The organism is Nocardiopsis endophytica (assembly GCF_027706725.1).
GTDB classification, from domain to species: domain Bacteria; phylum Actinomycetota; class Actinomycetes; order Streptosporangiales; family Streptosporangiaceae; genus Nocardiopsis_A; species Nocardiopsis_A endophytica.
The window spans coordinates 1-83,775 of sequence record NZ_JAQFWQ010000019.1 but is presented as its reverse complement, the minus strand read 5'-3'; the positions used below and the strand labels follow the sequence as shown (position 1 = coordinate 83,775).

The 83,775-nt window shown below is 74.6% G+C and carries 81 protein-coding genes and 1 tRNA gene; 23 read left to right on the top strand and 59 right to left on the bottom strand.

What is annotated here, in order from left to right; translation table 11 throughout:
• Positions 1-290 precede the first annotated feature (290 nt).
• Complete coding sequence (locus O4J56_RS09275; protein ID WP_270685159.1) at positions 291-1,088, bottom strand: hypothetical protein; 798 nt, start codon at positions 1,086-1,088, stop codon at positions 291-293.
• 68 nt (positions 1,089-1,156) lie between these two features.
• Between O4J56_RS09275 and O4J56_RS09270 the strand changes: the two genes are divergently transcribed.
• On the top strand, positions 1,157-2,032 hold the full coding sequence (locus O4J56_RS09270) for an HhH-GPD family protein (protein ID WP_270685157.1): 876 nt from the start codon (positions 1,157-1,159) through the stop codon (positions 2,030-2,032).
• 93 nt (positions 2,033-2,125) lie between these two features.
• Here the strand turns inward: O4J56_RS09270 and O4J56_RS09265 are convergent, their stop codons facing one another.
• The 7 genes from O4J56_RS09265 to O4J56_RS09235 all read right to left on the bottom strand — a co-directional run bounded on the left by O4J56_RS09265 (position 2,126) and on the right by O4J56_RS09235 (position 8,333).
• The gene (locus O4J56_RS09265) at positions 2,126-2,560 is read right to left on the bottom strand and encodes a hypothetical protein (protein WP_270685156.1); all 435 of its coding nucleotides are present in this window, start codon (positions 2,558-2,560) and stop codon (positions 2,126-2,128) included.
• Between the two features lie 153 nt (positions 2,561-2,713).
• On the bottom strand, positions 2,714-3,565 hold the full coding sequence (locus tag O4J56_RS09260; protein ID WP_270685155.1) for a helix-turn-helix domain-containing protein: 852 nt from the start codon (positions 3,563-3,565) through the stop codon (positions 2,714-2,716).
• Entirely contained in the window at positions 3,562-4,092 is a 531-nt protein-coding gene (locus tag O4J56_RS09255) for a DUF6879 family protein (protein ID WP_270685154.1), read from the bottom strand. Before O4J56_RS09255 ends, O4J56_RS09260 begins: the two co-directional genes overlap by 4 nt.
• A 1-nt stretch (position 4,093) precedes the next feature.
• The gene (locus O4J56_RS09250; RefSeq protein WP_270685153.1) at positions 4,094-4,294 is read right to left on the bottom strand and encodes a hypothetical protein; all 201 of its coding nucleotides are present in this window, start codon (positions 4,292-4,294) and stop codon (positions 4,094-4,096) included.
• Positions 4,295-4,507: 213 nt separating this feature from the next.
• Complete coding sequence (locus tag O4J56_RS09245; RefSeq protein ID WP_270685151.1) at positions 4,508-7,018, bottom strand: ATP-dependent Clp protease ATP-binding subunit; 2,511 nt, start codon at positions 7,016-7,018, stop codon at positions 4,508-4,510.
• Between the two features lie 508 nt (positions 7,019-7,526).
• Positions 7,527-7,865 (bottom strand): histone-like nucleoid-structuring protein Lsr2, encoded by a 339-nt coding sequence (locus tag O4J56_RS09240; protein WP_026123297.1) that lies wholly within the window; start codon positions 7,863-7,865, stop codon positions 7,527-7,529.
• Between the two features lie 219 nt (positions 7,866-8,084).
• A complete protein-coding gene (locus O4J56_RS09235) occupies positions 8,085-8,333 on the bottom strand; it encodes a hypothetical protein (RefSeq protein WP_270685149.1) in 249 nt (82 codons plus the stop codon).
• A 536-nt stretch (positions 8,334-8,869) separates the two neighbouring features.
• Between O4J56_RS09235 and O4J56_RS09230 the strand changes: the two genes are divergently transcribed.
• Positions 8,870-12,142: a UvrD-helicase domain-containing protein gene (locus O4J56_RS09230; protein WP_270685147.1), complete on the top strand. Its 3,273-nt coding sequence runs from the start codon at positions 8,870-8,872 to the stop codon at positions 12,140-12,142.
• A gap of 76 nt (positions 12,143-12,218) precedes the next feature.
• Here the strand turns inward: O4J56_RS09230 and O4J56_RS09225 are convergent, their stop codons facing one another.
• The 12 genes from O4J56_RS09225 to O4J56_RS09170 form a co-directional block, all read right to left on the bottom strand.
• Entirely contained in the window at positions 12,219-12,812 is a 594-nt protein-coding gene (locus O4J56_RS09225; RefSeq protein WP_270685145.1) for an amino-acid N-acetyltransferase, read from the bottom strand.
• Between the two features lie 110 nt (positions 12,813-12,922).
• Positions 12,923-13,153, bottom strand: coding sequence for a LuxR C-terminal-related transcriptional regulator (locus O4J56_RS09220; RefSeq protein WP_394296923.1), 231 nt, complete (start codon positions 13,151-13,153; stop codon positions 12,923-12,925).
• A gap of 649 nt (positions 13,154-13,802) precedes the next feature.
• Positions 13,803-15,299, bottom strand: coding sequence for a bifunctional lysylphosphatidylglycerol synthetase/lysine--tRNA ligase LysX (gene lysX / locus O4J56_RS09215; RefSeq protein WP_270685144.1), 1,497 nt, complete (start codon positions 15,297-15,299; stop codon positions 13,803-13,805).
• Between the two features lie 76 nt (positions 15,300-15,375).
• Positions 15,376-16,167 (bottom strand): type III pantothenate kinase, encoded by a 792-nt coding sequence (locus O4J56_RS09210; protein ID WP_270685143.1) that lies wholly within the window; start codon positions 16,165-16,167, stop codon positions 15,376-15,378.
• Positions 16,168-16,214: 47 nt separating this feature from the next.
• Positions 16,215-18,845 carry an L-aspartate oxidase gene (locus O4J56_RS09205; RefSeq protein WP_270685142.1) on the bottom strand — a complete coding sequence of 877 codons (2,631 nt, stop codon included), beginning with the start codon at positions 18,843-18,845 and terminating at the stop codon, positions 16,215-16,217.
• A gap of 28 nt (positions 18,846-18,873) precedes the next feature.
• Complete coding sequence (gene panC / locus O4J56_RS09200) at positions 18,874-19,737, bottom strand: pantoate--beta-alanine ligase (protein WP_270685141.1); 864 nt, start codon at positions 19,735-19,737, stop codon at positions 18,874-18,876.
• Positions 19,738-19,786: 49 nt separating this feature from the next.
• A complete protein-coding gene (locus O4J56_RS09195) occupies positions 19,787-20,680 on the bottom strand; it encodes a Rossmann-like and DUF2520 domain-containing protein (protein WP_270685140.1) in 894 nt (297 codons plus the stop codon).
• Between the two features lie 203 nt (positions 20,681-20,883).
• Entirely contained in the window at positions 20,884-21,126 is a 243-nt protein-coding gene (locus O4J56_RS09190; protein WP_270685139.1) for a hypothetical protein, read from the bottom strand.
• Positions 21,127-21,591: 465 nt separating this feature from the next.
• Positions 21,592-23,283 carry a PH domain-containing protein gene (locus tag O4J56_RS09185; RefSeq protein ID WP_270685138.1) on the bottom strand — a complete coding sequence of 564 codons (1,692 nt, stop codon included), beginning with the start codon at positions 23,281-23,283 and terminating at the stop codon, positions 21,592-21,594.
• A gap of 3 nt (positions 23,284-23,286) precedes the next feature.
• Complete coding sequence (locus O4J56_RS09180; protein ID WP_270685137.1) at positions 23,287-23,850, bottom strand: PH domain-containing protein; 564 nt, start codon at positions 23,848-23,850, stop codon at positions 23,287-23,289.
• Positions 23,851-23,950: 100 nt separating this feature from the next.
• Entirely contained in the window at positions 23,951-24,760 is an 810-nt protein-coding gene (nshR, locus tag O4J56_RS09175) for an NshR/TsnR family 23S rRNA methyltransferase (protein WP_270685136.1), read from the bottom strand.
• A gap of 233 nt (positions 24,761-24,993) precedes the next feature.
• Entirely contained in the window at positions 24,994-26,427 is a 1,434-nt protein-coding gene (locus O4J56_RS09170; protein ID WP_270685135.1) for a YcaO-like family protein, read from the bottom strand.
• Between the two features lie 271 nt (positions 26,428-26,698).
• On the opposite strand from O4J56_RS09170, the gene O4J56_RS09165 reads away from it, so the two are divergent.
• Positions 26,699-27,616, top strand: a complete 918-nt coding sequence (locus O4J56_RS09165; RefSeq protein ID WP_270685134.1) for an SAM-dependent methyltransferase — start codon at positions 26,699-26,701, stop codon at positions 27,614-27,616.
• Between the two features lie 740 nt (positions 27,617-28,356).
• Here the strand turns inward: O4J56_RS09165 and cyaB are convergent.
• The 3 genes from cyaB to O4J56_RS09150 are packed head-to-tail and all read right to left on the bottom strand — an operon-like array spanning position 28,357 to position 29,942.
• Positions 28,357-28,914, bottom strand: a complete 558-nt coding sequence (cyaB, locus tag O4J56_RS09160; RefSeq protein WP_270685133.1) for a class IV adenylate cyclase — start codon at positions 28,912-28,914, stop codon at positions 28,357-28,359.
• Between the two features lie 25 nt (positions 28,915-28,939).
• Positions 28,940-29,062, bottom strand: a complete 123-nt coding sequence (locus O4J56_RS09155; RefSeq protein ID WP_333563789.1) for a DUF397 domain-containing protein — start codon at positions 29,060-29,062, stop codon at positions 28,940-28,942.
• The gene (locus O4J56_RS09150; RefSeq protein ID WP_333563788.1) at positions 29,028-29,942 is read right to left on the bottom strand and encodes a helix-turn-helix domain-containing protein; all 915 of its coding nucleotides are present in this window, start codon (positions 29,940-29,942) and stop codon (positions 29,028-29,030) included. The genes O4J56_RS09155 and O4J56_RS09150 overlap by 35 nt, the downstream gene beginning before the upstream one ends.
• Before the next feature lie 275 nt (positions 29,943-30,217).
• Here O4J56_RS09150 and O4J56_RS09145 point away from each other — a divergent pair, with 275 nt between their 5' ends.
• Both O4J56_RS09145 and O4J56_RS09140 read left to right on the top strand, forming a co-directional pair.
• On the top strand, positions 30,218-30,502 hold the full coding sequence (locus O4J56_RS09145) for a hypothetical protein (protein WP_270685131.1): 285 nt from the start codon (positions 30,218-30,220) through the stop codon (positions 30,500-30,502).
• A gap of 416 nt (positions 30,503-30,918) precedes the next feature.
• The gene (locus tag O4J56_RS09140) at positions 30,919-31,212 is read left to right on the top strand and encodes a hypothetical protein (RefSeq protein ID WP_270685130.1); all 294 of its coding nucleotides are present in this window, start codon (positions 30,919-30,921) and stop codon (positions 31,210-31,212) included.
• Positions 31,213-31,256: 44 nt separating this feature from the next.
• Here the strand turns inward: O4J56_RS09140 and O4J56_RS09135 are convergent, their stop codons facing one another.
• The 4 genes from O4J56_RS09135 to cysS form a co-directional block, all read right to left on the bottom strand.
• Complete coding sequence (locus O4J56_RS09135) at positions 31,257-32,243, bottom strand: tyrosine-type recombinase/integrase (protein WP_270685128.1); 987 nt, start codon at positions 32,241-32,243, stop codon at positions 31,257-31,259.
• A 78-nt stretch (positions 32,244-32,321) separates the two neighbouring features.
• Positions 32,322-32,394: transfer RNA gene (locus O4J56_RS09130), tRNA-Thr, on the bottom strand.
• Between the two features lie 53 nt (positions 32,395-32,447).
• Positions 32,448-33,419: a 23S rRNA (guanosine(2251)-2'-O)-methyltransferase RlmB gene (rlmB, locus tag O4J56_RS09125; RefSeq protein WP_270685126.1), complete on the bottom strand. Its 972-nt coding sequence runs from the start codon at positions 33,417-33,419 to the stop codon at positions 32,448-32,450.
• 126 nt (positions 33,420-33,545) lie between these two features.
• Positions 33,546-34,949: a cysteine--tRNA ligase gene (gene cysS / locus O4J56_RS09120; protein WP_270685123.1), complete on the bottom strand. Its 1,404-nt coding sequence runs from the start codon at positions 34,947-34,949 to the stop codon at positions 33,546-33,548.
• 159 nt (positions 34,950-35,108) lie between these two features.
• Here cysS and O4J56_RS09115 point away from each other — a divergent pair, with 159 nt between their 5' ends.
• A complete protein-coding gene (locus tag O4J56_RS09115) occupies positions 35,109-36,617 on the top strand; it encodes a DUF2637 domain-containing protein (protein WP_270685121.1) in 1,509 nt (502 codons plus the stop codon).
• A 201-nt stretch (positions 36,618-36,818) separates the two neighbouring features.
• On the opposite strand, the gene ispF is transcribed toward O4J56_RS09115, so the two are convergent.
• The 3 genes from ispF to phoU all read right to left on the bottom strand — a co-directional run bounded on the left by ispF (position 36,819) and on the right by phoU (position 38,906).
• On the bottom strand, positions 36,819-37,301 hold the full coding sequence (gene ispF / locus O4J56_RS09110; RefSeq protein ID WP_270685119.1) for a 2-C-methyl-D-erythritol 2,4-cyclodiphosphate synthase: 483 nt from the start codon (positions 37,299-37,301) through the stop codon (positions 36,819-36,821).
• A 28-nt stretch (positions 37,302-37,329) separates the two neighbouring features.
• Complete coding sequence (locus O4J56_RS09105; protein ID WP_026123292.1) at positions 37,330-37,812, bottom strand: CarD family transcriptional regulator; 483 nt, start codon at positions 37,810-37,812, stop codon at positions 37,330-37,332.
• A gap of 431 nt (positions 37,813-38,243) precedes the next feature.
• Positions 38,244-38,906 (bottom strand): phosphate signaling complex protein PhoU, encoded by a 663-nt coding sequence (phoU, locus tag O4J56_RS09100; protein WP_270685117.1) that lies wholly within the window; start codon positions 38,904-38,906, stop codon positions 38,244-38,246.
• A 123-nt stretch (positions 38,907-39,029) separates the two neighbouring features.
• Between phoU and O4J56_RS09095 the strand changes: the two genes are divergently transcribed.
• Positions 39,030-40,187, top strand: coding sequence for a sensor histidine kinase (locus tag O4J56_RS09095; RefSeq protein WP_270685116.1), 1,158 nt, complete (start codon positions 39,030-39,032; stop codon positions 40,185-40,187).
• Positions 40,188-40,230: 43 nt separating this feature from the next.
• On the top strand, positions 40,231-40,920 hold the full coding sequence (locus O4J56_RS09090) for a response regulator transcription factor (protein ID WP_270685114.1): 690 nt from the start codon (positions 40,231-40,233) through the stop codon (positions 40,918-40,920).
• Between the two features lie 111 nt (positions 40,921-41,031).
• Here O4J56_RS09090 and dtd read toward each other — a convergent pair whose 3' ends face one another.
• Both dtd and O4J56_RS09080 read right to left on the bottom strand, forming a co-directional pair.
• Positions 41,032-41,457: a D-aminoacyl-tRNA deacylase gene (gene dtd / locus O4J56_RS09085; RefSeq protein ID WP_270685112.1), complete on the bottom strand. Its 426-nt coding sequence runs from the start codon at positions 41,455-41,457 to the stop codon at positions 41,032-41,034.
• Positions 41,458-41,480: 23 nt separating this feature from the next.
• On the bottom strand, positions 41,481-43,268 hold the full coding sequence (locus O4J56_RS09080; protein WP_270685110.1) for a DUF2207 domain-containing protein: 1,788 nt from the start codon (positions 43,266-43,268) through the stop codon (positions 41,481-41,483).
• A 146-nt stretch (positions 43,269-43,414) separates the two neighbouring features.
• On the opposite strand from O4J56_RS09080, the gene O4J56_RS09075 reads away from it, so the two are divergent.
• The 3 genes from O4J56_RS09075 to O4J56_RS09065 all read left to right on the top strand — a co-directional run bounded on the left by O4J56_RS09075 (position 43,415) and on the right by O4J56_RS09065 (position 47,808).
• Positions 43,415-44,374 (top strand): neutral zinc metallopeptidase, encoded by a 960-nt coding sequence (locus O4J56_RS09075; protein ID WP_270685109.1) that lies wholly within the window; start codon positions 43,415-43,417, stop codon positions 44,372-44,374.
• A gap of 11 nt (positions 44,375-44,385) precedes the next feature.
• Positions 44,386-45,294 carry a neutral zinc metallopeptidase gene (locus tag O4J56_RS09070; protein ID WP_270685107.1) on the top strand — a complete coding sequence of 303 codons (909 nt, stop codon included), beginning with the start codon at positions 44,386-44,388 and terminating at the stop codon, positions 45,292-45,294.
• A 63-nt stretch (positions 45,295-45,357) separates the two neighbouring features.
• On the top strand, positions 45,358-47,808 hold the full coding sequence (locus O4J56_RS09065; RefSeq protein ID WP_270685105.1) for a hypothetical protein: 2,451 nt from the start codon (positions 45,358-45,360) through the stop codon (positions 47,806-47,808).
• Here the strand turns inward: O4J56_RS09065 and O4J56_RS09060 are convergent.
• From O4J56_RS09060 to O4J56_RS09050, 3 genes are all read right to left on the bottom strand, one after another.
• Positions 47,710-48,015 (bottom strand): DUF2516 family protein, encoded by a 306-nt coding sequence (locus O4J56_RS09060; protein WP_270685103.1) that lies wholly within the window; start codon positions 48,013-48,015, stop codon positions 47,710-47,712. The two genes, O4J56_RS09065 and O4J56_RS09060, sit on opposite strands and share 99 nt — an antisense overlap.
• Positions 48,016-48,118: 103 nt before the next feature.
• Entirely contained in the window at positions 48,119-49,057 is a 939-nt protein-coding gene (locus tag O4J56_RS09055) for a M56 family metallopeptidase (RefSeq protein WP_270685102.1), read from the bottom strand.
• Between the two features lie 4 nt (positions 49,058-49,061).
• Positions 49,062-49,424: a BlaI/MecI/CopY family transcriptional regulator gene (locus tag O4J56_RS09050; protein WP_270685100.1), complete on the bottom strand. Its 363-nt coding sequence runs from the start codon at positions 49,422-49,424 to the stop codon at positions 49,062-49,064.
• A gap of 198 nt (positions 49,425-49,622) precedes the next feature.
• Between O4J56_RS09050 and O4J56_RS09045 the strand changes: the two genes are divergently transcribed.
• The 4 genes from O4J56_RS09045 (at position 49,623) to O4J56_RS09030 (ending at position 53,512) form a co-directional block, all read left to right on the top strand.
• The gene (locus tag O4J56_RS09045; RefSeq protein WP_270685099.1) at positions 49,623-50,612 is read left to right on the top strand and encodes an alpha/beta hydrolase; all 990 of its coding nucleotides are present in this window, start codon (positions 49,623-49,625) and stop codon (positions 50,610-50,612) included.
• 245 nt (positions 50,613-50,857) lie between these two features.
• On the top strand, positions 50,858-52,162 hold the full coding sequence (gene mshA / locus O4J56_RS09040) for a D-inositol-3-phosphate glycosyltransferase (RefSeq protein WP_270685163.1): 1,305 nt from the start codon (positions 50,858-50,860) through the stop codon (positions 52,160-52,162).
• On the top strand, positions 52,159-52,755 hold the full coding sequence (locus tag O4J56_RS09035) for a YbjN domain-containing protein (RefSeq protein WP_270685098.1): 597 nt from the start codon (positions 52,159-52,161) through the stop codon (positions 52,753-52,755). The genes mshA and O4J56_RS09035 overlap by 4 nt, the downstream gene beginning before the upstream one ends.
• A gap of 10 nt (positions 52,756-52,765) precedes the next feature.
• On the top strand, positions 52,766-53,512 hold the full coding sequence (locus O4J56_RS09030; protein ID WP_270685096.1) for a phosphoglyceromutase: 747 nt from the start codon (positions 52,766-52,768) through the stop codon (positions 53,510-53,512).
• A gap of 102 nt (positions 53,513-53,614) precedes the next feature.
• Here O4J56_RS09030 and O4J56_RS09025 read toward each other — a convergent pair whose 3' ends face one another.
• Positions 53,615-53,977: a DsrE family protein gene (locus O4J56_RS09025; RefSeq protein WP_270685094.1), complete on the bottom strand. Its 363-nt coding sequence runs from the start codon at positions 53,975-53,977 to the stop codon at positions 53,615-53,617.
• Between the two features lie 104 nt (positions 53,978-54,081).
• Entirely contained in the window at positions 54,082-54,852 is a 771-nt protein-coding gene (locus O4J56_RS09020; protein WP_270685092.1) for a GIDE domain-containing protein, read from the bottom strand.
• Between the two features lie 162 nt (positions 54,853-55,014).
• On the opposite strand from O4J56_RS09020, the gene O4J56_RS09015 reads away from it, so the two are divergent.
• From O4J56_RS09015 to O4J56_RS09000, 4 genes are all read left to right on the top strand, one after another.
• On the top strand, positions 55,015-55,575 hold the full coding sequence (locus O4J56_RS09015) for a nitrobindin family protein (protein ID WP_270685090.1): 561 nt from the start codon (positions 55,015-55,017) through the stop codon (positions 55,573-55,575).
• A 411-nt stretch (positions 55,576-55,986) separates the two neighbouring features.
• A complete protein-coding gene (locus O4J56_RS09010) occupies positions 55,987-56,454 on the top strand; it encodes a Fur family transcriptional regulator (RefSeq protein ID WP_270685089.1) in 468 nt (155 codons plus the stop codon).
• Positions 56,455-56,464: 10 nt separating this feature from the next.
• Positions 56,465-57,493, top strand: coding sequence for a CAF17-like 4Fe-4S cluster assembly/insertion protein YgfZ (gene ygfZ / locus O4J56_RS09005; protein WP_270685088.1), 1,029 nt, complete (start codon positions 56,465-56,467; stop codon positions 57,491-57,493).
• 144 nt (positions 57,494-57,637) lie between these two features.
• Positions 57,638-58,411, top strand: coding sequence for a GIDE domain-containing protein (locus O4J56_RS09000; protein WP_270685087.1), 774 nt, complete (start codon positions 57,638-57,640; stop codon positions 58,409-58,411).
• An 89-nt stretch (positions 58,412-58,500) separates the two neighbouring features.
• Here O4J56_RS09000 and O4J56_RS08995 read toward each other — a convergent pair whose 3' ends face one another.
• From O4J56_RS08995 to O4J56_RS08955, 9 genes are all read right to left on the bottom strand, one after another.
• A complete protein-coding gene (locus O4J56_RS08995; protein WP_270685085.1) occupies positions 58,501-59,214 on the bottom strand; it encodes a type 1 glutamine amidotransferase in 714 nt (237 codons plus the stop codon).
• An 18-nt stretch (positions 59,215-59,232) separates the two neighbouring features.
• Positions 59,233-60,489 (bottom strand): MurT ligase domain-containing protein, encoded by a 1,257-nt coding sequence (locus O4J56_RS08990; protein WP_270685084.1) that lies wholly within the window; start codon positions 60,487-60,489, stop codon positions 59,233-59,235.
• A 120-nt stretch (positions 60,490-60,609) separates the two neighbouring features.
• On the bottom strand, positions 60,610-62,511 hold the full coding sequence (locus tag O4J56_RS08985; RefSeq protein WP_270685082.1) for a hypothetical protein: 1,902 nt from the start codon (positions 62,509-62,511) through the stop codon (positions 60,610-60,612).
• A gap of 97 nt (positions 62,512-62,608) precedes the next feature.
• Positions 62,609-63,448, bottom strand: coding sequence for a DMT family transporter (locus O4J56_RS08980; RefSeq protein WP_270685080.1), 840 nt, complete (start codon positions 63,446-63,448; stop codon positions 62,609-62,611).
• A gap of 218 nt (positions 63,449-63,666) precedes the next feature.
• Entirely contained in the window at positions 63,667-63,975 is a 309-nt protein-coding gene (locus O4J56_RS08975) for a DUF1416 domain-containing protein (protein ID WP_270685079.1), read from the bottom strand.
• Entirely contained in the window at positions 63,972-64,811 is an 840-nt protein-coding gene (locus tag O4J56_RS08970; RefSeq protein ID WP_270685077.1) for a sulfurtransferase, read from the bottom strand. The genes O4J56_RS08975 and O4J56_RS08970 overlap by 4 nt, the downstream gene beginning before the upstream one ends.
• A gap of 429 nt (positions 64,812-65,240) precedes the next feature.
• On the bottom strand, positions 65,241-65,600 hold the full coding sequence (locus O4J56_RS08965) for a TlpA family protein disulfide reductase (RefSeq protein ID WP_270685075.1): 360 nt from the start codon (positions 65,598-65,600) through the stop codon (positions 65,241-65,243).
• A gap of 2 nt (positions 65,601-65,602) precedes the next feature.
• Positions 65,603-66,292, bottom strand: coding sequence for an LmeA family phospholipid-binding protein (locus O4J56_RS08960; protein WP_270685074.1), 690 nt, complete (start codon positions 66,290-66,292; stop codon positions 65,603-65,605).
• Between the two features lie 140 nt (positions 66,293-66,432).
• Positions 66,433-67,641 carry a putative quinol monooxygenase gene (locus tag O4J56_RS08955; protein ID WP_270685072.1) on the bottom strand — a complete coding sequence of 403 codons (1,209 nt, stop codon included), beginning with the start codon at positions 67,639-67,641 and terminating at the stop codon, positions 66,433-66,435.
• A gap of 196 nt (positions 67,642-67,837) precedes the next feature.
• Between O4J56_RS08955 and O4J56_RS08950 the strand changes: the two genes are divergently transcribed.
• On the top strand, positions 67,838-68,623 hold the full coding sequence (locus O4J56_RS08950; RefSeq protein ID WP_270685070.1) for an HAD family hydrolase: 786 nt from the start codon (positions 67,838-67,840) through the stop codon (positions 68,621-68,623).
• 325 nt (positions 68,624-68,948) lie between these two features.
• Here O4J56_RS08950 and O4J56_RS08945 read toward each other — a convergent pair whose 3' ends face one another.
• The 4 genes from O4J56_RS08945 to hemL all read right to left on the bottom strand — a co-directional run bounded on the left by O4J56_RS08945 (position 68,949) and on the right by hemL (position 72,220).
• Positions 68,949-69,854 (bottom strand): NAD-dependent epimerase/dehydratase family protein, encoded by a 906-nt coding sequence (locus O4J56_RS08945; protein ID WP_270685069.1) that lies wholly within the window; start codon positions 69,852-69,854, stop codon positions 68,949-68,951.
• A gap of 74 nt (positions 69,855-69,928) precedes the next feature.
• On the bottom strand, positions 69,929-70,027 hold the full coding sequence (locus tag O4J56_RS08940) for a 30S ribosomal protein bS22 (protein ID WP_013155353.1): 99 nt from the start codon (positions 70,025-70,027) through the stop codon (positions 69,929-69,931).
• Between the two features lie 169 nt (positions 70,028-70,196).
• Complete coding sequence (locus O4J56_RS08935) at positions 70,197-70,835, bottom strand: histidine phosphatase family protein (RefSeq protein ID WP_270685067.1); 639 nt, start codon at positions 70,833-70,835, stop codon at positions 70,197-70,199.
• Between the two features lie 95 nt (positions 70,836-70,930).
• Positions 70,931-72,220: a glutamate-1-semialdehyde 2,1-aminomutase gene (hemL, locus tag O4J56_RS08930; RefSeq protein WP_270685066.1), complete on the bottom strand. Its 1,290-nt coding sequence runs from the start codon at positions 72,218-72,220 to the stop codon at positions 70,931-70,933.
• 118 nt (positions 72,221-72,338) lie between these two features.
• Here hemL and rraA point away from each other — a divergent pair, with 118 nt between their 5' ends.
• Positions 72,339-72,827, top strand: a complete 489-nt coding sequence (gene rraA / locus O4J56_RS08925) for a ribonuclease E activity regulator RraA (protein WP_270685065.1) — start codon at positions 72,339-72,341, stop codon at positions 72,825-72,827.
• A gap of 83 nt (positions 72,828-72,910) precedes the next feature.
• Here the strand turns inward: rraA and O4J56_RS08920 are convergent, their stop codons facing one another.
• From O4J56_RS08920 to O4J56_RS08885, 8 genes are all read right to left on the bottom strand, one after another.
• Complete coding sequence (locus tag O4J56_RS08920) at positions 72,911-73,573, bottom strand: bifunctional DNA primase/polymerase (RefSeq protein WP_270685064.1); 663 nt, start codon at positions 73,571-73,573, stop codon at positions 72,911-72,913.
• Positions 73,574-73,656: 83 nt separating this feature from the next.
• On the bottom strand, positions 73,657-74,640 hold the full coding sequence (hemB, locus tag O4J56_RS08915) for a porphobilinogen synthase (RefSeq protein ID WP_270685063.1): 984 nt from the start codon (positions 74,638-74,640) through the stop codon (positions 73,657-73,659).
• Between the two features lie 17 nt (positions 74,641-74,657).
• On the bottom strand, positions 74,658-76,340 hold the full coding sequence (locus tag O4J56_RS08910) for a bifunctional uroporphyrinogen-III C-methyltransferase/uroporphyrinogen-III synthase (RefSeq protein WP_270685061.1): 1,683 nt from the start codon (positions 76,338-76,340) through the stop codon (positions 74,658-74,660).
• Positions 76,341-76,362: 22 nt separating this feature from the next.
• A complete protein-coding gene (gene hemC, locus O4J56_RS08905; protein ID WP_270685059.1) occupies positions 76,363-77,361 on the bottom strand; it encodes a hydroxymethylbilane synthase in 999 nt (332 codons plus the stop codon).
• A complete protein-coding gene (locus tag O4J56_RS08900; protein ID WP_270685057.1) occupies positions 77,358-78,818 on the bottom strand; it encodes a glutamyl-tRNA reductase in 1,461 nt (486 codons plus the stop codon). The genes hemC and O4J56_RS08900 overlap by 4 nt, the downstream gene beginning before the upstream one ends.
• 37 nt (positions 78,819-78,855) lie before the next feature.
• Entirely contained in the window at positions 78,856-79,557 is a 702-nt protein-coding gene (locus tag O4J56_RS08895; RefSeq protein ID WP_270685162.1) for a redox-sensing transcriptional repressor Rex, read from the bottom strand.
• 181 nt (positions 79,558-79,738) lie between these two features.
• The gene (locus tag O4J56_RS08890; RefSeq protein WP_270685161.1) at positions 79,739-79,966 is read right to left on the bottom strand and encodes a glutaredoxin family protein; all 228 of its coding nucleotides are present in this window, start codon (positions 79,964-79,966) and stop codon (positions 79,739-79,741) included.
• A gap of 170 nt (positions 79,967-80,136) precedes the next feature.
• A complete protein-coding gene (locus O4J56_RS08885) occupies positions 80,137-80,397 on the bottom strand; it encodes a MoaD/ThiS family protein (RefSeq protein ID WP_270685055.1) in 261 nt (86 codons plus the stop codon).
• A gap of 109 nt (positions 80,398-80,506) precedes the next feature.
• Between O4J56_RS08885 and O4J56_RS08880 the strand changes: the two genes are divergently transcribed.
• Together O4J56_RS08880 and O4J56_RS08875 are read left to right on the top strand one after the other, a co-directional pair.
• Positions 80,507-81,331 (top strand): winged helix-turn-helix transcriptional regulator, encoded by an 825-nt coding sequence (locus O4J56_RS08880; RefSeq protein ID WP_270685053.1) that lies wholly within the window; start codon positions 80,507-80,509, stop codon positions 81,329-81,331.
• Between the two features lie 230 nt (positions 81,332-81,561).
• The gene (locus tag O4J56_RS08875) at positions 81,562-82,632 is read left to right on the top strand and encodes a hypothetical protein (protein ID WP_270685051.1); all 1,071 of its coding nucleotides are present in this window, start codon (positions 81,562-81,564) and stop codon (positions 82,630-82,632) included.
• A 157-nt stretch (positions 82,633-82,789) separates the two neighbouring features.
• Here the strand turns inward: O4J56_RS08875 and O4J56_RS08870 are convergent, their stop codons facing one another.
• Positions 82,790-83,161, bottom strand: coding sequence for a hypothetical protein (locus O4J56_RS08870; protein ID WP_270685049.1), 372 nt, complete (start codon positions 83,159-83,161; stop codon positions 82,790-82,792).
• Positions 83,162-83,775: the final 614 nt, after the last annotated feature.

Genomic DNA, 83,775 nt, shown 5'->3' with positions numbered 1-83,775 from the left:
ACCGCGAGCGGCCGGACGGACGGCAGGCAGGGCCCGGGAACCGCCGAGCTCCGGCTGTCGCCGCCCCTCTCCGGTGACCACGCACACGCGCCGCACCCGACAGCGCTGCCGGAAGGGGCGCCGACCTCCGTCGTCGCCGCCGAACACCCCACACTCCGCCGGCCCTCCGCCCGGCCGGGGCCTCAGGCGGAGTACCAGGTCGGCCGCCCGCCCGGCCGCACCGCGACGGCCCGGGGCTCGGGGGCCGGTTCGGCGTCGTTCCTTCCCGGGAAGCGTCAGCGCGGAGTCGGCTAGTTCAGGCGGAACACCTGGCGTTCCCGGTCCTTGTCGGAGGCGTAGTCGCCCTTGAGGGTGGCCACGTAGGTCCCGGGCCGCTTGGCGGTGGCCTCGGTGTCGCGGCAGTCCTTCCAGGACCGCTTGCGGTCCCAGGTGAAGGAGGTCTTCTCCGGGACGCCTCGCTCCAGTTCGACCTTGTTCTCGTCCTCGCGCACCGCGCAGTCGGCGGTGGAGAACACCCGGTCGTCGCCGGAGGTGACGCGCACCTCCATGTTCTCCGGGCCCAGGTCCACCGTGCAGGTCTGCTCGGCGGTGTTGACGGCGGTGACCTCGATCTTCGGCTTGGCGTCCCAGGCGTAGTCGCTCTTGTCGGTCTCCACCGTCACGACGACGTCGGAGGGGCGGCACGGGTCGCTCGCCTTCTTCGGCGCGGGGTACTCCTCGTCGGAGTCCTTCCCCCCGTCGCCCTTCCCGTCGTCCTTGGAGTCCGACCCGCCGGAGCCGGACCCGGATTCCCCGTCGCCGGAGCCGCCGGAGGAGTCGCCCTCGTCCCCGTCGTCCCCGCCCTCGTCGTCCCCGCTCGGCGATGTGCTGGGAGTGGGCGACGGTGCGACACTGGACGACGGCTCCGCCGAGGGCGAGGAGGACGCCTCCGGGGACGCCCCGGCCGCGTTCTCGGTGTCCGAGGCGGACGGGCGGCAGGCGTAGGCGATCAGCGTCACCACCGCCAGCAGGCCCACCAGTACGAAGACACGCCGCTTCCAATACGTCCCGGGGCTGACCGGTCCCGGGTGTCCAGCACTTGACGCCATGGGCGTAGTATTCCGGTTCCCCCGGCGTGTCACCTACTCAACCCGCCGTATTCCGGCCACGAATGGGCATGATCGACAACCCTTATTCCACCGCGGTCCTCGCCTGGTACGAACGGAACGCGCGCGACCTGCCCTGGCGCGCCGACGGGGCCTCCCCCTGGTCGGTGCTGGTCAGCGAGGTCATGCTGCAGCAGACCCCGGTCGTGCGGGTGCTGCCCGCCTGGGAGGCGTGGATGCGCCGCTGGCCCACCCCGGCCGACCTGGCCGCCGAGCCCTCCGGGGAGGCGGTGCGCATGTGGAACCGCCTGGGCTACCCCCGCCGCGCCCTCAACCTGCACGCGTGCGCTCGGACGATCACCGAGCGCCACGGCGGCGAGGTCCCCGACGACCACGCGGAGCTGCTCGCGCTGCCCGGGATCGGGGCCTACACGGCGGCGGCGGTGGCGAGCTTCGCCTACGGGCAGCGGCACGCGGTTCTGGACACCAATGTGCGCCGGGTTCTGGCCAGAGCGGTCACCGGTGTGCAGTACCCGCCCAAGGCCGCGACCCGGGGCGAGACGGCGCTCGCCGAGGAGCTGCTGCCCGAAAATGCGCCCACCGCCGTCCGCTGGAGTGTGGCCGTGATGGAGCTGGGGGCGCTGGTGTGCACCGCCCGCTCCCCCGCGTGCGCCGACTGCCCGATCGCCGACCGGTGCGCCTGGCGCGCCGCCGGGTACCCCGCCTATGACGGGCCGCCCCGCCGCGGCCAGCGCTACGCCGGGACCGACCGCCAGGTCCGCGGCCGCCTGCTGGCGGTCCTGCGCGCCTCCCCGGGGCCGGTGGACAAGCCCGCCCTCGACGCCGTCTGGGACGATCCGGTCCAGCGCGAGCGCGCCCTGGACGCGCTGATCGCCGACGGCCTCGTCGACCCCTTGGACGACGGCCGCTACGCCCTGCCCGGCTGAGCCCCGCCGCCCCCTCCGTCGTTGATCTCGGGAGAAAAGACGCTACCGGCGCGCTTGTAGGGGCGTTTCTCCCGAGATCAACGGGGATTCGGCCTACGGGTGCGGACGGGGGCTCGGCGGGGGCCCTGGATGGGGAAGTCGGCCGTCGCCGTCCAGGGCCCCCGTCGATCCGCCGCCCGCGCCGCTCCGGGGGGCGCCGTGCGCGTCCAGCCAGGCCGCCAGCTCGGCCGGCTGCATCGGCCGGGGCGCCGTGCGGCCCGGCTCGCGCGGGGCCGCCCACACCCACCGCGGGCGCCCGGAGGTGGCCGACTCCGCGCCGATGGCCCAGTCCCGGCCGTACCGTGCGCGCAGCGCGTCCAGCAGGGCGTGCACCTCCAGCGCCGCCGCGAGCTCGTCCCGGTCGGCCGCCTCCACCTCCTCGGTGCGCCCCGGCACCTCGGGATGCGGCCGGGTCGCGGTGTAGACCACCGCCCCGCTGTAGAACCCCCGCCGCGTGCCGAACCGCCACCCGGACCACCCCGCGTCCACCGCGCCCCCTCCCCGAGCCCGCCGACCGGACCGACCCCTCACGCGGCGGCGGGCCGCCGCGGTCCGGTCCATCCGGGGCACGACGCTAGGGCGCGGCCATTCCCGGCGTCCCCGAGGTTTCTTGAAATTTCTCGTGCTGGGCCCCGGAGGAGGTCAGGGGCCCGCCGGGCGCAGCAGGTCGCCCCGGATACGGGCGAGCAGCCGGTGCGCGGCGGCCTCGCGCACCGCCGCCGCGGACAGCGCCTCGAACACCGTCCGGTAGGGCACCACCGCCTCCGGGTCGTCCAGCCGCAGCTCGGCGCCGATCGTCTCGACCACCACCATCCGGTCGTCGAAGATCCAGAACCCGTGCGAGGGCACCACCCGCAGCCGCGCCCCGGCGGGCACCACCGCGATGTCCACCGACCGCATCCCCACCAGCCCGGCGATCCGGTCCAGCTGTCCGGCCATCACCTCCTCCGGGCAGATCAGCATCCGCAGCGCGGGCTCCCACATCAGCACCTCCACCCGGCGGTGCGGCTCGTAGAGCACCTCCTGGCGGCGGATCCGGGCGCGCACGCCCTCCTCCACGTCGGTGTCGGGCGCGCGGTGCAGCTCCACCGTGCGGCGGAGCATGTGCCGGGCGTACTCGGGGGTCTGCAGCAGCCCCGGCACGCACGCCGACTCGAACACCCGGATCCGCGCCGAGGCGCTCTCGTCCTGGCCGAACGCCCGCTGCCGGGCGCGCGTGCCCGCGGCGAGCTGGCGCCGCCAGCTCGCGTAGTGCGTCTCCATCGCGCGCCGCTGGGCGATGAGCTCCCCGGCCGCGCCGGGGGCGCCGCACGCCTCGGCCCATGAGCGCAGGTCGTCCCCGGTGGCGGTCTGCCGCCCGTGCTCCAGCTTGCTCACCTTGGAGGGCGGCCAGCCCAGCTTCCCGGCCAGGGAGCGGCCGGACAGCCCGGCGTCCGAGCGCAGCTCGCGCAGGCGCGTCCCGAGGGCGTGCCGCGCCGTCTGGTAGTCGTTCATCGGATCAGCGTGGACAGGTACCGGGTGTAGGGGAGCGCGTGGTGCCAGGCGGCGTCGCGCGCCCGGGCGGCCCGGACCACCTCCTCGGCCCCGCGGAGGAGCTCGGCGCCGGCGAACCGGTCCCCGTCGAAGCGCAGCCGGGCCACGGCCGCGCTGTCGAACAGCCAGAAGTCCTCGGCCGGCAGCTCGCGCACGACCGGATGGCCGCGGGGCAGGTACCGGATGTCCTCCCCCGCGGCCAGGTTGTAGGGGGTCCCCCACAGCTCCCACCTCAGGTAGTCGGAAGGGGGATCGTCGACCAGCCTGACCCGCTCCATGCGCTTGCCCTTCGCCGTCTCGGCCCGCACCAGCTCCAGCCACGGCAGAAACCACCCGATCCCCGGATCGCGCCCGGCGAGCCATTCCCGGTAGGGACGGTCCTCCTCGGCCACTCCGTAGGCCCGGCGCGTCTCCAGGCGCCAGGCCGTGAAGCGGCAGTCCCGGAAGAGCCTGTCGAGGTCCGGGCCCGGGGGGATCAGGTCCGCCACGTCACTCCTTCGGGGTGTAGCGGGTCAGGAGCTCACGGGGTACGACGACGAATTCTTCCCCTTCCAGGACATTCTTCACCTGCGCCAGGGCCTCGGGGTCGGTGAGCCGGCGGCCCTGCACGACGAAGTCGCCGCCGTCGGTCTCGTAGAGGCTGGGGCAACCGCTTCCCTGCGACGTGGTGCCGATGAACCTGAGCTTCATGTGCCCTCCCTGGCCCTGGTGCGTCGTGATCATCGTCGGCCAGCGGCACCGGGTGCGCCACCCCTTCGCCGAATCGGACACCGCACCGGCTTCGGGGCACGCGGCCGGATTTCGCCCCGCACACGGAAGCGGGCCCCGCCTCGGGTGAGGCGGGGCCCGCTCAGGCCGGTCGGGCGGGTGCGGCGGTGCGTGCCCGGCCGCTCTGCGGTCCGGCTACTCGGCCGATCCCGCGGCGGTCTCCTCCACCCGGGGGGCGTCGGGGACCGAGTCCGGCTTGGGCACGCCGGAGAAGGTGAACCGGGCGTCGGCGCCCTCGCCCTCGGCGTCGATCACCACGATCTGGCCGGGGCGCAGCTCGTTGTAGAGGATCTTCTCCGAGAGCTGGTCCTCGATCTCGCGCTGGATGGTCCGGCGCAGCGGCCGGGCGCCCAGCACCGGGTCGTAGCCGCGGGAGGCGAGCACCTGCTTGGCGTTCGGCCGCAGCTCCAGGCCCATGTCGCGGTCCTTCAGGCGGCTGTCCAGGCTGGCCACCATCAGGTCGACGATGTCGATGATCTCCTTCTCGGAGAGCTGGTGGAAGACGATGACGTCGTCGACGCGGTTGAGGAACTCGGGCCGGAAGTTCTGCTTGAGCTCCTCCTGGACCTTGGCCTTCATCCGGTCGTAGTTGGTCTTCTCGTCGTCCTCCTTGGCGAAGCCCATCGCCGCGCCCTTGGAGATGTCCCGCGTGCCCAGGTTGGTGGTCATGATGATGACCGTGTTCTTGAAGTCGACGTTGCGGCCCTGCGCGTCGGTGAGCCGCCCCTCCTCCAGGACCTGCAGCAGCGAGTTGAAGATGTCGCCGTGCGCCTTCTCGATCTCGTCGAACAGGACCACGGAGAACGGCTTGCGGCGCACCTTCTCGGTGAGCTGGCCGCCCTCCTCGTAGCCGACGTACCCGGGCGGCGAGCCGAACAGGCGGGAGACCGTGTGCTTCTCCATGAACTCGCTCATGTCGAGCTGGATCAGCGCGTCCTCGTCGCCGAACAGGAACTCCGCCAGCGTCTTGGACAGCTCGGTCTTGCCGACGCCCGAGGGGCCCGCGAAGATGAACGAGCCGCCGGGGCGCTTGGGGTCCTTCAGGCCCGCACGCGTGCGCCGGATCGCCTGGGAGAGCGCCTTGATGGCGTCCTCCTGGCCGATGACGCGCTTGTGCAGCTCGTCCTCCATGCGCAGCAGCCGGGAGCTCTCCTCCTCGGTCAGCTTGAAGACCGGGATGCCGGTGGAGGCGGCCAGGACCTCGGCGATGAGCTCCTCGCCCACCTCGGCGACGACGTCCATGTCGCCGGCCTTCCACTCCTTCTCCCGCTGGGCCTTGGAGTTGAGCAGCTTCTTCTCGTCGTCGCGCAGCGAGGCGGCCTTCTCGAAGTCCTGCGCGTCGATGGCCGACTCCTTGTCCTTGCGGACGTCGGCGATCTTGTCGTCGAACTCGCGCAGGTCCGGCGGGGCCGTCATGCGGCGGATGCGCATCCGCGACCCGGCCTCGTCGATCAGGTCGATCGCCTTGTCCGGCAGGAACCGGTCGCTGATGTAGCGGTCGGCCAGCTGGGCCGAGGCCACCAGCGCGCTGTCGGTGATGGAGACCCGGTGGTGCGCCTCGTAGCGGTCGCGCAGCCCCTTCAGGATCTCGATCGTGTGCGCGATGGTCGGCTCGTCGACCTGGATGGGCTGGAACCGCCGCTCCAGGGCGGCGTCCTTCTCCAGGTGCTTGCGGTACTCGTCCAGCGTGGTCGCGCCGATGGTCTGCAGCTCGCCGCGGGCCAGCATCGGCTTGAGGATGGAGGCGGCGTCTATCGCGCCCTCCGCCGCGCCCGCGCCGACCAGCGTGTGCAGCTCGTCGATGAACAGGATGATGTCGCCGCGCGTGCGGATCTCCTTGAGCACCTTCTTGAGGCGCTCCTCGAAGTCGCCGCGGTAGCGGCTGCCGGCGACCAGCGCGCCCAGGTCGAGCGTGTAGAGCTGCTTGTCCTTCAGCGTCTCGGGGATCTCGCCCTTGACGATCTTCTGGGCCAGGCCCTCGACGACCGCGGTCTTGCCGACACCGGGCTCGCCGATGAGCACCGGGTTGTTCTTGGTCCTGCGGGACAGGACCTGCATGACCCGCTCGATCTCGGAGTCCCGGCCGATCACCGGGTCGAGCTTGCTCTCCCGGGCGGCCTGGGTCAGGTTCCGGCCGAACTGGTCGAGCACCAGGGAGGTGGAGGGGGCCGACTCCGAGGAGGCCCCGGTGGCCTGCGGCTCCTTGCCCTGGTAGCCGTGGAGCAGCTGGATCACCTGCTGGCGCACCCGGTTCAGGTCGGCGCCGAGCTTGACCAGCACCTGGGCCGCCACGCCCTCGCCCTCGCGGATCAGCCCGAGCAGGATGTGCTCGGTGCCGATGTAGTTGTGGCCCAGCTGGAGCGCCTCGCGCAGGGACAGCTCCAGGACCTTCTTGGCGCGCGGGGTGAACGGGATGTGGCCGGAGGGGGCCTGCTGGCCCTGGCCGATGATCTCCTCGACCTGCTGCCGGACCGCTTCGAGGCTGATCCCCAGGCTCTCCAGAGCCTTCGCAGCCACGCCCTCACCCTCGTGGATGAGGCCGAGCAGGATGTGCTCCGTACCGATGTAGTTGTGGTTGAGCATCCTGGCCTCTTCCTGGGCCAGGACCACCACGCGCCGTGCGCGGTCGGTAAACCTCTCGAACATGTCTCGTCGCTCCTCACAGAGCGGTCAGGCAGGGGCGGAAGCTCCGACCCTCACGCTTTTCCGCTTTTCGGCCCTTCGGGGGGTGAAAGCCCTCGGAGGGCGCTGCCGCACCCGTCCCCGGCCGCCGGTGACCCGCCGGCCGGAGGACGCACCCGCATCGTCCGGTTGCCTCCGACCATCGTTGCCAGAGACTTTCCCCGACGATAGGGCGTTCACCCTCATCCAACTACCAATCGGGCCTTCGGTGTTCCGACTACGCCGCAAGCGAACGGTCCGCGTGCCCTCCGCTTTCGCGGGGCACGCGGACCGCCTGTGCATTCCTCGCAGATTTGCTCTGAGCGAACAGGGCCGCCCCGGGCGGCGCCGGACCGGGACTCCGGGTGCCTCGGGGGCACCGGAGCACCGGCCGCCGCGGGCCGGGCGCGGACGCGCCCGTCCGGCGCACGGCCGCACGCCGGCGCTCCCCGGGCCGGGTCGGACCCGACCGGGGAGGGTCCGCGTCCGGGGACTAGCGGCCCTGCGCCGCCTCGTACTCGGCGACGATCGCGGCCGGGATGCGGCCCCGCTCGTTCACCTGCTTGCCCTGGGCCTTGGCCCACGCCCGGATCTCGGCGCTGCGCTCACGGCTGGGCGCGCTGCGCTGCTGCCGCCGGCCGCCGCGCCCGGCCTTGGCCGGGGCCTTGCGCGCCGCCGACACGTAGGGGGCCAGGAGCTCGCGGAGCTTGGAGGCGTTGTCGGTACTCAGGTCGATTTCATAACTGGTTCCGTCGACCCCGAACGCGACCGTCTCGTCGGCCTCTCCGCCGTCCAGATCGTCGACGAGAAGCACCTGAACCTTTTGTGCCATGGATGTAGACCTTTCAGCAGTGCGGTGCGTCGGCACCTGAATATAAAGCTATCCGCCCCCGGGACGGAAGACAATTCTCCACGCGGCGGAAATCGCCGCCCCGCGCGGCACGGGCGGAAAAGATCGCCGCCGGGGCCGATTCGGGCGGGCAGCACGCCTCCCGCGGACCGCCATATCCCGGCCCGCGCGTGCCCGTTATCGCCCCCGCCGGGCCCGGCGCTAGTGCTCCGGCCCCTGCTCCGCCGGGGATTCCCCCTCCCCCGCGCGCGCACCGTCGTGCCCACCGGTTCCGGACGTGGACCCCGCGTCCTGCGGAGAGGTCGCGGACGCCTCGGCCCGGGCCCCGCCGACCGGCCTGCCGTCCGACGTCCGGGGAGCCATCTCCTTGCGGAGCAGCTTGACGACGAACGCACAGAAGACCGTCGCGACAACAGCAGGGGGGATCAGCGCCGACAAAACGTCGCCCATCGGACGCACACCCTTCCTTGTTGTTACTTTATGCAGCAATTACCCCACGGAGAGGGTCGGCGGCCCTCGGCCTCGGCCGTGCGCGGCGCGCACGCCCCGCGATACCCGGGATTGACGGGTGGGGACCCCGACATCATAGACACCCCGGCCGACCTACGGCGCCGCCGGCGGCGGCCGGGGGATAACGCGCCGCGCGGACGATGCGTTCCCGATCTCCCTTAACCGCGGGCGTCGCGGCCGATTCGAGGCCGAATTGACGACTCTTCGTAGCCTTTGGCCCCGCTGCCGTCACCGCCGGTATATCAGAGCCCTCCTCTCCCCCTCGACCCGGAGCGGGAACCGGGGGTGCGGGTTCTCCATGGCACCGGCAAGATTACCCGCCCCTTTACGCCCCCCGAACGCGGGTTCGCATATGGTGCTCCGGCGGCCCGGGGGTTGTGGGATGGTGGCACCCGGCGGCCGCGCGCGCCCCTCGCCGGCCGCTTCGGGATCCGCCCGCGCCCTGCCACTGCGGGCATTGGTGGGAAGGACCTGTCGTGGAGTTCCACGCCGATCTGCATATTCACTCCAAGTACTCGCGGGCGTGCAGCAGGGATTGCGACCTGGAACACCTCGCCTGGTGGGCCGCGCGCAAGGGCGTCGACGTGGTCGGCACCGGTGATTTCACTCACCCGGCCTGGCGCGAGGAGTTGCGCTCGCACCTGGTCCCGGCCGAGCCCGGCCTGTTCCGGCTGGCACCCGAAATCGAGCGGCGGGTGCTGCGCACCCTGCCCCCGGCGTGCCGCAAAGCACCGCGCTTCATGCTGTCGGTGGAGATCTCCACGATCTATAAAAGGGGCGAACGCACCCGAAAGGTGCACCATTTGCTCTACGCCCCGTCCATGGAGGCGGCCGAGGCGATCACCGCGGATTTGGCCCGCATCGGCAATCTCGCCTCGGACGGACGGCCCATCCTCGGCCTGGACTCGCGCGACCTGCTGGAGATCACCCTGTCCAGCGACCCGGGCTCCTACCTGGTCCCGGCCCACGTGTGGACGCCCTGGTTCGCCGTGCTGGGCTCCAAGTCCGGCTTCGACCGGGTCGAGGACTGCTACGCCGACCTGGCCGACCACGTCTTCGCAATCGAGACCGGGCTGTCCAGCGACCCGGCGATGAACTGGACCGTGCCCTCGCTGGACCGCTACACGCTGGTGAGCCACTCCGACGCGCACTCCCCGCCGATGCTCGCGCGCGAGGCCACCCGCTTCGACACCGACCTGGACTACTACGCGGTGCGGCGCGCGCTGGAGACCCGCGAGGGGTACCGGGGCACCGTCGAGTTCTTCCCCGAGCACGGCAAGTACCACCTGGACGGGCACCGCAAGTGCGGGGTGCGGCTGGACCCGGAGGACACGCGCGGCCACGGGGGCCGGTGCCCGGAGTGCGGGCGCCCGCTGACCGTCGGCACCGCCCACCGGGTGAGCGACCTGGCCGAGCGGCCCACCGGGTACCGCCCGGAGGGCGCGCCCCCCTTCACCAACCTGGTGCCGCTGCCGGAGATGGTGAGCGAGATCGTCGGGGTGGGCCCCAAGAGCAAGCGGGTCCGCGGCGAGGTGGACCGGCTGGTCGCCGCGCTCGGCTCGGAGCTGGAGATCCTCACCCGCAGCCCGCTCGACGAGGTGCGGCGGCACGGCGGCGAGCTGCTGTCCGAGGCGGTGGCCCGGCTCCGCCGCGACGAGGTGATCCGCGACGCCGGGTACGACGGCGAGTACGGCGTGATCCGCATGTTCCGCCCCGAGGAGCTGGCCTCCCCTGGCGAGGCCGCCCTGTTCGACCTGCCCGACGCCCCAGCCGCGCCGGCGGGCGCGAAGCGCGGCGCGAAGTCCGGCGCGAAGGACGCGGCACCGCCCAAGTCCCCGAGCCGGAAGGACTCCCGGGCCGGGACCGGACCCGGGACCGACGCCGCGGCGCCCACCGGCGAGGGGCCCACGGACGAACCCGCCCCGGAGGACGGCGGCGGGACTCCCCCCGAGGCCCCGCAGGCCGCCGCCCCCGCGCTCTTCCCCGACGGCCCCGCCGCCGAGGGCCCCTCGTCCCGGGGCCTGCTCGACGGGCTCGACCCCGAGCAGCGCGCCGCGGCCGAGCACCCCGACGGCCCGCTGCTGATCGTCGCGGGCCCCGGAACCGGCAAGACCCGCACCCTCACCCGCCGCATCGCGCACAAGGTCGCCGAGCGCGGCCTGGCCCCGGAGCGCTGCCTGGCCATCACCTTTACCCGCCGCGCCGCCGCCGAGCTGCGCGAGCGCCTGGAGGACCTGCTCGGCGCGCACGCCGACCCGCTCACCGTGACCACCTTCCACGGGCTCGGCCTGACGGTGCTGCGCGAGCAGCACGCGCGCGCCGGGCTCACCGAGCGCTTCGGCGTGGCCGACGCCGAGCGGGCGCTGGAGGTGGCGTCCGAGGTCGCCGGGTCGGCCGGGGCCGGACAGGCGCTGCTGGCCCGCCGGGACGCCGTCTCCGTGGACGGGGACGGGGCCCAGGAGCCCGACGAGGAGGTGGAGGCCTACCGCAAGCGGCTGCGCGAGCGGGACCTGGTGGACTTCGCCGACCTGGTCGCGCTGCCGGTGCGGCTGCTGTCGGAGGACCCCGCCCTGGCCGAGGCCTACCGGCGCCGCTGGACGTCGGTGAGCGTCGACGAGTACCAGGACGTGGACGGCGCCCAGTACGCGCTGCTGCGGCTGCTCAGCGGCCCGCAGGGGGACGTCACCGCGATCGGCGACCCCGACCAGGCCATCTACCGGTTCCGCGGCGCGGACGTGGGCTACTTCCTCCGGTTCGAGCAGGACCACCCGGGGGCCGCGGCGGTGCGGCTGTCGCGCAACTACCGCTCCAACGCCACCATCGTGGACGCCGCGGTCGCGGCCATCGCCCCGGGCTCGCTGGTGCCCGGGCGCGAGCTGCGCGCGGTCGGCGACTTCTCCGACCCGCCGCGCATCGGGGTGCACGCCGCCGCCGACGAGCGCGCCGAGGCCTCCTTCGTCGCGCGGGCGATCGACCGGCTGCTCGGAGGCACGTCGCTGCACTCGCTGGACAGCGGGCGCGCCGACGGTCAGGGCGAGGAGCTGTCCTTCGCCGACATGTGCGTGCTCTACCGCACCTCGGCGCAGGCCGAGGCGGTGATGAGCGCCTTCGACGCCGCCGGGGTGCCGTTCCAGAAGCGCACGCACGACCGGCTGTCGGCGCGGCCCGGGGTGCGGGCCCTGGCCGCCGAGCTGCCGCTCACCCCGGGCGAGGAGGTGGCCGACCGAGTGCGCACCGCCGCCGGAGCGCTGGCCGAGCGGCTCTCCGCCGACGAGGAGGCGGCCACCGCCGCGCGCACGGCGGGCGAGCTGCTGCTGCCCCTGGCCCGGCGGTGCGGGGGCGACCTCGACCGGTTCCTGGCCGAGCTGGCGCTGGGCGCCGAGGTGGACGCCCTTGACCCGCGGGCCGACCGGGTGTCGCTGCTCACCCTGCACGCGGCCAAGGGGCTGGAGTTCCCGGTGGTGTTCCTGGTCGGGTGCGAGGACGGCGTGCTGCCGTTCCGCTTCCCCGGCTCCGAGCGCGACCCGGAGGCCGAGGCGGAGGAGCGGCGGCTGTTCTTCGTGGGCCTGACGCGCGCTCAGCGGCGGCTGTACCTGTCCCGGGCCCGCCGCCGCACCCGGCGCGGGTCGGCGGCCGACAGCGCGCCCTCGCCGTTCCTGGCGTCGGTGCCCGAGGGCCTGACGATGCCGGTGGACGAGGAGTCGGCCGCCCGCCGCCGCCCGAAGGACCGCCAGCTGCGCCTGATGTGACCCCCCGGGCGGTGATCTCGGCGAAGGTGCCGTCGAACCCGGCGCAATGACAGCGCCTTCGTCGGGATCGACGGGATCAGCGGCGGGGCGTGCCCGGGGCGTCCAGGTGGAGCAGCATCCGGGTGTTGCCCAGGGTGTTCGGCTTGACCCGCTCCAGGTCCAGGAACTCGGCGACGCCCTCGTCGTAGGAGCGCAGCAGCTCGTCGTAGACGCGCGGGGAGACCGGCGTGCCCTGGATCGGGTCGAAGCCGTGCCGGGCGAAGAAGGCGGTCTCGAAGGTGAGGCAGAACACCCGGCGCACGCCCAGCTCGCGGGCGCGGGCCAGGAGCTCGCCGACGATGCGGTGGCCGATGCCGCGCCCCCGCGCCCGCGGGTCCACGGCCACGGTGCGCACCTCGGCCAGGTCCTCCCAGAGCACGTGCAGGGCGCCGCAGCCGACCACCGTCCGGGGGCCCGGCGGGGCCTCGCCCACGGCGGGGGCCTCGGCCAGTTCGGCGACGCAGAACTCCTGGACGTCCTCGTAGAGGGTGACGGTGCTCTTGGAGAGCACCCGCCGCTCGGGGCTGTAGGTGTCGATCAGCCCGCGGATGTGGGCGACGTCGCGGGTCCGGGCGCGGCGGACGGTGACGAGGTCCTCCCGTGCCCGCACCGGGTCCTGGGCGGGGTCCATGGTCGGCAACCCTAGCGCCTGCCGCAGGGCGGTGCCCGGCGCCCCGCCCGCGCCGCGGGGGCGGGGAGGGGGCGTCGGGCACGGCGCATCGCGGGTCCGGTCGGGTCGGCTCAGATCAGCTGCTTGCGGGCGGCCCACACGACCGCCTCGATCGGGGTGTTGACGCCGAGCTGGTCGCAGATGGCGCGCAGCCGGCGGCGCAGCGTCCGGGCGCTGAGCTCGAGCCGGCGGGCGGCGACGTCGGTGGTGACCCCGGTGGCGATCTCGGCGAGGAGCTGGATCTCGTCCTCGGTGAGGCTCTGTGCCGCGGGCAGGTGCTGTGCGGTGTCGCGGGGCGGCATCGCCGGGGCGGGCACCATCCCCCCGTCGCGCAAGTGGGCCGCGGGGGCCTTCACGGCACGCCGTTCGAGTGTTGCCTGTTCCACTCCGTCCTCCCTCATCCGTGGTGAGCGCGGAACATCAAGCCGCCGCAGCCCGAACCCGGGCGAGGGACCGCACCTGCGCTCTCCTGGCACATGGAGCGCAGGCTCAGCGGCACGCGGCCCGCGGTGCTCGGTCTGGGACGGACAGACCGGGCCGGGCACGCACGCCTGGGAAGGGACGGAGGACCGTTGGGCCGTCTCCGGCCATCCCCTCTCGCGTCGAACTCTTCTGCTGCGTCGGGCGCGCGGACAACTCCGCTCGCCTGGAAAACGCTAAGCGGCGGGAGAGAGGGCGTCAAGGTCTATCAAATCACCCTAAGCGACACCCCGGAGGCACATCGTGAGCACGCGCGTGCGCAGATCATTTCCCCGCCGGGGGTGACCTGCGCAAATAACCTTCGTGACCTGGGAGTCCTCTAGAGAGGGCGAACAGAGCGCCACCCGGCGCCCGCTCGGCGGCGCCGTCGCAGGTCAGCAAGGTGCCACCCGCTCGTTACATCACGATGGGGTAACAGTGCGCGACCGGGCGGGCGGCCCCCGCAGGGGGCGCCCGCCCGGACCGCCTCGCCTATGCCTCCGGCTTGACCAGGGGGAACAGGATGGTGTCGCGGATGTTGCGCCCCGTGAAGGCCATCAGCAGCCGGTCGATCCCGACCCCGACGCCGCCCGTGGGCGGCATGCCGTACTCCAGCGCCCGCAGGAAGTCCTCGTCCAGCTGCATCGCCTCGGGGTCGCCCCCGGCGGCCATGAGGGACTGCTCGGTGAGCCGGCGCCGCTCCTCCACCGGGTCCACGAGCTCGGAGTAGCCGGTCCCCAGCTCCATCCCGAACCCGATCAGGTCCCACTTCTCGGTGAGCAGCGGGTCCTCGCGGTGCTGCCGGGTGAGCGGGCTGGTCTCCACCGGGAAGTCGCGCACGAACGTGGGCCGCTCGATGGTGTGCTCGACCAGCTCCTCGAAGAGGTGCTCGACCAGCTTGCCCTGGCCCCAGGCCGGGTCGTACTCCACGCCCCTGCCGTCGGCCAGCTTGCGGACGCCCTCCAGCGGGGTGCGCGGGGTGACCTCCTCCCCGAGCGCCTCGGAGACCACGCCGTACAGGGTGACGTGCGGCCACTCCCCGGCCAGGTCGAACCCCTCCCCGCCGCGCGGCACCACGGTGGAGCCGAACGCGGCGCGCGCCGCCCCCTGGATGAGCTCCCGGGTGACCTCGGCCATCGTGTCGTAGTCGGCGTAGGCCTGGTAGAACTCCAGCATCGTGAACTCGGGGTTGTGCGTGGAGTCCGCGCCCTCGTTGCGGAAGTTCCGGTTGATCTCGAAGACCTTCTCGATGCCCCCCACGACCAGCCGCTTGAGGTACAGCTCCGGCGCGATGCGCAGGTACAGGTCCATGCTGTAGGCGTTGATGCGGGTGGTGAACGGCCGGGCGGTGGCCCCGCCGTGCACCTGCTGCAGCATCGGCGTCTCGACCTCGATGAAGCCCCGGTCGCCGAGCGTGTCGCGCACCGAGCGGATGGCCGCCGAGCGCTGCCGCACCATCTCGCGCGCCTCGGGGTTGACGATCAGGTCGACGTAGCGCTGCCGCACCCGCGCCTCGGGGTCGGTCAGGCCCTTGTGCTTCTCCGGCAGCGGGCGCAGGCACTTGGAGGTCAGCGCCCAGGAGTCGGCCATCACCGACAGCTCGCCGCGCCGCGAGGTGATCACCTCGCCCTCGATGCCGACGTGGTCGCCCAGGTCGACGTCGCGCTTCCAGGCGTCCAGGGACTCGGCGCCCAGCCGGTCCAGCGACATCATCACCTGGATGTCCCCGGAGTCGTCGCGCAGCGTGGCGAAGCACAGCTTGCCGCCGGTGCGGTAGAGCATGACGCGGCCGGTGATCGCGACCCGGTCCCCGGTCGCCGTGTCCGGCTCCAGGCCGCCGTGTTTGCGGCGGACGGCGCCGATCGCGTCGGTGCGGGGGTAGCCGACCGGGTAGGGGTCGACGCCCTCGGAGCGCAGGCGGTCCAGCTTCTCGCGGCGGACCCGCATCTGCTCGGGCAGGTCGTCGTAGGCTTCGTCCACGTCACTCACGCCCCCGATCCTATCGGCGCCCCCGCACTGCCCCTGCGCCCCGGAGCGGCCCGGGGCCGCCGCGCGCGCCTTCCGGTCAGCCCGTGTTGCGCTCGAAGACCAGGCGCAGGCCGACCAGGGTGAGCCAGGGCTCGTGCGCGTCGACGGTCTCGCACTCGGCGACCACGAGCGGGGCCAGCCCGCCGGTGGCGACGACGGTCACATCGTCGGCGCCGACCCCGGCGGCCGGGTCGGCCAGCTCGGCGGCCATCCGGTCCACCACCCCGTCCACCTGCCCGGCGAACCCGTACACGATGCCCGAGCGCAGCGCCTCGGCGGTGTTCTTGGCGATGACCGAGCGGGGCGTGGCGATCTCCACCATGTGCAGCTGGGCACCGCGCCGGGAGAGCGCCTCCACCGAGATGTCGATGCCCGGGGCGATGGCGCCGCCGATGTACTCGCCGCGGGCGCTGACCGCGTCGAAGGTGGTGGCGGTGCCGAAGTCCACCACCACCGCCGGGCCGCCGTAGAGCTTGACCGCCGCCAGCGCGTTGATGATCCGGTCGCCCCCGACCTCCTTGGGGTTGTCCATGCGCACCGGGATGCCCGTGCGCACGCCCGGCTCGACCACCACGGCGGGCACGCCGGGGTGGCGGCGCCGGAACATCTCGCGCATCTCGTGCATGACGCTGGGCACCGAGCAGCACATCGCGATGCCCTCGATCCCACCGGCCGCCTCCGAGGCGCCGATCAGCCCGGACAGCAGCACCGTCCACTCGTCGGCGGTGCGGTGGGCGTCGGTGGCCACCCGCCAGTGGTCGGCCAGCTCCTCGCCGCGGAACAGGCCGAAGACGGTGTGGGAGTTGCCGACGTCGATCGCCAGGAGCATTCGGGGGGTTCCTCCACTCGGTCGCGGGGTGCGGGTGCGGGGCCCGGTCACACCGGGCGCAGGTCCAGGGCGATGTCCAGGGCCGGGGAGGAGTGCGTCAGCGCCCCCACCGCCAGGAGGTCGACCCCGGTGGCGGCCACCTCGGCGGCCGAGTCCAGGGTCAGGCCGCCGCTGGCCTCCAGCCGGGCGCGCCCGGCCACCAGGGCCACCGCCGCGCGCAGCCGGTCGGGCGCGAAGTTGTCCAGCAGGATCTCCTCGGCCCCGGCCTTGAGCGCGGGCTCGATCTGGTCCATCCGGTCCACCTCGACCTCCAGCGGCACCCCGGGGAAGGCCGTGCGCACGGCGTGCACCGCCGCCTCCACCCCTCCCGCGGCCACCACGTGGTTGTCCTTGATCAGGGCGGCGTCCGACAGCGCCATCCGGTGGTTCTCGCCGCCGCCGCAGCGCACCGCGTACTTCTCCAGCGCGCGCAGGCCCGGGAGGGTCTTGCGGCTGTCCCGCACCCGGGCCCCGGTCCCGGCCACGGCGTCGGACCAGGCGCGGGTGGTGGTGGCGATCCCGGACAGGTGGGTGAGCAGGTTCAGCGCGGTGCGCTCGGCGGTGAGCAGGTCCCGGGTGCGGCCGGTGACGGTCATCAGCACGTCGCCGCGGGCGGCCCGCTGCCCGTCGGACGCGCGGCGCTCCACCCGCACCGCGCCCTCGGCGGCGAGCCAGAAGGCCAGCTCGGCCAGCGGCAGCCCGGCCACCGTGCCCTCCGCGCGCGCCACCACGTCGGCGGTGCTGACCTGGGCGGCGGGGACGGTCGCGGCGGTGGTCACGTCGATCCGCGCGCCGTGGGTCAGGTCCTCGGCCAGGGCGGTGAGCACGGTGCGCACGTGCGCCTCGGCGCTCGTGCGCCACGGCAGCACCAGTTCCGGGCGCTGTCCGGGCCCGGCCGACCCGGTGTCCCGGGCGATGGGCGCGCCGATCCCCTCGAGCTCGGCGCGCAGCCCCGGCGGCAGGGCGGCGTCGGCGGGGCGCTCCTCCAGGCGGGCCGACACGCCGTCGGCGGCCAGGGCCAGGCGGACCGGGCGCCCGCGCAGCCGCGGATCGGGGGCGGGGTGGTCGGAGCGCCGGTGGGCGCCACGGCTCTCCCGGCGCTCCAGGGCGGCCCGCGCCACCAGGACGGCGACGGTGGCCAGGTTGGTGGCCTCCCAGGCCTCCACGCCGGGCCGGGGCGGCGCGGCGGCGCCGCGGGCGAACATGGAGGCGGCGTGCTCGGCGATGCGCTCCAGGCCCTCGGCGTCGCGGAGCACGCCCGCGTGCCGGGACATCAGGGTGCGCAGCTCCTCCAGGCCGCCGGGGTCGGCGAGCGCGGCGGGGGCGCCGACCGGCGGCGCGGCCGGCGCGGCGGGCGCGGGCGGGTCCCCGGCCAGCCCGGCCGCGATGCGCTCGGCGAAGACGGCGCCCTCCAGCAGCGAGTTGGAGGCCAGGCGGTTGGCGCCGTGCACGCCGGTGCGGGCGTTCTCGCCGACCGCGTAGAGCCCGTGCACGGCGGTGCGGCCGTCGGCGCCGGTCTCCACCCCGCCGGAGGCGTAGTGGGCGGCCGGGGCGACCGGGATCGGCTCGGTGACCGGGTCGATGCCGTGCTCCCGGCAGGCGGCCAGGATGGTGGGGAAGCGGCGCTCCCACATGGCGGCGCCGAAGGCGCGCGCGTCCAGCAGCACGTGGTCGGCGCCGGTGGCGGCCATGGCGCGGGCGGCGGTGTCGGCGACCACGTCGCGCGGGGCCAGGTCGCCCAGCTCGTGCACGCCCTCCATGATGCGGCGGCCGTGCACGTCGGTCAGGAAGGCGCCCTCGCCGCGCACGGCCTCCGACACCAGCGGGCGGCGCCCGCGGGCGCCCGCCCCGGTCCACAGCACGGTCGGGTGGAACTGGACGAACTCCAGGTCGGCCAGGGGCGCCCCGGCGCGGGCGGCCAGCGCCGCGCCGTCGCCGGTGGACACCTCCGGGTTGGTGGTGGAGGCGAAGACCTGGCCCAGGCCCCCGGCGGCGAGCACCACGGCGGGCGCCAGCACCGCGCCGACGCCGTCGCGCTCGCCCTCCCCCATGACGTGCAGGGTGACGCCGCGCACGGCCGGGCCGCCGCCGGGGGCGGTGCCGGGCAGCGCGTCCAGGGCCAGGGCGTGCTCGACCACCTCGATGCGGGGCTCTGCGCGGACCGCGGCGACCAGGGCGCGGACGATCTCGGCGCCGGTGGCGTCGCCCCCGGCGTGCGCGATGCGGTCGGCGCGGTGCCCGCCCTCGCGGGTGAGCTGCAGGCCGCCGTCGGCGTCCCGGTCGAAGGCGGTGCCGGCGGCCACCAGCCGCTCCAGCGCGGCCGGGCCCTCGGCGGCGAGCACGTGCACCGCGAGCGGGTCGCACATGCCCGCCCCGGCCTCCAGGGTGTCGGCCATGTGCGCGACCGGGTCGTCGCCGGGGCCCACGGCGGCGGCGATGCCGCCCTGCGCCCAGCGGGTGGAGCCGGAGTCGAGCACGTCCTTGGTGACGAGCACGGCGCGGGCGCCGGGGGCGCGGCGGACGTACTCCAGGGCGGTGCTGAGGCCGGCGACGCCGGAGCCGATGATGACGGCGTCGGCCTCGACGGTCCACCCCGGGTCCGGGGCGGCGAGTCTGCCGGGGGGCGGTGCGGTGGTCACGGGCGGGCCTCCTCCTGGGCGGCGGTGCTCACAGGGTGAGCGGCACGTTGTCGATCAGCCGGGTGCTCCCGACGCGGGCGGCGACCAGCAGTACGGCCTCGCCGCGGTGGTCCGGCGGCACCTCGGCGAAGGTGTGCGCGTCGACCAGCGCCAGGTAGTCCAGCTCCACCGGCACGGGGTCGGCGGCCGCGGCGTCCAGGACCTCGCGGGCGGCGCCGAGGATGCCGACCGGGCCGGTGACCGAGGCGTCCGCCCCGGCCAGCAGCGCGCGGGAGAGCGCCAGGGCGCTGGTGCGCTCGACCTCGGACAGGTACACGTTGCGGCTGGAGGTGGCCAGGCCGTCGGAGTCGCGCACCGTGGGCACCCCGACCACGGTGGTGCCGAACGCCAGGTCGCGCACCATCCGCCGGATGGCGGCGAGCTGCTGGGCGTCCTTCTGGCCGAAGACCGCCACGTCCGGGCGGACCATGTGGAGGAGCTTGGCGACGACGGTGAGCACGCCGCGGAAGTGGCCGGGGCGGGAGGCGCCCTCGAGCACGTCGCCGATGGGGCCGGGGTCGACGGTGACGATCTGCTCGCCCGGGTACATCGCCTCGGTGCCGGGGGCGTAGACGACGTCGACGCCCTCCTCCGCGCAGGTGCGCAGGTCCTCCTCGAAGGCGCGGGGGTAGCGCTCGTAGTCCTCGCCGGGGCCGAACTGCAGCGGGTTGACGAAGACGCTGACCACGACCGCGTCGGCGCGCTCGCGGGCGGCGGCCATCAGTCCGCGGTGGCCGGTGTGCAGGGCGCCCATGGTGGGGACCAGGGCGGTGCGGCCCAGTCCGGAGCGGATCCGGGCCAGCTCCTCGGGGGTGCGGGCGACCGCCGGGGCGGCGCGGTCGGGTGCGGTCATGTCCGGAGTCCTCACGGTCGGAGCGGGGTGCGGTGGCGGGGGGCGGTCCTCACGCCTGGAGGACGTCCAGCAGGCGTTCGGCGTCGTGCGGCTTGAGCAGGCCCGCCTCCAGGGCGCGGTCGGCGGTGAGCCGGGCGAGGGCGACATAGGCGGAGACGCTCTCGGGGGCGTGCGCGCGCAGCTCGGCCAGGTGGCCCTGGACGGTGCGGGCGTCGCCGCGCAGCACCGGGCCGCTGAGGCCGTCGATGCCCAGCCTGAGGGCGTTGTCCAGGGCGGCGCCCAGCAGCGGGCCGAGCATCCGGCCGGGGTCGGGCACCCCGGCGGCGCGCAGCTGCTCCCGGCTCTCGGCGACCAGCGTGACCAGGTGGTTCGCTCCTCCGGCGAGGGCGGCGTGGTAGAGGGCGCGGCGGTCCTCGTCGATCCAGACGGGTTCGGCGCCCATCTCCACCACCAGGGCCTCGGCGATGGGGCGCAGCGGCTCGGGGGCGGTGACCCCGAAGCTGCAGCTCGCCAGGCGGTCCAGGTCCTCCGGGCGGCCGGTGAAGGTCATCACCGGGTGCAGCGCCAGGGGCAGGGCGCCCGCGGCGGTGGCGGGGGCCAGCACGCCGTGGCCGTGGCTGCCGCTGGTGTGCGCCAGCAGCCGCCCCTCCAGCGGGGCGCCGGTCTCGGCCAGGCCGCCGGCCAGGGGGCCGAGCGCGTCGTCGGGGACGGTCAGCAGCACCAGCTCACTGGCGGCGACCACCTCGGCCGGCTCCATCACCTCCGCGCCGGGGAGCCGCCGCTCCACCCGCGCGCGGGAGGCCTCGGAGACGGCGGTGGCCGCCACGACCCGGTGCCCGGCGCGCTCCAGGGCCGCGCCCACCGCCGATCCGACCCGCCCGGGGCCGATGACGCCGACGGCGAGCCGGGCCGGGCGGTCCCGCGTGTCGTCGCTTGCGCCCATGTCGGTCCTCACAACGGTGGCCTGCTCGGTTCCGGTCCCTGACGGGTACCGGACGCTGTCGGCCAAGCTTACTACGCCGTACGGGCGGGGCGGGCGGGCGGCCCAGCACACGGGGCCGCAGCGGCCCGGCGCCGGTTCCGCCCCGCGGGGCGCCACCGCGGGGAGGGGGTCTTGTGGCCCGCCCTCCGGGGGCGGGCGCGGGGTCACCCGTCGATGACCATGACCCCGGAGTTCCAGCAGTTGCCGTTGGCCTGGCCGAGGATCGCGGTGGCGTTGCCGCAGCCGTTGGCGCCGACGCTGCTGTCGATGTGGGCGACGTTGCCGCTGACGACCGAGCCGTTGCCGGACGAGCCGCTGTTCACGTCGGCGAAGGCGGGCGCACCGGCGGCCAGGACGGCGGCGGAGGCGGCGGCGACGGCACCGGTGGCGATGGTCTTCTTCAGCACTGGCTGTCTCCTTTGCGTGCCGGACGGGGGGTCTCCGGCCGGCGAGAGGGTCGGTACTTCGGTCGAGTCCCGCGCAGGCTCGAGCACCATCTACCCACGCCCCCGGCGCCGTTCATACCTGTCGACCTGCATTGATCACGGTGGGCACCCGACCGGGGACACATTGTGAGACGACTTTTCCGGACTTTCCCCGGCGCCGCCCCGGGTTTCTGTGATCCAGGGCACACCGGTTCGGGGCGGTTTCGCGCCCACCTACCGGGGCGTTTCGGCGCGAAGAGTTCCGACCCGGTTCCGGACCGGACGTTTCCGGTGCTTTCCGCCCCCAGTCAGCGGTCCCGAACGCACCGGTACGAACGGAACGGAGGTAAGGCGCTCCGAACCCGTGGCGCGGTCGCCGCGGGGACGCCCCGTCGGGCTGTTCGCGGCCGGGGCGACGCACGGATCACGGTCGGCCGCGGCCCCGGGTCAGGACGGGTCGCTGCGGGTCGCCCACCGCTCGGGGCCGCCCGTGCGGGACCGGGCCTCGTGGCCGCGCCGGGCCAGGGCGTCCACCGTGCGGCGGGCCTCCGCCGCGCCGCGCACCGCCGCCCACGCCCGCACCGGCCCCGGCGGGGTGTCCACGGCGACCGTGGCCCGCCCCCGGCGCCGGGCCAGCGGGCCGACCGCCATCCGCACGCTCTGCATCCGGGCGTGCGGGACGAACTCGGTGACCTTGCACAGCACGCCGCGCCGGGTGACGAACAGGCGGTCGTCGACGCCGAGCGCGGGGCCGCCGGGACGGCCCTCGTGCACCGGGTCGAGCGGCACCCCTGCCGACCGCGCCCCCGGGAACACCTCGTCGATCAGCGCGAACGCCAGGTTCCGCGGCGCCACCGGGAGCAGCGTCGAGGAGTCCATCTGGCGCTCGCCCACGTACCCGGCCACGTTCGCCTCGACGCGGACCACGCCCAGCGACCGCCACAGCACCGGCTCGACCACGCGCACCGCCTGCACCCGGCCGGGCGGCACCGTCTGCATCCGCGCCTGGAACGCCCCGTACCGCAGCCGCAGCCCGTCCGGGGAGAGCGAGGAGTAGAAGTCCGTGTACCGGATGAGCGGGCCCAGGAAGCCCCGCATCAGGCCGAGCATCAGCGGCACCGCCCCGCCCAGCACGCCCGGCTCGGCGAAGGCGAACCCGGCGACCATGAGCACCATGAACGCAAGGAAGGCCAGCAGCACCGGCAGCCGGAAGGCCAGGGCCCCCAGCAGCAGCGGGAACGGGAGCTTGTACAGCGGCCGCTCGGGCGCCTCGGGGGCGCTGCCGGCCAGGCCGGCGGCGTGCGCGAGCAGGGCGGCGCGCAGCCGCTCCGCGCGCGGGCGGGACAGGTAGCGCAGCCGCACCTCGCCGGTGTCGCCCCCGGCCAGCTCCACCCGCAGCTCGGCCAGGCCGAACACCTGGGCCAGGATCGGCCGCACCACGTCCACCGCCTGCAGGCGGCTCAGCGGCACCTCGCGGGACATCCGCCGCAGCAGGCCCTCGTGCACGACCAGGTGGTCGCCGCGCAGCTCGAACCCGCTGTTCCACCAGGACGCCATCGCGTGGGCGGCGGAACCGCAGGCCACGGCCAGGGTCATCAGGGCGACCCAGGCCATGCCGAAGGAGGCCAGCACCGGCCCCAGCACGGCCAGGAAGACCACGGTGGCCACGGCGGTGCGGAAGGCGGCGGTGCCCCAGTGCGGGCGCTGCGGGCCGCGCACGACCTCGTCGCCGGGCCGGGGCGGTGGGCCGGGCGGCGGCGGGGGCGGCCCCGCCGGTCCCCCCGGTCCGCCGGGCGCCCCCGGCGGCAGGAAGCGGACGTTGCCGCCGCCGAACGGCGCCTGGCCGGGGCCGCGGGGCGGTGGGCCCGGTGGGCCCGGCGGGGGCGGTGGGCCCGGCGGGGGCCCCGGTGGCGGAGGCGGCGGTGGGCCGGGCGGCGGTGCGGAGGCGTGCGGCGCCCACAGCGGCGTGGGCGCCGCCACGCCGGCCCCGCGCAGCCGCGCGGGGTCGACCGGCGGCGGTGCCACCTGCTCGACCGCGTTGGTGTCGGTGGGGCCGGTGACCTCGCGCAGCGGCGGCGGCTCCGGTGCCTCCGGGCGCGGCGGGGTCCGGGCGTCCTCTTGGGCTTCGGCGTCGCTCACGCGTCACAGTCCCGTCGAGAAGGTCTCGCTCCGCGCGGCCAGCCGGTCGCGCAGCACCACCGCGTCGTCCAGGGGCAGCCCGGGGATGCGGGTGTCGGCGGTCGTGGCGGCCGTGCGCACGCGCACCGTGGCGATCCCCAGGGCCTGCTCCAGCAGGTCGGCGGTCACGTCCACCACCTGCATCCGCCCGTAGGGGACGACGACGAGCTGGCGGACCGCGGTGCCGTAGGTCAGGTACAGGTCGGTTGGGCCCTCGGCGTAGCCCCACGAGCGGCGGGCCGGCCCGGCGGTGAACCAGGCCGCGGCGAAGGCGGCGGCCACCGCCGCCACGGGCACCGCGGCCGCCTGCGGGCCGAGCCACAGCCAGGCGAGCACCGCGCCGACGACCGCGCACGGCAGGGCGACGGCGGCGGCGACGGCCCGGCGGTAGGCGTCGAGCCGTCCGCCGACGCGGGTCCACTCGGTCCCCTCGGGCGGGGCGAACGCCTCGCGTGTGGGCCCCTCGGCGCCGGGCCCCGGTTCGCGGTGCTCTTCGCGGTGCTCTGAGTCAGACGCGGCGAATTCCACGATTCCAGTCAATCATCCCGGGCCCGCCCCGCGCCGTTCCGCCGTGCGGGGCGGGGCCCGGGGCGGCGGAACGCCCCAGGCCACGGGCCCGGGACCCGTTTCAGCCGCCGACCACGAAATTCCGCTGGGTGCGCTCGTGCAGGGCGATGCCGACCGACACCGACACGTTGAGCGACTCGGTGGAGCTGAACATCGGGATGGTCACCGTCGCCGCGGCGATCTCCCGGAACGGGTCGGAGGGGCCGCCCTTCTCGCTGCCGAACAGCAGCGCCAGCCGGTCCCGCTGGTCGCCCAGGCCGCGCACCGGCAGGTCGCCGTGGGCGTCCATCACCGCGAGCGCCATGTCGGAGCCGCGCACGAAGTCGACCGCCTGCTCGCGCTCGGCCAGCACGACGGGCAGCGAGAAGACGTACCCGCGGCTCGCGCGCAGCAGGCGGCGGTCGGCGATGGTGGCAAGGTCGCTGTCGACCAGGACGATCCCGGCCGCGCCGAGCGCCAGCGAGGTGCGCACGATGGCGCCGATGTTGCCGACGATCTTCACGCCGTCGAGGATCACCACGTCCCCGCCCCGCTCGGCGATGTCGCCGAACCTGGCCGGGCGCGGGACGCGCGCGATGCCGAAGGTCTTGGCCTTGCGCTCGCCCTTGAAGAGCTGGTTGACGACGCCGGACTCCATCAGGCGCACGGCGATGCCCTCGCGCTCGCACAGCTCCAGCAGCTCCGGCGGGAAGGGCGCGGCGTCGCTGCTGTAGATCTCGATGAACTCGACCCCGGCACGGATGCTCTGCATGAGGGGTTCGACGTCTTCGATGAGCGTGGTCTTGATATTCGACCGCGAGCTCTTGGTGACATCGACGATCCGCTGCACGGCGGGGTCGGATCTACTCGTGATCGTTTCCAGGTCGGCCATGGCCCGATCGTACCGCCCTCCGACGCGCGGACCGGCCGGTCGCCCGCCCCCACCTGCGAATTCCCGATCCGTCGGCGACCTCACCCCGGAATTGCCACGGAGCCGCCCGTGCGGAATTCCCGTTCGCCTCCCACCGGAATGGCACCGGAATTGCGATGGCGCCCCGGCGAGTGGTGCGACTTCCGCCGCTCGCGGCCGCCCTGATGGGCGGCCGGAACCGCCCGGGGCCGGCCTCAGGAACGCGACCGGGAACGGCCCTGCGCACGGAACCGGCGCCCGCGGGCGCCGGGCAGCGCCAGGTGGCCCTTGGTCACCATGTGGAAGCGCTCCAGGCCGGGGCACTGGATCTGCACCACGGTGGTGCCGTGCTCCAGGACGGCCAGCTCGCGCGCCAGCACCCGGTGGCCGGCCTCCGCCAGCCGGTCCACCACGGCCGCGCGCTGCGCGGCCACCCCGGTCCCCTCCGGGACCGCGTCCGGCGGGGTGCCGACGGGCGGCGCCTCCGACAGGCGGTCGGCGAAGTCCAGGTGCGCGCAGGCGAGCAGGCGCGGATGCCCCTTCAGGCGGCGACGCACGCCCGCGGCGATGTCGTGGTCGGCCACCAGGCGGTCGAACGTGGGGTGCTCGGCGGGGCGCCCGTCGTCGGCCGGGGGCCGCTCGGCGACGTGGTCCTCGACCACCCGCGCCAGCAGCTCGCCCTGGACGAACTCGGTCAGTGCGCGGTCCACCGCCGTCGCGCCGGACAGGGAGGCGCCCATCCCGTAGTAGCGGGCCGCGCCGCCCGCGAGGCCGGGGGCGTAGGCGAGGGCGACCGGGATCCCGAGGTCGGTGGTGAGGTCGAGGACGACCACGCGGCCGCCGACCACCTCCTCGGCGTGCCGCAGCCGGTCGCGCGCCAGGGCCGGGAGCGCCCCGGGGTCCACGGCTCCGGGCATCGGCCCGCCGTCGTAGACCGAGCGCAGCAGGAAGAGGGAGAAGGCGTCGCGCTCCACCCACTCGTTGAGCGCGTGCAGCGCGGCCTCGTCGAAGGTCGCGCCGATGGCGCACCCGCTGTTGACGCTGTAGCCCATGGCGTGCGCGTAGCGGGCGGTGTCGCCCAGCTCCGCGCGGTAGCGCGCCATGGCCTCGGTCGGGACGGGGTACCAGGGCGCCCACAGGTACAGGGGCACGTCGGCGCCGGGGCCGCCGTCGAGCCCCCGGTAGGGGAGCACGGCGACGCGGGCGCCGTCCTGGGAGGCGAGGTCGCCCACCGCGCGGTCGCGGGCGAACGGACCGTGCGCGAGGTCCGCCGCCGGAACGGTGCCGGGGCCCAGGGCGTCGAGGATGCCGGGGCCGGTCAGGGCGTGTTCGACCGCCTCGTACTCGGCTCCGACGAGGGCGGGGGCCTTCGCCCCCTTGCCGCTGCCCAGGCCGAAGGGGACCTCGGTGCCGTCGGACGCCCACAGCTCGCACTGGGCGGCGGTGGGCAGGTCGGGGTCGCCGCCGGTCAGCACGCGGTGCCGCGCCCGCCAGCCTTGGGCGGCGATGTCGGCCCGGATGCGGCGGCGCGCCTCGTCGAGGCCGAGCTCGCGCTCGGAGGCGCCGGGCCACACGGGCGGCGGACCGGGAGGGGCCGGGGCCGGGGACGCGCCCCCGTCCCCGGCCACCGCGACCCACTCAGACCTCAACGGTCTCCATGTCGGCCGCCTCGTCCAGCTCCTGGACCTGGAGCTCGATGTCCTCGACGTGGTCGACAGAGACCGTGATGTCGTATCCCGCACAGGCCATGGGAACCTCCTCGGTTCGAGGCGATGGGCGTATGGCGTGCGCCACACGCGTGCTTTTGTACCGCATGGGCGCCGATGTGTCACCGGTCCCGATTCGGGAACTTCGCTCCGTAACGGACGTTCGCCCATGGGGCCGCTCCCCGCCCGGCGCCCCGCCTGGCAGACTCTCGCCATGACGACCTCCCCGTCCGACCTGTTCACCCGCATCGAGGCCCTGGTGGGCGACGCGTGGACGCTCGCGGCGCTGGCCGCCGCGATCTCCGCGGAGGCGTCCGGCGGGCGGTTGGGCGAGGAGCACGGAGCGCTGCTGGGCGCCGCCGGGTTCGCCGAGCGGTCCGACCGGGGCTGGCGGCTGCTCCCGGAGCACCGCGAGGCGCTGCGGGCGCGGAACGACGCCGGGGCCGTGCCCGGTCGCCTCGCGCGGATGCTGCGGCTGGCCGCCGACGCCGCCGAGGGGGTGCCCGAGCAGGTCGAGGACGGCGATGAGGTCCTCCTCGCCGAGGGGAGGGCGTCGGGCGGGCGGGTGGTCCGGCTGCTCGACCTGGCGGCCCGGCACGACCCCGGCCTCGGGGCCCTCGCGGAGCACCCGGGGCCGCGGTTCCTGGACGTGGGAGCGGGCGTGGGGGGTGTGGCGGCGGCCCTGGCCGAGCGCTTCCCGCGCGGGCGCGCGGTGGGCCTGGACACCGACCCGAGGATGGTGCGCCTGGCCGAGCGGCACCTCGAGGGGCGCGGGGCGGCCGACCGGGTCGACGTCCGCCTGGGGGACGTGGCCGACCTGGCCGAGGAGAACCGGTACGACCTGGTGTGGCTGCCCCTGTCGGTGCTGTCCCCGGAGGCGGCGGCCGCGGCCTTGCCCCGCGTGGCGAGGGCGTTGCGCCCGGGAGGACGGTTGCTGACGGCGACGGCCCTGCGCGGGGCCCCCGGGAACGTCCGCGACGGAATGATCGCCTGGAGGACGGCCCTGCGCGGCGTCACCCCGTGGCCGCCCGGAGAGGTGGCGACGCGTTTGGAGGAAGCGGGGTTCACCGCAATGGAGATCCCGACGCCCCCGACATCAGTGGCACTGGTCGTAGCCCACCTGAAGGAATGACCGACGACCATCCGCCCGGCGGGCACCGAGGCCCGGGCGACACCGCAGACCACCGGACGCGCGCACGGTCACCCCCCTCTCCCGCTGCCCGCTATGCCCGGTATGCGCCGCCCGGACGGCCCCTCCTCGTTGATCTCGGGGAACTCGGGGTTAAACCGGACACGATAAGCCCGGCTTCCCCGAGATCAACACCGGCGCGCCCCCGCACCGCCGTTCCCTCGTTGATCTCGGGGAAAAGGACGCTAAAACCGGCCCGGTAGCGTCGTTTTTCCCGAGATCAACGAGGAGGGGGCCGGGGAAGCGCTCTGCTATCGCCGTCGGTGCTCATCACGGTGCCCACGCACACGCGCCGCACCCGACAACGCTGGAACTCGGGCCGCCGATCCGCCTCGTCGCCGCTCTCAGCCCCAGATCCCGAAGGCCCGCCGGACGGCGGGCACGCTGGAGCGGGGGAGCCGCTGCTCCCGTCGCGGTCACATGTGTACCGAATGTGTACCGGCCGCCCGGAGAGAACTCGGGCGGCCTTTCGCTGTTGCTGCCTCACCTGGGCATCTGCCGCAAAAAAGAGCCGGCGAGGGGAATCGAACCCCTAACCTATCGCTTACAAGGCGTAAGGCTCTGAACGCTGTGGTCACCAGGGAAAACGCACGTCCGCCACCTGCGGGAAGCGGGTTGGCGACTGCTGTTCAAACTACGCCGTGCCACCTTCGCGAGCAATGCCCTTCGGGGAAACGGCCGCCTCACCGCCTCCGCTCCATCACGGCATCGGTGTACTGCTCCGTCGTCAGGTCGCCTTCCTCGATTCCGAGTTCCATGAGGACGCGCCGAACCGTGCCCAGCCCGGCGTCCAGGTCCTCATCCGACACGATGGTCTCCACCTCGATGAAGGTGCCGTCCAGCTCCGGGACGGTGACCAGCGTGGCGAGGCACTCCCGGCCGTCGGCGGTGAACGCGTGGTTCGCGCAGTGCTTCTCGAAGGCCACGAGGGGCTCGAAGCCGAGCCCGGTGAGCATGGCGTCCAGGGCCTCCGCCGAGTCCGCCCGGGTCTCGTGCTCGGGTTTGGAACCGCTCTCGGTGTCGACGGCGGGTTCCTTGTAGGTGAGCAAGACCGTTTGCTCACCGCCCCGCTCGATGCTCCGCACCCGCAGCTCCCGGCCTTCGGAGGTGAGCCTGCGGTCCGGCCCGTCGTAGTAGGTGTCCCGGTAGACCTCGATGCGTGCGGCGGCCAGAGCCCGGAGGCGTCGCCGGACCCCCTCGACATCGCGGACGCGGGCCTTCAACTCGGCTTCGATCGGCACCCCGGTTCCCCTCCCGGCGCTCGCTCTAGAAGGTGCCCTTCTTCAGGTCGGCGAGGAACGTCGTCCATCCGCCATGGTCGAACCAGAGGTGTCCCAGGGCACGGTTCTCGGTGTCACGGACGAGGACCTCCTGAGGGGTCTCCGCCACCTCGACGCAGGTCCCGCCCTGCTGGTTCGTGTAGCTGGACGTGTGCCAGTCGAGTTCCATCGAACTCTCCTCTGAGTCTCTCCAGGAAGGCTGCCGTCCCTGTCGGTGACAGCGCCGCACTTTGCAGACCACCGAAAATGAGGGAGACGGCTTCGACCGCCTCCGCCTCGACGATCGTGCCGCCGGTCCCGACGCCCTCGACATAGGCCACATCAGGCTTGTCCCGGAAGGACATCAAGGTGAAGGGCCCGGACAGCCCGGGGTGATCATCGAGGGTGGTGTCGGCGGGGACGATCTGGATGCGCACCCGCTTGCTCAGGACAAGCTCGATGAGATGTCCGAGCTGGCCGTACATCACACCGGGGTCATCGCTTCGACGTCTGACGGCTCCCTCATCGAGGATCACCCACATTACCGGCGAATCCGACTCGGTGATCACGCGCTGGCGCTCCATGCGCGCGTTCACGAGCCTCGTGATCTCGTCCTCGGTGGCCAGGGCGTTCCCAGCCCGCAAGGTGGCTCGCGCGTACGGCTCCGTTTGCAGAAGCCCGGGGATGAGCAGGGGCTGATAGTCCCTGATGAGGGTGGCGACCGGCTCGGACTCGACGGCCTCCCCCGCGTACTCGGGGTAGTTCGCCCGGCTCACCTCCGGCCACAGGGCCAGCAAGGACCCGTTCGCCTCCAGGACCTCGTCCAACTTGGCCACGATGCCCTTGCTGGGGGTCCGCAAGGCACGCTCATAGTGCCCGATCGTCGCCCCGCGAAGATTCAGGGCCCTGCCTACAGCCTCCTGGGACAGGTCGGCCAGTGTTCGCATGCGGGCGAGTTCCCGCCCGAACTTGCGCAATGCGGGACTTTCCGTCGACTTCTTCGGTCCCATGGCAACAAGCAAAGCACTCGACAGCAACAACTTGCAACAGACCTAGAAGACCTTAATGCACCTGACCTGGATTCATGGAATTGACCAGCCTGTAGTGACAGCGTCATGACCACACACCACAGGGCCCTCACCCCAGCGGTCCGAGGGCATGGACTCCAGCGCCGGGGAGCTGATGGCATGAAGCGCCGTAGCCCGTCACCGCACTTCAAGGCAGCACGTGTACGTCCCTACATCCGCATGCTCCGCAACATCACGCGACCGGCCGAGGAGCTGTGATGAACAAGGCGAAGCGAGACCTGGTGCTCGAACTCGTTCGAAGCCGCTACGGCGAGCGCTGGCGTATCCGCCGCACGGAGAACCTGTGGATCGCCACGGCCCTGGACCACGGCGCCGATCATGCTCCGACCATCGTGCAACCGATCTTGGACGATTTCGTCCGTGACCTCGAAGACCCTCCGAAGCGGGCCGGTGGACCGTCCATGCTCCAAGCGCCCCTGTTCGCGGAACGATTGCGTAAGTTGGCGGACGGCGTGTACCTGGACGACACCCCGCCCATCTAGCGGGGACGGTGCGCCCGCTCCGGGAAGCATGCTTCCGTATGCGACATCGGGGACTGAACACACCAAAGAAAATTCGGTGGCCTCATGTCCCGTTCCACCGCGCGTGCGCATCCCGTCGTCGCGGCGATCAGCCCGGTAGGCGCCCCCGCTGTCACTGCGGCGGCCACCTTGAGCGGCACCCCCATGCGCACGCGTCCGCCCATGTCCGAGGGTGAGCACCTCCGTCCATGAACCGCCCGACATCTAGGGCGGCCCCCTCAAATTCAGCGGCCATAGGCGCATGACCAGCTGATACACCGAGATCGGTGCCCTAGGAATCCTCGTCGGTTCTGCTTAATGTCGCTTGCACAGAGCCTTCCCAGGCCCACCATGCCGCTGACCATGCCCCTCTTCAGGTCCCCTCATCGGGAGGCCCTTTGGACGACTCTTCGCAAGACCCCCGCCGTTCCCTCCAAGGGCGCATCGGCGCCCTCGAATCCTGGGCCCGGACCGCCGACCGCGCCGCACGCACCCGTCGTGCCCGCGCCGCGTCCCCGGGGTCGGTCGACTACTGGATCGCCCGCGTGGACCCGGCGATCACCGGTGAGGAGCAGCGCCGCAAGGCCGGAGAGGCCGCGCACCGGGCGTATATGCTCCGTCTGGCCCGCGCCTCCGCCGACACACGGTCCCGCCGCCGACGCGCACCGTCTTCCAATGACGACGCGGAATGATGGGGCGGCCCCGGCTCTGGAGCCGGGGCCGCTCCATCCCGTGATCAGGCGTCGCCCATGATGCGGTCGTACCCGCGCCGCGCCCGGGCGGAGGCGGCTGAGCGACCGTAGCGGCGGAGCATCTGCGGCGACGTCCACCCGTTCAGCTCCATCAGGTCGCCTTCCGCCCCTCCCCTGTCAAGCCATGTATGGCTGAAGTGGTGCCGGAACCGGTGCGGGTGCACGCCGGACACGTGCGCCTCCGCTGCCCGGCGCTCTACGGCCTGATAGATGCCGGATGCGGTCAAGGCTCCTTTGGGGCCGATCCACAGCGGGGGAAGCGAACCGTGGCGGTGCTTCGCACGGGAGCGCATGTACCTGTCCAGCGCCCGCGCCGCCTCGTAGGTGTACTTCACGGTGCGCTCGCGTCCGCCCTTGCCCGTCACCGTCGCCTCCCGATCCAGGAAGTCCACGTCATCGACGGTGAGCGCGCTCAGCTCCATCAGGCGCACGCCCGTGTCCCGCAGCACGAACATGATGGCCGCGTCACGCCGAGACCACAGGTCGCCCCCGCGCACGGCCGCGAACAGTCGCCCGATCTCGTCTTCGCTGAATACCGGGACGGGCTTCTCCGTGACGCGCGGCGGCTTCATCGCTGCGAGCGGATTGCGTACGCCTTCCTCGTCCTCCAACCAGATGAAGAACTGGCGCAGGCAGCGGAACTGGTTGTTGACGTAGGCGTCCCCATGGCCGCGATCCCGCAGGCGGGTGATCCAGCTCTGAACGTGCTCACGCTCGATGTCCGCCCAGTCGGTGACCGCAGGGAAGGTGAACGCTTGCTCTCCCGATCCATGGGTGCGGTCGATCTCGTTGGGGTGCCCACCGGTGGTCAGGTGCTCTCCGGCCAGCCACGCCACCGCTTCGCGGTACATCGTGACCGTGCGGCCCGCAAGGCCGCGAGCACGGAGTTCCAGGGTGAACGAGTCGATGAAGGGTGTCAGCGGGCCCGCGTCGAGACGACGCGGGCCCCTGCGGACTCTCTGAGACGGCATAGGCGATACCTCTGGCAGCACTCCAGTCAACGGATTCCGTCTGTCACCAGAGCGTCTTCCCAGGTCAACCATGCCAAGAGCCGGCGAGGGGAATCGAACCCCTAACCTATCGCTTACAAGGCGATTGCTCTGCCGATTGAGCTACGCCGGCCGGTGTGCGGCGGACGTGCCGCCGACACCCAGTCGAATGGTACCGGTTCGCGCCTACTGCCCGGGCGTCCTGCGGCGGGCCACCTCGTACAGCGCCACCCCGGCGGCCACGGACGCGTTCAGCGACTCCGCACCCGTGATCGGGATGCCCGCGACCGTGTCACAGGCCTCGCGCACCAGGCGGGACAGGCCCTTGCCCTCGGAGCCGACCACGACCACCAGCGGGTCCTCCGCCAGGGTGATCGCGTCCAGGCGGGTGTCGCCGCCGGCGTCCAGGCCCACGACGAACAGGCCCTCGCGCTTGTACCCCTCCAGCGCCCGGGTCAGGTTCACCGCCTGGGCCACCGGCAGCTTCGCCAGCGTTCCCGCCGACGTCTTCCACGCCGCCATCGTCACGCCCGCCGCCCTGCGCTCCTGCACGAGCAGCCCGTGCGCGCCGAACGCCGCCGCCGAGCGGGCGATCGCCCCCAGGTTGTGCGGGTCGGTCACCCCGTCCAGCGCCACGATCAGCGGCGCCTGACCCGCCGCCCGGGCGGCCTCCGACAGGTCCTCGGGCGCGGAGTACCGGTACGGGCGCACCTGCAGCGCGATCCCCTGGTGCGCGGCGCCGGGCAGGCCGTTGCTGTCGCAGCGCCGGTCCAGCTCGCCCCGGGTGACCTCGCTGATCTCCAGGCCGCGGTCCCCCGCCAGCCGGGACGCCTCGTTCACCCGGGCGTCCGGATCCAGGCTGTTGGCGATGAACAGGCGCACCGCGGGCATCCCCGCCCGCAGCGCCTCCACCACCGGGTTGCGGCCGATCAGCAGCTCGCCGCCGGGCGCCTGGCGCGGCGCTTCGCCCGCCTCCGGCCGCCCGCCCTGGGCCGCGTGCGCCCCGCCGGAGGGCGCGCCCTTGGCGCCGCGGGGCTTCTTCCCCGGGTACCAGTGCCGCTCCTCCTTGGGCAGGGTCGTCTTCTTGCCCTCCAGCGAGCGCCGGTTCTTGCCGCCGCTGCCCTTGGTCGGGCCCTTCTTGTTCTTCTTCGCCGGCATGGTGGACCGTCTCCCCTGCTCGATTCCGGGTGTGCTCGCGCGCGGCCGCTCCGGGGCGCGGACCCCTGCCGACCTGTCCGACCTGTGATGATAGGCGCTCCGGGCGGGTGCCCCGCCCGCCCGCGGTCAGCCGCGGCGCAGCTCCCAGCGCGGCCCCTGCGGGGTGTCCTCCACCGCGACGCCCGCCTCGGCGAGCCGGTCCCGGATGGCGTCGGCCGCCGCGTAGTCCTTGCGCTGCCGCGCCGCCTGCCGCTGCTCCAGCGCCACCGACACCAGGGCGTCCACGACCTCGCGCAGCCCCTGGCCCTCGCCGGAGGCCCACTGCTCCGAGGCCGGGTCCAGGCCCAGCACCCCGAGCATCGCGCGCAGCTCGGCGGCCAGCTCGGCGGCGCGCTCCTTGCGCCCGTCGCCCAGGGCGCTGTTGCCCTCCCGCACGTGCCCGTGCACGACCGCGAGCGCCTGGGCGGTGCCCAGGTCGTCGTCGAGCGCCGAGGCGAAGGCGTCGGGCACCCGCGCGGCGGGCTCCACCGGGCCGACCAGCTCCCCGGCGCGGGTGAGGAACCCCTCCACCCTCTGGTAGGCGGCGGCCGCCTCGCCCAGGGCCTCCTCGGAGTAGTCCAGCACCGAGCGGTAGTGCGCCTGCGCCAGGTAGTAGCGCAGCTCCACCGGGCGGACGCGGCGCACCATCTCGCTGATCAGCAGCGAGTTCCCCAGCGACTTGGCCATCTTCTCGCCGCCGATGGTGAGCAGCCCGTTGTGCATCCAGTAGCGGGCGAAGCCGTCGCCCGCCGCCCGGGACTGGGCCAGCTCGTTCTCGTGGTGCGGGAAGACCAGGTCCAGTCCGCCGCCGTGGACGTCGAACTCGGCCCCCAGGTACTTGGTGGACATCGCCGAGCACTCCAGGTGCCACCCGGGGCGCCCGCTCCCCCACGGGGTCTCCCAGCTCGGCTCGCCCGGCTTGGCGCCCTTCCACAGGGCGAAGTCGCGCGGGTCGCGCTTGGCCGACTCCGAGTCGGTGTCCCCGGCGCCGAGCATGTGGTCGACGCGCTGCCCCGACAGGGCCCCGTACTCGGGGTAGGACATCACGTCGAAGTAGACGTCGCCGGAGCCGTCCTCGGCCGCGTAGGCGTGGCCGCGGTCGATCAGGCGCCGCATCAGCGTGATCATCTCCGGCACGTGGCCGGTCGCGCGCGGCTCGACCGTTGGGGGCAGGCAGCCCAGCGCGTCGTAGGCGGCGGTGAAGGCCCGCTGGTTGCGGTCGCTGACGGCCCACCACTGGACGCCCTGGTCGGCGGCGACGCGCAGGATCTTGTCGTCGATGTCGGTGACGTTGCGGCACAGCGTGACGCTGTACCCGCGGTAGGCCATCCACCGGCGGAGGACGTCGAAGTTGACCCCCGAGCGGATGTGCCCGATGTGCGGAGGCGCCTGCACCGTGGCACCGCACAGGTACAGCGAGGCACACCCCTCGTGCAGGGGGGTGAATTCGCGGACCTGCCGGGCTCGGGTGTCATAGAAGCGCAGACTCACGGTCCCAAGGGTAGCCGCTCCGCGCCTTCGCGCGGGGCCCCTGGCAGCATCCTGCCCCGCCCCGCGAGGATCACCCGATTCCCGACGCGCCGGGCCTTCCGGCCACTTTCGGGCGGATCCTCGTGTTCGCCGCCGCCGCTGGGCTAGTCTCTGCCCACGATGGCCGTGAAACCCTCCTCTTCCCCTGCCTCTCCGGCGCGGAGGCGCCCCGGGACCCGTCCCGCCCCCACCGGCGGGCCGCAGGGCCCGCGCGGCCCGCGCACCGCCGCCGTGCTGCTGACCGCCGCAGGCGTCCTGCTGATCGCCGCCTGCGCCGTCGTGCTCTCCTACAGCGGCATCTACCAGCTCGCCCTGCAGGGCAACGTGCCCGCGGACCGCGCGCACCTGTACCCCGGCGTCTTCACCCTGCTCCTCCTGCTGGCCTTCTGGGCCAGCTTCCTGCTGCGGGCCGCGCCGCGCCCCCAGCGGCTCCAGGTCGACGGCCTGATCCTGCTGCTCATCCTGGCCGCGGCCGGGGCGAGCGCGCTGTCGGCGAGCGAGCAGCGGCCCTCGGACGCGCTGGCGGTGGTGCTGGCCGCCGCGGCGCCGTGGCTGGCCCTGCTGGTGGCGTTCCTCCTGTTCATCCGGGTCTGGCGATACCTGAACGGCGAGCTGCCCGACCGCCGGGCCCGGCGCCGCCCGCACCCGGCCGCCGCCGGGGATCCGGCCGGATCCCGCGATGAGGACGTTGAGGACGAGGACGACGGGCGGGACGACGACGATCGGGACCCGGAAGATGAGGGTCCGGAGGAGGCGGAGGCCGCTGCGGCCGGGCCCGCCGACGCGACGGCGGACGGGGCCGCTGAGGAGCCCGAGGAGGAGAGGGCCCCGGAGCCCACCCTGCTGTGGCCGCGCGCGGGCGCGCGCCGGACCGCCTCGGCCGAGTCCACCGCCCTGTCGGCGAACGACGAGGACACCGACCCCGTCTCCGCGGTGCGCGTCCTCCACGCGTCCGGCCCGTCCGTGCGGGAGCAGGAGGAGGACGAGCGCGGGGAGGAGGCGGACGAGGAGCGGGAGGAGGCGCCGGACTCGCCGGAGGAGCCGGATGAGCCTGCCGCCCTGCGCGAGGTGCCCGCCCCCGACTCCGATGAGGACGACGTCGAGGAGGACGAAGCGGACGAGGACGGGGACGCGGCCGCCGCCCCCGCGTCGTCGGTCATCACCTCGCCGACCGTCCCCCTGCGCCCCCTGCCCGACTACCGGGACGGGGACACGGCCGGGGAGGACCGCCCGGAGCTCCCCCGGCGCGACCCCGAGAGCGGCAACCCGATCAAGCGCGCCGCCGAGGAGGCGCCCTCCCTCGGGGGCGCCGCCGGTTCCGGGGCGCTCCCCTCCGAGGCCTCCGGGGACGACGGCTTCGACGACGGCTTCATGGACACCGTCCCCGCCGACGACCCCACCAGCGACGAGGCCGCCGTGCCCGCCGAGGAGGGGGCCGAGGGGGAGGTCCCCCCGCCGGACGCCGACACCCGCGTGTACGGAACGCCGCCGGGGGCCGAGCCGATGCCCAAGCGCCCGATGGTGCTCAAGCCCCGCCGCACACCGATGGCGGACTTCCCGTCCGAGGAGCCCCCGGCGAGCCGGGTCCGCAGCGGCCCCACGCCGCCGGACGCCCCCGAGGACGCCTGACGACCGACCGAAATGCGGTCGGACCCGCCGCCCGTATACCGCCGCCCGCCGTCACCCACAGGAAACGCCCCTGCTCGACGCGGACCCCCGACACGGACGAGGGGGCGCCCAGGTCCCCCTGGGCGCCCCCTCGTCGCGTATCGCACCGTGCCGCGCCGCCCCGCGGCCCCCCATGGGCCGCCTCACGGGCCGCGCGCCTCCTCAGTCCTCCGGCGGCAGGCACAGGGCCGTGGCCACCGCGGCGATGCCCTCGCCCCGGCCGGTCAGCCCCAGGCCGTCGGTGGTGGTGGCCGACACCGACACCGGGGCCCCGGCGGCCTCGGAGAGCGCCTTCTCCGCCTCGGCACGGCGCGGGGCGAACCGGGGACGGTTCCCGATCACCTGGACCGACACGTTGCCGATCTCGAACCCGGCGGCGCGCACCCGCGCCGCCGCCTCGGCGAGCAGCGCGGTCCCCGAGGCGCCCTTCCAGCGCGCGTCGGCCGTGCCGAACTGCGCCCCCAGGTCGCCCAGGCCGCACGCGGAGAACAGCGCGTCGCAGGCCGCGTGCGCGGCGACGTCGCCGTCGGAATGGCCGCTGACGCCCGTCTCACCGGGCCATTCCAGGCCGGCCAGGAACAGAATTCTTCCGGACATGAAAGGGTGGACGTCGGTTCCGACGCCCACCCTCGGGATTCTCACCATTGACGCGTGTCGTTCCCTGTGACCCGTTTCAGTTCGTGAGGACTTCGTCGAGAAGGGCCTCGGCCTTGTCCTCGTTGGTCTTTTCCGCGAGGGCGAGTTCGCTCACCAGAATCTGCCGCGCCTTGGCGAGCATCCGCTTCTCTCCCGCGGACAGGCCGCGCTCCCTGTCGCGCCGCCACAGGTCCCGGACGACCTCCGCGACCTTGTTCACGTCACCGGAGGCGAGCTTCTCCACGTTCGCCTTGTACCGGCGGGACCAGTTGGTGGGCTCCTCGGTGTGCGGGGCGCGCAGCACCTCGAAGACCCGGTCCAGACCGTCCTGGCCCACCACGTCGCGAACGCCGACCTCTTCGGCGTTCTCGGCGGGCACGCGTACCGTTAGATCACCCTTGTCGACCCGGAGAACGAGGTAGGTCCTTTCCTCGCCCTTAATGGTCCTGGTCTCGATCGCCTCAATACGAGCAGCCCCATGGTGGGGATAGACAACGGTGTCGCCGACCTTGAAAGCCATGTGACAAGTACCCCTTCCGCTACCACAAGGGTACCACGAATCCGTGACTTAACGTACCTATTCCGTTTACGTCAACGCAGGTCAGCGCCGGATTTTAGGTCTTGACAAAGCCCGCGGCCGGTGCTCGCGGCGGCCCCGTGCGCCCCTGCCCGCACGGGTTCCGGCCGGTCGGAGGCCCGGGTCCGGGCGCGCTCGGTCACGCCCCGCGACGGGTTGCGGACCGATCTGGGACCCCCTTGCGGTCCGCCGCCGCACCCCCGCCCCGACGAGAGGGAACGCCCTGCGTACACGTTCAACGCCGGATCACGTCCGATCGACGCCCGATTCGAGAGTGACATACGCCACTTTTTCGCGGAGCCGTGGCGGCCCCGCGCTCTTCCCCCCTCGGACGCGCCCCTGGCCGCGCCCATTGAGCCGCCCGTCGAGCCGCCTCAGGCCTCCGGCTCGAAGTCCTTGGGCTTCTCCCCCGTGACCATGTAGACCAGGTTGTCGGCGACGTGCACCGCGTGGTCGCCGAACCGCTCGTAGAACCGGCCCGCCAGGGTGACGTCCATGGTCGACTCGACCCCGTGCTTCCACTCCGGGGACAGGATCCGGCGCAGCAGCTTGCGGCGCAGCTTGTCCATCCGGTCGTCGTCGCTGTCCAGCTCCAGGGCGGTCTCGGCGTCCCGGTTCTCCACGACCTCGCCCGCCTTGATCACCAGCAGCTCGGCCTGGTGCCCCATCTCCAGCACGATGGAGCGCAGTTCGGAGGGGATGGCCGAGTCGGGGTGGCGGCGCCGGGCGATCTTGGCGATGTGCACCGCGTGGTCGCCCATCCGCTCCAGGTCGCCGGACATGTGCAGCGCGGTGATGATGGTCCGCAGGTCGGTGGCGACCGGCTGCTGCCGTGCCATCAGGTCGAAGACGCTCGCCTCGATCTCCTCGTCGAGGCGGTTGATGTCCTCGTCCCCGGAGATCACCTCCTGGGCCGCGGTCAGGTCGGCGTCCAGCAGGGCGGTGGTCGCACGGGCGATGGCGTGCCGGGCGAGCCGCGTCATCTCGATGAGGCGTCCGCCGAGGGCGTCCAGCTCCTCGTGGTAAGTGTCGCGCATGGTCTCAATCGTCCCAGCCGTTAGTTGAAGCTCACCGTAAGCATCGGTGAACAATGCCGAAACCTCGGTTGTAACACATGGTCAGACGGGTAAAGCGGCGGTCTGTCCGATTACGATCGAAGTGTGCAAGGCGAACTCGTGACCGCGATCGCGGCCCTCGTCGGGCTCGCGGTCGGGCTCGGTGCCGGCCTGGCGATCCCGTTCGGCCGGGGCCGCGCGCCCCTGTCCCCCGATCCCCCGCAGCCCGCCGACCTCCCCCCGGGGATCGCCGAGGTGCTGGCCGCGCTGCCCTCCTCCGCGGTGGTGCTCGACCCCGCCGACCGGGTGCTGCGGGCCAGCTCGGCCGCGCGCGCCTACGGCATCGTCCGCGGCGAGGAACTGGTCATCGGCGACCTGCTGGCGCTGGCCCGCCACGTGCGCCGGGACGGGGTGATCCGGGAGACCGAGATCGAGGTCGCGGTCCGCAAGTTCGGCCCCGACTCCACCTCCTTCGCGGTGCGCGTCGCCCCGCTCGGCGGCACCGGCCTGGTGCTGGTGCTGGCCGAGGACCAGACCGAGCGGCTGCGCGTGGAGGCGGTCCGCCGCGACTTCGTCGCCAACATCAGCCACGAGCTCAAGACGCCGGTGGGGGCGCTGTCCCTGCTGGCCGAGACCATCTCCGACGCCAGCGACGACCCCGAGGCGGTGCGCCGCTTCACCGGGCGCATGCAGCAGGAGGCCGGCCGCCTCACCCACGTCATCCAGGACCTGATCACCCTGTCCCGCATCCAGGGCGCCGAGCCGATGGCCGAGCCCGCCGAGGTGGAGGTCGACGCGGTGATCGAGGAGGCCCTGGACACGGTGCGCACCGCCGCCGACGCCAAGCGGATCGAGCTGGCCTCCGGCGACTCCGGCGGCCTGACCGTCATGGGCGACGAGGGGCTGCTCGCCACCGCCCTGCGCAACCTGGTCTCCAACGCCGTGGCCTACAGCCCCAAGCAGACCCGCATCTCGGTCACCGCCGAGGAGACCGAGAGCGCCGTCGAGATCAGCGTCGCCGACCAGGGCATCGGCATCCCCCCGCAGGACCTGGAGCGCATCTTCGAGCGCTTCTACCGGGTGGACGCGGCCCGCAGCAGGGAGACCGGGGGGACCGGACTGGGACTGGCCATCGTCAAGCACATCATGACCCACCACCGCGGTGAAGTGACCGTGTGGAGCAAGGAGGGTTCGGGATCGACGTTCACCCTTCGTCTTCCCCGGACCGAGGACGCGGACCGGTCCCCGGCGCACGCCGGATGACCGCCGGGCCGCATCGACCCAACGCGATTGGGAGGCAGCGAAAGTGACGCGTGTACTCGTCGTTGAGGACGAGGAATCCTACAGCGATGCCCTGTCGTACATGCTGCGCAAGGAGGGGTTCGAGGTCGCCGTCGCGGAGACCGGGACCGTGGCGCTGGAGCAGTTCGACCGCAGCGGCGCCGACCTCGTGCTGCTCGACCTCATGCTGCCCGGGCTCCCCGGCACCGAGGTGTGCCGGACGCTGCGCCAGAAGTCCAACGTCCCGGTGATCATGCTGACCGCCAAGGACAGCGAGATCGACAAGGTGGTCGGCCTGGAGCTGGGCGCCGACGACTACGTGACCAAGCCCTTCTCCTCCCGGGAGCTGGTGGCCCGGATCCGCGCGGTGCTGCGCCGCCAGGGCGAGGAGGAGCCGGTCGAGCCCGCCGCCCTGGAGGCCGGCCCGGTCCGGATGGACGTGGAGCGGCACGTGGTGACGGTGCGCGGGGAGAACGTGCAGCTGCCGCTCAAGGAGTTCGAGCTCCTGGAGGTGCTGCTGCGCAACGCCGGGCGGGTGCTCACCCGGATGCAGCTCATCGACCGGGTCTGGGGCGCCGACTACGTGGGCGACACCAAGACCCTGGACGTGCACGTCAAGCGGCTGCGCGCCAAGATCGAGACCGACCCGGGCGCCCCCAGCCACATCGTCACCGTGCGCGGGCTGGGCTACAAGTTCGAGCCGGACGCCGACTGACGCCCCCGCCGTGGGGGCCCCCCCCCCCGGGGGCCCCCCCCGCGCCCCCCCCCCCCCGCACCCTCGGCCGCCCCGGCCGGGGCCCCCCCGGCGGGGGTGGCCCCACGGCGCTCACACCTCCACGAGCACCGTGAACGGGCCGTCGTTGGTCAGCCCGACCCGCATGTGCGCCCCGAACGCGCCGGTCTCCACGTGCGCGCCCAGGTCGCGCAGCTCCTTGACGACCGCGTCGACGAGCGGCTCGGCGACCGGCCCGGGCGCCGCCGCCTGCCAGGTGGGCCGCCGCCCCTTGCGCGCGTCGCCGTAGAGGGTGAACTGGCTGACCACCAGCACCGGCGCTCCGGCGTCCGAGCAGGACCGCTCGCCCTCCAGGATGCGCAGGTTCCAGATCTTGCGGGCCATGGCGCGCGCCTGCTCGCCGGTGTCGGTGTGGGTGACCCCCACCAGGGCCAACAGCCCCTCCCCGGACACCGACCCGACCGTGTCCCCGCCGACGTCGACGGACGCCCCGTCGACGCGCTGCAGAACCGCGCGCATGCGCGCTCCCTCCCGCTGCTCCCTCAGCCCAGCGCCCGGAAGTGGCGGGCGCTGGAGACGACTCCGGACAGGGTGACCACGAACGCCCGGATGGACTCGGCGAAGTCGCCCACGTGCCACTCCTCGGGCCCTTCGTACCACGGCAGGCGCTTGTTGGCGCTCTCCTCCCGTTCCCCTGCGGCCGCCAGCACGCTGGCCCAGCGGTCCACGTTGTCGAAGATCAGCGCGTAGGGCAGGTAGCGGGAGAACAGCTCCACCCGGTGCCCCTCGGGCACGTGCTCGGCCTCGGCGCTCATCAGGAAGGCGCGGAACCCCATGGCGTGCGCGAGCACGCTGCTGCCCTTGGCGGTCTTGGCCGGCATGTACTGGGCGCCGAGCGTCATCGCGGCCCCGGCGATCACCACGGCCAGCCCGGTGAAGGCGGCGTGGGTGAAGGCCGCCAGCACCACGGTGAGGGCGACCCCGGCGGCGGTGAGCCCGATCCCGGCGGTGGCCCACCGGTTCCGGGTGACGTTGGGGCGGCGGGCGAACCACTTGAGCCGCACCATGTCCCGGTAGAGCTCGTCGCGCACGGCCCCCAGGCGGGCGCCGAAGCCGCCGCGGCGCAGGTGCGACAGACGCACCTTGACCCTCCGTTCGAAGAGGGCGTCCATGAGCATCCGCTCGTAGGGGAGCAGCTCCTCGTCGGCCGGGGGGACCCGCTTGCTGAGCACCCAGTCCACCGAGGCCGGGTGGTCGTGCGGCAGCTCCTCGATGGTGTAGTGGCCGCGCACGGCCAGGTCGACCACGGTGGCCGCGATGTCGACCACGTCGGCCTGCTCGTCGATGAGGGTGCCGATCTGGCCCGGGTGCACCCCGTCCGGCGGGCGGAAGCGGATGCCGCCGGGCAGGCCGGGCACCGGGGCCAGCGGGACGTTGGCGGCGGCGCCGGACTCGGTGCGCAGGGCGCGCTCGTCCTGGCCGCGGATGCGGATGAGCGCCGCCAGCCCGCCCAGCAGGCCCACCAGCAGCAGCCCGAAGACCGATCCGGTGACGGGGGTGATGGCGAAGGCGGAGGTGAGCGACCAGGTGCGGTCGAGGACCGGCTCGGCGGGCGCCGTGCCGGGCGGGTAGGCCACCGCGACGGAGAGCCGCTGCCCGGGCTCCATGCGCGCCTGCAGGAAGCGCGCGGTCTCCGCCCCGTGGCCGCCCATGTCCGAGGAGGTGCAGTAGATGGAGCTGCGGGGGTCCCCGGCGGTGCAGGACAGGGCGCGCGGCGGCATCGGGGCGTCCACCCGCACGTTGGTCTCGGCGACGGGGGCGCTGTACCCGGCCACCGGGGTCCACTCCAGCTCGACCCCGTCGCCGGTCTCCTCCAGAGCGCCGCGCACGGTGTAGGTGAGCACCGCCGACCCGGCGTCCCCGCGCTCGACGACCAGGTCGAGGGCGTCGCCGTTCTCCTCGGTGCGCACCGGGAGCTCCGCGCCCGACCCGTCCCGGGCCCGGACGCCCTCCACCGGGAAGACGCGGTCGCGGTCGGTGTCGTAGTCCTCGCGGGCGCCGAGGCCGCGGGTGAAGGCGGCGCCCGCGCCGGAGCCGAACTCCAGGGTCTCCTCGGCGTGCACGACGCCCTCGGAGTCGATGCGCAGCCTGATGTCGACGGTGGTGGCGTCGGCGTCGGCGCCCTCGGGGACGGTGTGCGCCTCGGGGGTCTCCGCGCCGTCGCGCGGGGCGGCCGCGGCCGGCGCGGACCAGGGCAGCACGGCGAGGGCCGCGGCGCACACCGCCACGGCCGCGCGGGCGCCCCGTCCCGGGGCCGCGGTCATCGGCATCGGGAAGCGAGCTTAGCGGTTCCCCCTCCAGGGTCCGTGCCGGACGAACCTCGGAAACCCGTCATAATCGACGGGGTGTCGGCGCCCGGGGGCCCGACGCCGCCGGGGTCGGTGCTCCATCGGTGCTCCAGGAGGTGAGGCGGCGCATGGCCGCGACGGGGACGCGCTTCGCGCGCGCGGGCCGGGCAGGCGGCGCGGGGGCGCGTGCGCTGCTGCCCGAGCGCCCGCCGCGCCCGCCCATGGGGCCGGTGGTGGGGCTCGTGCTGCTCACCGGGCTCGGGGCGGTGGGGCTGGCCGGGTTCCTCACCGTGTCGGAGCTGGCGGCTCCGCCCGGGACGGCGCAGGCGCGGCCGGCGTCGGCGCAGGAGGCCTCCGCCGGGACCGGCTCCGGGACGGGGGCGGGCGGCGCGGCCGGTGACCCGCTGCGCACCACCGGCGAGATGACCGAGGTGGAGTGCCCGGCGCCGGAGGTGGACCCGCAGGACCGGGAGTCCATGGAGGCGTTCCTGCACGAGATCACCGACTGCCTGGACACCGCGTGGCAGGACCGGTTCGCCGAGGGGGACATGGACTTCGAGCCGCCCACCCGGGTGTTCTGGTACGCCTCGGGGCAGAGCCCCTGCGGCAACTTCCCCGCCGAGGGGACGTCGGCCTTCTACTGCCAGGCCAACAAGGGGCTCTACCTGGGCGTGGAGGACATCGTCGCCGACTCCTGGGACGGCGGCGGCCCGGAGACCTACACCTTCGTGCTCAGCCACGAGTACGGGCACCACGTTCAGGGCGAGTCCGGGATCCTGGCCCGCTTCAACGCCGAGCGCGGCGCCGCATCCGACGCCGCCGCGCGCGACCGGCTGACGCGCCGCAGCGAGCTGCAGGCCAACTGCCTGGGCGGCACGTTCCTGGGGGCGGTGGAGACGAGCTTCCCGATCGGGGACGAGGAGCGGGAGCATATCCTCGAAGACGCCCGCCGCCGTGGCGACTACGACTCGGCGGACCGCACGCACGGGACCGGCGAGAACGGCGCCCTGTGGACCGAGCACGGCATGGACCGCCGGGACCCCGCCGCGTGCGACACCTGGAGTGCGGACGACGGCCTGGTCGAGTAGCGAGGAGGACCGTGGCGCAGGGGTACGGCGGCCGGGGGCGCCCCGGCGGGCGCAACGCGCTGTACGCGGCCCTCGCCGCGGCCGTGGTGGCGCTCGCGGTGCTGCTGTGGTCGGCCACGGGCGGCTCCTCCGCGCCCGGGGAGGGGCCCGGCTCCGCCGCCCCCGACGAGGCCGCCGCCCCGGACTCCGGCGGGGCGCCCACGGGCCGGGAGGCCCTGGTCGACAACCCGCTGTACGGCACCGGGCGGCTGGCGCCGCTGCCCTGCCCCGCGCCCGACCCCGACGTGGACGACCCCGCCTCCATGGAGCGGTTCCTGAACACGATCGCCGACTGCCTGGACCAGGCCTGGTCCACCCAGTTCGCCAAGGCGGGGCTGGCCTTCGACCCGCCCTCGCGGGTGTTCTGGACCGAGCCGGGCACCAGCCCGTGCCGGGACTACCCCTCCGAGGCGGGGGCCTTCTACTGCCGCACCAGCCAGAGCATCTACATCGGCACCGAGGACGTCGTGCGCAAATGGCGGGGCGAGGCGAACGGGGCGGTCTACGCCTCGCTGCTCGCCCACGAGTACGGCCACCACGTGCAGGGCGAGGCCGGGGTGCTGGAGTACTACCACGAGCGGCGCGGGCAGGAGCAGGACCGCATCGCGCAGAACGCCTGGACGCGCCGGTCCGAGCTGCAGGCCAACTGCCTGGCCGGGGTCTTCCTGGGCGCCGTGGCGGTGTCGTATCCGCTGGAGGAGGAGGACGTCCGCGCGGTGCTGGACGACTCCGAGGCCACCGCCGACCGCCCGGACGGGCCCGCCGACGACCGCACCCACGGCTCGGCGGAGAACAGCCGGCAGTGGGTGCGGCGCGGTCTGGACGGGCAGAGCCCGGGCTCCTGCAACACCTGGACCGCTGACAACGCCCTGGTGGCCTGAGTCGGCCGGGTACGGCCGCCCGCAACCCCCTACGGGCCGTGGCCTGCGTGGGACAATCCGAACATGCCCGAGGACCGATCCCCCGCCCCCTCCGATCCGCGCATCGTCGAGCTCCGGATCCACGGGGTCAGCGGCGGGCAGGCCGAGGAGCTGCTGGACGTGGAGCCCGTGGTCCGGGTGGGGGGCGACCGGCTCGCCGGGTTCTTCCGCTGGCGGCGCGCCCCCGACACCGAGACCGTCCCCGGCGTTCCGCGGGAGATCTTCGCCTGGGGCAACCTCACCTCCGGACGGGCCTCCCGCGCGCTGTGGCTGCTCCTGCTGCCGTTCATCCTGGCCAACATCGCCTACTGGATGCGCCCGGCGCCGCCCGACGGGGACGCCGCCCGGGCCCAGGGCGCCTCGGGCACCGGCAACCGCGTCGGCGCCGCCGGTGCCGGCGCCGCTCCGTCGCGCCTGCACCGCCTGGCCGACATCGCCTACGGGTCGGCGTCGCGGCTGATCGCCCTGAGCCTGACGGTGCTGCTGGTGCTGGCCGCCGCGGGCATCGGCATGGACCTGGTCGGCTGGCAGTGCCCCGCCTACGGGGAGCACTGCGCCGAGCTGCGCCCGCTGCTGGGCGAGCTGTCGGCCCCCGGCGGCCTGCTGGCCCGCCCCGGGCTGTCGCTGGCGGCCGGGGCGCTGCTGCCGCTGGCCGCGACGGCCCTGCTGTGGCGGCTCTCCCGGCGCACCACCAGCGTCTACGAGGCCGCCGCGCAGGGCACCGCGCCCTCCCCCTCCCCCGACGCGCCGCTGAGCCGCCCGCACTTCTGGCGGAACAGCATGATCATGGGGCGGCTGCGGTCGGTGCACCTCGCGGTCGCCGCCGGGACGGTGGGGCTGCTCGCGGCGGTCCCGCCCACGCTGTACGACCGCGCCGCAGGGGCGCCCGCGGCGGGGACCGTGCTGCTCGGGCTGCTCGCCGCCGTCGTCGCCGGGGCGTCGCTGATGGCCCTGGTGCCGGGCACCGCCCACACCTGGAACCGCAGCGCCGACCGGATCTGCGCCCGGCTGCGCGACACCGCCCTGGTCCTGTCCGGGGCGTCCCTGCTGTACACCGCCTGGCCGCGGCCGGGCTGGTCCGCCGAGGGGCGGCTGCCCGGCTTCGCGGAAGGCCTGAACACGCTCTTCGGGCTCCAGTGCGTGCTGGTGGCGGTCCAGTTCGCGGCCGCCGCCGCCATGTACGCGCGCACGCCCCTCAAGCGCGACACCGCGATGCGCGGCCTGGCCGGACCCGCCGCCGCGGCCGTCGGGGTGCTGCTCGGCGGGGTGTTCTCGGCCGCCGTGGTCTACCAGAGCGCCGGGTTCCTCGGCGGGTGCCACTATCCGGGCGCCGAGGAGGCCGGGTGCCTGCCGCTGCAGGCCCCCGCCGCCTTCTCCTGGCTCCAGCTCGCCTTCTCCCTGGAGGCGGTGATCGTCGCCGGGGCGGCCCTGTGGTTCTGGCTGCGCCTGCGGCACCGCACCAGGGAGGAGGAGTCGCTCACCGCCGCCGAGTACGGGCGGCGGCGCGGCGGCTTCCGCACCCGCATGATCGCCCGGGCCCGCGCCATGGGGCGGATGACCGAGTCGCTGCCGGTGGCGCTGGGCGCGGTGCTGCTGCCCGGCGTGGCCCTGGTGGCGCTGGTGGCCTTCGCGGTGGGCACCGGGCGGCTGACCGCCGTGCCCGGAGGGCGCGCGGAGCCGGCGGCCCCTCCGGCGGCGGTCGCCCCCGGCCCCGACGGCGCGCTGCAGGAGGCGGTGGGGCTGCTGGTCACGGTGGGCTCGTGGCTGGGCGCGCTGATGCTGGTGGCGCTGGTGGGCATCGGCTTCAGCGCCTACCGGCGGCGCCCCGTCCGCCAGGCGGTCGGCGTGCTGTGGGACGTCGGCACCTTCTGGCCCCGGGTGGCGCACCCGCTGGCGCCGCCCTCCTACGCCGAGCGGACGGTGCCCCAGCTGGTGGCGCGGGTGGCCGCCACGGCCGAGGGCGGGCAGGGGGTGGTGCTCTCCGGGCACTCCCAGGGGTCGGTGCTGGCGGCGGCCACGGTGTGGCAGCTCCCGCCGCACGTGCGCCCCGCGGTGGCCGTGGTGACGCACGGGTCCCCGCTGTACCGCCTGTACACCCGCTACTTCCCCGCCTACTTCGGCCCGGCCGCGCTGGCCGACGCCGCGGCGCGGGTGGCCGGCTGGCGCAACCTGTGGCGGGTCACCGACCCGATCGGCGGGCCGGTGCACACGGCCCCGGCGGGCGGGCGCACCCTGCCCGACACCGGTGCGCTGCCCGATCCGCGCGAGTACGACATCCCGGCCGGGGAGGCGCTGTACCCGGAGATCCTGGGGCACTCGTTCTACGTGCTGGACCCGGCCTACGCCGCGGCCGTGCGGGAGGCGTCCGCGCTGCTGCTACCAGGGACCGTAGGGCCCGTTCCCGCCGCCGCGCCCGATGCCGCGCACGGCGGGGCGGACGTCGAGGATGAAGATCAGGGCGGCGACCAGGGATAGGAAGGTGAGGAAGCCCCCGGTGCCCAGGGCGGCCAGCAGCGACAGGCCGGTGCCCACGCCCAGGATCGCCACCCAGATCGTCTTGGTCTGCTTGTCCATGGCCGTGTAGGCCTCCGCGGGCGTGCGCAGGGCCTCGATCAGGGCGTACAGCGTCGTCACGAAGATGGCGATGTAGATGACCTGGTACAGGTAGCCCATCAGCACCATTGGTGTCCCCGCCCGTCTTGGTCGCGTCCTGCTCGTCTCAGGGTAAACGGCGGAGCGGCCCCGATCGTGCCCGGCGCGGCGGCGGCGGGCGTCACATGGGCGGTCACATGGGCAGGTGCCACAGGGACAGCGTGGTGGCCATCAGCAGCGCGGCCGAGCCGAGCACGGCGCCGCTCTGCGCGCGCGTCAGCCCCCGGCCGGGCTGGAGCAGGCGGCGCACCCGGGCGAGCACGTCGGTGTGGTCGGCGGTGGCGGCCAGCGCCCCGGCGGGGGCGGTGGCGCCGCGCTCGCCGAACCGCATCAGCGCGGTGGCCAGCTCCCGGGCGGAGCGCTCGCGGCGGGCCTGGTCGTCGGCGCACATCTCGATCAGCAGCGAGACGGTGCGGTAGTACTCGCGCATCATGCCCAGCCGGGGGAAGGCGCGTTTGAGCGAGGAGAAGGGCAGCAGCACCAGGTCGTGGCGCTGGCGCAGGTGCGCGTGCTCGTGCGCGATGACCGCGGCCAGCTCCTCGGAGTCCAGCACCTCCAGGGCCCCGGCGCTGATCACCACCTCCGAGCGCAGCACGCCGGGCAGGCAGTAGGCGGCGGCCGCGGGGTGGTCCAGGATGCGCGCGCCGGGCACGCCGGGGTCGTCCCGGCCCACCAGCTGCAGCAGCGCCCGGTGCCGGCGGCGGGTCCGCACCACCTGCACGAAGGAGGCCACCAGGCAGCAGAAGAGCAGCAGGGTCAGGCCGAGGGCCAGCAGGATCGCCGCGACCTGGGCCGGACCGAACGGGCTGGCGGCGGTGGCCGCGAGGGACAGCCCGTGCGCGGCGGCGTCGGCGGCCAGGGCCGCCAGCCCGCCGGTCACGCCCCGGCCGTAGGGGGCCAGGCCGAACGCGAGCAGGGCGCCGATGGTGGACACGCCCCAGGCCAGGCCGAGGGCCTGCCAGGCGATGACCGCGACGTAGGGGCCGCGGAAGGGCCAGTGGGCCCGACGGAGGCGTGCCGCGGCTGCGAAGCAGCCGACCGCGATCGCGGAGAGGAGTGCGGCACTGACCATCGGGCTACGTCCTCTGCTCGTCGTTTCCCTCGAGTGCGCGGCGGAGGGCCTCGGCCTCCTCGTCGCTCATCGAGCGCACGAAGGCGGCGAGCGCCGCGTCGCGGTCCCCGGTCTGCCCGAGCGCGTCGAACATCAGCTCCGAGACGTAGTCCTCCCGGCTGGCCGCCGGGCGGTACCGCCACGCGCGGCCCTCCCGGGCGCGGTCCACGACCCCCTTCTTCGCCAGGCGGTCCAGGACCGTCATGACTGTCGTGTGAGCCAGGTCCCGCTCAGCCAGAGCGCGTCCCACCTCGCGGACCGTCATGGGTTCGCTCCGCTGCCACAGTACCTCCATAACCGCGCGTTCAAGGTCGCCGAGCCGATTCATGTGCAAGAGTCTACGGCGGGTAGTACTACCCTGCGTGGCACCCCCCGGTCAGGCACGCCTCACCTTGCGGCGCGGGGGATCGCGGACGCCGGCGGCCGACCGTCCACCGATCCGCCTGTCATCACATGTACCGACATTTCGCCCGCACCTTGCCGCGCCCTGCCCGCACGCCGCCGTGTGGGCCCTAGGATCGCGGTTGTGTTCAGCTCGCTGTCCCGCAGAGCGACCGCGCTCGCGGCCTCGTCCCTCGTGGTGGCGACCGCCGCCATGCTCGCCGCCGTCCAGGGCGGGCACGGTCCGGTCCCCGCCCAGGACGCCCGGACCGCGGCCGGGGCCGCCGCCCCCGCGCCCGCGCCGGAGGGGCCGGCCGTCCACCCGCGCCCCGGCTCGGTGGCGGTCTGCGACGAGCCCGGCACCGACGAGATCGTCCGGGTGCCCGACCCCGCCGCGCCCGAGAAGGGCCGCCCCATCTGGGTGCGCCGCCCGCCCGGCCCGGACAGCGCCGACCTCCCGGTGCTGTACCTGCTGCACGGGTCCACCGGCACCCACACCGACCTCAAGGACGCCGGCATCGGCCCCAAGCTGGACGAGCAGATGTGCCGCGCCGGGATCGAGTTCGTCATCGCCGCGCCCTTCGGGCAGGAGGCCGGGGGCGCCGACACCGAGTGGGGCGACGCGGTCGACGACGACTACAGGATCGAGACGTTCGTGACCCGCAAGGCGGTCGAGGCCGTCGAGGGCGATCTGCGCCGCCCCCGCGAGCTGCGCGCCATCGGCGGGTTCTCCATGGGCGGCTACGGGGCCGCCGCGCTGCCGCTGCGCCACCCGGACCTGTACTCCCAGGCCGTGAGCTGGGCCGGGTACTTCAAGGTGGACGACCCCAGCGGGACCTTCGGGGACCGGACCGAGGAGCACGCCCCGGACCGGCTGCTGGACGACCCCGAGGTGCACGACATCCGCTTCATGCTGGTCGAGGGGAAGCAGGACCACACCCCGCTGCAGGAGGGCAGCATCCACGGCGAGGCCGAGCGCTTCGCCGGGCTGCTCCGCGAGCGCGGCATGACGGTGGAGACCGCCTTCCCCGAGGGCGGGCACACCTACGACACCTGGACGCCCACGTTCCCGCAGGCCGTGGACTTCCTCACAGAGGGCTGGGCGGGCCGCACCGCCGCCGCGTCCGGGGACTGACCGCACCTCCGCCCCGTTCGCCCCTACCGCCCCGCACCCCGCGGTGTCCGTCCGCCGACCCCGCGTGCACACCCGCCCCCGCGCCCTGTCCATCATGGGAACACCGCACAGGCCCGCCCTGTTGTGCGGAAGGGCCCGCACCGGCGGGACGCGGCACACCCCGGTGCCGCACGGAGAAGGGGGACGACAGGACAGTGGAGCCGGACAGACCGGGCGCCCCGGCCCGCGCCGACACCGGCGGCCGCATGCGCGTGGCCATGCTGAGCATGCACACCTCACCTCTCGACCAGCCCGGCACCGGCGACGCCGGGGGCATGAACGTCTACATCGTGGAGGTCGCCAAGCGGCTGGCCGAGCGCGGCGTCCAGGTGGACGTCTTCACCCGCGCCACCCGGCCCGGCCTGCCGCCCGTGGCGCACCTGGCGCCCGGCGCCGCCGTCCGGCACGTGGCCGCCGGCCCCTTCGGCCCCCTCGACAAGCTCGACCTGGCCCGCCACCTGTGCCCGTTCACCTTCGGGGTGCTGCGGGCCGAGGCCGAACAGCACATGGGCCACTACGACGCGGTGCACGGCCACTACTGGCTCTCCGGCCGCGCCGGGCTGGCCGTCGCCCACCGGTGGGGGGTGCCGCTGGTGCAGTCCATGCACACCCTGGCCCGGGTCAAGAACCTGTCGCTGGCCGACGGCGACGCCCCCGAGCCGGAGCTGCGGGTGCGCGGCGAGGACCAGCTCGCCCGGCAGGCCGACCTGCTCGTGGCCAACACCCGCGACGAGGCCGGGCAGCTCACCGAGCACTACGGCGCCGACCCCGGCCGGGTGGCGGTCGTGCCGCCCGGTGTGGACCTGGACGTGTTCACCCCGGGGGACCGCGCCGCCGCCCTGCGCCGGCTGGGCCTGCCCGCCGACGCCGTGCTGCTGCTGTTCGTCGGCCGGGTGCAGCGGCTCAAGGCCCCCGACGTGCTGCTGCGCGCCGCCGCCCGGCTGCTGGAGCGCGACCCCTCGCTGCGCGACCGCCTGGTGGTGGCGGTGGTCGGCGGCCTGTCCGGCAGCGGCACCGCCGAGCCGCGCCGCCTGGCCGACCTGGCCCGCTCGCTGGGCATCGCCGACGCGGTCCGGTTGGAGCCGCCGCGCGGCCGCCCCGAGCTGGCCGAGTACTACCGGGCGGCCACGGCCACCGTGGTCCCCTCCTACTCCGAGTCCTTCGGCCTGGTCGCGGTGGAGTCGCAGGCCTGCGGCACCCCGGTGGTGGCGGCCCGGGTGGGCGGGCTGCCCACCGCGGTCGCCGACGGCGCCTCCGGGGTGCTCATCGACGGGCACGACCCCGAGGACTACGCGCGGGCGCTGCAGGCGCTCGCCGACCGCCCGGGGCTGCGCGCGGCGATGGGCGAGGCCGGGGTGGCGCACGCCGCCGGGCTGAGCTGGTCGGCCACGGCCGAGGGCCTGCTGCGCGGCTACCGGGCGGCCGCCTCCCGGGCCGCCGCGGCGGCCGCGGGCAGCGCAGGGGCGGGCACCGCCGGAGTGGGCGCCGCGGCCGAGGCGTGGGCCGGATGACCGGGGCGCACGCGCGGGCGGGCACCATGGAGGGCATGGACACCCCGAGCCGAACCCGGGCCGCGGCCGTCGACGCCGTCGAGGCCGCGGTGCGCGAGGCCGAGCTGGAGTACGAGCGGCCGCGGCCGAGCGCGTTCCTGGTCACGCTGCCCGGCAGGCGCAAGCTCAAGACGCTGGTGTGGCTGGACGTGGGCGCGCACAGCCTGCTGGTCAAGTCGTTCTTCTGCCGCCGCCCCGACGAGAACGCCGACGGCTTCTACCGGTGGCTGCTCCAGCGCAACGAGGAGACCTACGGGATGGCGTTCTCGGCCGACGGGGCCGGGGACGTCTACATCACCGGGCGCCTGCCGCTGTCGGCGATCACCCCCGACGAGGTGGACCGGCTGCTGGGGTGCGTGCTCACCTACTCCGACGAGAACTTCAACACGGCGCTGGAGCTCGGCTTCGCCACGTCCATCCGCAAGGAGTGGGCCTGGCGCGTCAAGGGCGGGTACAGCCTCCGGAACCTGGAGGCCTTCCGGCACCTGGTCTCCGAGGACGGGGCCGGGACCGCGGTCAACGGCGACGGGCCGGCCGGCCCGTCGAGTCGCTAAGGTGGCGGGCATGGGCAAGCTGGTTCTGCTGCGACACGGCGAGAGTGTCTGGAATGCCGAAGGACTGTTCACCGGCTGGGTGGACGTCGACCTTTCCCCGACCGGTGAGGCCGAGGCCCGCAAGGGCGGCGAGCTCCTCGCCGAGGCGGGCATCCGTCCGAAGGTGGTGCACACCTCGGTCCTCAAGCGGGCGATCCGCACCGCGAACATCGCGCTCGACGCCGCGGACCTGCACTGGCTCCCGGTGGAGCGGAGCTGGCGGCTGAACGAGCGCCACTACGGCGCCCTCCAGGGCAAGGACAAGGCGCAGACGCGCGAGGAGTACGGCGAAGAGCAGTTCATGGTCTGGCGCCGCTCCTACGACACGCCTCCGCCGCCCATCGCCGACGACGACCCCTACTCCCAGCACGGCGACCCGCGCTACGCCGACCTGCCGCCGGAGCTGATGCCGCGCACCGAGTGCCTGGCCGACGTGGTGGACCGGATGCTGCCCTACTGGTACGACGCGATCGTGCCGGAGCTGGCCGCCGGGGGCACGGTGCTGGTGGCGGCGCACGGCAACTCGCTGCGCGCGCTGGTCAAGCACCTGGACGGGATCTCCGACGAGGCCATCGCCGGGCTGAACATCCCCACCGGCATCCCGCTGGTGTACGAGCTGAACGACGACTTCACCCCGCGCAAGGCCGGCGGCGAGTACCTCGACCCGGAGGCCGCCAAGGACGCCATCGAGGCCGTGAAGAACCAGGGCAAGAAGTAGCGCCCGCCCCCGCCCCCGGTACCGCCCGGCCCGCCGTGCCCCGCACGGCGGGCCCCGTCGTGTCCCGGGCGGCCCATCCCGGGCGGCCCCATCCCGGGCGGCTCAGTACACGAGCGCCTGGGCGCCCTCGGCCAGGGTCTCCTCGACGAAGGTGGGGGCACCGGCGATGCGCACGCCCGGGCGCAGGTCGCCCTCCTTCAGGTCCCGCCTGGCCGCGCACTGGGTGCACACGGTCACCGTCCCGGCGGCCAGCACGCCCTCCAGCAGGTCGGCCAGCGGGGCGGCGTGCGGCAGGTCGAAGGCCTCCGCGCGCCCCGGGACCGCGAACCAGGCGGCCTCCCCGGTCAGCCAGAGCGAGACCCGCACCCCCGCCGCGGCGGCCGCCGCGGCCACCGTGAAGCCCTGATTGCACCGCTCGGGGGCCTCTTCGCCCGCCGTGACCTTGATCACCATCGTCCGCGTCATGGGGGCCACCCTAGTACCCGGCACATCCCTCGTTGATCTCGGGGAAAAAGACCCTGAAACCGCGTCGGTAGCGTCGTTTCTCCCGAGATCAACGAGAGGGTCCGTCAGACCGCGCCGAGGACCATCGCCAGCCCGGCGCAGGCCGAGGCGAGCGTCCCGCCGCCGAGCAGCAGGGCGTGGCGGCGGCTCCGCGCGGCCTCCGGGCCGCCGGGGGCCGACCCCAGGCGCTCGATGCGCACCCGCCCGTCCGGCGGGGCGGTGATCACCGGGCGGCCGCCGCGCAGCTCCACCCGCCCGGACACCGCCACCGGGTCCCCGGGCCGCAGCAGCCACTCGCGGTACTCGAACTCGATGGTCTCGCCGCGGAACAGCCCCCAGATGCGCCCCTTGACCCGGGGCAGCAGGTCGTCCGCGGGCGCCTTCACGCCCTTCTCCGGGCGGCCGACCACGCGCTGCAGCGCCAGGTCCGCGCCGAGGACCTCGGCGTCGGCGGGGTCCACCAGCACCGGCGCCGCCGCGCCCTCCTCCCCCGGGGCGACCAGGGCGAACGGCTCCTCGGAGGCGTATTCGGCGATGGAGTCGGCGCGCCGTTCACCCTCCCCGGCCGCCGCTCCGGAGTCGACCGGCCGGTAGTGCCGCAGTACCTCGTGCCCGTGCCAGACGCAGGGAAGCCGGGCCAGGCGCGACTCGGCCGCGCCGTCGGGGCCGGCCACCGCCGCCCCGGTGAGGGACACGTCCTCGCCCCGCATCGCCGCCAGCGCGCGCGGCCGGACCCGTTCGATCCCCCGATGGGCCGCGTACCGGCGCACCGCCCGCGCGGCCAGGACGGCCAGAACCGCTGCGGCGGCGATGAGGACCGCCCCGATCACCACCATCGTCAGGTCCGTCCTCCGCTCGTCGTCCCGCTGCCGTGCCCCTCTTCTTTACCAGCTCCGGGCGACGCCGCGCCCCGGGAGCCGCTGTGGGGCGGCCCATAGCGGCGCGCCCCGCGCGGGGATGACCGGGGCACCGCTCCGGCGCCGCTACTCTCGGACATTATGCAGCCGGATCTACACCCCGATCTCGAAAAGCTGTCCTTCCTGATCGGCCGCTGGGAGGGCGTGGGCGTCGCGGGCTACGAGGGCACCGAGGAGTTCCAGTTCGGCCAGCGGGTCGAGTTCTCCTACGAGGGCGGCCCGTTCCTGGCCTACAGCGCGCAGGCCTGGCGGATGAACCCGGACGGCACGCTCGGCGAGTACGTCACCTCCGAGAGCGGCTACTGGCGGGTGCGCCCGCCGGGCACCGAGCGCCCCGAGGGCGCGGACGAGGACGTGCCGCCGGTCCACGTGGAGGCGCTGATCGCGCACCCGGAGGGCTTCAGCGAGGTCTACCTGGGCAACGTGTTCGCCAACCGGGTGGAGATGTCCACCGACGCGGTGCTGCGCACCGAGACCGGCCTGGAGGTGACCGCGGGGCACCGGCTCTACGGGCTCTTCGGGGACGACCGGGAGGTCCTCGGCTACGCGTGGGACATGGCCGCCCAGGGGCACGACCTGCGCTCCTACATGTCCGCCCAGCTCAAGCAGGCGGGCGGCGGCGAGGGCGCCGGGAGGGACTGAACCGCTCGCGCACCTCCCCATCCCTTGTTGATCTCGGGGAACACGGGGTCATACCCGCCGGTACAAGGCCGACTTCCCCGAGATCAACACGGAACAGGACAGGAAAAGGCCCCCGGGGTTCCTCCGCCTGACGGCGGGGCCGGCTGGACAAGGTCCGGCCTCCCAGGGGCCTCGGTGGTCCGCTTTGGATTCGCCAGAGGCGATCCGCGCCAACGGACGCCCTAGCGGGCGGCCACCTCGCAAGTCCTAAGAGAAATCATCTTCAGGACCACCTCCTTTCTAGCGTGGGACCGACACTACGTCCGGGGCTCCGGGAGGGGCAAAGGGTTTTTTCCACCGGGGTCGCACCGGCCCCTCCGCCCCCGCCGGGGCGGCGCCCCCGCACGGCCGCGGAGCCGTAGACTCGGTGACATGTCCCACCGCACCTGGCGGGAAGAGCTCCGCTCCCGCGGCTACCGCGTCACGCCCCAGCGGCAGCTGGTCCTGGAGGCGGTGCGCGAGCTGGAGCACGCCACCCCCGAGGCCATCGGCAACCGCGTGCGCGAGACCGCCGAAGGGCTGAACACCTCGACCGTCTACCGCACCCTGGACCTGCTGGAGCGGATCGGCCTGGTCACCCACACCCACCTGGGGCACGGCGCGCCCTCCTACCACCTCACCGAGGACGCCGACCACCTGCACGTGGTGTGCCGGGGCTGCGGCACCGCCTCCGACGCCCCGCTGGAGCTCGCCGACGGCCTGGTGCGCGGCCTGGCCGCCGACTCCGGATTCCGGGCCGACGCCCGGCACCTGACCGTCTACGGGCTGTGCCGGGACTGCGCGGCCGAGGAGCCGGACGCCGCCGGTGCGGGGACGACCGGAACGGGCGCGACCGCATAGGCTCGGGGGTATGAGCTCTCCGCTGCTGGCCCGCCCCGGGGCGGTCCCCGCCGAAGCACCCGACGCCGACGTCGCCGCGCACTACGGCGAACCCGCGCAGGAGGGGCGCGCGATGGAGCGCGCGTCCGCCTGGACCGACCGCTCCGACCGGGGGGTCGTGCGGGTCCTGGGCCCCGACCGGCTGACGCTGCTGCACAGCCTCACCAGCCAGGCGATGGAGGGCATGGCCCCGGGGACGGCCTCCGAGGCGCTGCTGATGGACGCCAACGGCCGCATCCGGCACCACATGGCGGTGCTGGAGGACGGCGAGGCGGTGTGGCTGCACACCGAGCCCGGGCAGGGCGCGGAGCTGGCCGGCTTCCTGCACCGGATGCGCTTCATGATGCGCGTGGAGGTGGAGGACCTGACCGCCGAGCGGGCCGTGATCACCCTCACCGGGCCCGACCGGGGCACCGCCCTGGAGGCGGCGGCCGACGCGGTCGGGGACGCTCCGGTGCGCCGCGCCGACGACGAGACCGACCTCCTGGTCGAGCGGGAGGCGCTGTCGGCGGTCGCCTCCGCCCTGACGGACGCCGGGGCCCGCCCGGCCGGGCTGTGGGCCTATGAGGCCGCCCGCATCGCCGCGCACCGGCCGCGCCAGGGCCTGGACACCGACGAGCGCGCCATCCCGCACGAGGCGGGCTGGGTGGGCGGCGCGGTCCACCTGGACAAGGGGTGCTACCCCGGCCAGGAGACGGTGGCCCGGGTGCACAACCTGGGGCGCCCGCCCCGGCGCCTGGTCATGCTGCACCTGGACGGCACCGCCGAGCGGCTGCCCGCGCGCGGCGCCGCCGTGGAGCTGGACGGCCGCTCGGTCGGGTTCGTCGGCACCTCGGCCCGCCACCACGAGCTCGGGCCGATCGCTCTGGGCATGGTGAAGCGGAACGTTCCGGTGGACGCCGAGTTCACCGTGGACGGTGTCGCCGCCGCCCAGGAGGTGGTGGTCCCGCCGGACACCGGGGCGAACGCGAACATCGGCCTGCGCCGCGCACCGCGATAGAAAAGTGCGTCTCCTTACCCTTCCGTGGTCTTAGCGAAACCTGTACACCGCCGGTCATTGCCCCTTCACTCGCCGCGGGTATACGCATGATGCAGGCCCGCCTTCGCCGACGGGCCATGTGACCTGGACCTGCCCACGGAGGCGATGGTGGACGGAATCGCGGCGACCCTGCACTTGATCGCGCTGGCCCTGATCGGGCTCGGCGGCTACCTGCTGCTGCGGGCGCTCAAGGCCAGACGGCACCGCCTCGCGCTGCAGAACACCCCGCTGCTGACCACCGAGGAGCTCCGGAACCTGACGGAGCTCCCCCCGGCGGTGGAGGTCACCGCCACCGCCGAGGCGGGGCCGGAGGGGGTGCTGACGGCGCCCTTCTCGCAGACGCCGTGCGTGTGGTACCGGATCGAGGCGGTGCACCACCACTACCGCACGACGGCGGGTGACCGGCTGCAGCCCGACCGGCTGCTGCTGGAGCAGTCGGAGGCCGGGTTCCGGCTGCGCGACGGCCGCGGCTCCCTGCACTGCGTGCCCTCCGGGGCCGATGTGGAGGACGCCGAGCCGCACTACGACCGGTTCGTCCCCTCGGCCGCCGCGCACGGGCGCGAGGACGTGCCCACGCGGCCGCCCTCGGCGACGGCGACGCTGGACGCCGCCGCGCCCAGCGGGCTCACCCCCGGCGTCAGCTACCGGGAGTGGGCCGTGCTGCCCGGCCAGACCCTGTTCGTGCGCGGAGCGCCGGTGCGCGGGGAGGACGGTGAGGTCCGCCTGGCCTCGTCGCCGCAGACGCCGCTCACCCTGTCCACCCGCACCCACCAGGAGCTGGTGCGCGCCGACCGCAACCGCGAGGCGCTGGGCTACACGGTCCTCCCGGCGGCGGTGGCCCTGCTGGCGGGGCTGCTGCTGCTCCTCGAAACGGGCTGACCCCCGCCAACACGCGATGATCTCGACAGAAGCGCCGTCATTCCCGCGGTCTTGACAGCACTCTCGTCGAGATCATCGCCGGGCGCGCCCTACTGCAGCGCCGCCGCCAGCCGCTCCTCGTGCAGGCGCTCGCCCCAGGCCGGGGGCAGCGGGGCCAGCTCGCCCACCCGCCAGCTCAGCAGCATGTCGGCCAGGGCGGGGTTGCGCGGCAGGGCCGGGCCGTGCAGGTAGGTGCCGAGCACCTGCCCCTGGACGGCGCCCTCGGTGCCGTTGCCGTTGCCGATGCCCACGGCCGTGGTGGACAGCGGGCGCGCCGTGGGCCCCAGCGCGGTGCGGCCCTGGTGGTTCTCGAAGCCGGTGATCCGCCCGGCGCCCAGCGCCGGGTCCACGTCGGCGACGATCTCCCCGACCGCGCGGGTGTCCCCACGGCCGCTGCGCACGTCGAGGATGCCCACCCCCGGCAGCGGGTTGTCGTCGTCGTCGCCGAAGCTCTCGCCGACGATCTGGTACCCGGCGCACACCGCGAACACCGCGGCGCCGGCCTCGACGGCCCGCTTCAGCCCGCCGTCGGAGCGGAGCCGCTGGGCGGCCAGGATCTGCGGGCGGTCCTCGCCGCCGCCGAGCAGGTACACGTCCCCCTGCTCGGGCACCGGGTCGCTGGAGAGCACCCGCACCGTCTCGGTGGGGATGCCCCGCAGCTCGGCGCGGCGCTTGAGGACCAGGACGTTGCCCTGGTCCCCGTAGGTGCTGAGCAGGTCCGGGTAGATCCAGACGATGCGCAGGGCGCTGCTCGTGTCGGTCATCTCACCTGTCCTCGTCGCCTACTGGACGCGGCCGTAGGCCGCGCGGATCTGCTGGAAGGCCGTGTAGTTGGCGATGACGTCGACCTTGGGCAGGTCGGGGCGCTCGGCCTTGAGGCGGGCGACCACGTCGTCCACCCGGTCGGCGACCTCGAAGGGCACCCCGTCGGTCTCCAGCCGCAGCGCCAGGTCGGTGCGGCGCTCGCCGAGCACGAACACCCGGCGGTCGGCCAGCACGGTGTAGTCCACGTCCCACAGCCAGGAGGTGTCCTTGCCGTCGGGGACCTGGGCGTTGACCGACAGCAGCACCGGGACGTCGGGCGGGCCGAGCACCGCGAACGACTCCAGCCACCCGGCCGGGTTCTTGGCCAGCAGCAGCCGCACCTCGGTGCCGTGGGTGACGACCGAGGTGTAGCGGCCGGCCACCGAGCGGATCTCGCGCAGGCGCGGCAGCGACTGCTTGGGGTGGATGCCGTAGGCGGCGCCGACCGCCATGGCGATGGCCGCGTTGGACCGGTTGGCGTCGCCGGGCAGGTTCAGCCGCATGCCGAATCGCACGCCGTTGGGGTCCACGACGACGTCGTCGCCGTTGTCCACCGCCCAGGAGGCCTCGGGGCGGGCCAGCCCGCACTCGGGGCACTCCCAGTAGGGGTCGGGGTCGCGCTTGAGGTGGCCGCCGCACTCGGGGCAGCACCAGGAGTCCTCTTTCCAGCGCTGCCCGGCCGACACCCAGGTGGCGTGCCGCGCGCCCAGGCCCGCCCAGGCGACCAGCGGGTCGTCGGCGTTGGCCACCACGTGGGTCTCGCTGGTGCCCAGCGCGTCCCGCCACTTCTTGGCCAGCAGGTTGATCTCCGAGGCGCGGTCCATCTGGTCCCGGCTGAGGTTCATCAGCACGGTGACCGCCGGATTGGTGGCCTTGATCACCTGCGGGAGGTACTTCTCGTCGACCTCCAGCACGCCGTTGCGCGCGTCGGGGCTGTTGGCCAGTGCGGTGATGTGCCCGGTGGGCATGTTGGCGCCCTGCTCGTTGGTGGCGATGTCGCCGAGCTCGCGCAGCGCCGCGGCGATCAGCCGCGTGGTGGTGGTCTTGCCGTTGGTGGCGCTGACCAGCGTCAGCCTCCGCCCCCGGGCCAGCTTGCCGAGCAGGTCGGGCTCGACCTTGAGGGCCACGCGCCCGCCGATGACCGAGCCGTCCCCGCGGCCGGTGGCCCGGGACAGCGACGCCGCGCTTTTGCCCAGGACGGACGCGAGCTGGGCACGCAAGGGAAGTTCGCTCATGATCCCCACTAGGTTTCTACTGGGAGCACCGGCCCGGGGCCGCCGGGGGCACCGCCGACCGCAGGCTTCGGTATCCAAGGGTATTGCCCGCGGCCCGTGGCACGCCCCACGGACACCGCCCTACCGCGCTCCGTCCGCCTCCCGGCGCCAGTCCGGCCGCTCCGGGGGCGGGCCCAGGTTCGCCGGAGGCTCCTCGTCGTCCCTGGGCGGCGGCTCGACCGGGGGAGCCTCCTCGACCGTGGACAGGGTGGCGGTGGCCAGCGTCAGGATGCCCGGGTTGGCGTCGGCCAGCACCGCGCCGCCCTCCCCCGGGACGAGCATCGCCGTCGGCGGGAGCGAGCGCAGGCCGTGCACGTCGGCGCGGAGCGGCCGCGGGTCGCCGTCGGCGTCCACCGGGGCCGCCTGGGCGGTGGCCCTGCCCCACACCGACGCGGCGCGCAGGTGGCGCGCCAGGTCCAGCGGGGCCACCGGGGCGGGCGGGGCCGTCGCGCGCACGGCCGTGGGGACCGTCGCCGCCCGCGCCGGGTCCTCGGCGTCGGCGTAGCCGTCGGCGACGCTGCCGCTCAGCGCCTCCCCGATCACCTCGGACAGCCGGTGCAGCCGCACCTCGGGCACCTCGCCGAACCACTCCACCAGGCGCGCGGCCGGGCGGGGGCCGGGCTGGCGCATCACCACCGGCATCCGGCCGGGCCCATCGACCCGCGCCATCGCCTCGTCCCCGGCCTCCGGGAAGACCAGCACCAGGCCCGCCCCGGCGCGGGCGGCCGCCTCCTCCAGGCGGTCCAGCTCGGCGGCGGGCACCGCGTCGGCGCCGCACACCGCCACCGCCCCGGTCCAGGGGGCGCCGCCCTCCCCCCGCTCCAGCAGGCGGCACAGCCCCGCCACGGCGTAGGCCCCGTAGGCGCGGGCCGCCACCTCGCCGGCGGCCCGGTCGGTGGCGACCACGCCCACCTGCGCCGCGGGCTCCTCCTCTTCCCCGGCGCGCGAGCCGACCCCCTCGAAGGGCGCCAGGTGCCGCTCCAGCTCCCAGGCGCGGTCCGCGGTGGCCCGGTCGGTACCGCAGGCCTCGCGGACGGCCGCGCGCCGCCCGGCGTCCAGCAGCCCCAGCGACGGGTCGTCGCGCACGTCGTCGCCGGGGGCGGCCACCGCGCGCAGCGCGGCCAGGACGGCGTCGGTCCCGGCGTCGGCGCCCAGCACCCCGAGCACCCGCTCCAGCAGGGCCCGGTCGCGCTCGGCGTCGGACTTGGGGTCGGCCGCCGCGGCGACGGCGGCCAGGGTGCGCGCCCGCTCCCCGGCCTCCAGGCCGGTGCCCAGGGTGAGCCGCGGCAGGTCGGCGGGGAGCACCCGCACCCGCGCCCGCGCGCCGCAGTGCCGGGCCAGCGCCACCAGGTCCCCGGCCACGGCGCGGCCGGACAGGTCGACCACGGCCAGGTCCCCGCCGTCGGCCAGGCGGGCGGCGCCCAACCCGGTGAGCAGAGCCGACCACCCGGCCTCGGTGCCGCCGACCACCACGACGGCGCGCACCCCGGCCGGCGGCTCGAAGGCGTACCAGCGCGGCTGCGCCTCGAAGGCGCGGCGGCGGGCCCGCCAGCCGCGGTACTCCTCGGCGTGCTCCTCCTGGCGGCGGCGCAGGTCCTCCTCCTCGGCGCGGCGCCGCTCGGCCAGCCGCTCCCGCTCGCGCGCGGCCCGCTCGGCCGCCACCGCGCGGCTCTGCAGCAGCGCCACCCCGATCGGGACGGCGACGACCAGGCAGGCCAGCAGGGCGGCGAAGACCAGCAGCCCGGGCAGCACGCGCAGCGGCCACAGCGCCAGGGCCAGGGCGGCGACGGCCGCCAGTGCGCACAGCGCCGCCTTCAGCGGGCGGTCGGTGGCGGCCTCGGAGCCGCGCCGGGCGGCCGCGCGGACGGCGTCGGCGCGGTCGGGGGGTGTGGGCCTTCGGGGAGGGGGGCCGGGGTCGGGCACCGGCACCGCGTGCCGCCAGCCGATGCGCACCGTCCTGTTCCGCGGGGATCGGACCGCCACCGCCGCACCTCCTGGGGGGATCACAGCGCGTGTGAGGAAATGCTGTCAGGGTGGGGGCGAGTTGTCACGACCTTGCCGGAAATGCCGCCCGCCGCCGTCAGAGGTTGAGCAGTGCGATGCCGACGGCGACGACCGCCGCCGAGACGACCTTCACGCGGCCCATTCCCTCCCGGAACACCACGGCGGCGATCACCGCGCCGAAGATGATGCTCGTCTCGCGCAGCGCGGCCACGGCCGCCAGGTCGCCCATGGTCTGGGCCCACAGCACCAGGCCGTAGGCGGCCATGGACATCACGCCGCCCAGGGCGCCGATCCGCCACACCGGGCGCAGCTGGGCGGGCAGGGCGCCGCGGCGCAGCACGACGGCGGCGATGAGGAACCACGGCCCCTCCAGCACCATGAGCCAGGCCAGGTAGGCGAGCGGGTCGCCGGAGGCGCGCACCCCGATGCCGTCCACCACGGTGTACCCGGCGATCATGACGCCGGTGAGCAGGGCGGCGCCGAGCGCGGGGAGCTGGGCGCGGCCGGGCACCCCTCCGGCGAACACCAGGGCCGTCAGCCCGGCCGAGACCACCAGCACCCCGGCCAGGTGCGCGGGGGTGAGGGTCTCGCCGACGAGCACGGCCGCGCCGATGGCCACCAGCCACGGGGAGGTGCCCCGGGCCAGCGGGTAGACCTGCCCGAAGTCGCCGAGGCGGTAGGAGAGCATGAGGAAGCCCATGTAGCCCACGTGCAGCAGCGCCGACAGCCCCAGCGCGGGCCAGGAGGCGGGGTCGGGGACCCCGGCGTAGGCGGCGGTGGCCGCCCCGGCGACGGTTCCGGCCGCGCCGATGAGCGCGAAGCCGATGAGGCGGTCGGTGACGGCGTGGGCGATGGCGTTCCAGGCCGCGTGCAGCAGGGCCGCGGCCAGGACGGCGAAGAAGGCGGTGCTGGTCATGGGATCGGACCCACCCTAGCGCCCGTGCATACGGTCCCATGATCCGGCCCATCCCGCGATGATCTCGACAGAAGTGCTGTCATTCCTGCGGTTTTGACAGCACTTTCGTCGAGATCATCGCGGGGTGGCGGGGGCGCGGGCGGAGACGACGGAAGGCGGGGCACCCTCCGGTGCCCCGCCTCCCGTGCGTTCCGGCGCGCCCTGGCGCCCGCTCGGCCTCAGGCCTCCACGCGCAGCTCCACGCGCTTGCCGACCTGCGCCTCGATGGCGTACTCGGCCGAGAAGCCCTGGGACGCCAGGACCTTCACCTTCCAGTCGCCGTCGGCGGCGAAGAACCGGAAGGTGCCCTCCTCGCCGGTGGCCACCTCGCCCACGAAGTCGCCGTCACCGCTGAGCAGCCGCGCGTAGGCGCCGCTGAGCGGGGTCCCGCCGCGCGTCACCACGCCCTCGATGACCGCCTGGTCCTTCGCCTCGCCGTCGGCGATGGCGACCCCGCCGACCGGGGCGCCGCATCCGTCCGCGCTCACTTGGCCTCCCCCAGCTCCACCGGGACGCCCACCAGGGAGCCGTACTCGGTCCAGGAGCCGTCGTAGTTCTTCACGTTGTCCAGGCCCAGCAGCTCGTGCAGGGCGAACCAGGTGTGCGAGGAGCGCTCGCCGATCCGGCAGTAGGCGATGATGTCGGAGCCCAGGTCGACCCCGGCCTCCGTGTACAGCTCGCGCAGCTCCTCGTCGGACTTGAAGGTGCCGTCCTCGTTGGCGGTCTTGGCCCACGGGATGTTGCGGGCGGTGGGGATGTGCCCCGGACGCTGCGAGGTCTCCTGCGGCAGGTGCGCGGGGGCCAGCAGCTTGCCGGTGAACTCGTCGGGCGAGCGCACGTCCACCAGCGCCTTGGTGCCGATGGCCTCGACGACCTCGTCGCGGAACGCGCGGATGGAGGCGTCCTGCTCGGAGGCGGTGTAGGAGGTGGCCGGGCGCTCGGGCACCTCCTCCACCAGCTCGCGGGAGTCCAGCTCCCACTTCTTGCGGCCGCCGTCGAGCAGCTTGACGCTCTGGTGGCCGTAGAGGCGGAAGTACCAGTAGGCGTAGGCGGCGAACCAGTTGTTGTTGCCCCCGTAGAGCACGACGGTGTCGTCGTTCGCGATGCCGCGCTCGGACAGCAGCCTCTCGAAGCCGGTCCGGTCCACGAAGTCCCGGCGGACCGGGTCCTGGAGGTCCTTCTTCCAGTCGATCTTGATCGCGTTGCGGATGTGGCCCTTGTCGTAGGCCGACGTGTCCTCGTCGACCTCGACGAGGACCACCTTCGGGTCGTCCAGGTGAGCCTCCACCCAGTCGGCGTCCACCAGGACGTCGGAGCGGCTCATGGGGAACCTCCATAAATCGGAATCGTGCAGCGGCGGTGAGAGGGGTGCGCGCACGGCGCCGCGGCCGGCCGGTGCCGGTCGGCTGTCGGGGTCGCGGGTTCTGCGGAGGACGGCTGCGGTCGTCGCCGTCCGTCCCTGCCGTGGAGCCGCAAGGTGGTGCTCCCTGTCGCGTGGGCGGCGCCGGAGGGCGTGGCGGGTCGTACGCGCGGCATCGGCGGCGTCGGGCGCCCGGGCCGACGGACGGGCCGGGGGCGCGGAGGACCGCTCTACAGGGAAGGCAGACAGAGCGCGGCGGCGACGTGGCAGTAGTCCACCGCCCGCCGCTTCGTCAGGAACGCGCCTGCCAATGATTCCACGGCACCGATCGTACGGGGCCGCCCACCGCCTTGTCACGCGTGGCCGGTGTCACAGTGCCCGCTTCCGGGCCGCTCAGGGCGCCCCGGGCCCCTCGCCGTCGAGCAGGACCGCGCCCAGAGCGGCGATGACGTCGGCCTTGCGGGGCAGGCCGGCGGCCCGGCGGCGCACCCGCCCCTCGGCGTCGACGACCAGCACGGTGGGTGTGGCGGTGACGTCCAGGCGGCGCACCAGCTCCAGGTGCGACTCGGCGTCCACGTCCACCGCCGCCACCCCGGGGACCATCGCGGCGACCTCAGCCAGGACACGGCGGGTCGCCACGCACGGGCGGCAGAACGCGGAGGAGAACTGGACCAGGGTGGCCCGTTCGCCGAGGGCCTGCCCCAGCTCGGCCGGGTCCAGCCGGGGCGCCTGCCCCGGGGGCGGGCCGGGCACGGCTACTGGGCCTGCCCGCCGACCAGCTGCACGTCCTGGGCCTCGGCCGAGACCTGGACGCCGTTGGGCAGCGCCTCGATGCCGGTGATCCTCAGGTCGAACGGCAGCCGCGGGATCTGGAAGGAGACGGTGAGCCGCTGGGCGACCTGGGCGCCCAGGTCGGTCCCGGTGTCGCCGACGCGCACGTCGGTCGGGGTGACCGTCACCGTGTCGCCCTCGGCGGAGATCTCCAGCGCCGCCGACACCGGGCGGCTGAACCCGCCCATCGACAGGTCGCCGGACATGCGCGGCTCCCCGTCCTCGGTCTCGATGACGATGCCCTCGGGCAGCCGCTGCTGCAGCTCGCTGTAGGGCAGCATCACCCGGGCGTCGGCGCTCTCGGCGACCGCGCTGGGCTCGCTCATCAGGGCCGACAGCGGCGCGTGCACGTTGCGCGCGGTCACGTCCACCCGCTCCAGCTGCACGTCGTTGGCGACCATCGCGCCGGTGACGATCGAGATCTCCGAGTAGGTCCCGCCGACCGCCTGGGTCAGGAACGGGAACCCGCCGATGGACACCTCCGGCTCGGAGGACATCTCGTACTGGGCACCGACCCGCTTGGCGATCTCGCTCTGGGCGGCGTAGTGCAGCCCGCGGTCCGCCACGGCGAGCAGGATCAGCAGGAATACGAGGACGACGAGGAATTTGCGCATCGGGGGCTTCCAGCACGCTCCGTAGGTTTCGGCGTCGCCGCGGGCCGGAGGGTCCGGCGGGCGGCGGGCCCGCGCCGGCGCCGCGGACCGTATACCGCAAGGAAGGGTACTTCACCCCCCGGGTGCCCGCCCCCGCGGCCTCACCTCGGCATCAGCATGGCGGCCAGGTGGTCCGAGGCCGCGGCGCCCTCCAGGGCGAGCTCGATGACGTTGGTCGCGGTGACGCAGTGCGCGGTGCGCCGGGCGAACTCGCGCACGTGCGGCTGCTGCTCGTGCTCCTCCATCGCCAGGTCGTCCCGGTAGATGGCGTAGACGATGCGCTGCAGCGGCGCGCTGGGCACGGTGTGGCAGGCGAAGAGCAGGGTGTCCGGCTCGCGCCGGGCCACCTCGTCCACGACCAGGTCGGCCACGTCGTCGAAGTCGTCGGCGCGCCCCTCGGCCAGCGCGTAGATGGTGATGACGCCGCGCATCCGGGAGGGGCGGCCTCCGCCCGCGGGGGCGCGGCCGCCGCGGGCGCCGCCATAGGGGTCGCCGTAGTCGTCGCGGTCGTCGTCGTAGCCGTAGTCGTCCTCCGGCTCGGCCTTGCGGCGCCTTCCGAACACGGCCTCGTCCTCCCCGTCGTCCCCGTCGTCGTCCCATTCGCCGTCCCCGCGCCGCCCGCGGCCGCCGCGGCGGCGGCCGCCCCTGCGGCGCCCCTGCGGCTCCTCGGGCGGGTTCTGCGCCCGCATGAACGCCGCCCACAGCGCTCCCAGCGCGCCCAGCATCAGCACCTGCCCGAAGATGCCGAGCCCGAGCCGGGCCACCGCGATCTCCAGCAGCACGGCGAGCGCGAGCAGCCCGGCCACCGACGCCCGGTGGCCGGGGGCGCGCCCGCGCAGCGCCGCCGCCGCGGCCCCGGCCAGCGCCAGGACCGCGAACACGTGCACCGCCGCCAGAGCGATGCCGGGGATCACGTCGTAGTGCTCCCCCTGAGGGGGGTAGCCGCCGCCGAAGTCGGACCGCACCGGGTCCAGCGCCAGCACCACCAGGGGCACCACGGCCAGCGTGGTGACCACCAGGCGGACGCCGAACCGGACGCGGGGCGAGGCCACCGCGTACTCCAGCGCGCCCCAGGCGGCCAGCAGGGGCCCGAACAGGCCCGCACCGATCTGCCAGACGCGGAAGGTCAGCCCGGAGAAACCGAGCAGCGCACCGGGGAACGCGGCGCTGAGCGCGACCGCGAGGGCGACCGCGGAACCCGCGAGCACCTTCGCGTAGGTCCCCCCGTCGCGCTGCCCGCGCGCGATCAGCGCAGCGGTGACGCTCCAGGCCACCAGTGCGCAGACGAATGCCAGTCCTACCTCGACCATCCCGCCAATGATGCTGCACGATCGGGACCGAACGGGAATCGGGCCGTTCCCCGGCCGGTCGGAGCGGCGGCCGAAGGCCCGGTCCGTGCGGGGGCGGGGGCCCACACGCCCGCCCCGACTGTGAGTTACCTCACTGCGCCGACGGCCGGGGCCGGGGCGCACCGGGGCCCAGTCACCGGGCCATAGGCTCGACGCCATGAGCGGCCGAGACCAGGGGCGGCGCCGCGCGGCCTTCTTCGACGTGGACAACACCGTCATGCGCGGCGCGTCCATCTACCACTTCGCGCGCGGCCTGGCCGCCCGCGACCTGTTCACCACCCGCGACCTGCTGCGGTTCGCGTGGGGGCAGACGGTCTTCCGGGTCGGCGGCAGCGAGCGGCCCGAGCACATCAACGCCGCGCGCGAGGCCGCGCTGGCGTTCGTCGCCGGGCACCGCGTGGACGACCTCGTCGAGCTGTGCGAGGAGATCTACGACGAGTCGATGTCCGCGCGGGTGTGGGAGGGCGCGGTGCGGCTGGTCCGGCGCCACCTGGAGGCGGGCGAGCGGGTGTGGCTGGTCACCGCCACGCCGGTGGAGCTGGCCGCGATCCTGGCCCGCCGTCTGGGCCTGGACGGCGCCCTGGGCACCGTCGCCGAGACGGTGGACGGGGTCTACACCGGGCGGCTGATCGGCGACCTGATGCACGGCCCGGCCAAGGCCGACGCGGTGCGCGCCCTCGCCGAGCGCGAGGACCTCGACCTGTCGGAGTGCTCGGCCTACAGCGACTCGTGCAACGACCTGCCGCTGCTGACGGCGGTGGGCCGCCCCAACGCGGTCAACCCCGACGACGCCCTGCGCCGCCGGGCACTGGCGCTCGGGTGGCCGGTGCACGAGTTCCGCCGCCACCGCGCGGCACTGCGCGTGGGCGTCCCCGCCGCCGCCGCAGGCGCCCTGGCCGGCGGACTCGCGGTAGGCGCCCTACGCCGCGCCAAACGGGGGTAGGGGCGGGCCGCCCTTCCGGCGGCGCCGTCGGGTGCGGCGTGTGTGCGTGGTCACCGGAGAGGGGCGGCGACGGCGACAGCGGGGCGGTTCCCGGACCCTGCCCGCCGTCCGTCCGGCCGCCGGTCGTCCGGGGAGGCGGCGCGACCGGCCGGTCGGGTGGCCGAGCACGCCTGTAGCGGCCGTCGGCCCGGCGCGAGGGCGTCCAGGGTGGTGAAACCGACACCCGATCTGCAAAAAAGCGTCGATTTCACGGCGCAGGATCGCCGAGGGCCCCCGTCGCGCCCGGTATGCCCTGTATGCGCCGACGGGACGGGCGAGTGGCCCCCTAGGCCGCCGTGGCCAGGAAGGTCTCGAAGGCCTCCTGGGAGGTGTAGGAGGGGGTCCAGCCGATGGCCCGCTCCAGTTCGGTGGGGTCCAGGACGTGGTCGCAGCACAGCTGGCGGAGCCGCTCGGGCGAGTAGTCCACCTCGCCCCGGCGGGCCAGCCCGCGCAGCACCTTCAGGCCGCGCTCGGGGAGGGCGAACCGGTGCCGCCCCACGCGGCGCAGGCAGTGCGAGAGCGGCAGCGAGCCGGGTGCGGCGACGTCGAACACCCCGTCGGGGGCGCCCCCGTCGCCGTCGTCGGCGAGCGCCATCCGGCGCACCGCCTCCACCCCGTCGTCCTGGTGGATGAACTGCATCCGGGGGTCGTAGCCGCGCACGGTGGGCACCACCCGCAGCCCGAGGTAGCGGGTCAGCGGGGACTCCACCGAGGGGCCGATGATGCCGGCGAACCGCAGCACCGCCACCGACAGGTCGGGGCGGCGGCGGGACAGCGCGGCGGTGTGCCGCTCGATGCGGGCGGCCTCCGAGGAGTCCGCCCCGCCGGGGCCGGTGCCGACGGCGGCGCTGGAGCGGACCACCAGCCGCCGCACGGCCTCCGACCGCTGGCAGGCGTCCAGCAGCTGCAGGGTGCCCAGCACGTCGCGGCCGGGGGCCCGGCGGCGCCCGGCGGCGGGGGTCTCGGCGAAGCCCAGGTGCACCACCGTGTCGGCCCCGGTCTCGCGGACCACGTCGCCGACGCTCTGGTCGTGCAGGCGCACGGGCACGAACTCGGCCGCGCCGAGGCCGCGGCCCGGCGGCGCCGAGTCCATGGCGACCACCCGGCCGACGCCGGGGTCGGCGCTCAGGGCCTCGGCGGCCCGGGCCCCCACGTACCGGGAGGCCCCGGTGACGATCACGACGCGGCTCATCGAGGCACGCCTCCACACATCGGGATCACAGGTGTCCTCCGCTCCGCCCCGGCCGCGGCCGAGGCGAGGGGCGCCTACTTCTTGTTGCGGCGCGCGACACGCGTGCGCTTGAGCAGCTTGCGGTGCTTCTTCTTCGCCATGCGCTTGCGGCGCTTCTTGATGACGGAACCCATGCGATCACCTTCTCGCAGAAGACATCGGGACACGACGGGCCCGGGAGCACGCCGGAGGACGGCGTGCGGGCCCGTCGGGAGAGTGCGGCGGCGCCTGCCACGGGCGGCGGTGCCGCACCCGATGAGCCAGCCTACCCGGTCCGGTTCCGCCGCACGCACACGCTCCAGGTCAGGCGCCCGGCACCTGCGGCTCCGCACCGTAGAGATCGGCGGCCGGCTCGGTGTAGCCCACGCTCACCAGACGCTGGTCCTCGAACGTCAGCGAGGTCACACTGGCCAGGTTGCACTGGCGGCGGTCGGGGCGGTGCCACAGCCGGCGCCGCTCGGCCGCGCGCCGGGCCGTCCAGATCGGGAGCTGGTGGCTCACGCACACCGCCTCGCGCCCCCAGGCCTCCTTGCGCACCGCCTTGACCACCTCGACCATGCGCGCGGCGATCTCACCGTAGGGCTCGCCCCAGGAGGGCTTCAGCGGGTTGTACAGGTGCCGCAGCACCGCCGGGTCGGTGCGCAGCGACCGGCCGGTGACCCGCCGCCCCTCCAGCTTGTTGCCGGACTCGATCAGCCGCGCGTCCAGGCGCACCTCCAGGCCGGTCCGCTCGGCCAGAGGCGCGGCGGTCTCCTGGGCCCGCTCCAGCGGGGAGGAGTACAGCGCGGCGATGTCGCGGCCGTCGAACCACCCGGCGGCGCGTTCGGCCATGCGCAGGCCGGCGTCGCTGAGGTGGAAGTCCGGCAGGCGGCCGTAGAGGATCCGGTCGGGGTTTTCCACCTCACCGTGTCTGAGCAGGTGGACGACGGTCGTCGCGGTCATCGGGTACGTCTTTCCGTTCGGGTTGGGATCCGGCGGCGGGGCGGGCGGGGGCGCCGCTGTGAACAGGGTAGACGCCGCCCGCCCGGACGGCGCCGCTAGCCTCGGGCCGCGGCCCGCGCCGCCCCGGGCAGGGCCGCCAGCACGCGCTCCACGGCCTCGTCGTCGTGCGCGGCCGAGAAGAACCACGCCTCGAACGCCGCCGGGGGCAGGTACACGCCCTGGTCCAGCATGGCGTGGAAGAACCGCGCGAAGGCGTCGGTGTCCTGCTTGCGCGCACCGTCGAAGTCGGTGACCTCCTCCTCGGTGAAGAAGACCGTGAACAGGCTGCCTCCGCGCTGCACCCGGTGCGGCACCCCGGCCGCGGCCAGCTCCCGCTCGGCGGCGTCGGCGACCTGCGCGCTCACCCGGTCGATGCGGGCGTAGACCTCGTCGGTGGCGTTGCGCAGGGTGGCCAGCCCGGCGGCGGTGGCCAGCGGGTTCCCGGACAGCGTTCCCGCCTGGTAGACCGGCCCGGACGGGGCGAGCTGCTCCATGACGTCGGCGCGCCCGCCGAAGGCCGCCGCGGGCAGGCCGCCGCCCATGACCTTGCCGAAGGTCATCAGGTCGGGCCGCACGCCCTCCAGGCCGTACCAGCCCGAGGAGGAGACCCGGAAGCCGGTGAGCACCTCGTCGAGCACCAGCAGCGCCCCGTGCCGCTCGGTGATCTCCCGCAGCCGGGCGTTGAACCCGTCCTTGGGCGGCACCACGCCCATGTTGGCGGGGCAGGCCTCGGCGATGACGCAGGCGATCTCGTCCCCGGACTCGGCGAAGACCCGCTCCACCGCCCCGGGGTCGTTGTAGGGCAGCACGATCGTGTCGGCGGCGCTCGCGCCGGTCACCCCGGGCGAGTCGGGCAGCCCGAAGGTCGCCACCCCGGACCCGGCCGAGGCCAGCAGGGCGTCGACGTGCCCGTGGTAGTTCCCGGCGAACTTGACCACCTTGCCGCGGCCGGTGGCGCCGCGGGCCAGGCGGATGGCCGACATGGTGGCCTCGGTCCCGGAGTTGACCAGCCGGACCCGGTCCACCGGCGCGCGGGCGGCGATCTCCTCGGCCAGCTCCACCTCGCCCCCGCTGGGCGTGCCGAAGGAGGTGCCCTTGGCGGCGGCCCCGTGCAGAGCCTCGACCACGGCCGGGTGGGTGTGCCCGAGGAGCAGCGGCCCCCAGGAGCAGATCAGGTCGACGTAGGTGTTGCCGTCCACGTCGGTCAGGTAGGGGCCCCGCCCGGAGGCCATGAAGGGCGGGGTGCCGCCCACCGCGCCGAAGGCGCGCACGGGCGAGTTCACCGCGCCGGGGACCACGGCGGCGGCGCGTCGGAACAGCTCAGCGGATGTCTCATGTGTAGCCACAGCCCCAGTGTGGCACCGGCGCGCCGGGACCGCGGCCCGGCCCGCGCCCCGGCGTGGGCCCACCCCTCCGGCACGGATACCGTTCTCCCGACGCCATTGCGAGGGAAGCGAGGGGACCATGACCGAGGCCTACGCCACCGCCGACCTGATCGACGCGCACGGGGACGCCCTGCAGAGCTGCGAGACCCAGTTCCGCTCCTACGGCGGGCGCGCGGCCTTCCACGGGCCGATCGCGACGATCAAGTGCCACGAGGACAACGCCCTGGTCAAGGAGCAGCTCAACCAGCCCGGGGAGGGGTGGGTGCTGGTCGTGGACGGCGGCGGGTCGCTGCGCACGGCCCTGATGGGCGACATGATCGCGCGCGCCGCCGCGGAGAACGGCTGGGCGGGCGTGGTGGTCTTCGGCGCGGTGCGCGACACCGAGGAGCTGGCCCGGCTGGACCTGGGGGTCAAGGCGCTGGGCTCCAACCCGCGCAAGTCGGCCAAGACCGGGGCGGGGCGGCTGGACGTGCCCGTCGCCTTCGGCAACACCGTGTTCAGCCCGGAGGCCTGGCTCTACAGCGACGCGGACGGCATCCTCGTCGCCGAAGAGCGCGTCGAGCCCTGAGGCGCCCCTCCCCCGATGATCTCGACGAAGGCGCGGTCAAAAGCGACGGGATGACAGCACCTCTGTCGAGATCATCGCGGGGGCTAGGCGAACTCCTCGCAGGCGTCCGCCAGGACGTCCAGGACGGCGATCGGGTCCGGCAGCGCGTGGCCGTCGTGCGGGGAGCGGATCCAGGCCACCCGGTCGCCGCCGGCCATCAGCGACGGCGCGGCCGTCACGTAGCTGTTGCGGCAGTGCCAGCGCAGGCCCGGGGTGTCCTCCAGGGTCTCGGGGACGCAGTCCAGGTGGCAGGACCACCACTCGTCCTCGTCCGCGGGCGAGCGGGTGGCCACGAAGAACAGGTAGCGGCGGGCGTCGACCGCGGCGACCGGGCCGGGGCCGACCCCGGCGCGGTCCATCCGGGCCATGGCCATCACCCCGGCCCCGGCGGGGACGTCGAACACGTCGAAGACCCGGCCGGTGGGCAGGATGACGTTGGCCTCGGGCTCGGCGCCCCACCAGCGGTCCACGGTGTCGGCGTCGGTGGTGGCCTCGACCGCCCAGGCGGCCGAGACCGGGTGCGCGGCCGGGTCGGGGCAGCCGATGCGGTCGCACCCGCAGGCCCGCCCGCCCAGGGTGGAGGGGGCCGCGCCGCGGACCACCGGCCACCCCAGGGCCGCGTAGGCCAGCGCCGCCTCCCGCATGCCGCCGCCCGGCCCGCCGCGGCGGCCGTGCCCGCGCCGCCGCCGGTTGAGTACGTCCGCCATCCGCGGCCTCCCCGCTCGTCGTCTCCGTCCGGAGCGGGGTCCCGGCCTCGGCGGCCCCGTCCCGGTCCTTGCCGGTCCTCAGGTCACCTCAGCAGGCGTGCCGCCTCTACCGCCCAATAGGTGAGGATCTGCGCCGCCCCCGCCCTGCGGAGGCTGGTGATCGTCTCCAGGATCGCGCGCTCGCGGTCCAGCCAGCCCTTCTGCGCGGCGGCCTCCACCATGGCGTACTCGCCCGACACCTGGTAGGAGGACACCGGCACCGGACAGGCCTCGGCCACCTTGGCCAGGATGTCCAGGTAGGCCAGGCCCGGTTTGACCATCACCATGTCGGCGCCCTCGGCCACGTCCAGCTCCACCTCGCGCAGCGCCTCGGCGGCGTTGGCCGGGTCCTGCTGGTAGCCGCTGCGGTCGCCGAACCGCGGCGCCCCCTCGGCCGCCTCGCGGAAGGGGCCGTAGAAGGCGGAGGCGTACTTGGCGGCGTAGGACAGGATGGGCACCTGGGTGTACCCGGCGCCGTCCAGGGCGGCGCGGATCGCCGCGACCTGGCCGTCCATCATCCCGCTGGGGGCGACCACCTGCGCCCCGGCCGCGGCCTGGGCGACCGCGATCGAGGCGTAGCGCTCCAGCGTGGCGTCGTTGTCCACCTCGCCGGTGGGGGTGAGCAGCCCGCAGTGCCCGTGCGAGGTGAACTCGTCCAGGCACAGGTCGGACATGACCACGAGCGCGTCCCCGACATCGGAGTCCAGGTCGCGCAGGGTCCGCTGGAGCACGCCGCCCGGGTCGTCGGCGGCCGATCCGCGCTCGTCCTTGTACTGCGGGATGCCGAAGAGGATGAGCGCGCCGACCCCGGCCTCGGCGGCCTCCTGGGCGGCCTTGCGCACGCTGTCCCGCGTGTGCTGGACCACCCCGGGCATCGACTCCACCGGGTTGGGCTCGTCCAGGCCCTCCTTGACGAACACCGGCAGGATGAGCTCCTCGGGCCGCGGCCGGGTCTCGGCGACCAGGCGGCGCAGCGCCGGGGTGCGGCGCAGGCGCCGCGGGCGTGCGGCGGGGAAGCGGGCGTTCATCGGTGGGTCCCCCTTCGTCACAGCGTCTTCCGGCGGCGGCCGCGCCGCTTCTGGCTCGGCTTGAGCGCCGGCTTGCCGGCCTCCAGCGCCTCGGCCCGCTGCTTGGCACCGTACTCCGAAAGCGCCTCCGCCAGAGCCGAAACCGAGGTCTTCGGGGCCACGACGTCCACCCGCAGGCCGTACTCCTCGGCGGTCTTGGCGGTCTCCGGCCCGATCACCGCGATCACCGTGGTGTTGTGCGGCTTGCCGGCGATCCCCACGAGGTTGCGCACCGTGGAGGAGGAGGTGAACAGCACCGCGTCGAAGGCGCCGCCCTTGATCGCCTCGCGCACCGGGGCGGGCGGCGGGGCCGCGCGCACCGTGCGGTAGGCGGTGACGTCGTCGACCTCCCAGCCCAGGTCGGCCAGGCCGGAGGAGAGGGTCTCGGTGGCGATGTCGGCGCGCGGCAGCAGCACCCGCTCGATCGGGTCCAGCTCGGCGTCGTAGGGCGGCCAGACCTCGACCAGCCCGGCGCCGGACTGGCGGTCCGGCGGCGGGGCCAGGTCCGGCTGGATGCCGAATTCGCGCAGCCGCGCGGCGGTCTGCTCGCCCACCGCGGCCACCTTGACCCCGGCGAACGCGCGCGCGTCCAGCCCGTACTCCTCGAACTTCTCGCGCACCGCCTTGACCGCGTTGACCGAGGTGAAGGCCACCCACTGGTAGCGGCCGGTGACCAGGCCGCGCACGGCCCGCTCCATCTGCTGGGGGGTGCGCGGGGGCTCCACCGAGATGGTGGGCACCTCCTCGGGCACCGCCCCGTAGTCGCGGAGCTGCTCGGACAGGCTCGCGGCCTGCTCCTTGGTGCGCGGCACCAGCACCCGCCAGCCGAACAGCGGGCGGGACTCGTACCAGGACAGCTCGGGCTGGCGGGCCACCCCGGGGCCCATCATGAACAGCGCCGGGGCGGTGGCGTGGTGGCCCTTGGCGTCGAACGCCTTGAGGTCGGCGACCAGGCGGGACAGCGTGGACACCACGGTGGTCTGCTCGGTGGTGCCGCCCATCCGGGTGACCGCCACCGGGGTGGTCCCGGGGTGGCCCCCGGCGACCAGGGCCTTGCACAGCCGGTCGAACCCGGGCCCGGCGGACCGGTCGCCCTCGGGGGCGTCGGGGAACATCACCGCCAGCGAGGCGTCGTCGCGCCCGGACAGCTCGGCGGCGAGCCGCTCCCAGTCGACGGCCTCCTCCTTGCCGTTGACCACCCGCACCTCGGCGGTGCCCTTGGGCATCATCGGCACCCCGGCGAAGGCCGGGACCGCGGTCACCGAGGACAGGCCGGGGACCAGCTCGAACTCGACCCCGGCGGCGGAGCAGGCCTGGGCCAGGAGGTCGGCGCGGCAGCCGAAGACGGGGTCGCCGCTGTACAGCCGCACCACCCGGGCGCCGCCCAGGGCGCGGCGCACGGCCTCGGCGTCGGCGTCGCCGCCCCCGCACTCCTCGGCGGGGACGAACTCGGCGCCCTCCTTGCAGTGGGCCAGCAGCGCCTCGCGGTGCCCGGCCATCTCCGGCCCCGGCTCGCGCAGCCCGAACACCACGTCGGCCTCGGCGAGCACCTGGGCGCCGCGCAGCGTGAGCAGCCCGGCGTCGCCGGGCCCCGCGCCCACGGCGGCCACCGGCCCGGGGGCCGGGGCGCTCGCGTCGGTCTGCGGCTCAGGCGGATTCATCGTGCGCACGCTCCTCGTGGTCTCATGCTCCGGCGCCCGGTCCGGCGGCGCCGCCCCCGATCTCCCCCGGATCGGCCACGATCCGGTCGGCCCCGTCGGCGATCATCGAGCGGGCCAGCTCCCGCCCCAGGTCCGCGGCGGCCTTCAGGGAGGCCGGGTCCACGTCCATCTCGGCGGTGCGCGCGGCGCGCACCTGGCGGGACCCGTCGGTGGAGGCCACGGCCGCCTCCAGGCGCAGCACCCCGCCCTCCAGCCGGGCGTGGGCGCCGACCGGCGCGGCGCACCCGGCCTCCAGCTCGGCCAGCACGGTCCGCTCGGCGGTGACGGCCAGCCGGGTGGCGGTGTGGTCGACCGCGGACAGGTAGGCCAGGTCGGCGCCGGCGCGGTCGGCGCGGCACTCCACGGCCAGCGCGCCCTGCCCGGGGGCGGGCAGCACCCGGTCGGGGTCGAGGACGTCGGTGACCGCGTCCAGGCGGTCGACCCGCACCAGCCCGGCGTAGGCCAGCACCACCGCGTCGACCTCGCCGGAGGCCACCTTGCCCAGGCGGGTCTCGGCGTTGCCGCGGATGGGCACGTAGACCAGGTCGGGGCGGTGCGCGGCGAGCTGGGCGACGCGGCGCGGCGACCCGGTGCCCACGCGCGCCCCGGCCGGGAGCGCGTCGAGGGTCAGGCCGTCGCGGGCGCACAGCGCGTCGCGCGGGTCGTCCCGCTCGGTGACCGCGGCCAGCACCAGCCCCTCGGCGGGGGCGGTGGGCAGGTCCTTGAGCGAGTGCACGGCGAAGTCCACGCCCCCGTCCAGCAGGGCGTCGCGCAGGGCGCTGACGAACACGCCGGTGCCGCCGAGCTGGGTCAGGTGGGCGCGGGTGACGTCGCCGAAGCTGGTGATCAGCTCCAGCTCCACCGGGACCCCGGTGCGCTCGGTGATCGCGTCGGCGACCAGCCGGGACTGGGTGGTGGCCATGGTGCTGCGGCGGGTGCCGAGCCGGGCGGTGCCCGGCCGGCGGCCGTCCTCGGTGCTCACGCGTCCTCCCCTGCGACGGGCTCGGGGCGGCGGACGGCGTCGGGGGCGGCGGGGTCGAGCCCGAACAGCTCGCGCAGCGCGTCCCCGTAGGCGTCGCCGCCGGGACGGGCGGCCAGCTCCTTGACCCGCACCGTCGGCTGGTGCATCAGCTTGTCGACGACCCGGCGCATGGCGCGGGTGATCTCCTCGCGCTCCCGGTCGCCCAGGTCGGGCAGGCGGCCCTCCAGGCGGGACAGCTCGCCCTCCAGGACCTCGTTGGCCTTGGCGCGCAGCGCCACCACGGTGGGGGCCACCAGGTCGGCGCGGCGCACCGCCTCGTACTCGGCGACCTCCTCCTCGACGATCCGGCGGACCACCGGGACGGCCCCGGAGCCGCCGTCGGCGCCGGGCGCGCCCTCGGCGGCGGCGCGGCGCAGGTCCTCGATGTCGACCAGCTCGGCGCCGGGCAGGTCGCGGACGGCCTCGTCGACGTCCCGGGGCAGCGCCAGGTCGAGGAAGACGACCGGCCGGGTGCGGCGCGGGGCGGCCTCCAGGGCGGCGCGCACGTCCTCGGCGGTGAGCACCAGGCCCTGGGCGCCGGTGCAGGAGATCACCAGGTCGGCGTCGGCGACGGCGGAGGCGGCCCGGTCGAAGGGGACGGCGCGGCCGACCATCGGCTCGTAGGCCTCGGTGAGGCACTCGGCGAGGCGCTCGGCGCGCTCGGCGGTGCGGTTGGCCACCGCGACCGAGGTGGCGCCCTGGCGGGCGACGGTGTTGGCGGCCAGGGCGCTCATCGACCCGGCGCCCAGCACCAGTACGCGCACGCCGGTCAGCGCCTGCGGCTCGGGAACGGCGGCGTCGGCCTCGTCGGCCAGCGGCCCCGCGGCCCCGGCCGGGCAGGAGGCGGGCGCGGCGGCCACGGCGCCCGCGGCACCGGCACCGGGGCGCAGCCGCTCCAGGGCGACCTCCAGCCCCAGGGTCACCATGTCGGCGCCGGCGTGGTCCAGGTGGGTCTCGGTGTGCGCGCGCTTGCCCACCCGCAGGGCGCGCTGGCCCAGGTCGTTGAGGACGCGGCCGAGGGTGCCGCCGTGCTGGGCGTCCTTGAGGGCGTTGCGCACCTGGCCGAGGATCTGCCCCTCGCCGACGACCATCGAGTCCAGGCCGCAGGCGACGGAGAACAGGTGCTGGACGGCGCGCTCCTCGTAGTGCACGTAGGCGTGCTCGGTGAGCTCGCCCATGGACACCCCGGTGCGCTCGGACAGCAGGGAGGTGATGGCGTTCAGGGCCGGGTGGAAGCGGTCCACCTCGGCGTAGACCTCGGTGCGGTTGCAGGTGGAGACCATCAGGACCTCGCCCACCGCAGGGGACGCCGCCATCTCCGACATGAGTTTGAGGCGCTCTTCACCGCTCAGCGCGGCACGCTCCAACAGCGCCACGGGCGAGCTCCGGTGGCTCAGCCCAACGGCGAGGACACTCATCTGCACTCCAATGCGGCGATCGCGGTGGCGGTCGCGGTCACGTCTTCTCCGTCGCGTCGATCCACCCCGCCTCGGGGGGCGCCTGCCCGTCGGCCTTCCGCTGCTCGTGGAAGGCCAGGATCTGCAGTTCGATGGACAGATCGACCTTACGCACATCGACGGCCGGGGGCACATTGAGGACGACCGGCGCGAAGTTCAGCACGCTGGTGACCCCCGCCTCCACGAAGCGGTCGCACACGCCCTGCGCCGAGGCGGCGGGGGTGGCGATCACGCCGATGGAGACGCCCTCGGAACCGACAACGTCCTCCAGTGTGTCAATATGCCGCACCACCAGTCCGGCGACCTCGTCGCCCACCACGCGCCGGTCGGCGTCGAAGAGCGCGGCGATGCGGAAGCCCCTGGTGCCGAAGCCCCCGTAGTTGGCCAGCGCGCGGCCCAGGTTGCCGACCCCGGCTATGGCCACGGTCCAGTCCTGGGTGAGACCAAGCTCACGGGAGATCTGGTACACGAGGTAGTCGACGTCGTAGCCGACCCCGCGGGTGCCGTAGGAGCCCAGGTGCGACAGGTCCTTGCGGAGCTTGGCCGAGTTCACCCCCGCGATGGTGGCGAGGTCCTCCGAGGAGACGGTGAGGATCCCCCGCTCGGCCATCCCCTGCAGGGCGCGGAGGTAGACCGGGAGCCGGGCGACCGTCGCCTCGGGGATGCCCCTGTCCCTGGGGCGGGGTGAACGGGGGGTCACGGGCGTGCGCTCCTGAACGGCGGTCGTCGGGTCGTGGGTCCGTGCCGTCATGTCCCGGATGGTCTCGCGGACGGGGCGGCGACGCGCCGTCCAGACCCCCGCGGCGGCGGATTCTCGACCTTCAGATTACGCCCTTGTGAAAGTACGCACAAAGTAGGGCCCCGTTCCGGACCCGCCCCTGCTAGGAGCCGGTGAGCGCGGCCCGCAGGCGCTTCTCGCTCACCCGCCAGAAGTCGTGCGGGGCCCCGTCGACGAAGGTGACCGGGATCCGCTCCCAGTACTCGTCGCGCTCGGCGGGCGGGCTCTCGTCGAGGTCGCGGACCTCATAGCCCACCCCCAGCTCCCCGGCGACGCGCCGGATCACCTCCAGCGCCTCCTCGCACAGGTGGCACCCGGGCCTGCCGAGCATGCTGATGCGCGGGGCCCCGCCGGGGCCCACACCGTCGGACGCCGCCACCGCGCCCTCCCTCTTGGTTCCTGCTTGGTCCTTGGTTCCTGCTTGCTTCTTGGGTTCCGGCTCGCCTTTTGGCCTGGTTCCGGTCGGCCTCGATACCCCCGCAAGGGCACACCCGAATCAGATCACCCGCCCGCGAACGGCGGAAGGACCTCCACCACACCGCCCTGTGTGAGGAAGACCTCGGCGTGCGGGCGCGAGCCCACCGGCCGCTCGTCGACGAGGAAGGACGAGCGCTCCAGCACCCGAGCGAGCCGGTCGTCGCCCGGACGCCCGGCGCGCGCCGCCTCCAGCGCCTCGGCCAGGGTCGTGGCCTCGTAGGGCTCCTCGGCCGTTCCCGCGGCCTCTTTCGCCGCGGCCCAGTACCTGATGGTTCCGCTCACCATGGATTGATTATCCTTGAGCTTCTCGGAGGCATGAACGAATCGAATTCTCCACCGGGGGCAACGGCGCCTTCGATCGACCGCTTCACGGCGGGGTGACGGGAAGAGACGCATGAGCCACCTGCTGCTACTGACGAACTCCAACGAACCGTCCGACCACGTGCTGCCCGCCCTCGGTCTCCTCCTCCACTCGGTGCGCGTGGCCCCGGCCGAGCCCGGGGCGCTCCTGGCCGCGGGCGCCGAGCGCGCGGGGGGCGCCGTGGACGCCGTCCTCGTGGACGCCCGCAGCGACCTGGCCTCCGCCCGCAACTTCTGCCGCCTGCTGGACACCACGGGACTGGACTGCCCGCTGATCGCGGTGCTCACCGAGGGCGGCGCCGCCGCGCTCACCCCGGACTGGCAGGTGGACGACTTCCTGCTCACCACGGCCGGGCCGGCCGAGGTGGAGGCGCGGCTCCGGCTCGCCGTGGGCCAGGCCGACGCCGGGACCGACGACCCCGACGAGATCCGCCGCGGCGACCTGGTCATCGACGAGGCCACCTACATCGCCCGGCTGCGCGGGCGCATCCTGGACCTGACCTTCAAGGAGTTCGAGCTGCTGAAGTTCCTGGCCCAGCACCCGGGCCGGGTGTTCACCCGGGCCCAGCTGCTGCAGGAGGTCTGGGGCTACGACTACTTCGGCGGCACCCGCACCATCGACGTGCACGTGCGGCGGCTGCGCGCCAAGCTCGGCGCCGAGTACGAGTCGCTCATCGGCACCGTGCGCAACGTGGGCTACCGGTTCGTCCCGGACACCGCCAAGGCCTCCGGTGCCGGCGACGCCGCCGCGGAGGGCGCGGGAGGCGCGGGAGGCGCGGGAAGCGCGGGAAGCGCAGGAGGCACGGGAGGCGCGGACGCCGGGACGGCCGCACAGGAGCCCGCCCCGGCCGACCGCTGACCCGGCCGCCCTCGGGATCGCCCCCGGGGGGCGCCCCGTCTCGGCTCCGGTGCGTCTGCGGTGCGGCTGCGTCTCGACGCCGGTACGGCTGCGGTGCGGCTCCGGTACGGCTCCGCGCAGGTCCGCGGGGTCGCACCGGGGCCCTGGGCCTCGTGTCGGCCGCCGCGAGGGCCTAGGATGCTTGCGCAGACCGCAGCAGCTCCCCGAGGAGTCCCCGAGGAGGCGACCTCATGCGCGCCGCCGCCGGCATCCCGCTGACCACCGTGTTCATCGGGTCCACCCTGGTCGCGATCGCACCGCCCGCCGCGGCGTCGGCGCCGCTGGCCGTGGAGCTCGCCCCGGGCGAGGCCGTCGTGGAGCCGGGCGGGACCGTCGAGCTGACCCTCACCGCGACCCCCACCGTGCCCGGGGCGCAGAAGGTCTGCGTGTACGCCCCCTCGGTCGACGGCGGCTTCACGGTGGGCGAGGCGGACGCGGACGCCGCACCGATGCAGGCGCCGGTGACCGGTGCGCCCGAGGAGGACACGGCGGTCACCGCCACGGTGCTGTACGCCGCGGTTGCCGAGGACCAGGCCTGCGGGGAGGTCCCCGAGGAGGAGCGCGCGGTCGCGCAGTCCGAGCCGGCGCAGGTGCGCGTGGAGGAGGCCGAGCCGTCCCCGACGCCCACACCGACCCCGACTCCTACCCCCACCCCCACTCCGACGCCCACCCCGACTGACCCGCCCGAGTCCCCCACGCCGACGCCCACACCGACCCCCACGCCCACGCCCACCTCCAGCGGGACCCCGTCCCCGACGCCGACCGGCGACGACTCCGACGGCCCGGAGGAGACGTCCACCGAGGACGGGAAGGGCGGGGACTCCGACGGCGGCGGCAAGAAGGACGGCAAGGGCGGGGAGAAGAAGGACGACAAGGGCGGCACCGGCGGCGGCCGCGGCGGGAGCGGAGACAGCGGTTCCTCCGGTCCCGGCAGGCCCTCGCCCGACCGCCCCACGGCCCCGGACACGCCGCGCGACCGTCCGTCGCTGCCCACCGGCGCACCGGACCTGCCGTCGCTCGACCCTGAGGACGACGACGGCCTGGCCGAACTGCCCTCGGTGGGCCCGGGCGAGGGCGGCGGAGACGGGGACGGCCCGCAGACCGACAGCGCCGCCGTCGAGCAGGACCTGTCCTCGTCGGTGTCCCCGGCCGTCCTGATGCTGGTGCTGATGCTCCTGCTGCTGTTCGCCGCGCCGCTGGCGCCCAACCGCCGGGTGCGGATGGGCGTCCTGGGCTACAAGGGCCGCCGCCGCAAGGGCTGACCCGCTCGGCTGGGGGCCTGGCGAGTGGGGCCCTGGCAGGTACGGCCCCGGCCGATTCGGCCCTGGCAAGCGCAGCCCCGGCAAGCGCGACCCCGGCAGGTACGGCCCCGGCAAGCGCGACCCCGGTGCGCCCGAAGGCCCCTCGGGCGTCGGGCCTTCAGCCGAGCCGCCCCCGGCGGACGTCCTCCACCGCGTCCCGGGCGGCGCTCTGGTCCATGCCGGTCTCGTCGCGCATCACCCGCACGGCCTCCACGCCCCTGCCCAGGGCGAGCAGTTCCCGGACCCGGGCGAGGGTGGGCGCCGGAACGGAGGGCGAGTCGCGCGCGCCGTCCCTTTCGGCTCCCTCCAGCACGCTGTAGCCGCCCTCCCCCGGGCCGGCAGGGCCGGACGCGCCCGTCTCCACGGCGGCGGCCCGGGGCGGCCCACGGCGCCCCTCCACCTCGCGCAGCAGCCGGTCCAGCACCAGCCCCCCGCCCCCGAGCACGACGAGCGCCCCCAGGAGTGCCAGCACCATCAGCAGCAGGCTCATAGGTGCTCTGTACCCACATGGGCCCCACCACCTGCGCAGAAGGGCCATCCCCAGGCGCGGGTGCGCCGCCGCACCGGATCGGCGGGGCCCCGACGGCCTCGGGTGGAACGGCACTTCAGGTGCCGCTCAGGTTTCGGGTTCCCCGGTCCGGGCGGGCGGCTCGGCCGGTACCCCGCTCACGGACCCCGGCCGGGTGGTGGGCCGTCGGAGTGTGGGGTTGAAGGCGGCGACGAGGAGAGGTGGCGGCCCTTCAGGCAGCGCTGTCGGGCGGTGAGCGTGTGCGTGGCCGACGTGGATGGCAGCGACGGAGCGAGCGGGGCGGTTCCCCGACGCTGCTTGCCGGGCGGCGGGCCTCCTCGCGGTCCGGGCGGCAGCGCGGTACTGAAGGCCCGTGCCCGCCCGCGCTCGTGGCGCCCGCACCCCCGGTGCCCCTCCTCGTTGATCTCGGGGAAAACGCCCCTACCAGGCCGGTTTTAGCGTCCATTCTCCCGGGATCAACGAGGGAGCAGCGGTGCGGGGCGCACTGGTGTTGATCTCGGGGAAGTCGGGCTTATCGTGTCGGTGGTTTCTACTGTTCAGTGCAACTTCTCGTAGGTGTGCTGACCGCTAGGAGC

What these genes read in the sequence shown, in the direction of transcription:
- O4J56_RS08875 (WP_270685051.1), top strand. Translation starts at nt 81,562, where the DNA reads ATGCGCGCCGCCGCCGGCATCCCGCTGACCACCGTGTTCATCGGGTCC.
- O4J56_RS08910 (WP_270685061.1), bottom strand. Translation starts at nt 76,340, where the DNA reads ATGAATCCGCCTGAGCCGCAGACCGACGCGAGCGCCCCGGCCCCCGGG.
- phoU (WP_270685117.1), bottom strand. Translation starts at nt 38,906, where the DNA reads ATGCGCGACACTTACCACGAGGAGCTGGACGCCCTCGGCGGACGCCTC.
- rraA (WP_270685065.1), top strand. Translation starts at nt 72,339, where the DNA reads ATGACCGAGGCCTACGCCACCGCCGACCTGATCGACGCGCACGGGGAC.
- O4J56_RS09065 (WP_270685105.1), top strand. Translation starts at nt 45,358, where the DNA reads ATGCCCGAGGACCGATCCCCCGCCCCCTCCGATCCGCGCATCGTCGAG.
- O4J56_RS09245 (WP_270685151.1), bottom strand. Translation starts at nt 7,018, where the DNA reads ATGTTCGAGAGGTTTACCGACCGCGCACGGCGCGTGGTGGTCCTGGCC.
- O4J56_RS09020 (WP_270685092.1), bottom strand. Translation starts at nt 54,852, where the DNA reads ATGGTGGTGATCGGGGCGGTCCTCATCGCCGCCGCAGCGGTTCTGGCC.
- O4J56_RS08955 (WP_270685072.1), bottom strand. Translation starts at nt 67,641, where the DNA reads ATGGTCGAGGTAGGACTGGCATTCGTCTGCGCACTGGTGGCCTGGAGC.
- O4J56_RS08885 (WP_270685055.1), bottom strand. Translation starts at nt 80,397, where the DNA reads ATGGTGAGCGGAACCATCAGGTACTGGGCCGCGGCGAAAGAGGCCGCG.
- O4J56_RS09015 (WP_270685090.1), top strand. Translation starts at nt 55,015, where the DNA reads ATGCAGCCGGATCTACACCCCGATCTCGAAAAGCTGTCCTTCCTGATC.
- O4J56_RS09080 (WP_270685110.1), bottom strand. Translation starts at nt 43,268, where the DNA reads ATGCCGATGACCGCGGCCCCGGGACGGGGCGCCCGCGCGGCCGTGGCG.
- O4J56_RS08945 (WP_270685069.1), bottom strand. Translation starts at nt 69,854, where the DNA reads ATGAGCCGCGTCGTGATCGTCACCGGGGCCTCCCGGTACGTGGGGGCC.
- panC (WP_270685141.1), bottom strand. Translation starts at nt 19,737, where the DNA reads ATGACCGCACCCGACCGCGCCGCCCCGGCGGTCGCCCGCACCCCCGAG.
- O4J56_RS09195 (WP_270685140.1), bottom strand. Translation starts at nt 20,680, where the DNA reads ATGGGCGCAAGCGACGACACGCGGGACCGCCCGGCCCGGCTCGCCGTC.
- O4J56_RS09235 (WP_270685149.1), bottom strand. Translation starts at nt 8,333, where the DNA reads ATGGGCGACGTTTTGTCGGCGCTGATCCCCCCTGCTGTTGTCGCGACG.
- O4J56_RS08890 (WP_270685161.1), bottom strand. Translation starts at nt 79,966, where the DNA reads ATGCTCGGCAGGCCCGGGTGCCACCTGTGCGAGGAGGCGCTGGAGGTG.
- O4J56_RS09150 (WP_333563788.1), bottom strand. Translation starts at nt 29,942, where the DNA reads ATGGGACCGAAGAAGTCGACGGAAAGTCCCGCATTGCGCAAGTTCGGG.
- O4J56_RS09030 (WP_270685096.1), top strand. Translation starts at nt 52,766, where the DNA reads ATGGGCAAGCTGGTTCTGCTGCGACACGGCGAGAGTGTCTGGAATGCC.
- O4J56_RS08950 (WP_270685070.1), top strand. Translation starts at nt 67,838, where the DNA reads ATGAGCGGCCGAGACCAGGGGCGGCGCCGCGCGGCCTTCTTCGACGTG.
- O4J56_RS09050 (WP_270685100.1), bottom strand. Translation starts at nt 49,424, where the DNA reads ATGAATCGGCTCGGCGACCTTGAACGCGCGGTTATGGAGGTACTGTGG.
- O4J56_RS09135 (WP_270685128.1), bottom strand. Translation starts at nt 32,243, where the DNA reads ATGCCGTCTCAGAGAGTCCGCAGGGGCCCGCGTCGTCTCGACGCGGGC.
- O4J56_RS09165 (WP_270685134.1), top strand. Translation starts at nt 26,699, where the DNA reads ATGACGACCTCCCCGTCCGACCTGTTCACCCGCATCGAGGCCCTGGTG.
- O4J56_RS09210 (WP_270685143.1), bottom strand. Translation starts at nt 16,167, where the DNA reads ATGCTCCTGGCGATCGACGTCGGCAACTCCCACACCGTCTTCGGCCTG.
- O4J56_RS08990 (WP_270685084.1), bottom strand. Translation starts at nt 60,489, where the DNA reads ATGAGCGAACTTCCCTTGCGTGCCCAGCTCGCGTCCGTCCTGGGCAAA.
- O4J56_RS08940 (WP_013155353.1), bottom strand. Translation starts at nt 70,027, where the DNA reads ATGGGTTCCGTCATCAAGAAGCGCCGCAAGCGCATGGCGAAGAAGAAG.
- O4J56_RS08970 (WP_270685077.1), bottom strand. Translation starts at nt 64,811, where the DNA reads ATGAGCCGCTCCGACGTCCTGGTGGACGCCGACTGGGTGGAGGCTCAC.
- O4J56_RS09115 (WP_270685121.1), top strand. Translation starts at nt 35,109, where the DNA reads ATGGCCGTGAAACCCTCCTCTTCCCCTGCCTCTCCGGCGCGGAGGCGC.
- O4J56_RS08900 (WP_270685057.1), bottom strand. Translation starts at nt 78,818, where the DNA reads ATGAGTGTCCTCGCCGTTGGGCTGAGCCACCGGAGCTCGCCCGTGGCG.
- dtd (WP_270685112.1), bottom strand. Translation starts at nt 41,457, where the DNA reads ATGCGCGCGGTTCTGCAGCGCGTCGACGGGGCGTCCGTCGACGTCGGC.
- O4J56_RS08880 (WP_270685053.1), top strand. Translation starts at nt 80,507, where the DNA reads ATGAGCCACCTGCTGCTACTGACGAACTCCAACGAACCGTCCGACCAC.
- O4J56_RS09055 (WP_270685102.1), bottom strand. Translation starts at nt 49,057, where the DNA reads ATGGTCAGTGCCGCACTCCTCTCCGCGATCGCGGTCGGCTGCTTCGCA.
- O4J56_RS08870 (WP_270685049.1), bottom strand. Translation starts at nt 83,161, where the DNA reads ATGAGCCTGCTGCTGATGGTGCTGGCACTCCTGGGGGCGCTCGTCGTG.
- O4J56_RS09025 (WP_270685094.1), bottom strand. Translation starts at nt 53,977, where the DNA reads ATGACGCGGACGATGGTGATCAAGGTCACGGCGGGCGAAGAGGCCCCC.
- nshR (WP_270685136.1), bottom strand. Translation starts at nt 24,760, where the DNA reads ATGGCCGACCTGGAAACGATCACGAGTAGATCCGACCCCGCCGTGCAG.
- O4J56_RS09075 (WP_270685109.1), top strand. Translation starts at nt 43,415, where the DNA reads ATGGCCGCGACGGGGACGCGCTTCGCGCGCGCGGGCCGGGCAGGCGGC.
- O4J56_RS09240 (WP_026123297.1), bottom strand. Translation starts at nt 7,865, where the DNA reads ATGGCACAAAAGGTTCAGGTGCTTCTCGTCGACGATCTGGACGGCGGA.
- O4J56_RS09035 (WP_270685098.1), top strand. Translation starts at nt 52,159, where the DNA reads ATGACCGGGGCGCACGCGCGGGCGGGCACCATGGAGGGCATGGACACC.
- O4J56_RS08935 (WP_270685067.1), bottom strand. Translation starts at nt 70,835, where the DNA reads ATGACCGCGACGACCGTCGTCCACCTGCTCAGACACGGTGAGGTGGAA.
- rlmB (WP_270685126.1), bottom strand. Translation starts at nt 33,419, where the DNA reads ATGCCGGCGAAGAAGAACAAGAAGGGCCCGACCAAGGGCAGCGGCGGC.
- mshA (WP_270685163.1), top strand. Translation starts at nt 50,858, where the DNA reads ATGCGCGTGGCCATGCTGAGCATGCACACCTCACCTCTCGACCAGCCC.
- O4J56_RS09225 (WP_270685145.1), bottom strand. Translation starts at nt 12,812, where the DNA reads ATGGACCCCGCCCAGGACCCGGTGCGGGCACGGGAGGACCTCGTCACC.
- O4J56_RS09275 (WP_270685159.1), bottom strand. Translation starts at nt 1,088, where the DNA reads ATGGCGTCAAGTGCTGGACACCCGGGACCGGTCAGCCCCGGGACGTAT.
- O4J56_RS08980 (WP_270685080.1), bottom strand. Translation starts at nt 63,448, where the DNA reads ATGACCAGCACCGCCTTCTTCGCCGTCCTGGCCGCGGCCCTGCTGCAC.
- O4J56_RS09010 (WP_270685089.1), top strand. Translation starts at nt 55,987, where the DNA reads ATGTCCCACCGCACCTGGCGGGAAGAGCTCCGCTCCCGCGGCTACCGC.
- O4J56_RS09250 (WP_270685153.1), bottom strand. Translation starts at nt 4,294, where the DNA reads ATGAAGCTCAGGTTCATCGGCACCACGTCGCAGGGAAGCGGTTGCCCC.
- O4J56_RS09060 (WP_270685103.1), bottom strand. Translation starts at nt 48,015, where the DNA reads ATGGTGCTGATGGGCTACCTGTACCAGGTCATCTACATCGCCATCTTC.
- hemB (WP_270685063.1), bottom strand. Translation starts at nt 74,640, where the DNA reads ATGAACGCCCGCTTCCCCGCCGCACGCCCGCGGCGCCTGCGCCGCACC.
- O4J56_RS08920 (WP_270685064.1), bottom strand. Translation starts at nt 73,573, where the DNA reads ATGGCGGACGTACTCAACCGGCGGCGGCGCGGGCACGGCCGCCGCGGC.
- ygfZ (WP_270685088.1), top strand. Translation starts at nt 56,465, where the DNA reads ATGAGCTCTCCGCTGCTGGCCCGCCCCGGGGCGGTCCCCGCCGAAGCA.
- O4J56_RS08960 (WP_270685074.1), bottom strand. Translation starts at nt 66,292, where the DNA reads ATGCGCAAATTCCTCGTCGTCCTCGTATTCCTGCTGATCCTGCTCGCC.
- O4J56_RS09220 (WP_394296923.1), bottom strand. Translation starts at nt 13,153, where the DNA reads ATGCCGCCCCGCGACACCGCACAGCACCTGCCCGCGGCACAGAGCCTC.
- O4J56_RS09260 (WP_270685155.1), bottom strand. Translation starts at nt 3,565, where the DNA reads ATGAACGACTACCAGACGGCGCGGCACGCCCTCGGGACGCGCCTGCGC.
- O4J56_RS09000 (WP_270685087.1), top strand. Translation starts at nt 57,638, where the DNA reads ATGGTGGACGGAATCGCGGCGACCCTGCACTTGATCGCGCTGGCCCTG.
- O4J56_RS09270 (WP_270685157.1), top strand. Translation starts at nt 1,157, where the DNA reads ATGATCGACAACCCTTATTCCACCGCGGTCCTCGCCTGGTACGAACGG.
- O4J56_RS09145 (WP_270685131.1), top strand. Translation starts at nt 30,218, where the DNA reads ATGAACAAGGCGAAGCGAGACCTGGTGCTCGAACTCGTTCGAAGCCGC.
- O4J56_RS08995 (WP_270685085.1), bottom strand. Translation starts at nt 59,214, where the DNA reads ATGACCGACACGAGCAGCGCCCTGCGCATCGTCTGGATCTACCCGGAC.
- ispF (WP_270685119.1), bottom strand. Translation starts at nt 37,301, where the DNA reads ATGGTGAGAATCCCGAGGGTGGGCGTCGGAACCGACGTCCACCCTTTC.
- O4J56_RS09105 (WP_026123292.1), bottom strand. Translation starts at nt 37,812, where the DNA reads ATGGCTTTCAAGGTCGGCGACACCGTTGTCTATCCCCACCATGGGGCT.